Annotated in this window: 115 protein-coding genes and 1 pseudogene (2 of these 116 running past the window's edge); 60 read left to right on the forward strand and 56 right to left on the reverse strand. The window is 64.7% G+C overall.

What is annotated here, in order from left to right:
- On the forward strand, positions 1–68 hold the end of the coding sequence (locus LWC34_RS34850; protein ID WP_233729513.1) for an NPCBM/NEW2 domain-containing protein. Its footprint begins 1,594 nt before the window's first position; 68 of the gene's 1,662 nt are visible here — the last part of the coding sequence; its start codon lies beyond the left edge, outside the window; it ends in the stop codon at positions 66–68.
- A gap of 42 nt (positions 69–110) precedes the next feature.
- On the opposite strand, the gene LWC34_RS34855 is transcribed toward LWC34_RS34850, so the two are convergent.
- Complete coding sequence (locus tag LWC34_RS34855; protein ID WP_233729514.1) at positions 111–719, reverse strand: ABC transporter ATP-binding protein; 609 nt, start codon at positions 717–719, stop codon at positions 111–113.
- Between the two features lie 39 nt (positions 720–758).
- A complete protein-coding gene (locus LWC34_RS34860; RefSeq protein WP_233729515.1) occupies positions 759–2,669 on the reverse strand; it encodes a bacteriocin-associated integral membrane family protein in 1,911 nt (636 codons plus the stop codon).
- Between the two features lie 166 nt (positions 2,670–2,835).
- On the opposite strand from LWC34_RS34860, the gene sthA reads away from it, so the two are divergent.
- The 3 genes from sthA to LWC34_RS34875 all read left to right on the forward strand — a co-directional run bounded on the left by sthA (position 2,836) and on the right by LWC34_RS34875 (position 7,218).
- A complete protein-coding gene (sthA, locus tag LWC34_RS34865) occupies positions 2,836–4,239 on the forward strand; it encodes a Si-specific NAD(P)(+) transhydrogenase (protein ID WP_233729516.1) in 1,404 nt (467 codons plus the stop codon).
- 79 nt (positions 4,240–4,318) lie between these two features.
- Positions 4,319–5,713, forward strand: a complete 1,395-nt coding sequence (locus LWC34_RS34870; RefSeq protein WP_233729517.1) for a neutral zinc metallopeptidase — start codon at positions 4,319–4,321, stop codon at positions 5,711–5,713.
- Between the two features lie 56 nt (positions 5,714–5,769).
- Positions 5,770–7,218: a neutral zinc metallopeptidase gene (locus LWC34_RS34875; RefSeq protein WP_233729518.1), complete on the forward strand. Its 1,449-nt coding sequence runs from the start codon at positions 5,770–5,772 to the stop codon at positions 7,216–7,218.
- Positions 7,219–7,986: 768 nt separating this feature from the next.
- Here the strand turns inward: LWC34_RS34875 and LWC34_RS34880 are convergent.
- Both LWC34_RS34880 and LWC34_RS34885 read right to left on the reverse strand, forming a co-directional pair.
- Complete coding sequence (locus tag LWC34_RS34880) at positions 7,987–8,499, reverse strand: DinB family protein (protein ID WP_233729519.1); 513 nt, start codon at positions 8,497–8,499, stop codon at positions 7,987–7,989.
- Positions 8,500–8,516: 17 nt separating this feature from the next.
- The gene (locus LWC34_RS34885; RefSeq protein ID WP_233729520.1) at positions 8,517–9,020 is read right to left on the reverse strand and encodes a MarR family winged helix-turn-helix transcriptional regulator; all 504 of its coding nucleotides are present in this window, start codon (positions 9,018–9,020) and stop codon (positions 8,517–8,519) included.
- Between the two features lie 58 nt (positions 9,021–9,078).
- Here LWC34_RS34885 and LWC34_RS34890 point away from each other — a divergent pair, with 58 nt between their 5' ends.
- From LWC34_RS34890 to LWC34_RS34900, 3 genes are all read left to right on the forward strand, one after another.
- Positions 9,079–9,378, forward strand: a complete 300-nt coding sequence (locus tag LWC34_RS34890) for an MTH1187 family thiamine-binding protein (RefSeq protein ID WP_233729521.1) — start codon at positions 9,079–9,081, stop codon at positions 9,376–9,378.
- Positions 9,365–10,222: an SCO6745 family protein gene (locus tag LWC34_RS34895; RefSeq protein WP_233729522.1), complete on the forward strand. Its 858-nt coding sequence runs from the start codon at positions 9,365–9,367 to the stop codon at positions 10,220–10,222. Before LWC34_RS34890 ends, LWC34_RS34895 begins: the two co-directional genes overlap by 14 nt.
- Positions 10,223–10,301: 79 nt before the next feature.
- The gene (locus tag LWC34_RS34900) at positions 10,302–11,258 is read left to right on the forward strand and encodes a tetratricopeptide repeat protein (protein ID WP_233729523.1); all 957 of its coding nucleotides are present in this window, start codon (positions 10,302–10,304) and stop codon (positions 11,256–11,258) included.
- Between the two features lie 43 nt (positions 11,259–11,301).
- On the opposite strand, the gene LWC34_RS34905 is transcribed toward LWC34_RS34900, so the two are convergent.
- Positions 11,302–12,009 (reverse strand): sensor histidine kinase, encoded by a 708-nt coding sequence (locus LWC34_RS34905; protein ID WP_233729524.1) that lies wholly within the window; start codon positions 12,007–12,009, stop codon positions 11,302–11,304.
- Between the two features lie 143 nt (positions 12,010–12,152).
- Between LWC34_RS34905 and LWC34_RS34910 the strand changes: the two genes are divergently transcribed.
- The gene (locus LWC34_RS34910; protein WP_233729525.1) at positions 12,153–12,542 is read left to right on the forward strand and encodes a phage holin family protein; all 390 of its coding nucleotides are present in this window, start codon (positions 12,153–12,155) and stop codon (positions 12,540–12,542) included.
- Between the two features lie 180 nt (positions 12,543–12,722).
- Positions 12,723–15,272 (forward strand): AfsR/SARP family transcriptional regulator, encoded by a 2,550-nt coding sequence (locus LWC34_RS34915; protein WP_233729526.1) that lies wholly within the window; start codon positions 12,723–12,725, stop codon positions 15,270–15,272.
- Here LWC34_RS34915 and LWC34_RS34920 read toward each other — a convergent pair.
- From LWC34_RS34920 to LWC34_RS34930, 3 genes are all read right to left on the reverse strand, one after another.
- Positions 15,269–16,312, reverse strand: a complete 1,044-nt coding sequence (locus LWC34_RS34920) for an ABC transporter permease (RefSeq protein ID WP_233729527.1) — start codon at positions 16,310–16,312, stop codon at positions 15,269–15,271. The two genes, LWC34_RS34915 and LWC34_RS34920, sit on opposite strands and share 4 nt — an antisense overlap.
- The gene (locus tag LWC34_RS34925) at positions 16,309–17,223 is read right to left on the reverse strand and encodes an ABC transporter ATP-binding protein (protein ID WP_233729528.1); all 915 of its coding nucleotides are present in this window, start codon (positions 17,221–17,223) and stop codon (positions 16,309–16,311) included. Before LWC34_RS34925 ends, LWC34_RS34920 begins: the two co-directional genes overlap by 4 nt.
- Positions 17,224–17,310: 87 nt before the next feature.
- Entirely contained in the window at positions 17,311–20,619 is a 3,309-nt protein-coding gene (locus LWC34_RS34930; RefSeq protein WP_504925754.1) for a GH92 family glycosyl hydrolase, read from the reverse strand.
- A gap of 621 nt (positions 20,620–21,240) precedes the next feature.
- On the opposite strand from LWC34_RS34930, the gene LWC34_RS34935 reads away from it, so the two are divergent.
- The 13 genes from LWC34_RS34935 (at position 21,241) to LWC34_RS34995 (ending at position 32,169) form a co-directional block, all read left to right on the forward strand.
- Positions 21,241–22,224 carry a LacI family DNA-binding transcriptional regulator gene (locus LWC34_RS34935; RefSeq protein ID WP_233729529.1) on the forward strand — a complete coding sequence of 328 codons (984 nt, stop codon included), beginning with the start codon at positions 21,241–21,243 and terminating at the stop codon, positions 22,222–22,224.
- A complete protein-coding gene (locus LWC34_RS34940; RefSeq protein WP_233729530.1) occupies positions 22,221–23,255 on the forward strand; it encodes a class I mannose-6-phosphate isomerase in 1,035 nt (344 codons plus the stop codon). The genes LWC34_RS34935 and LWC34_RS34940 overlap by 4 nt, the downstream gene beginning before the upstream one ends.
- Positions 23,252–24,013: an ATP-binding cassette domain-containing protein gene (locus tag LWC34_RS34945; RefSeq protein WP_233729531.1), complete on the forward strand. Its 762-nt coding sequence runs from the start codon at positions 23,252–23,254 to the stop codon at positions 24,011–24,013. Before LWC34_RS34940 ends, LWC34_RS34945 begins: the two co-directional genes overlap by 4 nt.
- A complete protein-coding gene (locus LWC34_RS34950; RefSeq protein ID WP_233729532.1) occupies positions 24,010–25,038 on the forward strand; it encodes an ABC transporter permease in 1,029 nt (342 codons plus the stop codon). Before LWC34_RS34945 ends, LWC34_RS34950 begins: the two co-directional genes overlap by 4 nt.
- A 13-nt stretch (positions 25,039–25,051) precedes the next feature.
- Positions 25,052–26,044, forward strand: a complete 993-nt coding sequence (locus LWC34_RS34955) for an ABC transporter substrate-binding protein (RefSeq protein ID WP_233729533.1) — start codon at positions 25,052–25,054, stop codon at positions 26,042–26,044.
- Positions 26,045–26,388: 344 nt separating this feature from the next.
- Positions 26,389–26,721, forward strand: coding sequence for a DUF6317 family protein (locus LWC34_RS34960; RefSeq protein WP_233729534.1), 333 nt, complete (start codon positions 26,389–26,391; stop codon positions 26,719–26,721).
- Positions 26,718–27,959: a putative T7SS-secreted protein gene (locus LWC34_RS34965; RefSeq protein WP_233729535.1), complete on the forward strand. Its 1,242-nt coding sequence runs from the start codon at positions 26,718–26,720 to the stop codon at positions 27,957–27,959. Before LWC34_RS34960 ends, LWC34_RS34965 begins: the two co-directional genes overlap by 4 nt.
- Entirely contained in the window at positions 27,953–28,582 is a 630-nt protein-coding gene (locus LWC34_RS34970) for a hypothetical protein (protein ID WP_233729536.1), read from the forward strand. Before LWC34_RS34965 ends, LWC34_RS34970 begins: the two co-directional genes overlap by 7 nt.
- Positions 28,575–29,147 carry a hypothetical protein gene (locus tag LWC34_RS34975; protein ID WP_233729537.1) on the forward strand — a complete coding sequence of 191 codons (573 nt, stop codon included), beginning with the start codon at positions 28,575–28,577 and terminating at the stop codon, positions 29,145–29,147. The genes LWC34_RS34970 and LWC34_RS34975 overlap by 8 nt, the downstream gene beginning before the upstream one ends.
- A 91-nt stretch (positions 29,148–29,238) precedes the next feature.
- Positions 29,239–29,631 (forward strand): SseB family protein, encoded by a 393-nt coding sequence (locus LWC34_RS34980; protein WP_233729538.1) that lies wholly within the window; start codon positions 29,239–29,241, stop codon positions 29,629–29,631.
- Positions 29,628–29,999, forward strand: a complete 372-nt coding sequence (locus LWC34_RS34985; RefSeq protein WP_233729539.1) for a hypothetical protein — start codon at positions 29,628–29,630, stop codon at positions 29,997–29,999. The genes LWC34_RS34980 and LWC34_RS34985 overlap by 4 nt, the downstream gene beginning before the upstream one ends.
- Positions 29,996–31,939: a putative T7SS-secreted protein gene (locus LWC34_RS34990; RefSeq protein ID WP_233729540.1), complete on the forward strand. Its 1,944-nt coding sequence runs from the start codon at positions 29,996–29,998 to the stop codon at positions 31,937–31,939. The genes LWC34_RS34985 and LWC34_RS34990 overlap by 4 nt, the downstream gene beginning before the upstream one ends.
- A gap of 2 nt (positions 31,940–31,941) precedes the next feature.
- Positions 31,942–32,169, forward strand: coding sequence for a hypothetical protein (locus tag LWC34_RS34995; protein ID WP_233729541.1), 228 nt, complete (start codon positions 31,942–31,944; stop codon positions 32,167–32,169).
- Between the two features lie 53 nt (positions 32,170–32,222).
- On the opposite strand, the gene LWC34_RS35000 is transcribed toward LWC34_RS34995, so the two are convergent.
- The 6 genes from LWC34_RS35000 to LWC34_RS35025 all read right to left on the reverse strand — a co-directional run bounded on the left by LWC34_RS35000 (position 32,223) and on the right by LWC34_RS35025 (position 38,038).
- Positions 32,223–32,870 (reverse strand): response regulator, encoded by a 648-nt coding sequence (locus LWC34_RS35000; RefSeq protein ID WP_233729542.1) that lies wholly within the window; start codon positions 32,868–32,870, stop codon positions 32,223–32,225.
- A complete protein-coding gene (locus LWC34_RS35005) occupies positions 32,858–34,072 on the reverse strand; it encodes a sensor histidine kinase (RefSeq protein WP_233729543.1) in 1,215 nt (404 codons plus the stop codon). Before LWC34_RS35005 ends, LWC34_RS35000 begins: the two co-directional genes overlap by 13 nt.
- Positions 34,073–34,197: 125 nt before the next feature.
- Positions 34,198–34,956, reverse strand: coding sequence for an ABC transporter ATP-binding protein (locus LWC34_RS35010; protein ID WP_372496688.1), 759 nt, complete (start codon positions 34,954–34,956; stop codon positions 34,198–34,200).
- Positions 34,957–35,027: 71 nt separating this feature from the next.
- Positions 35,028–35,858 carry an LLM class F420-dependent oxidoreductase gene (locus LWC34_RS35015; protein WP_233729544.1) on the reverse strand — a complete coding sequence of 277 codons (831 nt, stop codon included), beginning with the start codon at positions 35,856–35,858 and terminating at the stop codon, positions 35,028–35,030.
- A gap of 31 nt (positions 35,859–35,889) precedes the next feature.
- The gene (gene meaB / locus LWC34_RS35020) at positions 35,890–36,867 is read right to left on the reverse strand and encodes a methylmalonyl Co-A mutase-associated GTPase MeaB (RefSeq protein ID WP_233729545.1); all 978 of its coding nucleotides are present in this window, start codon (positions 36,865–36,867) and stop codon (positions 35,890–35,892) included.
- Positions 36,851–38,038 (reverse strand): acetyl-CoA C-acetyltransferase, encoded by a 1,188-nt coding sequence (locus LWC34_RS35025; protein ID WP_233729546.1) that lies wholly within the window; start codon positions 38,036–38,038, stop codon positions 36,851–36,853. Before LWC34_RS35025 ends, meaB begins: the two co-directional genes overlap by 17 nt.
- A gap of 144 nt (positions 38,039–38,182) precedes the next feature.
- On the opposite strand from LWC34_RS35025, the gene mce reads away from it, so the two are divergent.
- Positions 38,183–38,626, forward strand: a complete 444-nt coding sequence (mce, locus tag LWC34_RS35030) for a methylmalonyl-CoA epimerase (protein WP_233729547.1) — start codon at positions 38,183–38,185, stop codon at positions 38,624–38,626.
- A gap of 90 nt (positions 38,627–38,716) precedes the next feature.
- Positions 38,717–40,048: a crotonyl-CoA carboxylase/reductase gene (ccrA, locus tag LWC34_RS35035; protein WP_233729548.1), complete on the forward strand. Its 1,332-nt coding sequence runs from the start codon at positions 38,717–38,719 to the stop codon at positions 40,046–40,048.
- Here the strand turns inward: ccrA and LWC34_RS35040 are convergent.
- From LWC34_RS35040 to LWC34_RS35050, 3 genes are all read right to left on the reverse strand, one after another.
- Positions 40,045–41,463, reverse strand: a complete 1,419-nt coding sequence (locus LWC34_RS35040) for a carboxylesterase/lipase family protein (protein WP_233729549.1) — start codon at positions 41,461–41,463, stop codon at positions 40,045–40,047. The genes ccrA and LWC34_RS35040 overlap by 4 nt on opposite strands.
- A gap of 160 nt (positions 41,464–41,623) precedes the next feature.
- The gene (locus LWC34_RS35045; RefSeq protein WP_233729550.1) at positions 41,624–42,583 is read right to left on the reverse strand and encodes an ankyrin repeat domain-containing protein; all 960 of its coding nucleotides are present in this window, start codon (positions 42,581–42,583) and stop codon (positions 41,624–41,626) included.
- 135 nt (positions 42,584–42,718) lie between these two features.
- The gene (locus LWC34_RS35050; RefSeq protein WP_233729551.1) at positions 42,719–43,813 is read right to left on the reverse strand and encodes a chromosome segregation protein; all 1,095 of its coding nucleotides are present in this window, start codon (positions 43,811–43,813) and stop codon (positions 42,719–42,721) included.
- Between the two features lie 127 nt (positions 43,814–43,940).
- Here LWC34_RS35050 and LWC34_RS35055 point away from each other — a divergent pair, with 127 nt between their 5' ends.
- Both LWC34_RS35055 and LWC34_RS35060 read left to right on the forward strand, forming a co-directional pair.
- Complete coding sequence (locus tag LWC34_RS35055) at positions 43,941–44,318, forward strand: SPW repeat protein (RefSeq protein WP_233729552.1); 378 nt, start codon at positions 43,941–43,943, stop codon at positions 44,316–44,318.
- Between the two features lie 82 nt (positions 44,319–44,400).
- Positions 44,401–44,988, forward strand: coding sequence for a TetR/AcrR family transcriptional regulator (locus tag LWC34_RS35060; protein WP_233729553.1), 588 nt, complete (start codon positions 44,401–44,403; stop codon positions 44,986–44,988).
- A 54-nt stretch (positions 44,989–45,042) separates the two neighbouring features.
- On the opposite strand, the gene LWC34_RS35065 is transcribed toward LWC34_RS35060, so the two are convergent.
- On the reverse strand, positions 45,043–45,264 hold the full coding sequence (locus LWC34_RS35065; RefSeq protein ID WP_233729554.1) for an FmdB family zinc ribbon protein: 222 nt from the start codon (positions 45,262–45,264) through the stop codon (positions 45,043–45,045).
- Positions 45,265–45,287: 23 nt separating this feature from the next.
- On the opposite strand from LWC34_RS35065, the gene LWC34_RS35070 reads away from it, so the two are divergent.
- On the forward strand, positions 45,288–45,575 hold the full coding sequence (locus tag LWC34_RS35070; protein WP_233729555.1) for an Rv1322 family protein: 288 nt from the start codon (positions 45,288–45,290) through the stop codon (positions 45,573–45,575).
- On the opposite strand, the gene LWC34_RS35075 is transcribed toward LWC34_RS35070, so the two are convergent.
- The 3 genes from LWC34_RS35075 to LWC34_RS35085 form a co-directional block, all read right to left on the reverse strand.
- Positions 45,562–46,524, reverse strand: coding sequence for an adenylate/guanylate cyclase domain-containing protein (locus tag LWC34_RS35075; RefSeq protein ID WP_233729556.1), 963 nt, complete (start codon positions 46,522–46,524; stop codon positions 45,562–45,564). The two genes, LWC34_RS35070 and LWC34_RS35075, sit on opposite strands and share 14 nt — an antisense overlap.
- 61 nt (positions 46,525–46,585) lie before the next feature.
- The gene (locus tag LWC34_RS35080; protein ID WP_233729557.1) at positions 46,586–47,038 is read right to left on the reverse strand and encodes a universal stress protein; all 453 of its coding nucleotides are present in this window, start codon (positions 47,036–47,038) and stop codon (positions 46,586–46,588) included.
- Positions 47,039–47,103: 65 nt separating this feature from the next.
- On the reverse strand, positions 47,104–47,982 hold the full coding sequence (locus tag LWC34_RS35085) for a LysR family transcriptional regulator (protein WP_233729558.1): 879 nt from the start codon (positions 47,980–47,982) through the stop codon (positions 47,104–47,106).
- A 281-nt stretch (positions 47,983–48,263) separates the two neighbouring features.
- Between LWC34_RS35085 and LWC34_RS35090 the strand changes: the two genes are divergently transcribed.
- Positions 48,264–50,042, forward strand: a complete 1,779-nt coding sequence (locus tag LWC34_RS35090; RefSeq protein ID WP_233729559.1) for a 3-hydroxyacyl-CoA dehydrogenase family protein — start codon at positions 48,264–48,266, stop codon at positions 50,040–50,042.
- 45 nt (positions 50,043–50,087) lie between these two features.
- On the opposite strand, the gene LWC34_RS35095 is transcribed toward LWC34_RS35090, so the two are convergent.
- A complete protein-coding gene (locus tag LWC34_RS35095; RefSeq protein WP_233729560.1) occupies positions 50,088–50,651 on the reverse strand; it encodes a cadmium resistance transporter in 564 nt (187 codons plus the stop codon).
- A gap of 12 nt (positions 50,652–50,663) precedes the next feature.
- Positions 50,664–51,830, reverse strand: a complete 1,167-nt coding sequence (locus LWC34_RS35100) for a cytochrome P450 (protein ID WP_233729561.1) — start codon at positions 51,828–51,830, stop codon at positions 50,664–50,666.
- Between the two features lie 126 nt (positions 51,831–51,956).
- Between LWC34_RS35100 and LWC34_RS35105 the strand changes: the two genes are divergently transcribed.
- The 9 genes from LWC34_RS35105 (at position 51,957) to LWC34_RS35145 (ending at position 59,669) form a co-directional block, all read left to right on the forward strand.
- Positions 51,957–52,619, forward strand: coding sequence for a GbsR/MarR family transcriptional regulator (locus LWC34_RS35105; protein WP_233729562.1), 663 nt, complete (start codon positions 51,957–51,959; stop codon positions 52,617–52,619).
- A gap of 103 nt (positions 52,620–52,722) precedes the next feature.
- Entirely contained in the window at positions 52,723–54,420 is a 1,698-nt protein-coding gene (locus LWC34_RS35110) for a sodium:solute symporter family protein (RefSeq protein WP_233729563.1), read from the forward strand.
- Between the two features lie 12 nt (positions 54,421–54,432).
- Positions 54,433–54,657 (forward strand): hypothetical protein, encoded by a 225-nt coding sequence (locus LWC34_RS35115; RefSeq protein ID WP_233729564.1) that lies wholly within the window; start codon positions 54,433–54,435, stop codon positions 54,655–54,657.
- 1 nt (position 54,658) lies between these two features.
- Positions 54,659–55,657: a DUF3558 domain-containing protein gene (locus tag LWC34_RS35120; RefSeq protein WP_233729565.1), complete on the forward strand. Its 999-nt coding sequence runs from the start codon at positions 54,659–54,661 to the stop codon at positions 55,655–55,657.
- A 77-nt stretch (positions 55,658–55,734) separates the two neighbouring features.
- Positions 55,735–56,736 (forward strand): dihydroxyacetone kinase subunit DhaK, encoded by a 1,002-nt coding sequence (gene dhaK, locus LWC34_RS35125; protein WP_233729566.1) that lies wholly within the window; start codon positions 55,735–55,737, stop codon positions 56,734–56,736.
- On the forward strand, positions 56,737–57,354 hold the full coding sequence (gene dhaL, locus LWC34_RS35130) for a dihydroxyacetone kinase subunit DhaL (RefSeq protein WP_233729567.1): 618 nt from the start codon (positions 56,737–56,739) through the stop codon (positions 57,352–57,354).
- Positions 57,351–58,004, forward strand: a complete 654-nt coding sequence (dhaM, locus tag LWC34_RS35135; RefSeq protein ID WP_308200185.1) for a dihydroxyacetone kinase phosphoryl donor subunit DhaM — start codon at positions 57,351–57,353, stop codon at positions 58,002–58,004. Before dhaL ends, dhaM begins: the two co-directional genes overlap by 4 nt.
- A gap of 10 nt (positions 58,005–58,014) precedes the next feature.
- Entirely contained in the window at positions 58,015–58,953 is a 939-nt protein-coding gene (locus tag LWC34_RS35140; protein WP_233729568.1) for a DUF3558 family protein, read from the forward strand.
- A 53-nt stretch (positions 58,954–59,006) separates the two neighbouring features.
- Positions 59,007–59,669, forward strand: a complete 663-nt coding sequence (locus LWC34_RS35145; protein WP_233729569.1) for a hypothetical protein — start codon at positions 59,007–59,009, stop codon at positions 59,667–59,669.
- On the opposite strand, the gene LWC34_RS35150 is transcribed toward LWC34_RS35145, so the two are convergent.
- Positions 59,656–60,474: an alpha/beta fold hydrolase gene (locus tag LWC34_RS35150; RefSeq protein WP_233729570.1), complete on the reverse strand. Its 819-nt coding sequence runs from the start codon at positions 60,472–60,474 to the stop codon at positions 59,656–59,658. The two genes, LWC34_RS35145 and LWC34_RS35150, sit on opposite strands and share 14 nt — an antisense overlap.
- 28 nt (positions 60,475–60,502) lie before the next feature.
- On the opposite strand from LWC34_RS35150, the gene LWC34_RS35155 reads away from it, so the two are divergent.
- Positions 60,503–60,964: an Rv1352/Rv1906c domain-containing protein gene (locus LWC34_RS35155; RefSeq protein ID WP_233729571.1), complete on the forward strand. Its 462-nt coding sequence runs from the start codon at positions 60,503–60,505 to the stop codon at positions 60,962–60,964.
- A 46-nt stretch (positions 60,965–61,010) separates the two neighbouring features.
- Here LWC34_RS35155 and LWC34_RS35160 read toward each other — a convergent pair whose 3' ends face one another.
- The gene (locus LWC34_RS35160; RefSeq protein WP_233729572.1) at positions 61,011–61,853 is read right to left on the reverse strand and encodes an N-acetylmuramoyl-L-alanine amidase; all 843 of its coding nucleotides are present in this window, start codon (positions 61,851–61,853) and stop codon (positions 61,011–61,013) included.
- Between the two features lie 413 nt (positions 61,854–62,266).
- Positions 62,267–62,926 carry an endonuclease NucS gene (nucS, locus tag LWC34_RS35165; protein WP_233729573.1) on the reverse strand — a complete coding sequence of 220 codons (660 nt, stop codon included), beginning with the start codon at positions 62,924–62,926 and terminating at the stop codon, positions 62,267–62,269.
- Positions 62,927–62,975: 49 nt separating this feature from the next.
- On the opposite strand from nucS, the gene LWC34_RS35170 reads away from it, so the two are divergent.
- Positions 62,976–63,515 (forward strand): NUDIX domain-containing protein, encoded by a 540-nt coding sequence (locus LWC34_RS35170; protein WP_233729574.1) that lies wholly within the window; start codon positions 62,976–62,978, stop codon positions 63,513–63,515.
- A 10-nt stretch (positions 63,516–63,525) separates the two neighbouring features.
- The gene (locus LWC34_RS35175) at positions 63,526–64,089 is read left to right on the forward strand and encodes a class I SAM-dependent methyltransferase (RefSeq protein ID WP_233729575.1); all 564 of its coding nucleotides are present in this window, start codon (positions 63,526–63,528) and stop codon (positions 64,087–64,089) included.
- Here the strand turns inward: LWC34_RS35175 and LWC34_RS35180 are convergent.
- From LWC34_RS35180 to LWC34_RS35225, 10 genes are all read right to left on the reverse strand, one after another.
- The gene (locus LWC34_RS35180) at positions 64,086–64,850 is read right to left on the reverse strand and encodes an enoyl-CoA hydratase-related protein (protein ID WP_233729576.1); all 765 of its coding nucleotides are present in this window, start codon (positions 64,848–64,850) and stop codon (positions 64,086–64,088) included. The two genes, LWC34_RS35175 and LWC34_RS35180, sit on opposite strands and share 4 nt — an antisense overlap.
- Entirely contained in the window at positions 64,847–65,713 is an 867-nt protein-coding gene (locus tag LWC34_RS35185) for a 2-oxoglutarate and iron-dependent oxygenase domain-containing protein (protein WP_233729577.1), read from the reverse strand. The genes LWC34_RS35180 and LWC34_RS35185 overlap by 4 nt, the downstream gene beginning before the upstream one ends.
- Before the next feature lie 85 nt (positions 65,714–65,798).
- Complete coding sequence (gene ehuA / locus LWC34_RS35190; RefSeq protein WP_233729578.1) at positions 65,799–66,569, reverse strand: ectoine/hydroxyectoine ABC transporter ATP-binding protein EhuA; 771 nt, start codon at positions 66,567–66,569, stop codon at positions 65,799–65,801.
- Complete coding sequence (gene ehuD, locus LWC34_RS35195; protein WP_233729579.1) at positions 66,566–67,225, reverse strand: ectoine/hydroxyectoine ABC transporter permease subunit EhuD; 660 nt, start codon at positions 67,223–67,225, stop codon at positions 66,566–66,568. Before ehuD ends, ehuA begins: the two co-directional genes overlap by 4 nt.
- Positions 67,222–67,857, reverse strand: coding sequence for an ectoine/hydroxyectoine ABC transporter permease subunit EhuC (gene ehuC / locus LWC34_RS35200; RefSeq protein ID WP_233729580.1), 636 nt, complete (start codon positions 67,855–67,857; stop codon positions 67,222–67,224). The genes ehuD and ehuC overlap by 4 nt, the downstream gene beginning before the upstream one ends.
- Complete coding sequence (ehuB, locus tag LWC34_RS35205) at positions 67,857–68,744, reverse strand: ectoine/hydroxyectoine ABC transporter substrate-binding protein EhuB (RefSeq protein WP_233729581.1); 888 nt, start codon at positions 68,742–68,744, stop codon at positions 67,857–67,859. Before ehuB ends, ehuC begins: the two co-directional genes overlap by 1 nt.
- Positions 68,745–68,806: 62 nt before the next feature.
- Positions 68,807–70,801 (reverse strand): ethylmalonyl-CoA mutase, encoded by a 1,995-nt coding sequence (locus tag LWC34_RS35210; RefSeq protein ID WP_233729582.1) that lies wholly within the window; start codon positions 70,799–70,801, stop codon positions 68,807–68,809.
- Between the two features lie 86 nt (positions 70,802–70,887).
- The gene (locus LWC34_RS35215) at positions 70,888–71,769 is read right to left on the reverse strand and encodes a dioxygenase family protein (RefSeq protein WP_233729583.1); all 882 of its coding nucleotides are present in this window, start codon (positions 71,767–71,769) and stop codon (positions 70,888–70,890) included.
- A gap of 166 nt (positions 71,770–71,935) precedes the next feature.
- A complete protein-coding gene (murA, locus tag LWC34_RS35220; RefSeq protein WP_233729584.1) occupies positions 71,936–73,207 on the reverse strand; it encodes a UDP-N-acetylglucosamine 1-carboxyvinyltransferase in 1,272 nt (423 codons plus the stop codon).
- Positions 73,208–73,264: 57 nt separating this feature from the next.
- Positions 73,265–73,984, reverse strand: coding sequence for a FadR/GntR family transcriptional regulator (locus LWC34_RS35225; protein WP_233729585.1), 720 nt, complete (start codon positions 73,982–73,984; stop codon positions 73,265–73,267).
- Between the two features lie 205 nt (positions 73,985–74,189).
- Here LWC34_RS35225 and LWC34_RS35230 point away from each other — a divergent pair, with 205 nt between their 5' ends.
- The 6 genes from LWC34_RS35230 (at position 74,190) to LWC34_RS35255 (ending at position 78,274) form a co-directional block, all read left to right on the forward strand.
- Positions 74,190–74,768, forward strand: a complete 579-nt coding sequence (locus tag LWC34_RS35230) for a cob(I)yrinic acid a,c-diamide adenosyltransferase (RefSeq protein WP_233729586.1) — start codon at positions 74,190–74,192, stop codon at positions 74,766–74,768.
- Between the two features lie 76 nt (positions 74,769–74,844).
- On the forward strand, positions 74,845–75,711 hold the full coding sequence (locus tag LWC34_RS35235; protein WP_233729587.1) for a Sco1979 family transcriptional regulator: 867 nt from the start codon (positions 74,845–74,847) through the stop codon (positions 75,709–75,711).
- 422 nt (positions 75,712–76,133) lie between these two features.
- Positions 76,134–76,370 carry a DUF397 domain-containing protein gene (locus LWC34_RS35240; RefSeq protein ID WP_037268232.1) on the forward strand — a complete coding sequence of 79 codons (237 nt, stop codon included), beginning with the start codon at positions 76,134–76,136 and terminating at the stop codon, positions 76,368–76,370.
- Between the two features lie 13 nt (positions 76,371–76,383).
- A complete protein-coding gene (locus LWC34_RS35245; protein ID WP_233729588.1) occupies positions 76,384–76,740 on the forward strand; it encodes a hypothetical protein in 357 nt (118 codons plus the stop codon).
- Positions 76,741–76,940: 200 nt separating this feature from the next.
- On the forward strand, positions 76,941–77,531 hold the full coding sequence (sigK, locus tag LWC34_RS35250) for an ECF RNA polymerase sigma factor SigK (protein WP_233729589.1): 591 nt from the start codon (positions 76,941–76,943) through the stop codon (positions 77,529–77,531).
- Positions 77,528–78,274 (forward strand): anti-sigma factor, encoded by a 747-nt coding sequence (locus LWC34_RS35255; protein WP_233729590.1) that lies wholly within the window; start codon positions 77,528–77,530, stop codon positions 78,272–78,274. Before sigK ends, LWC34_RS35255 begins: the two co-directional genes overlap by 4 nt.
- Before the next feature lie 40 nt (positions 78,275–78,314).
- On the opposite strand, the gene LWC34_RS35260 is transcribed toward LWC34_RS35255, so the two are convergent.
- Both LWC34_RS35260 and LWC34_RS35265 read right to left on the reverse strand, forming a co-directional pair.
- Positions 78,315–78,782, reverse strand: a complete 468-nt coding sequence (locus LWC34_RS35260; protein ID WP_233729591.1) for a DUF2550 domain-containing protein — start codon at positions 78,780–78,782, stop codon at positions 78,315–78,317.
- A gap of 25 nt (positions 78,783–78,807) precedes the next feature.
- Positions 78,808–79,176, reverse strand: coding sequence for a F0F1 ATP synthase subunit epsilon (locus LWC34_RS35265; protein ID WP_233729592.1), 369 nt, complete (start codon positions 79,174–79,176; stop codon positions 78,808–78,810).
- 111 nt (positions 79,177–79,287) lie between these two features.
- Between LWC34_RS35265 and LWC34_RS35270 the strand changes: the two genes are divergently transcribed.
- Positions 79,288–79,782 (forward strand): SigE family RNA polymerase sigma factor, encoded by a 495-nt coding sequence (locus tag LWC34_RS35270; RefSeq protein WP_233729593.1) that lies wholly within the window; start codon positions 79,288–79,290, stop codon positions 79,780–79,782.
- A gap of 2 nt (positions 79,783–79,784) precedes the next feature.
- Positions 79,785–81,086 carry a hypothetical protein gene (locus LWC34_RS35275; RefSeq protein WP_233729594.1) on the forward strand — a complete coding sequence of 434 codons (1,302 nt, stop codon included), beginning with the start codon at positions 79,785–79,787 and terminating at the stop codon, positions 81,084–81,086.
- A 282-nt stretch (positions 81,087–81,368) separates the two neighbouring features.
- Here the strand turns inward: LWC34_RS35275 and LWC34_RS35280 are convergent, their stop codons facing one another.
- A complete protein-coding gene (locus LWC34_RS35280; protein ID WP_233729595.1) occupies positions 81,369–82,352 on the reverse strand; it encodes a PQQ-dependent sugar dehydrogenase in 984 nt (327 codons plus the stop codon).
- A 304-nt stretch (positions 82,353–82,656) separates the two neighbouring features.
- On the opposite strand from LWC34_RS35280, the gene pqqA reads away from it, so the two are divergent.
- From pqqA to pqqB, 5 genes are all read left to right on the forward strand, one after another.
- Complete coding sequence (gene pqqA / locus LWC34_RS35285; protein ID WP_033381771.1) at positions 82,657–82,758, forward strand: pyrroloquinoline quinone precursor peptide PqqA; 102 nt, start codon at positions 82,657–82,659, stop codon at positions 82,756–82,758.
- A gap of 72 nt (positions 82,759–82,830) precedes the next feature.
- A complete protein-coding gene (pqqC, locus tag LWC34_RS35290) occupies positions 82,831–83,532 on the forward strand; it encodes a pyrroloquinoline-quinone synthase PqqC (RefSeq protein ID WP_233729596.1) in 702 nt (233 codons plus the stop codon).
- 3 nt (positions 83,533–83,535) lie between these two features.
- Entirely contained in the window at positions 83,536–83,808 is a 273-nt protein-coding gene (gene pqqD / locus LWC34_RS35295; RefSeq protein ID WP_233729597.1) for a pyrroloquinoline quinone biosynthesis peptide chaperone PqqD, read from the forward strand.
- A complete protein-coding gene (gene pqqE, locus LWC34_RS35300; RefSeq protein ID WP_233730940.1) occupies positions 83,805–84,893 on the forward strand; it encodes a pyrroloquinoline quinone biosynthesis protein PqqE in 1,089 nt (362 codons plus the stop codon). The genes pqqD and pqqE overlap by 4 nt, the downstream gene beginning before the upstream one ends.
- Before the next feature lies 1 nt (position 84,894).
- Positions 84,895–85,779, forward strand: coding sequence for a pyrroloquinoline quinone biosynthesis protein PqqB (gene pqqB / locus LWC34_RS35305; RefSeq protein WP_233729598.1), 885 nt, complete (start codon positions 84,895–84,897; stop codon positions 85,777–85,779).
- Between the two features lie 81 nt (positions 85,780–85,860).
- On the opposite strand, the gene LWC34_RS35310 is transcribed toward pqqB, so the two are convergent.
- Both LWC34_RS35310 and LWC34_RS35315 read right to left on the reverse strand, forming a co-directional pair.
- Positions 85,861–87,030 carry an integrase core domain-containing protein gene (locus LWC34_RS35310; protein ID WP_284051782.1) on the reverse strand — a complete coding sequence of 390 codons (1,170 nt, stop codon included), beginning with the start codon at positions 87,028–87,030 and terminating at the stop codon, positions 85,861–85,863.
- Positions 87,031–87,141: 111 nt separating this feature from the next.
- Complete coding sequence (locus tag LWC34_RS35315; protein ID WP_233729599.1) at positions 87,142–90,000, reverse strand: ATP-binding protein; 2,859 nt, start codon at positions 89,998–90,000, stop codon at positions 87,142–87,144.
- 63 nt (positions 90,001–90,063) lie between these two features.
- On the opposite strand from LWC34_RS35315, the gene LWC34_RS35320 reads away from it, so the two are divergent.
- Both LWC34_RS35320 and LWC34_RS35325 read left to right on the forward strand, forming a co-directional pair.
- Complete coding sequence (locus tag LWC34_RS35320; protein WP_233729600.1) at positions 90,064–90,888, forward strand: alpha/beta fold hydrolase; 825 nt, start codon at positions 90,064–90,066, stop codon at positions 90,886–90,888.
- Between the two features lie 250 nt (positions 90,889–91,138).
- Positions 91,139–92,407 (forward strand): IS110 family RNA-guided transposase, encoded by a 1,269-nt coding sequence (locus LWC34_RS35325; protein ID WP_233723845.1) that lies wholly within the window; start codon positions 91,139–91,141, stop codon positions 92,405–92,407.
- 115 nt (positions 92,408–92,522) lie between these two features.
- Here LWC34_RS35325 and LWC34_RS35330 read toward each other — a convergent pair whose 3' ends face one another.
- The 10 genes from LWC34_RS35330 to LWC34_RS35375 all read right to left on the reverse strand — a co-directional run bounded on the left by LWC34_RS35330 (position 92,523) and on the right by LWC34_RS35375 (position 107,318).
- Positions 92,523–96,020, reverse strand: a complete 3,498-nt coding sequence (locus LWC34_RS35330) for a reprolysin-like metallopeptidase (protein WP_233729601.1) — start codon at positions 96,018–96,020, stop codon at positions 92,523–92,525.
- A gap of 81 nt (positions 96,021–96,101) precedes the next feature.
- On the reverse strand, positions 96,102–99,554 hold the full coding sequence (locus tag LWC34_RS35335) for a reprolysin-like metallopeptidase (protein ID WP_233729602.1): 3,453 nt from the start codon (positions 99,552–99,554) through the stop codon (positions 96,102–96,104).
- A gap of 505 nt (positions 99,555–100,059) precedes the next feature.
- A complete protein-coding gene (atpD, locus tag LWC34_RS35340; RefSeq protein ID WP_233729603.1) occupies positions 100,060–101,487 on the reverse strand; it encodes a F0F1 ATP synthase subunit beta in 1,428 nt (475 codons plus the stop codon).
- A gap of 3 nt (positions 101,488–101,490) precedes the next feature.
- Positions 101,491–102,429 carry a F0F1 ATP synthase subunit gamma gene (locus LWC34_RS35345; RefSeq protein WP_233729604.1) on the reverse strand — a complete coding sequence of 313 codons (939 nt, stop codon included), beginning with the start codon at positions 102,427–102,429 and terminating at the stop codon, positions 101,491–101,493.
- 12 nt (positions 102,430–102,441) lie between these two features.
- A complete protein-coding gene (gene atpA / locus LWC34_RS35350) occupies positions 102,442–104,082 on the reverse strand; it encodes a F0F1 ATP synthase subunit alpha (RefSeq protein WP_233729605.1) in 1,641 nt (546 codons plus the stop codon).
- A gap of 41 nt (positions 104,083–104,123) precedes the next feature.
- Entirely contained in the window at positions 104,124–104,933 is an 810-nt protein-coding gene (locus LWC34_RS35355) for a F0F1 ATP synthase subunit delta (protein WP_233729606.1), read from the reverse strand.
- A 17-nt stretch (positions 104,934–104,950) separates the two neighbouring features.
- The gene (locus tag LWC34_RS35360) at positions 104,951–105,499 is read right to left on the reverse strand and encodes a F0F1 ATP synthase subunit B (RefSeq protein ID WP_233729607.1); all 549 of its coding nucleotides are present in this window, start codon (positions 105,497–105,499) and stop codon (positions 104,951–104,953) included.
- A gap of 32 nt (positions 105,500–105,531) precedes the next feature.
- Entirely contained in the window at positions 105,532–105,726 is a 195-nt protein-coding gene (locus LWC34_RS35365) for an ATP synthase subunit C-like protein (protein ID WP_233730941.1), read from the reverse strand.
- 133 nt (positions 105,727–105,859) lie between these two features.
- The gene (gene atpB / locus LWC34_RS35370; protein WP_233730942.1) at positions 105,860–106,642 is read right to left on the reverse strand and encodes a F0F1 ATP synthase subunit A; all 783 of its coding nucleotides are present in this window, start codon (positions 106,640–106,642) and stop codon (positions 105,860–105,862) included.
- A gap of 217 nt (positions 106,643–106,859) precedes the next feature.
- On the reverse strand, positions 106,860–107,318 hold the full coding sequence (locus tag LWC34_RS35375) for a Cg1360 family ATP-synthase-associated protein (RefSeq protein WP_233729608.1): 459 nt from the start codon (positions 107,316–107,318) through the stop codon (positions 106,860–106,862).
- Positions 107,319–107,440: 122 nt separating this feature from the next.
- Here LWC34_RS35375 and LWC34_RS35380 point away from each other — a divergent pair, with 122 nt between their 5' ends.
- Together LWC34_RS35380 and LWC34_RS59030 are read left to right on the forward strand one after the other, a co-directional pair.
- Positions 107,441–108,358, forward strand: a complete 918-nt coding sequence (locus tag LWC34_RS35380) for an RNA-guided endonuclease InsQ/TnpB family protein (protein ID WP_233729609.1) — start codon at positions 107,441–107,443, stop codon at positions 108,356–108,358.
- 38 nt (positions 108,359–108,396) lie between these two features.
- On the forward strand, positions 108,397–108,627 hold the full coding sequence (locus LWC34_RS59030; RefSeq protein ID WP_372496747.1) for a zinc ribbon domain-containing protein: 231 nt from the start codon (positions 108,397–108,399) through the stop codon (positions 108,625–108,627).
- A gap of 51 nt (positions 108,628–108,678) precedes the next feature.
- Here LWC34_RS59030 and LWC34_RS35385 read toward each other — a convergent pair whose 3' ends face one another.
- Genes LWC34_RS35385 through LWC34_RS35395 form a run of 3 tightly spaced genes read right to left on the reverse strand, consistent with a single transcriptional unit; the run spans position 108,679 to position 110,928 of the window.
- Positions 108,679–109,827, reverse strand: coding sequence for an MraY family glycosyltransferase (locus tag LWC34_RS35385; RefSeq protein WP_233729610.1), 1,149 nt, complete (start codon positions 109,825–109,827; stop codon positions 108,679–108,681).
- Positions 109,828–109,830: 3 nt separating this feature from the next.
- Positions 109,831–110,256: a hypothetical protein gene (locus tag LWC34_RS57275; RefSeq protein WP_308200186.1), complete on the reverse strand. Its 426-nt coding sequence runs from the start codon at positions 110,254–110,256 to the stop codon at positions 109,831–109,833.
- A gap of 21 nt (positions 110,257–110,277) precedes the next feature.
- Positions 110,278–110,928, reverse strand: a complete 651-nt coding sequence (locus LWC34_RS35395; protein ID WP_233729611.1) for an L-threonylcarbamoyladenylate synthase — start codon at positions 110,926–110,928, stop codon at positions 110,278–110,280.
- Between the two features lie 98 nt (positions 110,929–111,026).
- Here LWC34_RS35395 and LWC34_RS35400 point away from each other — a divergent pair.
- Positions 111,027–111,224 (forward strand): annotated as a pseudogene (locus LWC34_RS35400) (DUF7919 family protein); the annotation flags it as partial.
- A gap of 12 nt (positions 111,225–111,236) precedes the next feature.
- On the opposite strand, the gene LWC34_RS35405 reads toward LWC34_RS35400, so the two are convergent.
- Positions 111,237–111,836 carry a methyltransferase family protein gene (locus tag LWC34_RS35405; RefSeq protein ID WP_233729613.1) on the reverse strand — a complete coding sequence of 200 codons (600 nt, stop codon included), beginning with the start codon at positions 111,834–111,836 and terminating at the stop codon, positions 111,237–111,239.
- A gap of 13 nt (positions 111,837–111,849) precedes the next feature.
- Positions 111,850–112,593 (reverse strand): tetratricopeptide repeat protein, encoded by a 744-nt coding sequence (locus tag LWC34_RS35410; protein ID WP_233729614.1) that lies wholly within the window; start codon positions 112,591–112,593, stop codon positions 111,850–111,852.
- A gap of 379 nt (positions 112,594–112,972) precedes the next feature.
- Here LWC34_RS35410 and LWC34_RS35415 point away from each other — a divergent pair, with 379 nt between their 5' ends.
- Together LWC34_RS35415 and LWC34_RS35420 are read left to right on the forward strand one after the other, a co-directional pair.
- On the forward strand, positions 112,973–113,371 hold the full coding sequence (locus tag LWC34_RS35415; protein WP_233729615.1) for a serine/threonine kinase C-terminal domain-containing protein: 399 nt from the start codon (positions 112,973–112,975) through the stop codon (positions 113,369–113,371).
- A 7-nt stretch (positions 113,372–113,378) separates the two neighbouring features.
- Positions 113,379–114,364: the 5' portion of an AbeC-like domain-containing protein gene (locus tag LWC34_RS35420; RefSeq protein ID WP_233729616.1), read on the forward strand. Its footprint extends 679 nt past the window's final position; the window shows 986 of its 1,665 coding nt (coding positions 1–986); the start codon lies at positions 113,379–113,381; its stop codon lies off the right edge, out of view.

Here is a 114,364-nt window from a genome sequence, read left to right on the forward strand (position 1 = left end):
CCAATGGCGGCGACACCATCAACTACGACCACGCCGACTGGGCCAACCCCACCATAACCTGCAGCTAGACCCTCGTGAGTGGTTAGACGCGTTAGAACACGTCTAACCACTCACGACACACCATGCTGCGCGCCACAAGCGTCGATCATTTCAGGGTCGTGGGTCGCCACGATCACCGTGCAGCCACTCGCGGCGAAGTCGGCGAACAGGTCGATGACCTTCTTGCGGTTGAGCGCATCCAGGGACGCCGTCGGTTCGTCCACGAACACGATCCGAGCCTGCTTGTACATCGCGCGTGCCAACGCGAGCCGCTGCTTCTCGCCGCCACTCAAATGACTGGCCGCCTCGTTCTGACGTCCTTCCAGACCAACCTGCGCGAGCACCTCGGACATCCGGGTCAGGTCGCCGGTGACGCGCCTGCCCAGAATGCTCGACTGCATCGTCACATTGAAGGCGACCGTTTCCTCGTCCATGATTCCGTAGTCCTGCAGCACGAAAGCCGCGTGATCACGCCAGAACCGCCGCCGGGCCGCGGGCTTGTAGTTCGTGACATCGGTCCCGTCGACCACAATGCGTCCTTTGGTGACAGGAAACAACAGTCCGAGGCAGTGCAGCAGGGTGGTTTTGCCGGATCCGCTCGGACCGACCAAGGCGGTCATTGTGCTGGGTGAGCAGCGCACGGATTCGTCGGCGAGCACGGGACGACCACCGATCGCCACCGAAACTCCTTGGGCTTCAACCAACATCAGCAACTCCGATCACATCCGGCGACGGCCGACTCCGACGAAACACCAACGCACGGTGATCAAATGGCTCAGCGGGACCACGACAAGACCGAACCCCGCGGCCACGAGAATGGCGCCCAGATCAGGCCTTTGCACCAACAGAACAGCCAAAGCAAGACCCACACCGACAAGGACTTCCCGAGCCACTCGGCTCTGCAAGATGCGTGCCCACGACAAACCAGCCACGCGCAAAGGGAAATCACGTTTCGCATTCAGCAGAGCCGTGATCAAGGCACTGACCCCGGCCGAAACAGCAAAGGCGATCGCCAACGCCACCAGCGCCAAATTCAACAACCACACCACATAAGCAGCGAACTGCGCACGCAGGATCCCATCTTCGGCGACGTACACGACACGCAGCGAAGGGGTATCTAAACCGTTGCGCGCCAACAATTGCTGCGTCGGTGCCAACCCGGTGAACATGACGTTGAGGGTGGAGACCATAGATGTCAGGTTCGAGTCATCAATAGCCGCATGGACACTCGGCATCACCGCGACGAGCACATCGTCCGAGAACTGCAAGTTGCCGCCCCCGCCACCGGCCACTGGCAGCTTGAACCCGTTGGCCGGTCGCAGATACTGAAACCCGCTGAGCAGCTCAGCACCCGTCTTTCCAGCTCGCGCGAACAAATCGAATTGCGGCGCCAGCGCGGGCACAACCGTGTTCTCGACCTCGCTGTACGGCACTGGAGTGAGGGTGGAGCCGCTCGCCATCAGATCGAGCCAACGCTGGTTCACCAAAGAAACCGGTGAGGTCAACGAATGCGAGTCTTTCTCGAACGTGTACGAAACCGCCACCGCGTTCACCGACTCGGCATCCTTGATCATCTGACCGATCCGCGGTTCGACGCTGACCATATCTATCGGGAAAACCAGTCCGACCTGGTCGGCGAGCCGTTTCCACTGCGCTGCCTCGGCAGCCGTTGCCGCCGAGTTCTGGTAAGCCGCCCACGCGGGCCCAGCCGCGCCCACCACCAGCAGAAACGTCAGCGCCTGAATCACGACCGCCGCCGAACGCAGGCTCCGCACCGCGGGCTGCCTGGTGGCGAGCATGGTCGCGCTCGGCCAAGCCGAAGCGGACATCGCGACCGCTGCCAGCAAGGACGCGGCGATAACCGCGACCTCAAGTCCGACCAGCGCCTTGAGGAACACCGGGACGTAAACCCAGTCGCGCACAAGCCCCACGTAACCAGAGGCCAGAATGGTGACAACGGTCGCCGAAATCAGCAGCGCGCCAAGGAATCCGCCAAGGTCCTGAACCTGGATCCGCAAGGAAGGGCTGCCGCCGAGCACTCGCAGCGCACGTCCCCGCGCCTTCATCGACAACCAGAACAACGCCATCGCCGCGATCAATGCGAACACAGCGAGCACGGCAGCGAGAAAACTTCCTTCCTGCACAACGAATTCCAGGCTTTCACCAACGGAAGCCGCACTCTGGCGAACCTTGACGCCGTCGCCGCCCAGTACAGCAAGGAATTCAGCGAGGTGCGTGTCATCGCCGGTGACGAGGTAGCTCCCATTGGGGTACGAGTTCACGAGCCGTGCAGGGCCGACGACCTTGCCGGTGGTGCCGCCACCAAACCACTGGAACTCGGCAGGCAAACCAGAGTCATTGACGCCGACGAAAATCTGCGCGTCACGGTCCTCGACCAGGTCAGGCGCGACTTTGACAAGACCGAGAGCCCAGCGTGCGTCAAGTTCGGCCAGCCGTGCGAATGCCGCCGTGTCGCCGAGCCGGGAGCCGCTGAAATCGAGGCCCACCCTGTTCTGCACGCCGATGGCCTGCGGGAATTCTCGATCGAGCAAATCGGTGACGATCGCCGCGATCACTGCGAGCAGCGCGAACAACGCGCCTGCGACAACTATGACGACACGCTTGTGCAACCGGCCCTCCCCGACCTTCGCTAGCGAAGCTGCGCCACGTTACTGCGATCACGATCAGGAACAGTCAATAACGGAAACAATGTGACATAACCGACTTCCTCACGATCTTGGGCGGCTCGGGGTATGTCGGGTACACCGCGGGCTCGGATAAGGCAGGCTGTAGGGCGTGACTGCGCACGACTATGACTTGATCGTGATCGGCTCGGGGCCTGGTGGCCAGAAGGCCGCGATCGCCGCCGCCAAGCTGGGCAAACGCGTCGCCGTCGTGGACAAGCACGACATGATCGGCGGCGTGTGCGTCAACACGGGGACGATCCCGTCGAAGACACTGCGCGAGGCGGTGCTCTACCTGACGGGTATGAACCAGCGAGAGCTTTACGGCGCGAGCTACCGCGTCAAGCAGGACATCACCATCGCCGACCTGCTGTCTCGCACGCAGCACGTGATCGGCCGTGAGGTCGAGGTCGTGCGTGCGCAGTTGCTGCGCAACCACGTCGAACTGATCGACGGATTCGCCAGATTCGTCGATCCGCACACGGTCGCGGTCGAGGGACGGGCACGGACGACGATCAGCGGCGACAAGATCGTCATCGCCACCGGGACCAAGCCCGCACGGCCGAACGCGGTCGACTTCGACGAGGCCAGGGTGCTCGACTCGGACGAGATCCTGCAGCTGGAGACCATTCCGGCGTCCATGGTCGTGGTCGGCGCCGGCGTGATCGGCATCGAATACGCGTCCATGTTCGCCGCGCTCGGCTCTCGTGTGACCGTCGTTGAGCAGCGGGAACGGATGCTGGAGTTCTGCGATCCGGAGATCGTCGAGTCGCTCAAGTTCCACCTGCGGGACTTGGCGGTGACTTTCCGGTTCGGCGAGAAGGTCGTCGACGTTGCCGTGAACGACACGGCCACGGTCACCACGCTGGCCAGCGGCAAGCGAATCCCGGCGGAAGCGGTGATGTACTCGGCCGGGCGCCAGGGCATGACCGACGAGCTCGATCTGGAGAAAGCCGGTCTCGAGGCGGACAAACGCGGCAGGCTTGAGGTCGGCCCGCACTTCCAGACCTCGGTCGACCACATCTACGCGGTCGGTGACGTGATCGGATTCCCCGCTCTGGCCGCGACTTCGATGGATCAGGGCAGGCTGGCGGCGTATCACGCGTTCGGTGAGCCCGCGCACGAACTTGGGGCGCTGCAACCTATCGGTATCTACACGATTCCGGAGATCTCCTATGTCGGCGCGACCGAGGCCGAGCTGACCACGTCAGCAGTGCCGTACGAGACCGGTACGGCACGGTACCGCGAACTCGCGCGTGGACAGATCGCCGGTGACTCATACGGAATGCTCAAGCTGCTTGTGTCCACATCGGACCATCGACTGCTCGGCGTGCACGTGTTCGGCACTGGCGCAACGGATCTGGTGCACATCGGGCAGGCCGTGATGGGCTGCGGCGGCACGGTCGACTATCTCGTCGACGCGATCTTCAACTACCCGACGCTGTCGGAGGCGTACAAGGTCGCCGCGCTCGACGCCACGAACAAGATCAGGGCACTGGACCGCTTCCGTACCTGATCTGCACTTTCGGGCGCGGATATCGGTCAGGCGCATGGTCGGGCGCCCCTTGGTGAGCGAGAACGGGCACACTTGAGGGGTGACTCGGTCATTCGGCGTAGCCAGTGCTGTGCTGGCGCTTGCACTGGTGTTGTCCGCGTGCACGATCAAGGTCGAGGGTGTCGCGCTCGGTAGCGGCCGTGTGCTCGCCCCCGACCAAACCGACGTCGGCACCGGGTTCATCAACAACTCCGACGGCGGCGCGATCGACAAACTCGCCGGGACCGTGGTCAAGGACGTCGAGAAGTTCTGGCTGCAGGCGTATCCCAAGACCTTCGGAAACAAGGGATGGCAGCCCCTTCGCGGCGGCTACTACTCGGTCGACACGAGCGACAAGACCGCCCCAGCGCCGCCGTGCACGGATCAGGCATCGGACGTCGAAGGAAACGCGTTCTACTGCCCGTCGGCCGACATCATCGCGTGGGACCGGGTCGCACTGTTGCCGGTGCTGAAGAACAGATTCGGCGAAGCGGCCGTGATGTTGGTGCTGGCGCACGAAATGGGCCACGCGGTCCAGCGCCGCGCGGGAATCACGCAGTCCGCCCAGCGCAACGACCCACAGCGCTACCCCACGATCCTGTTGGAATCACAGGCCGACTGCTACGCGGGCGCATTCGTGCGCTGGGTGTCCGACGGTAAAGCCGACCGCCTGCGGCTGGACCGCGACGCGCTGGACCCCGCCCTGGAAGCAATGGTCTTGTTCCGCGACCCCGTCGGCACGGAACAGACCGCCCAGGGCGCGCACGGCGACGCGTTCGACCGTGTTTCGGCATTCCAGGACGGTTTCGAGAAGGGCACCGAGCTCTGCGCGGACATCTCGGTCGAGAACCGCGCGTTCACGCAGCGCGGGTTCCTGAGCGAAGAAGACCAGGCCAGCGGCGGCAACCTGCCGTTCGACGACACGGTCCGGCTGCTGGAAACCGACATCAACCAGTTCATGCAGCGCGAGCTGACCACCTTGGGCAAGCAGTGGTCGAAGCCGACGATCGACCGCGTGAACAGCGCGCCGCGATGCACAAGGGGCGACCAGGGCCCGGTGGCGTACTGCCCGGATGACCGCACGATCGACATGCAGGTCAGAGGCAGACTCACGGAAATGCACACCGAGATCGGCGACTGGGCCACCGGAACCATCGTGAGCAGCCGCTTTGCCATGGTCATGCTCGCTGCCTTGGACAAGCCGCTCACCGGGGTCGAGGCGCAACGATCGGCTCTGTGCGTTTCGGGTGCGTACAGCAAGTCCCTGCTCAACCGGGTCGGCAACAACGTGTTCGCGCTGTCGCCGGGTGACCTGGATGAGGCCGTGCAGGTGCTGCTGGGCGTCGACTATCCGGCGCGCGATGTCGAGGGCAAGTCGCCAGGAACCGGCTTCGAACGTGTCGCCGCGTTCCGCGTGGGCGCTGTCGATGGCTTGAAGTCGTGCAACCTCACGTGACACCGATATGACCGATTGCGGCACGGCCCGTTGAAGCGGCCAGTAGGGTGCCCTCCGTGCGGTCATACCTCCCCATTGCACTCGCCCTAGTCGCTCTTGTGCTGGTCAGTTGCGCCAAAGCAACGCCAGGCGTGCCGAGAGCCGAAGGCGAGATCGATGCGGGCACGGTCGCCGGTCTTGCCGTGACCAACGACGACTCGGTGCCAAGCGGGCCTCGCCAAAACGCGCCGAAGGTGGACATCACCGCCGAGAACGCGGACAACGGCGACATGGACCAGCTGGCCCTTGGCGCCCTGGCTGACCTCTACGAATACTGGGGCACGCGGATGCCCGCCGATTTCGACGGCCAGAAGTTCACGCCATTGGCCCGTCTCGTCTCCTACGACTCCAAAGGCAAGGCGCTCAGGTTGTGCCAGACCTCGACGTCAGGCCTGATCAACGCCTTCTACTGCAGCCTTGACGACAGCATCGCGTGGGACCGCGGCGTGCTGTTGCCCGAGCTGAGCAAGCAGTTCGGGGCGATGTCCGTGGTGACTGTGCTCGCCCACGAGACCGGGCACGCGGTCCAGTTCAAACTCGGCGGCCGCAGCGGGATCACGCAGGCGACGAAGACGATCGTGAAGGAGCAGCAGGCCGACTGCTACGCGGGCAGCTTCTTCCGGTGGATCGCCGACGGCAACTCCAAGCGGTTCCAGATCTCCACCGGCGAAGGCATCAACAAGGTACTCGCGACCATGTTCTTCATCCGCGACCCGGCAGGCACGGACGCCAACAAGCAAGGCGCGCACGGACTGGCATGGGACCGCGTTTTCGCCTTCCAGATGGGCTTTTCCAACGGCCCGAAGCGGTGCGCGCGGATGGACCAGAAAGAGATCGACGAGCGAATCAGCGAGCAGAAGTTCGCCGAGGAAGACTACCGCCGCGGCAACCTGCCGGTGAACGAAGAATACGTCCGCAAGATCAAAATCAGCCTGGACGAAGCCTTCACCACAAGCGGAACCCAACTGCCACAGCTGAAAGGCAACGGTTCGAAGTGCCCAAGCGGAAAAGCAACCGATCCCGTCGCCTACTGCCCTGAGGACAACACGGTCGTATACGACCTCGCCAAGCTGACAAGCCTCGGCACGCCACCGAAACGAGGCCAGGAACCAGGCGCGGACGGATCAGGCATCGGCGACTTCGCGGCCTTCGCGGAAATCGCATCGCGATACACGATGTCGATCCAAAAATCGGTCGGCCTGAGCCTCGATGACGAGAAAGCAGCCCTGCGAACCGCATGCCTGACCGGAGCATGGGCACACGTAGCAGAAAAGCCAGGAGACGGCCAAAACAAGCTCCGATTGTCCCCCGGCGACCTAGACGAAGCAGTGGCAGAGATGTTGATGGGCAAAAGCCTGATCGCAGCCGACATCAACGGAAATCCCGTAAAGGCAGGCTTCGCCCGAGTAGAAGCCTTCCGACTCGGCTACGTAAACGCAAAAGAATGTACCGCCAGGTTCGCATAACATACCGGCGCGGTGGAGAGGTTGGGCGACTTACCCACCTTGGTCGAGGGTTGGGCGGCACACCCACCTTGATCGAGGGTTGGGCGGCACACCCACCTTGATCGAGGGTTGGGCGGCATACCCACCTTGGTCGAGAGGTCGGGCGGCATACCCACCTTGGTCGAGAGGTCGGGCGGCATACCCACCTTGGTCGAGGGTTGGGTGGTTTGCCCACCTTGGTTGAGGGGTTGGGCGGCTTAGCTCACGTTGATCGAGGGGATAAAGGGTTGGGCCTGGAATGTGCGGCGTGCACCCGGTAGCACAATGACGTATCGCCGTGAGCGAAGCGAACAGGCGGGGAGTCAGCGACGGGTGCCCGCGCGTGTCTGCCGCTCCGGCATGGCGTGTTGAACGCGAGCGGCGCACGGCGGCGAGCAACCAGGCTGGTGGCGAGTCGAGCAGTTTGACTCGCCGTGCCGGTGGGGCGGACACGCGGAAGATCACCCCAACCAACCCGGCTGGACCTCGAAGCCAGCCGAAGGGGCCGGGCCTGTCGGTATCGCCGGGCCGTAAAAGTCAGGGCTTCCACTGCACGGTGTCTCGCATGCACCGCCCTGGCGCGTGTCCACCGTTCCGTCACGGTGTGTCAAACTGCTCGACTCGCTTCCAGCGCGGCCGGATCGCCGTTGTGCGCCGCTCGCGTGTTCAACACACCATGACGGAGCCGGTGGACACGCGAGGTCGCGCGTGCACACGCGTACACATGTGAAAACGCGCGTGTCCCGCTGTTCATTCTCCGGTCGTGCCGTCGATTTGCTCACGCAGGATGTCCGCGTGGCCGCAGTGGCGCGCGTATTCCTCTATCATGTGCGTCATCACCCATCGCGTGTTCATCGTCCCGTGCCGCTCGTGCTCGAAGGTGTGGTCGAGGGAAACCCCATCCAACACGTCCCTGGCCTCTTCCATCGATTTGATCAACAGGCCGTAGTCGTACTCAGCCGTGTCCGCGGTGGCCTCGGTGAACTCGATGTCCTCGGTGTGGAAGAAGTGGAATCGGACCGGCTGGCCGCCCACCTGATGCACGAACCAAGCGTGCTCGACGTCGACCATGTGGCGCACCAAACCCAGTAGCGACAACGTCGACGGCGGAACCGCGCGAAGCGCCAACTGCTCCCCGGTCAGGCCGGAGCACTTCCACAGGAAGGTCGCACGGTGGAACTCCAGGAATCCCAGGAGGTTCGCGCGTTCGTCGGCTACCAACGAGGGCCGCGGCCGGGTTACTTCGGGAGCTCTCCAAGACATGCCGGGCAGTCAATCATTCAGTCGGCGAAGTCGCCGACCGATTTCCGCACGCGGGCAAGGAGATCCGACAGTTGCTTGGTCTGCCTTGCGGTCAGGCCACGCAGGCCGAAGTCGATTTCGGTTACCGCTTTCGTGGCAGCTTCGCGTCGTTCCCGGCCAGCTTCCGTGATCTCCGTCAGCGTCGTGCGGCGGTCAGTTGGATGCGGGGTTCGCTTCACCAGGCCGTCGGCTTCGAGGCGGTCCACGATGTTCGTCACGCTCGTTGGGTGCAGTTGCAGCCGCTCGCCCATCACCCGCATCGGCAGGCTGCCGCGCTTGGAGAACGACAGCAGCACCAGGGCTTCGTAGCGGGCGAAAGTCAGGCCGTGCGGACGTAGCGCGCCGTCCACAGCCGACTGGATGATCTGCTGGACCCGCATGACGCTGGTGACTGCCGCCATCGCCTCGGACGGGCCGATGCGCTCCTCCCAGATCTCAGCCGCACGGGCGATCGGGTCGAACGGCAGCGGGCGTGACGTCATGGCGCAAAAAGCTACCAGGCGGTATCCATACGGACAGCAACGTGGAAAGGAGTGCCACATGCTTGTGGCGTTCAGCGTCTCGCCGCTCGGCGGTGAGTCCGACAGCGTGGCCAAGGCGGTCGCTCAGGCCGTCAAGGTCGTCCGTGACTCCGGCCTGCCCAACCGGACGAGCGCGATGTTCACCGAGATCGAGGGCGAGTGGGACGAGGTGATGGCCGTGGTCAAGCAGGCCGTCGAGGTCCTGCAGGCCGACGCCCCGCGCGTCAGCCTCGTCCTGAAAGCCGACATCCGGCCCGGCTACACCGGCCAGATCACGGCCAAGGTCGAACGTCTGGAGCAGCACATTGCCGACGACTAGCCGCCGGATGTGGCCGCTGTTCGAGACGTACCACGATGTCACGTACTTCACGCCCGAATCCCGCGCCGAGACCGACGCGCTTGGCTGCAAAGGCGGCTGGATGGGGTACTTCGGCATGCGGGCGGCGCCGCTCGGCGCGGTCGCGCCCGAGATAGTGATCTCGTCGTTCTACAACTTCCGCCCGTCGATGGTTCGCCGTGCGATCCCGGACGCGTGGCAGGTCGCCTCGCCCGAGCAGTTCCTGGAGATCCGGCTGAAAGGCGCCGAGGGCGCGTTGCGGCGGATGCTCGGCGACGTCGATGTGACAGAGGCTGCCGAACTTGCCCAGGAAGCGGCGGACAACACGCCCACCGCGGGCCGCCCGTTGGCCGCGGCGAACGCGATCCTCCCGGTGCCGGACAAGCCGCTGCTCAAGCTGTGGCAAGCGGCCACCACCCTGCGTGAATCCCGAGGTGACGGGCATGTCGCCGTCCTTGTGGCGGCCGCGCTGGACCCGGTGGAGACGCTGGTGCTGTTCAGCGTGGACCAGGGCCTCGACCCCGCGTACATGAGGGCGGCTCGTGGCTGGTCAGAGCAGGAATGGGAGCAGGCAGGGCAGCGCCTTGCCGACCGCGGCCTCCTTGAAGACGGCGTAATCACGCAGGCCGGGCTCGATCTGCGGACGGACATCGAACGCCGGACGGACGAGGCCGCCGAGGCTCCGTGGCAAGCGCTTGGTCAAGCGAAGACGGACCGGCTGGCCGAGCTGCTGACGCCGATGGCTCGCGCACTTGGCGAGCAAAACGGGGCGATGCGCCAGAACCCCATGTCGCTCGACATCGCCAAGGAACTGGAGCGGTTGTGAGGCGGCCCGCCCTGACCTGGGCAGCGGAACGTGCCAGGATAGATATGTGACAAGGCCAAATCCACGTCAGACGGCCGCCATGTCCGCGGCTCTGTCCGGCGCCGTTGATCTGTCGGCGCTCAAGGCGCGGGCGGATGCCGCACGTCAGGCGCCCAGCAAGCCTGCGGCGGCAGCGCCAGCGGGCGGTAGCGACGCGCCCGCGGCGGGCGGCCCGTTCGTCTTCGACGTCACCGAGGCGACATTCCAGGCGGACGTGGTCGAGCGTTCGCTACAGGTCCCGGTGGTCGTCGACCTGTGGGCCGAATGGTGTGGCCCGTGCAAGCAGCTGTCCCCCGTGCTCGAGCGGCTGGCCAACGCGAGCGGCGGCGCCTGGGTGCTGGCGAAGGTGGACGTCGACGCCAACCCCCGCATCGCGCAGCTGTTCGGTGTGCAGTCGATCCCGACGATCGTGGCGATCGCGGGCGGCCAGCCGGTCGACGCGTTCTCCGGCGCGCAGCCCGAGCCGCAGATCCGCCAGTGGATCGGCGCGCTGCTGGACGCGTTGCGTGACCGCCTGCCGGGCATCGCGGCCGCCGAGGCCGCCGCCACGCAGGGCGATGCCGTCGAAGAGGTGTACGAGGAGCCGACCGACCCTCGGATCATCGCTGCCGAGGACGCGCTCGAAGCGGGCGACTATGCCGCAGCCGAACGGGCGTACCAGCAGATCCTTGACGTCGAACCGGCCAACGAGGAGGTCAAGGCGGCCCTCGCGCAGGTGAAGTTCACCGCTCGCGCGGAGTCGGCTGACCCGTCGGCGATCGGCAAGGCGGACGCCGACCCGTCGGACGTCGAGGCCCAGCTGGCCGCGGCCGATGTGCAGGTGGCGTTGCAGCAGGTCGAAGAGGCGTTCGCGCGCCTGATCAACACCGTGCGCGGCACGTCGGGCGACGAGCGTGACAAGGTGCGCTCGCACCTGGTCGAGCTGTTCGGGCTGTTTCCCAGCGACGACCCCAGGGTGGCCAAGGCGCGCCGCGACCTGGCCAGCGCGCTGTTCTAGATGGACGGACTGCCGCTGCGGGTTTCGCCCGCGGCGGCAGCTTTTACAGCACCGCGCGGACCACGAAGTGCTTGCCCTCCGGGCCCGCGCTGAGTTTTCCGTCCACAAGGGCCACTCGTTCCCGCATGCCGATCAGGCCGTAGCCGGTGCCGCGCATGTTCGTGCCGGAACGTTCGTTGCGGACCTCGATGACGAGTTGGTCCGGTTGGTACTCCATGCTCAGCTGGACCCATCCGGTCCCGTACTTCCGAGCGTTGGCAAGCGATTCCTCGACGACGCGGTAGACCGTCACGTCGACCGTCGCGGGTAACGGTCTTCGCTCGCCGATCACCGTGACCTCGACCCGGTCGTCGAGCAGCCTGTCCAGATCGCTGACCGGATCACGCAGCTGGGACACGAGTTCGTGCACTTCCTGCGCCATTCGCAGCCGCTCGTCCTGGCGGATGCGTTCCGCGCGGGCCGATGCGAGTTCACGCCTGCCGCGCACGAATGCGCCGACGGCCGTGCCGACAAGCAGAGCCGCTGGGATCATCGGACCAATCCCGGTCCACCGCGAATCCACCACAAATGGCGCGGCGACGGCAAATCCGGCGATCGCAACCACAACAGCGACAACGGCAGTCCGCCGACCGACAGAAATGCCAAGCAGAAATGCCGCGCACAGCACACCAAGCCAAGCCCACGTAGCCAGGCCGAACTTCAGTGCCACTACCGCACAAGCGGTCACGGCGAAGAGAACCGCAACGGTCACTCCACAAAAGTACGGCCAATAACCCCCGATGGCATACGACAATCGCGGTTTCGCACTTCTATCGTGTCGTCGGAAAATGCCACATTCGGGGGCAAACCAAGACAAGGTCGGCGAACTCGGCGCGAAGATGAGAGGGTGGCGGCGTGGAATTCGTCTATCGAGTACTCGCCTCGGCCGTCGCCGTATGGGCCGCGACCATCCTGCCGGGGATCAACCTGCTCACCGCGTCGACGGCTGCCAAGATCGGCACGCTGATCGGCATCGCGGTGCTCTTCGGCCTTGTGAACCTGATTCTCAAGCCGATAGCCAAGATCGCCGGCTGCGTTGTCTACATTCTGACATTCGGACTGATCGGGCTGGTTGTCAACGGCCTGCTGTTCTGGTTCACCGGCTGGCTGGCCGGCGAGCTCGACCTGCCGTTCGAGGTCACCGGGTTCTGGGCCGGTTTCCTCGGCGCGATCATCGTGGCACTGGTCAGCTTCGTGCTGACGCTTCCGCTGCACCTCAAGAAGCTGACCGGCCGGGGCCGGTGACTCGGCACGCCTGCTCGCGCTTGGCGCGCGAGCAGGCGTCATACCGTTGTCGCGCTTGGAAAAGCCCTGACCAACGCTTCACTCGATCGAGTATCCGCGTCACTTGTTCGGCCCTAGCCGTCCTGTCATGGCAATGGTTGTCTCACATACCTTCGCCAGTTCGGCAGGAGGAAGTGCCACATGCGCGACGACGTCGCGATTCTGCTCCTCGGTCCCATCCGGCTGACCACACAGGCAGGTCCGGTCACCGTGAACGGCGGCGACCAGCGGACATTGCTAGCGCGTCTGGCCACCACACCGGGCGAGCAAGTGCCAGTACACGAACTGATCGAGGCGTTGTGGGGCGAGGCCTTTCCCATCACCGCGGTGAAGACGCTGCACAGCCACATCGCGCGGCTCCGGCGTGAACTGCGGACGGCCGGGCTCGACGGCCTGATCAACACCGACGGCGCAGGCTACTGCCTCACGGTCGCGCCCGCGTCCGTCGATTCCGTACGTTTCGAAACACTGGCACGAATGGGCCGCCGACACCTCAACGCAGGCGATTTTCCGCAGGTAGCAAGGACTCTGGCCGAGGCAGTCAAGTTATGGCGCGGTAAACCGCTGATCGGCTGCGTGCAAACTCCATGGGCCCAAGCCGAATCCGCGCGCCTGACCGAAGTTCTGCTTGCCATCAGGGAAAACGTGCTGGCGGTACGAGCGCAAGTCGAGGTGACCGCACTGCTCAGCGAGCTCGACGCCGCCATTCACGACAGCGACCCGGCGATCGACCTTGCGGGCGAACCGCCCGTTACCGCACCCGAGACGATCAGCCTGATCAGCCGCGACACGGACGTCCAAGAGGTCACATGGCTGCTGGCCAACGGCAGGATGACCACGTTGACCGGGGTCGGCGGAGTCGGAAAATCCACGCTCGCGGCACAAGTGGCGCATTGCAACCAATCCTCGTACCCGGACGGCGTGTGGTTCGCGGAATTGGCCGCATTGCACGACTTCGGCCTCGTGGCGCATACAGTCGCGGCCGCGTTGGAGCTGCACGACCAATCGGGCCGGAGCATGACGACCGTGCTCACGTCGCATTTCCAAGCCAAAGTCGCATTGCTGGTGCTTGACAACTGCGAACAGGTCGCGCCGGCGTGTGCGTTCTTCGTGGACACATTGCTGCACGCCGCACCAGACTTGCGGATCCTGGTCACGAGCCGAGTGCCGTTGCAGATCGAGACCGAACAGATTTACGACGTGAAACCCTTACCCGTGCCGGAACCCGACGAAAACGACTCTCCGGCCGTAACCCTGTTCCTGCAACGAGCACCGCACGACTTCTCGCTGACCTCCGACAACCGCAAAGCAGTCATTTCGTTATGTTGCAGGCTTGAGGGCGTCCCGCTTGCGCTCGAACTGGCTGCCGCGCAATTGCGTGAGCTCCCGTTGCCGGATCTGGTCGCGCGGCTGGACGGCATGATCCGGGCCAAACCGGCCGTACGGGCCATTGTGGACTTCAGCTACGAACTCTGCTCACCGGCCGAGCGGCTGTTGTGGCGCCGGATGTCGGTGTTCGAGGACACGTTCGACCTGGTGGCTGTGGAGAACGTGTGTGCAGGATACAACGACATCCCACTGGATACGGTGTTGGACGTGCTCGACGGCCTGGTGGACAAGGCCATTCTGGTCCGGGCGGAAGCCTACGGCCCGATCCGTTTCCGATTACCCGAGACGTTGCGTCAATACGGCAGGGAACAGCTGTGGCAAGCCGGTGAGCAGCCCTTGGTTCGAAGACGTCATCGCAACTGGTATCTGACCGTTGCCGAGCAACGGGAGCAGCAGTGGTTCAGCCCAGCACAAACCGAAGTGGCGGCACGAACCCGGCTTGATCACGCGAACCTCCGTGCGGCGCTGCAATTCTGCCTGACCGAACCCGGCGAATCACCCGCTGGTCTGCGTTTGGCGGCGGCGTTGTGGTTCCACTGGGTCGGCAACGGAATGCTGGCCGAAGCCCAGCATTGGCTGGACTGGGGACTGTCCGCAACCCGGCAAGCCACCACCGACCGATGGAAAGCATTATGGGTCAACGGATACATCACGGCACTGCAAGGTAAAACGGAAGCCGCCCGGCAACTGCTGGCTCAAGTTGACGCCGAGGCAGACGAAACATCACTGGCCCACGCGACTTATGCCCTTGGGGTGACCGCACTGTTCGAGGGCAAGCATGAAGAAGCCGCGGTATTGTTGGACGAGGCCATCGGGCCCGCCCTAGGGTCCAATTTGGTCATGGCCATGATCGCCCGCACACTCGTGTTCGACTCGCGCGCGGAGACGCGGTGCCGGGAAGCACGGGATATCTGCGAGAGCAATGGCGAAAAGTGGTCACTGGCGTATGTGTTGCTCGCCCAGGGCGTAGTCGCGGCCCGCAAGGGCTCACCAGCGGCAGCGGCAGCACTTGCCCGGGAGTCCTTGCGGGTCAAGGAATCCCGTCACGACCTGCTGGGCATCGCTGCCGCTGTCGGCCTACTGGCGTTGACCACCGGGGACAATACCCGCGTGGCAACGCTGTTCGGGATCGTCAGCCGGATACAACCGCATGTTGGGCTCAGACTCCCGAGCATCGACGAGGCCCACCACCGACGTGCCGAACAGGTCAGGCAGGCCTTGGGCGACACCGAATTCGACGCCGCCTACGAAAGAGGGGCGAGCATGAGTTTGGCGGCGGCAGTGGAGTTCGCGGTGAGTTAGGAATCCCAGCGGAACACCCTTGTCGCGATGAACCCGATCACCAACGTGAACCCGATCAGGATGGCGCTGGGCACCAGCAACGCCTCGAACCCCTTGCCACGCACCAGGAAGTCCTGCATCCCGGTATTCATGTGCCGCAGCGGGAGGATGTTCGACACGGTCTGCAGCCACCCGGGTGCTCGCTCGATCGGGAAGAACGTGCCGGACAGGAACGCCATCGGCAGCACCACGATCTGCGACGCGCCGTTCGCGGCTTCCTCCGACTTGGCGAACGCGCCGATCAGCATGCCCATCGCGAAGAACGCGAGTGTCCCGAACAGGAAAATCGGGATCGACAACCACCACGTGCCCGCGAGTTTGAGGCCGAAGACCGGCAGGCTGGCGATGCCGACGAACACGACGGCCTGCGTGATCGCGATACCGAACGTCACGCCGATCCGGGACATCAGCACAACCGTCGGCGACACCGGCGCGAGCCACAGGCGCCGCAGCACCTGCTTCTTGCGCCACTGCACGAACGTCATCGCCGCACCGATGACACCGGCCGACGCCACCGCCCAACTCAGGATTCCCGGGGTCAGGTACTGGATCGGGCTGAGCGACGCGTCCTCGACCTGACTCGGCTGGAAGGTGAACCGGGGTGGCTGACCGGTGGCCGCGATGTTTGCCTTGTCGACCACACTGGACACAAGTCCGTTGACGATCCCGGACTGGTTCTGGTCACTCGCGGCGAACCGCAACTGGACGTCTGTACCGTTCTCGATCACCACGCCAGGCAGCTCACCGGCCCGCACCTGCTCGACGGCCGCGGCCTCGGTGTCGAACCGTTGCAGCTCGACGACCTGAACCTGCTGCAAGGACTGGACGACCGGGCCGTCACCGACCACCCCGAGCTTGACCTTGTCGGTACCCGAGTCCCGGAACAACAGCCCGAAGATGACCAGGAACATCAGGGGGAACAACAGGATGAAGAACACCGCAGCCTTGTCCCTGATGAAACTCTTGGCACCGGCGATGGACAGGCTCTTGAAAGCGTTCATGCCCGATACTCCCGTCCGGTCAGGTCCAGGAACACGTCTTCGAGGGTCGCAGTACGAACCTGAAGCCCATCAAGGGTTCCGCGCTCGGCCAACGCGCTGAGCACCGGCGCGGGCGTGCGAGTGGCAATCGTCAACGTGTCGCCGTCGTCGTGCACCTCGTCGACACCGGTGAACCCGCGAACCTCGTCCACAGGCAGCACACCGTGTTCCAGCCGGATATGTGTGGGCGCGTCCAGCCCGCGGACCAGCGCGGCAGGCGTGTCCATCGCGAGGATCTTGCCGTGATCCATGATCGCCACCCGGTCGCACAGCACTTCGGCCTCATCGAGGTAGTGCGTTGTGTAGACGATTGTCTTGCCCCGCGATCGAATTTCACGCAGCACGTCCCAGAGATTGCGTCGCGCCTGCGGATCAAGCGCGGCCGTCGGCTCGTCGAGGAAAACGATGTCCGGATCGTGCACCAGCGCGCACGCGATCGACAACCGCTGCCGCTGCCCGCCGGAAAGCTTGTCCTCCCGTGTGTTCGCCTTCTCGGTAAGGCCAACGACTTCGAGCATGTCGTCGATGTTCTTGGTGCCGCAACCGTAGAGCGACGCGAAGGTCTCGAGCTGCTCCCGTGCGGTCAGCTTCTCGAAGAACGCCGACGCCTGCAGTTGCACGCCGATCCGTGGCAACAACCGCACTTTGCGTGGCCACGGGTTCTCACCGAGTAGCGTCACGCTGCCATCGTCTGGTTCGCGCAACCCTTCGACGATCTCCAGCGTCGTCGTCTTGCCAGCGCCGTTCGGGCCAAGGATGCCGAAGAATTCGCCTTCGGCCACGGTGAACGACACGCCGTCGACGGCCGCGAGGTCACCGTAACGCTTGCGTATGCCAGAGACGACGATCGCGTCTCCCCCGTTCCCGGTCATGCCTGCAAGGTAGCCCGCCTCGCGCGCGATATCTCGCGAGGCGGCACTGTCAGGACAAATATCAGTCTTTTGGTTACACCATTCGGACTATCCAGCGGCAACCGTGAACACGTGCAACGTCCCACCGGACACCGAAGACGGCAGCGTCACGCCCTTGACCTGTTTGGACGGATCAAGCGCGACGGGCTCAGTGGCGAACACATAGGTGTTCAGCCCCTGCGAAGATCCATTGACAGAGTTGCGATACGAAGACGTGACGGCCTTCCGGTTGCCGAACGACGGCTGCTGCCCGCCACCACCGAGGGTCCAGTCGGAGAACCCGACCTGGGCCTGTTGCGTGGATCCGTCGGTGTAGGTGATCGTCAACGTGCCGGAGGCAGTCCCATTGGCCGCACTGCCGAGGAACGCGAGCTTGGTCGCGCCAGCCGCCGCTGGGACGTTCACTGTTTGTCCACCCGCGATCACGTTATCCGGCTCACCGACCGCGGTAACCGGCCAGGTATGCGTCAGACCGTCCACTGTGACCGTTCCGCCCGGTTTCAAACCAGCGTTGAACAACGCATTGGCCGAGTAACTGAACCCGACGTTGTCGAAGTTCGCGCTCGCCATCGCGTTGTCCGGCGATATCCCAACATTGTTGTAGACCGATCGCAGGCTGCCCGGCTGGGCGACCAGGATCTGCAGGGGCGCGCTCTGCAGGACGCCCTGCGGCCCAGTGAACTGAACAACCACTTGGTAAGTGGCCTCCGGCGTGCCGGGTTCGACCCGGACCGCGACCGATCGGCCCGCCCTGACGCCTGGCGGCACGATCACCTCGCTGCCACCAGGAATGACCGAGATCCCAGACGGCCCAGGAGCAGTCCACGTCACCCGGGCGCCATCGCCGGAGAAATCCTGCGCACCGATCTCAACGAATCCGGTTGTCCCGGCCGGAATCAAGATCTTCGCCGGTGAGACATACCCTCGTTGCCCAACCTCGCCGTCCCGGAACGACGGCGGCGCGTCACCAGGTCCTGTTCCCCAAGCAGTCGGCGTCTCGGACATGGTGAAGTCAACCGTGCCACCACGCTCCACAAAGGACTCAGGAAGCCACGTCCTCGTGGAGGGCCGACCATTGAAAAGGACTTCCGAGATATATGGTTCCTTCGACCCCTTGCCACGAATAGTAAGCTTGACTCCGGTAGCCCTGGTAACCACGATCTCGTCGAACAAAAGTCCATTGAGGACGAGCTCGGCCCGGCCAGGAATCATCGGATACATCCCCATCGCCGCCCAGACATACCAGGACGACAACTGCCCAAGGTCATCGTTGCCGACAAGCCCGTTCTCCTTGGGACTGTACAAGTCTGCGAGTACCTTGCGGGTGATCTGCTGTGTCTTCCGCGGCGCGCCAGCGTAGTTGTACAGCCAGGGGACGTGCGAGTTGGGTTCGTTGCCCATGAAGGCAAACGGCCTGTTCGGCCCGGCGTTGAGCTCCTTGAAGAACGTATCAAGCCGATCGACAACGGTCGCGTTCCCGCCGAACGCGTTGAACAGACCACGCGGGTTGTACGGAACCATCCACGCGTATTGGGCGCCATTACCTTCAACCCAACCATCCCCACTGGCCGGATTGAACGGCTGCACGAACGAGCCATCCTTGGTGCGCGGGTTGAGATATCCGTTGCCAGGGTTGTAGAGGTTCTGCCAGTTCTGGGCGCGTTTCATGAACGTGCTCCAAGTGGCGCCGTCGCCGAGCCTGCGTGCGAGTTCAGCGATGGCAAAGTCGGCACTGGTGTATTCCAAAGTGGTCGCGGCCGGACCCCACACATCGGGCGCACCCATCGGGATGTAACCCAGCTTCTGGTAATCCTCAAGCCCTGGGCGTTCGACGTATCCCTGAGTCGGCTGCGTCGCGCCTCTCAGCATGAGCAGAAGCGCCTTGGCGGCATCGAAGTCCCTGGCCCCGAAGGCATACGCGGTGGAAACGATGATGTGGTACGGATCCCCGTTCATCACACCGGTATATCCATTCGCGACAGTCCAACGATCCCAAGCCCCACCTTGTTCGGCGTACAACATCATCGACCGCGCGATATCCGAGGCCTCCTGAGGCGCCAACAAGGCAAGCAACTGTGACTGGGAACGATAGACATCCCAACCAGAGAAGTTCGTGTACACAGGTCTGTCCGTGGTGTGGACGCGCCCGTCGAACCCGGCGTACTTGCCATCAGTGTCAGAGAAGACGTTCGGCTGGATAAGGGAATGGTAGAGCGCGGTGTAGAAAGTGGTCCGCTCGTCGATCGAGCCACCCTTGACCTGAATCTGGTTGAGCCTGGCGTTCCAAGCGGCCCGTGCGCCATCCCTGACCTGCTCAAAGCTGCCGTTCTCGGTCGCCAGATTCCCCTTGGCCCCATCAGTGGACACAAAGGACAGTCCAACCCGGACATTGACGGTGTCGTTCTCGAACGTATCGAACGTGACAAATCCGCCAGAACCCGGACCAGAGACAGTGGTGTCCAGGGTTACGGGCTTGCGAGTTTTTGGTTCCGCGGTCTTCTGAGTCGCTTCCAGGTCCACCTTGGGCGATGCGCCACCGCGCTCAACCCGTTGCCCGTGCGTCACTTTGCCGTTCTTCCAAGTGCCAACCGCCTCGAACGGCCGGTCGAACTCAGCGTGGAAGTAAACGCGGTAGCGATGGTCCGCTCCGCAGAACCTACCGCTCGTCGCCCAACCACTGATGGAGTCAGTCCCGATAATCGTCTCGGCGTCATCCGTGCCCGCGACTGAGCCTGAAGTGTTGACCAGCACTGTCGCCGTCGCCCCGACCGGAAACTGCATCCGCCCGGCGCCCGTCCGTTGCGTGGCCGTGAGTTCGACCTTCGCCCCAGAATCCAAGCCAACTTTGTAATGCCCAGCGGCTGCGGTTTCGTTGGCCCGGTTGAACTTGGAGATGTACCGGTTGGGGTCTGTCGCCGGGGACGTGGTCACCTGGCCGACGAACGGCATGAACGGAATGTCCTGGTAGGTGCTGCATCCAGCGCCCGACAGGTGGGTCAGGCTGAACCCTTTGATGCGATTGTCGTCGTAGAAATAGCCGCCGTGCTGATGTGTGACGGTATCCGGACTCCACTGAACCATCCCAAAGGGCACAACCGCACCCGGAAAGGTATTGCCCGCTCCGCCGCCAGTGCCGTGATCAGGTCCCCCAGGTTTGGTCCCGATGTACGGATTGACGAGTTGAGCCAGGTCCTCGACAGCAGCCTGCGACTGGCCTATGGCTGTTGAAGCCTGGCCAATGGCCACGGGAGCTGAAACCGCACTCCATGCGACCGCCATAGTCACCGCCGCCGCCAACCACCTACTGCCTGGCATTTGCCACCAGGGTGACATTCGCCCGATCGCTGTCCGCGGCATGTGCCTGACCGCTCTGCGTGCCATGTGCCCGATCGCCTCTCGGATTGACTGACAACCTTGTCGCTATCAACCGTTCGTGTCGGCCACACTGCGCAGAGTTGCCGTCCGCGTCAACCCTTCACCAGATGTCCATCCACCCAGTTACCCCATCCGCACTAGCCATCACCCACCGCCGCCGTGTCCACCGTTCCAGCACACCGTGTCCACCGTTCCAGCACACCGTGTCCACCGTTCCAGCACACCGTGTCCACCGTTCCAGCACACCGTGTCCACCGTTCCAGCACACCGTGTCCACCGTTCCAGCACACCGTGTCCACCGTTCCTTGCGGACTTTTGTTTTAGGGCATCTTGCATTGCACCGCCCTGGCGCGTGTCCACCGTTCCGTCACGGTGAGTCAAACTGCTCGACTCGCTTCCAGCGCGGCTGGTACCCGCCGTGCGCCGCTCGCGGGTTCAACTCACCATGACGGAGCCGGTGGACACGCGAGAACGTGCGTACACACGCGAGAACGCGCGCTGATCCGTTCGGTGCCGTTGACATCGATCTAGCTCGGCGTGATACTCGGCGCCACCATGACAACGTTGTCGGAACCAGGGACACGCAAGGTCCGCCGGGCGACTATGAGTGATGTCGCTCGGCTTGCCGGTGTGAGCATCAAGACCGTCTCCAGGGTGGTCAATGACGAGCCCGGTGTCCATCCGGACACCGCTGAGCGCGTGCTGGCCGCGATCGAACAGCTGGGGTTTCGGCGCAACCTCGGCGCCCGCAACCTTCGCCGGGGCATGTCCACCGGCACCATCGGCCTCGTTCTCGAGGACGTCGGCAACCCCTTCTATTCCGTGCTGACCAGGGCGGTCGAGGAGGTTGCGCGCGCGTTTGGCCGTCAGGTGCTCACGGGTTCTTCCGCCGAGGATCCTGCCAGGGAACGTGAGCTGGCGTTGGAGTTCTGCTCGCGCCGGGTCGACGGTCTGATCGTGGTGCCCGCGGGCATGCAGCATGGATACCTTGTGCCCGAGATGCGGGCTGGCACGCCGGTTGTTTTCGTTGACCGGCCCGCGGGCGATGTCGTGGCCGACACCGTATTGGTCGACAACCTTGGCGGCACCGCGTCGATGGTGGCGCATCTCGCTCAGTACGGGCACACGCGCATCGCTTTCCTTGGTGACGCGCCCGATATTTTCACCGCCAGTGAGCGGTTACGGGGTTTTCGCGAAGGGTGCGCGAAAGCAGGCATCCGTTACGACGAATCCCTCGTCGTCATGGGTCCGCATACCGATGCCGGGGTGGCTAGCTCTGTCCGCCGCTTGCTGTCTGGCACCGCACCGGCTACCGCGCTGATCACCGGGAACAACCGGATCACCATCACGGTGTTACGTGCTCTCAACGCGTTGGACGCGCGGCCTGCCGTGGCCGGTTTCGACGATTTCGAGCTGGCCGATCTGCTCGACCCGCCGGTGACCGTGCTCGCGCACGACATCGCCGCGATGGGCCGTGCTGCCGCCGAATTGTTGTTCGCCCGGATGGAGGGCGACACGTCACCGCCGCGCAGGATCGTGCTGCCGGCCAACATCATCCCTCGGGGATCGGGAGAGGTACGCCCTTGAACAGCCCAGACGTCACGACCGGGAAATCCCCGGTGTGGCTGCCCGCCAACCAGCCTGCTCAGTTCTACGCCGGTGGCGGCTCGATCGAGGCACTCAGAGGTGCGGGCAACGCGCGGACGGACCACGGGCCGGAAGACTGGGTCGGCTCCACGACCACGCGCTACGGCATGGCGACGGACGGTCTGACCAAACTGGCGAACGGTCAATGGCTGCGGGACGCGGTCCGTGAACACCCGGAGAACTGGCTCGGCAAGGCACATGCGCAACGGTTCGGCGGCGATCCCGCTGTGCTGGTGAAGCTGCTCGATGCCGGACAGCGGCTTCCCGTGCACTGCCATCCGTCGGATGCCTTCGCGCAGAAGCACATGGGGTCACACTTCGGCAAAACCGAGGCGTGGATCATCGTCGGCGCACCGGACGACGGCGGTGCGGTCCACATCGGATTCAAGGAAGACCTTTCCAGCTCCACAGTGGCCGATTGGGTGTCCGAACAGGACACCGCAGCGATGCTCGATGCTTTGAACCCGGTGACTGTCCGCCCTGGCGACACGGTCTTCGTCCCAGCCGGACTGCCGCACGCGATCGGCGCTGGCGTGTTCATTGTCGAGCTTCAGCAGCCGACAGACCTCTCGGTTACGTTGGAGTGGAAGGATTTTCTCGACTCCGAGGCAGGTGGGCACCTCGGTTTCGGATACGACGTCGTGCTCGACTGCCTCGACCGGTCCGCATGGGGCACCGACCGTCTCAAGCAGATCGTTCGACACGCTGAGAGCGCGTCACCCGTCACAGACCTCCTCGGTCCGGACGCGGCAAGTTTCTTTCGGGCACAACGGATCCGTGGTGGCGCCACATTGGACGCTTCGTTCTCAATCCTTGTGGCACTTGAGGGTTCGGGTACGATCCGGACCGAAAACGGTGACGTGCCGGTACACAAGGGGGATACATATGTGTTCCCGCACGCGGTCGGACCAGCTAATGTGGACGGTGAGCTCGTGGCGATTCGCTGCCTGCCACCGGAGGTAACGTTGTGACATCTGTTTTGCAGGCGCAGAACATAGTCAAGCACTATGGTTCCGTCGAAGCCCTTCGCGGCGCGTCGTTCGAAGTCGGTCAAGGCGAAGTCGTCGCATTGATCGGCGACAACGGCGCCGGAAAGTCTACTTTGGTCAAATGCCTTTCCGGTGCGGAGATCCCGGATTCCGGAACGATCCTGCTCGAAGGCGAGCCGGTGACGCTGGATTCGCCGGTCACCGCGCGCCGCCTCGGCATCGAGACCGTGTATCAGGATCTTGCCGTCGCACCGGATCTCGATCCGGCCGCGAACCTGTTCCTCGGCAGGGAACTGCGCCGGAAGGGCTTGCTGGGCAAGCTCGGCGTGCTCGACAAGGCAACGATGCGCAAGCGCGCTGCCGAGGAGTTCACGCGACTTGGCGTGACGCTGCAGAGCATCGACGTGCCCATCGGAGCATTGTCCGGTGGGCAGCGGCAGAGCGTCGCCGTGGCGCGTTCTGTTGTGTGGGCCAGCAAAGTCGTGTTCATGGACGAGCCTACTGCCGCACTCGGAGTGGTGCAGCGGGAAAAGGTGCTCGACGTGATCAAGCGCGTCCGTGACGAAGGCATGGCGGTTGTGCTGATCAGCCACAACATGCCCGAGGTGCTGTCGGTGTCCGACCGGGTCGAGGTGCTTCGGCTCGGCCGTCGTGTCGCCCGGTTCAACGCCGCCGACGCCACACTGGAAGACCTGGTCGGCGCGATGACCGGTGCGTTGACTCAGGAGGACGCGGCATGACCACAGTGGACACATCGGCGCCGGTCGAGCGGCGGCCGCTGAGCGCGAGACTGTTGTCGGCCAACACGTTCTGGATCGCGCTGGTCCTGCTCGCGTTGATCGTGGTGTTCAGCGCGATGGCGCCGGACTCGTTCCTGACGTTCTTCAACTTCCAGCAGCTGTTCATCGAGACCTCGGTACTGCTGGTGATCGCGGTCGGGATGACGTTCGTGATCATCACCGGCGGGATCGACCTCTCGGTCGGCTCGGTCCTGATCTTCGCTGGCATGATCTCGGCGAAGACCATGGAGTGGATGAGCCCCAACCAGGACGCCAGCAACGCGGGCTGGGGCGTGATCCTGGTCGGCCTTGTCGTGGCGATCGCCGGCGGCTCAGTCTGGGGCCTGATCAACGGTTTGCTCGTGGCACGGGCCAACATCCCGCCGTTGATCGTGACGCTCGGAACCCTCGGCGCGGCGCTCGGTGTGGCGTCACTGCTGAACGACGGCACGAACGTGCGCACGGTTCCGTTGGAACTGCGGGACAGTCTGGGTTTCGGCACGTTGGAAGGCAACATCCCGAACCTGGTCGTGGTCGCCGTGGTGATCACGGTGATCTTCGGTTTGGTGTTGCACACCACCAGGTTCGGCCGCTACACGTTCGCGATCGGGTCGAACGCGGAGGCCGCACGGCGTTCGGGTATCGGCGTGACCCGGCACCTGACGAACGTCTACCTGCTGACGGGTTTCCTTGCCGGGATCGCGGGTTTCATGTCGCTGGCGTACTTCCAGTCGACGACGATCTCCGGGCACACCACGGACAATCTGAACGCCATCGCCGGTGTGGTGATGGGCGGGACGAGCCTGTTCGGCGGGATCGGCACGATCCTCGGCACGGTGATCGGCGTGTTCATTCCGGCCGTGCTGCAAAAGGGTTTCAACATCATCGGTGTACAGCCGTACTGGCAGCAGATCGCGGTCGGCGCGGTACTGGTCGCGGCCGTCTGGTTCGACCAGCAACGGCGCCGTTCTCAGAACAAGCGATAGTTTGGAGGTTCGAGTGTCAACGAAGACACTGGTTGTGGTGCTCGCCGCCGGAGCATTGGTGGCGGCCTGCGGTGGCCAGATCGGCCAGAACAACAGCTCGGGCGGTGGCCAGAGCAGCGGTGCCGCGCCTGCCAACAAGAACCTCGAACTTGTTGTCGGCGTGAAGAACGAGCCGTTCTACATCTCGATGCAGTGCGGCGCGGAGACAGCGGCGACCCAAGCCGGATACACGATCACAACGCAGGCGCCGGACAAGTTCGACCCGACGCTGCAGGCCCCGATCGTGACGGCACTCGGCGCGAAGAAGCCAGCGGCGCTGCTGATCGCGCCGACCGACGACAAAACGATGGCGCCCCAGATGAAGCAGATCAAGGACATGGGCGTCAAAGTGATCGAAGTGGACACCGCGCTGCAGGACACGAGCGTGGCCGCCTCCTCGATCTCGTCGGACAACACCCAAGGTGGCCAACTGGCCGCGCAGACGATGGCCAAGCTGACGAACGGCAAGTCCGGTTCGGTGCTTGTCCTCGACACCAAAGCGGGCACGTCGACAACGGCCGCGCGCGCGAAGGGCTTCGAGGAAGAGCTGAAGAAGACACCGAACCTGAAGTCGATCGGCGTCCAGTTCACCGAGAACGAGCCATCGGTCGCGGCACAGAAGGTGACCGCGGCGATCTCCAGCACCCCGGACCTGATCGGCGTGTTCGCGACGAACCTGAACACCGGTGAAGGCGCGGCGACCGGTCTGCGCAGCGCGGGCAAGGTCGGCCAGGTGCAACTGGTCGGCTTCGACGCGAGCCCGTCCGAAGTGGAGGGACTGCGCACCGGCGCGTTCCAGGCCCTGATCGCACAGGACCCAGGAATGATCGGAAAGACCGGCGTGGCACAGGCGATCGCCGCGATCGAAGGCAAGTCCGTGCAGCGCAACATCTCGGCGCCATTGGTCGCGTTGACCAAGGACGACATGGACTCGAAGGCGGAGTTCTTCTACAAGACGAAGTGCTGAGATAGGACCCCACCGGGGCACGCTTTCGGGCGTGCCCCGGTTTCAGTCCTCGGGCCTGCGCACATCGGATCGTCCGATTTTGTACTTCTCGCCGAGTTCCGCGGTGATCCCCTTCTTCGTCAACGGCGTGATGACGTTCTCTCGGACGCACCCGCCATGTCATCGGTTCCCAGGTAGACCCTCGTGAGTGGTTTGGCCGGGGTATCGGGCCAGCATCTAGCCACCTGTCCGAAACCCGCGAAACTGGCGACCAACCCGGAACCTCTCGAAAACGTGGAACAGGATGGATCCGAACGGCCGGCTGCCGCGTCATAGTCCACACGCGACGAACAGACGGGGACCCCATGCCTGACGGATACCGCCTTGAGCTCGGCGGCATGGGCAAGTTGATCGACCAGCTTGCCCATGCCGAGGAGCGGATGACCAAGGCCAACGACAACCTGCGTCATTCCTCCGCGAAGGACATGGGCAGCTTCCTGATCGACCAGGCGGGCAACGCCTTCCAGGACCGCTGGGAGTACGGCATCGGCAAGCTGGCTGAGTGCACGGGCAAGATGGTCGACGGGCTCGACGCCACCCGTAAGCAGTATCAGCAGGCTGACCAGGCCACTGCCGAATATTTCCCTGGCGCACAGGGCGACACGCAGATCTCCCGCAGGATGGGCGGTGCCACGTGAGCTACCCCGCACTCGGTTTCGACCCCGCACCTGGCACAGTCGGCTCTGTCACTTCGATCGCCGACACCATGACCACTGTTGCCACCGAGCTCAACGAGGCATACACCGCACTGACGAGTATCGGCCGGTCGAACAGTGTCTGGGAAGGCCAGGCGGCAGACAGCTTCCAGGGCAAGGTCGGCGAACTTCCCAGCTATCTGGACAAAGCACGCCGTTCGCTCGGCGACGCGTCGAAAGTGTTGCAGGACTGGGCCGACGACCTTGAGTCGATGCAGCGGACCGCGCGGGACTACGAGGTGCAGGCCAAAAAAGCCCTGCAGTCCGTGCAAAGCGCCGAGAACAATCCCGATCTCGGGCTCGCCGGTCAGATGTTCGACAGCGACGAGGCATTGCGCAGCGCGCAGCAACGGTTCGACCAGGCCAAGGCTCAGCTCACGGGTGCGCAGAACGACTTGACCGCCATCCGTGAGCAGGCCAAGCGCTTGCTCGAACAGCATCAGGATCTGGCCGAGCGGGTCGCCGACGCGTTGACCAAGGCCAAGGACGAGGCGCCGGAGGAGCCTGGATTCTTCGACCGGATCGGCGAGGCGCTCGGCGACATCGTCGACGGCGTCAAGGAACTCGCCTCGGACGTCTGGAACTTCGTCAAGGAGCACGCCGACGTCATCGCCAAGATCGGCACCGTGCTCAGCGCGGTCGGCAATGTCCTTGGTGTCGTGGCGATCGCGACCTGTTGGATTCCTGGCGTGAACGCGGTCACGGCCACGGCCGCCGCCGTGGTGAGCGGTGCCGCCGCCGGGACCAAGCTCCTGGCCAAGGCGGCGGGCGCGGACGTGTCGTGGACCAGCATCGGGATGGACGCGATCGGCGCGATCCCGGGTGGCCGAGCGGTCGCGGGCATGAAGAACGCCGCCGTCCAGGCGGCGCGTACCGGCCGCGGGGTCGCCAGGATCCCGGTGGCCGGGGCGAAGGTGGTCAGGATCGGCGAAGACACGTTCACACCGATCACGAAAGCCGCGTTGCGCGCGGATCCAGCTGGTGCGATGTACGACGCGGCGCGCTACACGCACGCGAACGGCGTGAAGATGGCGAACTGGATTCCCGGCGTGAACATCACCGACGCGTTCTCCACCGGCGGCCTGATCGCGGGCGCGACGGTGAACAGCGGCATCAAGACCGGCATCGGGCTGGGCATGGCGTACGGCAAGGAACAGGTCAAGGAGCACTCACCGTGGTGACGTCCGTGCGGCAACTGCGCGAGTTCAATCTTGTCCTGCCCGAACAGTTCGTCGAGACTCCGCGCGGTGAGCTGACCGAGGAGGGCCTGCGTGCCCTGGCAAGCCAGATCGCCGGAGTCTTCAAGACCGTCGAGCTGGACACGGGCTCGGTCGCGGCGGCCATCACGCTGGCCTCCGTCGGCGCTGGAGTCGCGGCAGGCGGGGCGTCACACGTGTCAGCGGGCATTTTCAAGTCGACCGACGGTCAACGGCCACTCCTTGTGCTGCTCAGCGCGTACGTCATGCCGTCCGATCACGCGTCCGTCCAAGCAGCCGTCAGCGGCTTGCTGGAGATCCACGAAAGCCAGCAGTCCGGCCTGGTGCGGACCGTCCAACTGGACTCCGGCCCGGCGGTGACCGTGGAATCGCGGGCGGACAGCGAGATCAAGATCGGTGTGCCCGAGGAGACCTTCGAGATCTCCCAGCACGCGCTCACCGCGTGGCTGCCCGACGAGGATGGCACTACGTTGGTGGCGTTGTCCGTGATGAGCACGAACACCGAGGACTGGGCTGACGTCAAGGACCTGGCCGAAGGCATTTTCGACGGGTTCTTCTGGCAGCCGCGAGGAAGCGCCGATGACTGAGTGGTCGAAGATCACCAAGACCGCCGAACGCCACGCGAGACTGCGCGAGCAGGTCGCGCACATGTGGGGCGACGGACCGGCGTTGTCCATCCTCGTCGAGGAGTTCCGGCCCGCGTACGCGGTTGACGGCCGCAGGCGCAACGGATCTTTCACCGGCCAAGGCCGGATCCGGTGGTTCTTTGGGCGAATTCTCCTGCCGATCCGCAACACCCTGCTCACGCTGCTGGCCATGGTGTCGGGCGGCACGCCCCAGCACGGCTTTCGCAACAGCAAGGTCAGCGGCCCAGCCACCAGTATGGCGGTCAATTTCGCGGACGCGACACGGAACGAGCATCAGCGATACCAGGTGGACTGGTGCTGGTTTGTCTGGACTCGCAACCGATCCGCGCTGATCCGAGTCCCGCACGAGGAGTTCCGGGTCGAAACTCTGTGGCAGGGCGACGGCCCCATGCGCCCATATGTCGACCCGGCGAGCCGCACACTGCGATGGCGTGACGGGTCGACTGTCGTGCTGCACCTTGACGCATGGGAAGCCCGGCAGGCCGCACAGCTTCCACCTGGATAAACAGAAAGTAGCCAACCCCTTACCCCGTCGGGTCACCGATGCTCTACGATCGGTAATCGTTACCACGAACGGACAACAGGGGAGATTGCCCGTGGGTGAGAACGTAGCGTTGATCAACGCGTGCCGCGCATTGCGGGCAGGCACAGGCGAAACCAGCTACATGCTGTCGACGTTCCGCCGGACGACCGTGTACGCGGAGCGGCTCGACAACGCGATCCCAGTCCGGGATCACCCGCCGGGTGAAGGCTATTGGCTGCCGGTGTACTCGTCACTGCAAGAGATGGCACGCTCTGTGCAAACCGAGTGCCTGTACTTCTCGTTGACAGGCGCGGATCTGCTCGACGACATGGTTCCGTCGATGATCAGGGCACACGGTCGCGCTGTCGCCGTGATGCTTGATCCGCTTGCCGAGCACGCCATGGCTTTGCCGCCGGTGAGCGGAATCGTGCCTGACGACGTCGCAGTACCGGGAGGTACCCGATGAGCGGTTACACCATTGACCTCGTCGCGATGAACAACGCGTACAACGGAATCACGGATGTCCTGAAGCAGCTGCGCGAGTTGGGCATCTACGGCGCTGAGGAATCCGGCGCGCCCATTGAGAGTCTCGATCTGGGTGAGAGCGTCACCGGGCACGAAGCCATCAGCGACCGGATCGACGAAGTGCTCATGCGCGCCCGATACGTGCTGCGGGATCTGCTTGACGACGGCGACGACATCGCGGACAAGCTCAAGGAAACGCTGAAGGTGTACCAGAAGATGGAGGACGACACGAAGTCCGGCTTCAGCCAGCTCTGGGACAACTGGTCGGGCCAGTTCACCATGGAGTCGCCGAGAGCCGGTATGCAATGACGGTTCCGCACCTGGGTTTCACCTCCGATCCCAAAGACCTCATCCCCGGTGAGCCTGATGAGTTCGGCCCGACCATCGACGGGCTCAACAAAATGGGCCGCGCGATGCGGCAGGCGGGCGATGGACTGGCCAAATTGGACACTGCGGAGCACTGGTCCGGCCCGGCCGCTGACTCGTTCCGCAACCGGTTCGACGCACGTCCGGAGATGTGGTCCCGTTACGGCCAAGTGCTCAACGATGTCGCGGGCGCGTTGACGCCGTACCGCGACGCTTTGGCTGAGGCGCAACAGGAAGCAGCCAGGGCCATCGAAGCGTACAAGCGTGCGCAGCAGAAGACCGAGCAGGCACAAGAAGCGTTCGAGGCCGCCGTTGAGGAGCGCAGTCGTAACCTCTGGCAAGCCGGGCGCCCGATGGAGTTTCCCGAGTTCGTCGATCCCGCCGCTGGCGAAAAGGCGCAGGCGCAGAAGATTCTGGACGACGCGAAGGCGAAACTGTCTGCTGCGTCGGACAAGTGGCACTATCGCATCGCGGAGCTGCGCGACCAGTTGCCCGAGGAGCCAGGCTGGCTGGAGCGGCGGCGGATCGATCTGGTCGACCATGCCTCCCTGATGGCGACGCAGACCTGGGAAGTCGTCGACGGCGCCGCATCGGCGGTCGCGGGCATGGTGCAGATGGTCCGCATGGTCAACCCGTATGACCCGTACAACCTGAAGAACCCCAAGGAGTACGTCGAAAACCTCGGCACTGTCGCCGCCGGGCTGTGGCACGCGGCGACGAATCCCATTGAGACCGGCAAACAGATGCTCCAGTGGGATACGTGGAAGGACTCGCCAGGCCGGGCGCTCGGCAACCTGTTGCCAGACATCGTGATGACGGCGGCGACTGGTGGCGCGGGTGCTGCGGGTGCCGCGACCCGTGGCGCTCTTGGCGTGGCGAAGAACGCGATGGAAGAGATGATCGAGGCCGGGACGAGGACCGCGACCCGGCACGCGGACGACATTCCGACCCCGCCGAAGTGGGACGACATCTCAGACTCCGGGTATCACGAAGGCCCGCTGCACGACTGGGGGCCTGGGAGCAAGCAACCCGACACACCGTCCATCTCGGACCGGCTGGACGGCGACGCACCGTCTCGGCCGACGCGCGAGCAGTGGGAGGACCACGGTCCCGAGGACCCGCTGCGCCCGACGCAGGAGGAAGTCGAGCATTACTACGGGGACCGAGGCGATCCACCGCCGAGCCGGGAGCCGGACCCGCCGAGCCAATCCGAGCCGGGCCAACCCGAACCTCACCACCAGCCGGACCCGCCAAGCCAGCCTGAGCCACCGCAACGTCCGGAGCCAATTTCCCGCGATGAGCTGATCGACCGCGACTACCGCGCGGATGAGAGCGACCACGCCGCATACCGGGACCGTTACGGCGATCCCGATCCCCGCTTGTACGACGACATCCGGCAGCACCATCCCGAAGCCGCGAAGATCCCGAACGAGGAGCTCGACGCGATCAACCGGTACATGGGCCGCGATCACGCTGATATGAACAAAGCGTTGTGGGATCAGGACCCTGGCGCGCTGGCGAACCAGGACGCGGCGATCCGCAACGCCACGTCCGGCATGAACCGGCTCGACGACTACGTCGGCATGGTCGAGCGCGGTATCGACGTGCCGAAGGAAAAGATCCCCGAGCTGCTCGAGCGCTACCAGCCAGGCGGCGAGGTGCGTGAACGCGGCTTCACCAGCACCGATGTGGTGCAAGGGAGTCCTGGCAACGTCAAGTTCCTGATCGAGTCGGTGACCGGCAAGGACGTCTCGTTCCTGCGCGAGTCAACCGGCCTGCACGAAGTCGCTTTCCCGCCGTTTCACCGCTTCGCGGTAAAAGACGTGCACGTGGATGACGTCACCGGACATGTCACCATTCGCCTCACCGACAAAGGAAGGTAACCATGTTCGATCCCGAACTCATCAGGAAGGTCGAGGAACGCAACGCGGCCTACTTCGCCTCGCTGTCCGACGAGGAAAAGGCCCGCCACCTAGCGAGACTAGAGGCAGATAAACGCCGTGAGGAAGAACTGGCGAAAAACCCTCCGCCCCCGCGGGAATGGCCGTCCTGGTACAACAACAAGCCGATCGGGCTGGACGAGGACTACAAACCCTTCCCCCTCGACGACTAAATCCCTCGTGAGTGGTTAGTAGGGTTAGAACACGGCTAACCACTCACGAGGGTTCACCTGTTCAAATAGGCCAGTACTGCCAGGACTCGGCGGTGTCCGCCGTCGCTGGGCGGAAGGTCCAGTTTCGCGAAGATGTTGCCGATGTGCTTGTGCACGGCCCGCTCTGTGACTACGAGCTTCGCGGCGATGTCGCCGTTGGCGTGCCCTTCGGCCATCAGTCCGAGCACTTCCGTCTCACGTGGACTCAACGTGCTGATCGGGTCTTGCCCTTGGCGCCGCCGAACCAGAAGCTGCGCAACAACTTCGGGATCCATCATGGTTCCGCCCGAGGCAACCCGGCGCAGCGCGTCCACGAACTCGTCAACCCGGCTGACCCGGTCCTTCAACAGATAGCCGATTCCGCCACGCCCGTCGGACAACAACTCCGTCGCATACGTTTCCTCGACATACTGCGAAAGCACGAGCACCGGCAGTGACGGGAACTCCGCACGAACCGCCAACGCCGCACGCAGTCCCTCGTCACGGAACGAAGGTGGCAGTCGAACGTCCACAATGGTCACGTCCGGCCGATGTTCTCTGACCGCTGAGATGAACGTCTCTCCATCACCGGCCGTGGCCACAACCTCGATGCCGCTGGTTCGCAGCAGCAGGTTGAGGCCTTCGGCCAGCAGGACATTGTCCTCAGCGATCACAACGCGCAAGGGAACTCCACCGATATCACCGTCGGCCCGCCCGTCGGGCTGTCGACGGCAACCGTACCGTCCAGCGCGGCCACACGTCGCCGCATCCCGACGATCCCTGTCCCCTTTGTCTCGTCGACACCGCCGAATCCGTTGTCGGACACCGTGATGCGCAAGCATTCGTCCCGAGTAACGCGCACTGACGCGCTCGTCGCATTGCTGTGCTTGGCAATGTTCGTCAACGCCTCGGTCACCACGAAGTACGCCGCCGCTTCGACCGGAGTCGGGACCCTCCCCAGGTCCTCGGTCTCCACCACCGTCGGCACCGGGCAACGAGCCCCGACGGCTGCCAGCGCCCCGTCGAGGCCGCGGTCGGTGAGGATCGGCGGGTACATCGTCCTGATCACGTCGCGAAGCTCTCCCATCGCCTGTTCGGCGCCTTCGCGTGCTTCTCGGATCAATGTCGACGCGGGATCCTTCGCGTCCAACGTTTTCTCGGCCACCCCAAGCCGCATCGCGATGGACACCAGCCGCGCCTGCGTGCCGTCGTGCAGGTCACGCTCGATCCGGCGCAGTTCCGCGTCGTGCGCCGTGACCGCTCCCGCCCTGGTCTCGGTCAGCTGCTCGACCCGCTCGGCCAGTTTGGACGGAGACAGCAGCAGCTTCGAGATGTTCGCGTGCACCCTGGCAAGCACCGGTACCCCGAACCACGCCAGCGCCAGCCCGACCACCGCGGTTGGCGCACCGACCAGGATCGCCCGGCCGAGGTCGGTGATCTCCACGTTCATCACCTGCAACGGCTGGCTCTCCGGCATCGCCCACCAGAAGAACAGCATCAACGTGCTGAACACCGCGAAGACCGAAACGAGTATCCCGGCCATGCCGAACGCGAACCCGAGGAACGTGTTGGCGATCAGCCACACCAGGTCACGCCACGTGGTCTGGTCGGTGATCACCTGCCGCACCCTGGCGAGCACCCCGCCGGTCAGCGGCCGGAACTGCTGCTGGATCGGTTTGCCGAGCACCCAGCCGACCAGCTGGCGGTGAACGTCCGTCCACAGTCTGATGATCATCACAACGATCGGGAACAGCACGAACCCGAGCCCGGCCACGATCAGCGAGATCCCGCTCAGCGGCAGCAGCATCAGCAACGGCATCGAAAACGGAGCGCTGAACCCGACCGCGGCCAGGTATCCGACGCTCTTCCCCCACTGCTTCACCATGTCCATGAGTCTGCCCTGGTCGTCTGCCCGGCACAGTGGTACCGACTACACCATTTCAGCCCCGGTACGCGCCAAGGGAGGCCCTCGCGCGTTCAACGCCGTGAAGGTGACCTTCACGGCATAAATCAGGCCGCGTCACGGTCACCGAGGTGGGTCATCCGCTCGGCGATCAGCTCCGGCGTCGGCCTGCGCATCTCGCCAGCGAACTGGCCGTCGGCCAGGAAGATCACGGAGTCAGCGTACGAAGCCGCAACCGGGTCGTGCGTGACCATCAGGACTGTCTGGCCCATGCCCGAGACCACGTTGCGCAGCAGCTCAAGGACCTGACGTGCGGTCCTGGTGTCCAGCGCGCCGGTCGGCTCGTCAGCGAAGACCACGTCCGGTTTGGTCACCAGGGCCCGCGCGATCGCCACGCGCTGCTGCTGACCACCGGAAAGCTCGCTCGGCAGCCGGTTGACCCGCTCGTCCAGTCCGACCGCGCGGATCACCTGGGCCAGCAGCGCGCGATCCACCCGCTTGCCTGCCAGACGCAGCGGAAGGGTGACGTTCTGCGCCACAGTCAGCGTGCTGAGCAGGTTGTACGCCTGGAAAACGAACCCGATCCGCTCGCGGCGCAGCACGGTCAGCTGGGTCTCGCTCATCCCGGACAATTCGGCGTCGCCGAGCCAGACCTGCCCGCTTGTCGGCACGTCCAGACCGGCCGCACAGTTCAGGAACGTGCTCTTGCCCGACCCCGACGGCCCCATCACCGCGGTGAACGTGCCGCGTCGCAGCTCGATGTTGACGTCACGCAACGCGTGCACGGTCCCCGCGCCGGTGCCGTACGTCTTGGTGACGCCGCTCATCCTCAACGCCGGCGCCATCGTCATCACCTGTGTGTTCATGGCGGTAACGCTATTGAGGACGAGCGGGCCCCAGAATGGCTTCTGCACCCGACTACGAGGTGGGGTTAGCCCTACCCCCGTTCGAAGTCGGCGACCCGCGCGGCGTACTCGTCGAGTATCCGGAGGGCCTCGTCACGCGGCCGCGACGGCAGGAAAAGCCCGAGGCGTTCGATGCCCAAGCCCCGGTAGGAGGCCCAGAGATCGAGGTCCTTGGACGGCGCGCCGAACATGCTGACCGGCACGCTACGGCCAGCGCCATCGTTCAGCTGGGCGATCCGCTTGGTGAGCTGCCCGACCGTCAGTGGGTTGGTCAGCCAGCCCGCGTCGTACTTGATCACACGGCGGACCATGGCGTTCGAGTCGCCACCGATGTAAATCGGTGGCTGACGGACCGGCTTCGGGCGGCTGTGCACGGGGTCGAAGTCGACGAATTTGCCGTGGTACTCGGCCGGTTCGTTGGTCCACAGCGCCTTGATCGCCTCGATCCGCTCGTCCAGCAGGGCGCCGCGGGTCGCCGGCTCGGTGCCGTGGTTGCGCATCTCCTCGAGGTTCCAGCCCGCCCCGACGCCGAAGATCAACCGGCCGTTCGAGATCAGGTCGATCGACGCGGCTTCCTTGGCCGTGATGATCGGGTCGCGCTGGATCAGCAGGGCGATCCCGGTGAACAGCTGGATTCTCTCGGTCACGGTCGCCGCCGCGGCAAGCGTGACGAAGGGGTCGAGGGTCTTGTAGTAGACCGGCGGCATTTCCCCGCCGCCGGGGTAAGGAGTCTCGCGTTTCGCGGGGATGTGCGTGTGCTCGGCGATGATCAGGGAATCGAAACCGCGTTCTTCGATGGCACGGCCGAGATCGGCCGGGCCGATGGCGTCATCGGTGACGAACGTGGAAATGCCGAACTGCATCAAGCAACTCCGTCCTGTTGGTCCTGCTGAGTCAGGACACCGGACCGGTACGCGGTATTCCCGCGATCAGCTGATCGGCCGCGACATAGGGGTCCAAATCCCCCGCGGCCACCCGCTTTGCCAAACCGGCAAGGACATCGTGCCCGCGGCCTTCGAATCCGGCTCGCACGGCTTCCAACGCGATCGCCTCGATCTCGGCCTGCGCGCGCCTGTGCCGCCGTTGCTCCAGTTCGCCGTGGTCCACCAGCCATTGGTGGTGCGCGTCCAACGCCGCGACGACCTCATCCAAACCCTCCATTTTGGACGCGACAGTCCGGACGATCGGCTGGCGCCATGCGGCTCCGCCGACCCCCCTGCGCGCCATCGCGACCATGTTCTTCAGATCGCGCACGGTGGCGTCGGCGCCATCCCTGTCCGCTTTGTTCACAACGAAGACGTCCGCGATTTCCAGGATCCCAGCCTTGGCCGCCTGGATTCCGTCACCCATTCCCGGCGCCAGCAAGACGACTGTGGTGTCGGCGAGCGAAACAACGTCTACTTCGGACTGTCCAACTCCGACAGTCTCGATCAGGACAACGTCGAACCCGGCCGCGTCAAGGACTCTGAGTGCCTGCGGGGTCGCCCACGAAAGACCACCGAGGTGCCCACGAGTGGCCATCGACCGGATGAACACACCGGGATCGGTGGCGTGCGCATGCATCCGGATCCGGTCGCCGAGCAGCGCGCCGCCGGAGAACGGCGACGACGGATCGACCGCGAGCACGCCGACACGTTTTCCTTGCGCCCGCAGGGAAGTAACCAGCGCGGACGTCGATGTCGACTTGCCGACACCGGGTGGCCCGGTCAACCCGATGACCCTGGCATGACCGGAGAAGGGCGCCAGTGCGGCGGCGACTTCACGCAGCTGCGGACTGGCGTCCTCGACGAGCGAGATCAACCTGGCGATCGCGCGCGGTTGTCCGCCCCGCGCGCGATCGACCAGATCGCTTACATCAGTTGTTCGGGACACGGATGATCAGCGCGTCACCCTGGCCGCCACCACCGCACAAGGCGGCGGCACCGACACCGCCGCCCCGGCGCTTGAGCTCAAGCGCCATGGTCAGCGCGAGCCGTGCACCGGACATGCCGATCGGGTGGCCGAGCGCGATCGCGCCGCCGTTGACGTTCACCTTGTCCGCGCTGATCCCGAGCTGCTCGGTGGAAACCAGGCCGACGGCCGCGAAGGCTTCGTTGATCTCAACGAGGTCCAGGTCGTCCGCGGTGAGGTTTTCCTTGGCCAGCGCGGCTTTGATCGCGTTGGACGGTTGCTCGTGCAGGCTCGCGTCCGGACCGGCGACGACACCGTGCGCGCCGATCTCGGCCAGCCAGGTCAGGCCGAGCTCCTCGGCCTTCGCCTTGCTCATCACGACAACAGCCGCGGCGCCGTCGGAGATCGGCGAGGCCGAGCCCGCGGTGATCGTGCCGTCGCTGGCGAACGCGGGACGCAGCTTGGCCAGCGTTTCCACCGAGGTGTCGCCGCGGACGCCTTCGTCGGTGTCGACGACCAGCGGGTCGCCCTTCCGCTGCGGCACGGACACCGGGACGATCTCCTCGGCGAACAGGCCGTTCTTCTGCGCGTCGGCTGCGCGTTGGTGCGAACGGACCGCGAACTCGTCCTGCTGCAGGCGGGTCACGCTGTAGCGCGAGTTGTACTTCTCGGTGGACGCACCCATCGCGACCTGGTCGAACGCGCAGAACAGACCGTCGTGGGCCATGTGGTCGATCATGGTCACGTCGCCGTACTTGAACCCGCTGCGCGACTTGGGCAGCAGGTGCGGCGCCTGCGTCATCGACTCCTGGCCGCCAGCCACGACGATGTCGAACTCACCGGCCCTGATCAGCTGGTCCGCCAAGGCGATCGCGTCAAGACCGGACAGGCACACCTTGTTGATCGTCAGCGCGGGCACACTCATCGGGATGCCCGCGGCGGCCGCGGCCTGCCGGGCCGGGATCTGGCCGGTGCCCGCGGTCAGCACCTGGCCCATGATCACGTACTGCACCTGCTCCGGCGCGACACCCGCGCGCTCCAACGCGCCCTTGATCGCGAAGCCGCCCAGCTGCGCGCCGGAGAAATCCTTGAGCTGGCCGAGCAGCCGCCCCATCGGGGTACGGGCTCCAGCGACGATGACGGAACCGGACACAACTGCCTCCAACGAAAGATGCGAGCGCTCGTTAACTGACGATACCCATGGGTATCTCACTGCACCGATTCCGTGTGAAGGCTGGTGTCGCACAGGCCACACATCCGGCGGCGAGCCGGGTGTGCCGCACTTACCCTCATGGACATGGCTACAGACGGCGCTGCCAAGGTCACCGCGATCGACCACGTCGGGATCGCGGTACCCGATCTCGACGAGGCGATCGCGTTCTACCAGGAAACATTCGGGCTCGTACTGGCCGCGACCGAGGTCAACGAGGAGCAGGGCGTACGCGAGGCGATGCTGCGCGCGCCCGGCGACGACGGCAGCGGCACGGCGATCCAGCTGCTCGCGCCACTGACGCCGGACTCGACGATCGCCAAGTTCCTCGGCAAGCGCGGCCCCGGCCTGCAGCAGCTGGCCTACCGCGTCGAGAACGTCGACGAAGCGTCCGACGCGATTCGCGGCAAGGGCATCGAGCTGTTGTACGCCGAGCCGAAACACGGCACGGAAAACAGCCGGGTCCAGTTCATTCACCCCAAATCAACAGGCGGCGTGCTGGTGGAATTGGTGCAGCCAGCCGAGCACTGAATCGGTCCCGGTGGCGCAGGTCTCACAATTGTGGTGATCTCCGATTACCCGTGGGTAACCTCCGGGAATTCGCGACGTTGGAGGTCAGGCGTGGAAAAGATCCGAGACGCCATTCTTTCGGGTGACTTGGCTGCTGTCGGCGGTCTGGACGTGCCGGATCACTACCGGGCGGTCACCGTGCACGCCGACGAGGTCGAAATGTTCGCGGGCCTGGATACCCCGGACAAAGATCCACGGAAGTCGCTGCACATCGAGGACGTCGCGACGCCAGAACTCGGTCCCGGCGAGGCATTGATCGCCGTTATGGCGTCGGCGATCAACTACAACACGGTGTGGACATCGATCTTCGAACCGGTGGACACGTTCGGATTCCTGCGGCGCTACGGGAAAACGTCGGAACTGGCGAAACGGCACGATTTGCCGTACCACATCGTGGGTTCCGATCTGGCAGGCGTTGTCCTGCGCACGGGCCCGGGCGTCGGAGCGTGGAAGCCGGGCGACGAGGTCGTGGCGCACTGTCTGTCGGTCGAACTGGAGCACCCGGACGGCCACAACGACACGATGATGGACCCGGAGCAGCGAATCTGGGGCTTCGAGACGAACTTCGGCGGCCTCGCCGAGATCGCGCTGGTGAAGTCGAACCAGCTGATGCCCAAACCCGCACACCTGACGTGGGAAGAAGCCGCATCCCCAGGCCTGGTGAACTCGACGGCCTACCGCCAGCTCGTGTCCCGCAACGGCGCCGCGATGAAACAAGGCGACACGGTGCTGATCTGGGGAGCATCCGGCGGCCTCGGCTCGTACGCGACACAGTTCGCGTTGAACGGCGGTGCGACGCCGGTGTGCGTCGTGTCGAGCCCGGCGAAGGCGGAGATCTGCCGCAAGATGGGCGCGGAGCTGATCATCGACCGCTCGGCGGAGGGCTACAAGTTCTGGTCGGACGAGAACACGCAGGACCCGAGGGAATGGAAGCGTTTCGGCGCCAAGATCCGCGAGCTGACCGGCGGCGACGACCCGGACATCGTGTTCGAGCACCCCGGCAGGGAGACCTTCGGCGCAAGCGTTTTCGTGGCCAAGCGCGGCGGCACGATCGTGACGTGCGCGTCGACTTCGGGCTTCATGCACCAGTACGACAACCGGTACCTGTGGATGCACCTCAAGCGCATCGTCGGGTCGCACTTCGCGAACTACCGTGAGGCCTCGGAAGCCAACCGGCTGATCGCCAAGGGCAAGATCCACCCGACCTTGTCGAAGGTCTACGCGCTCGAAGACACCGGCCAGGCCGCGTACGACGTGCACCGCAACGCCCACCAGGGCAAGGTGGGCGTGCTGTGCTTGGCGCCAACCGAAGGCCTCGGCGTGCATGACGAGGAAATGCGCGCCAAGCACATCAACGCGATCAACAACTTCCGCGGGATCTAACGGGTTTCCTTCTGCAGAGGCAGGGCCGCGAACTCGTGGTCCTGCCAAATCCGTCGTGACGTCTCCTCTGGGTACGGGGTGACGGTCGGCTGCGTGTCGAAGACCTGGGTCAGGCGCTGTTCGGTGTCATAGGCAGGCCAGCCCGGGTCTCCCGTCTTCGCGAATCCCGTCCACGCCTTGCGCATCGTGTCCGAGAGCGCTTCGGCTTCAGGCGCGCCGCCAATCAGCATCGCGGGCTGGCCTTTGTCCAGGTTTCCGAAGACAAGCGGGATGTCCAGGCCATGCGTGGCTCCCATGGTCGGGGCCTGCCAGGTCAGCTCGTACAGGTAGGCCCGGCCGCCGCCCGTGACCTGCGCTTCGGCGAGGTGCAGTGAGGGCATGCGGAACAGCCAGTCGCTGTGGACTGTCTCGTAGAGCGCTTCGGGTTCCGCCTGGGGGTACGGGTTAGGCGCGAAGAGCTTTACGGCTTCGTCCGCCAGTTCCTCGGTGACCTCTATGGCCTCGATCGCGTTGAACAACCGCTGTTCGTCGCGGGTGTGGCCGACGATCAGCTCGATGTCCTTGGCGGCGCCGTTTTTCAAGGCCTCCCACGGCGTTTGGCGCAGGACGTCGCCGTCGACCACCGGCGAGAACAGGATTGTCCTGCGTGCGGGCAAACCCCAGCGGTCCGCGTACTGCATGATCTTGGCGATCACCGCGTCACCGATCGCGGAGAGTTCGAATGGGTCCACAGTAGACAGATCTTGTCCGGCTTCCGCGATGCAGGCCTTGGTGATGTCCTCGGCGAGCTCTGGCGTGAACACCGTGCCAGCGACGCTTTGCGCGATTGCCCTTGTGAAAAGACCTTTCGCCCGTGGCATCGCCAGGAGTGCCGCGACCGATCCCGCGCCAGCGGACTGGCCGAAGATCGTGACCTGGTCGGGGTCGCCACCGAAGGCGCCGATGTTGTCACGTACCCATTCCAGCGCGGCTACCTGGTCGAGCAGGCCGCGATTGGCCGGTTTGCCTTCGATCTGCGCGAAACCTTCGATGCCAAGGCGGTAGTTGAACGTCACCAGTACGACGTCTGCTTTGGCCAGGTTCACCCCGTCGTACTCGGGCAGGCTGGACATACCGAGGATGTAGGCGCCGCCCGGAATCCAGACCATCACCGGGAGTTTCTTGTCCGTGGCCGGGGTCCAGATGTTCAGCGTCAGCCAGTTGTGGTCGTCCTTCACCAGGGTTTCCATGCCGAAGTAGCCAGCTTGAGGGGCTGGCGGCCCGTACTTCGTGGCGTCGCCGTCCCAGCTTTTCACCGGATGTGGCGCGGCGAACCGCAATTCGCCGACCGGCGGCGCGGCGTACGGGATGCCGCGGAATACCGCCACCCCGTCCTCTTCGGTGCCACGCACTTTCGCCGCATGGACTTCGGTCATCGCAACTTCCTCTCTTCGCTTGCGGCTCGGGATCCTCCTCGCGCGTGTCAGACGGGCGCCAACCATTTACCGCGTTTGCCCTTTGGACTGCCCAATCGGCAACCATCACCGCACGTCAACCCTCGTGAGTGGTTACGCGAGTTCTAACGCTGATAACCACTCACGAGAAGAAATCTGCGCGCCACTCTTTTGCGGTCCGGTGGGTTGCCGGGTCACGCAGGTTCGGATCGGCGCCGTGCGCCAGCAACCGCCGAACGCTGCCAGCCCGACCACTGCCCGCAGCGGTATGCAACGGCATCCGCTGCCATTTCTCGTCGGCCTCGTTGACGGGAGTGCCTGCGGCCACCAGTGCGTCGATGACGTCAAGGCGTTCGTGGTCGGCAGCGAACACCAACGCCCGCAACCGGTTCTGCAACGGAAACGCCGCCGGTTCCCATCCGCTCAGATCACCTGCCGTGGCCGCCATTTCCAGGCTGTCGATCCGTGCTCCCGAAGCCACGAGCAAATCAACAACCTCGGTCATGGTGAACACGGCCGCGTGATGCAGCGCAGTCCCGCCAGGAACCCCGCCGGAATCCAAAGTGGACTTCGCTTCGATGTCAGCGCCCGCGTCGATCAGCACACGAGCGACCTCCGCGTCGCCGTAGCTGGCGGCCGTGATCAGCGGGGTCTCGCGGTCGCCGGGTTGCCCGTCCACCGGCGCACCGGCGTCGATCAGCGCCTTGGCCATGGCCGCCGTGCCCGGCAAGTCGGCGGGTAGCCCCAATCGTTCGTGATCGAACCGCAGCATCGCCATGTAACCGAGGACATCCGCGCCCCTCTTGTGGTCACACCAATGTTCCATCCTCGTCGTGGCCAGCGACGGGTGTTCGCGCAGCAGTTGAGCCAGCCGCGACAGGTCCCGGCTGTTGAAGACCTCACGCCGCGTGACCTCCAGCTTGAGCGCGGGCCAGCTGGAAAAGCCGTGTTCACGAGCGATCGCCAACTGTGCCGAGGCGAGGATCACCCGGTCGCCGATGCGGGCAAGCGCGTCAGGTTCGCCGCGTTGGGCAGCCCGCAGCAGATCCTTGGCCTGATTGCGCAACTGGCCCAGATTCGGGCGCGCGGGAAGAAACGGCATGACGTCTCCTTCGTTGCCCCGTGGTCCGCGTCGGGGTCGAAAGAGGCGTCAGCATCTGGCGTGACACTTCAGAGGTGGACTCAGTCCTGCCCGCGGACCCGGCGGCGCCCTCCAGCGCTCACCGGCAGCGTAGCCCTATGGCCGCGGCTTGTGTACGGGCTTGGCGACCGGCTTGGTCGTGTCGGTCTGCGAGTCGTCCGGCTCCGCTGGCTCCCAATGCTCCTTGGGCGGGCCACCCGCGGCCTCGGTCTGCGAGACCGGCTTGATCGCCTTGGTCGGCGACTCATCCGGGCGCCGCTCCTCGGGCAGCGGGTCGAGCACGGGCGTCGCGTTCTCCAACACGACGTCGGCATCCTGGATCAGGCTGCGGGCCTGGCGGAGCTGGTTGGCCACGCGGGTACGCAGCTGACGCAGCGCGGCGACGCGCTGAGCCGCATGGCTGATCCGACGGTTGGCTTCCTCGGTCGCTTCGCGGACGCGGCGGTGGGCTTCCTCACTTGCTTCCTGCAAGCGGGCTTTCGACTCGGTGATCGCGTCGTGCCTGCGGCGGTTCGACTCTTCCGTCGCCTCGCGGACCCGGCGTTCGGCTTCCGATTTGCTCGTCGCTTCCTGCTCGGCCAGCGCGCGCATCGACTCCGTGCGACGAGAGGCCATCGCGATCTCGAAGTCCTCTTCGACCTGCGTACGGCGCTGCTCGGACTCCTGGTCCAGCTTGGCCCGCTCGTCCTGGGCCGCCTTGGTGATCTCGTCGGCTTCCTGGCGGGCCTTCGCCAGCACTTCGCGGTGCTCGGACTCCATCTCGGCCCGGCGCGTGTCCAGGCCACGCAGCATTTCTTCGTAACGGGCGCGCAGCGCGTTGGCGTCTGTCTCCGCCTTCGCCCTGATGTGGCCGGCTTCGGCCTCGGCCCGCGCCTTGGTCTCGGTCGCTTCGTCCTGCGCGAGGCGCAGCATTCGCTGCAGACGTTCGCTCAGGCCTTCCAGCGTGGTCGGCGGCAGCGAGAGCCGCTCGATCTGGCCGCGCATGTCGTCGAGCTCCGAGCGGGCGATCTCCAGCTGGCGCGCCAGATCCGCCGCCTGTGACACCGCCGCGTCGCGGTCGGCGGCGAGCAGGCGCATGTCCCGGTCCACCCGTTCCAGGTGTTCGTCAACCTGGGCACGGTTGTAGCCGCGCTTCGCGTAGTCGAAACCTGCGCCAAGGGGTACGAGCTCGCGCTCCTCGCCTAGAGCCATGCACCCAACCTACCGCGAGTCGAGTGTCGCCAAACCCACTCCCTTGACCCGATCGAAGACTTGACCGGCCGGCCAACCAAGCGCACTATCAAGACGTAGGACCTTTCTCCTCACGGAGGTGATCGCCATGAGCGACACATCTAGCTCAGTGCGGGCCTGGACCCGTTGGCAGGACTGGGCGGAGGTGGTGCTCGGAGTGGTCGCGGTGCTTTCGCCGCTCTGGCTGGACACGACGAACACCGTGATGTGGACAATGATCGTCCTCGGTGCCCTGATCGCACTGGACGGCTTGTTCTCGCTCGCTATGCCGGGCGTTGTCTACGGCGAGTACGTGCAGGTCGTACTCGGAGTGTTGCTCTTCATCTCGCCATGGGTCATGGGCTTCACCGACATGACCGGCGCCATGTGGAGTTCGTTCATTATCGGAGCGCTGACCCTCATCGTCGGTCTGGCCGCACTGCCGGCCGCCAACACGGCACACCGCGGAATGGCGGGCCAGCACTGAGTTTTACGCCAACCTTGTTGCGGAGTGCGTACCGGACTTGGTGTGATGCCGGTGCGCATTCCGCTTGAGGGGGTTGTTGCCAGTGGCCCGGTCGAAGTCCGGTGACGATCCCTCCGCGAAGGAACGGATCCTCGCCGCAGCAGAGAAACTGTTCGCCGAGTCGGGATTCGACGCGACGCCGACCTCACGTATCGCCGAAGCCGCCCGAGTGCCCAAAGGCCTCGTGCACTACTACTTCCGCCGCAAGTCAGACCTGCTGACCGCGTTGGTCAAGCGACTGCCTGACCAGTTCATCGAACCAGCGAACGTCGTGGTGCCAGGAGACGTGGCAGCGAGCCTGCGCGGGCTCGTCGCCGAATTGGACGCCCGACTCTCGGATTCCAGACTGCTCTCCCACCTGTTATGGCGGGAAGCAGACACCCACAAAGATGTCCGCGAAGCCCTCCAGGCGCGGTTCCAGACGATCGTGCACCAGGTGAAGGCGGTGATCATCGCCGCTGGCGCGGGGTCGATCGCCTTGGCCGACGTCGACAGCGCGGCCGGGTTGTTCGCCCTTGCCGTGAGCTACCGGCATTCGGTGGCACGGCACCCGGAGGACCCCCCGATGATGGACCGCGAGGTCGAGTTCATCGCCGACGCGCTGACCCTGGGCGCGGGCGCGAAAACCTGACAGTCGTGCCCCCGATGTTTTGTCGGGGGCACTGTTTCATGGGGCACCGGGCTGTCAACCGCAGCAGCCGCCACCGCAGCAACCGCCGCCACCACCTGAAGGCGCCATGGCCGGAGCAGCGCCACCGGCACGGCCACCGAGACCGGCCATGGTGAGCAGCTTCACGGTGTCGGTGTGGCCGGACGGACAGGAGGCAGGGGCGCTCGACTCGCTCATCGGCCGGTTGACCTCGAACGTGTCGGCACAGTCACGGCACTTGAACTCATAGGTCGGCACGCCTCGAAATATAGTTCTTGCCTGTGCCCCGACGGAACCGGACCAAGCGCGATGAGCCACGCATCAGCGGCGCGGCTTCGCTGCAACGCAGCGAGCAGGGGCCGGATGGCGATTGGTACGTCCGGGCTGTTTCGGGCACGGCGACGACCAAGACGTATCGCTGTCCCGGCTGTGATCACGAGATCCGGCCGGGCACTCCACACGTGGTGACGTGGCCAGCGGATGACTACGGCAGCGTGGAAGAACGCAGGCATTGGCATCGTGCCTGTTGGGAGGCCAGGCTGCGGCGCAAGCCGACTAGGCGCGCCTGAGCACCGACGGTTTCAGGCGGTGGAAGCCGCGCACGGACACCGGTCGCCGCTGCCGGATCGAGAACGCCGAGTTGTCCGCCAAAGCGGCGGCCATCTCGGAGTCGATCAGCACCGCGCCCGGGCGGCAGATAGACGTCAGACGGCTCGCGATGTTCACGGTCGATCCGTAAACATCCCCGAACCGGCTCAGCACGCGCCCATACGCCAGACCCGCGCGCAGTGAAGGCAGTTCAGAGTCCTCCTCGGCCAAGGAGACCAGGGTCAAAGCGATGTCCGCGCCTGCCTGTGGCGTGTCGGCGACGAACAGGACCTCGTCGCCGAGCATCTTCACCACGCGGCCGTGATGTTCCGCGATCGCTTCAGTCACAGTGGTTTCGAACCGTTCCAGGACTGACGCCAGCTCGGTTTCGCTCGACCGGCGCGTCAGCGAGGTGTAGCCGACCATGTCCGCGAATCCGACGGCCTGGCTGCCTTCTTCCAGGGGTTCTTCGGGCGCCGCGAGGGCGCGACCGGCGTAGGCCGCGAGCTGGCGGCGCCAGGTGAAGTTGTGCAGCCGTTCCAAGTCCGGGATCAGCTGGTCGATGAAACGGGCGAAACCGCGCTCGTCCTCAAGCAAAGCTGGCTGTGTGGCCACGAGTTCACGCAGGACGTGGATCTCCATCTCGGCGATCCTGGACACGTGCTGGCCAAGCACCCGCGCGATCGAGTTCTGCACGGACTCGGAGTAAAGCCCCAGGTCAGCCAGTTCCTGGACCATCCGAAGGGCTTCGACGTCGTTCTCGGTGAAGACCACCTCGTCGTCGCCGACGCTCGCGAAACCCAATGACCGCCACAGTTCCGTGGCGCGCTCCAGCGGCACGCCCGCTTTGGCGGCCACCTCGTGCCGGGTGTACTTCCGGCGGCCGCCGAGCAGGACGCGCTCGATCCTGGCCTGGAGGGACTCGCTCATGCCTGGTCACCAACATCGCGTGAGCGGCGCACTGCGCTGAATGATTCGCTCGCAGGCTCGCTCATGTGGTGTGCACGATGAGCACGTCAACGCCGGATTTCCGGGCGGCCTCGGACGGCACCGAACCCAGGATGCGCCCGGCCAGCGTGTTCAGGCCACGGTTGCCGACTACCAGGAGGTCCGCCGAGCGTTCCTTGACCACCTTGGTCAACGTTGCCACCGGCTCGCCGACCACGGCAACGGTGTCGATCTTGTCGGCGCCTGCCCTGGCAGCACGCTCGGACGCGGTCCGGACCGTGTCCTCGGCCGGTGCTGAGCCGACGACCTGGTAGGAGACGTCGTTCCCGAGCTCGTCTTGTGCATGGTCGACGTCACGCTGGCTCGCGGGTTGGTAAGCGCACGCGATGACCAGCGTCGCGCCGGTGGACGCGGCCACGGCGGCGGCCTTGTCGACCGCGCGATACGACGAGTCCGACCCGTCTGTGCCGACGACAATGGTCTGGTAGGCAGCCATGGGAGCCCTCCTCGGCGATCTACTGCGGGTAACCTACCGTTCCAACGGATCAGCCGCGGGTTGAGTCACGCTGGAGAAGCGAAGTGCTCGATCGTGTGATCGCGGAACCGCCGGGCAGCAGCTGACAGATACGTGTCGTCACGCCAGACCACGCTCAGGACACGACGGCAGTCCGGGTCGTCGACCTCCAGCCACGCCATGGGCGTGCGGCTGCGGGCCCCTCGGCACATCCCCGGCATGAACCCAACGCCGAGACCGGCGCCGATCAGGTCGCCCATCACGCCTGGTTCGTCGCTTTCGCAGACGATGTGCAGGTCAACGCCAGCTTTCCCGAACAGCCGCTCGGCCAGCTCGCGGGGCCAGCAGCCGCGGCGGGTCGTGACGAATGGCTCGCCAGCCAGGTCGGAAATGCTGACGCTTTGCCGTGAGGCCAGGTGGTGTCCGGCAGGCACGCACAGCATGACGGGCTCGTCCAGCACGACCTTGCTGCTGACGTCCACGCCGGACAACGGCTGCGAGGCGACACACAGCTGGACGTCGCCGTTTCGCAACTGCTCGGCCATCGTGCTCGCTGACGACTGAAACAGCCGCACGTCCGCCGGATGTTCGGCGACGAAGGACTGAAGCAGCTCGGTGACGGTCAGCAGGGTCTCGGCGGCGACGCCGACCGTGCCGCGGTCCAGGCCTGCGGTGTCGGCGAGTTCCTGCCGCGCGTTGTCGACCTCGGCAAGGATCCGGTCCACGCGGGACAGAAACGCGGTGCCGAACTGGTTGAGCCGGATCCGGCGCCCCTGCCGGTCGAACAACGGCACGCCGAGGTCGGTCTCCAGGCGCGCGAGCGTCCGGCTGAGCGACGGTTGGGCGACGTGTAGCTGCTCGGCGGCCCGGCCGACGTGCTCGAGCCGGGCGACGGCCTGGAAATAGCGAAGCGCCAGAAGATCCACAGTGACTACCTCCCAAGTCGCCCGGGCGTGTCCACCGTTCCGACACACCGAAATACACGTTCCGGCACACCGAGTGCGCCGCGGAAGTGCCGGAACGGTCAAGTCACTGTGCCGGAACGGTGGACACGGTGTGCCGGAACGGTGGACACGGCGTTCTTTGTGACACGGTCTTTGTGACGCGGCCTTCTTTCTCGATACTGAGGCGTAGTTCACGAAATTCCATGCGATTGCCGGGGCATCGTGGTTACCCAACGGTAGGACCCGGCCCTTGGAGGTTTCCGGTGAGTCGCGAATTCAGGCGTGTTGGCGTGGTCGGTCTCGGCATTCAGGGTGCCGGGGTCGCGGAAGTGTTCGCGCGTGCCGGGTTCGCGGTAGTCGGCGTGGAGATCGACGAGAAAAGCCTTGCGCGTGGCCGCAGCTCGATCGAGCACTCGACCGAACGGGCCGTCGCGGGCGGCAAGCTGACCGAGGACGAGCGGACCGCCTTGCTCGACAGGGTCAGCTACACGACCAGGCTCGCCGATGTGTCCGAATGCGACATCGTGGTCGAGGCCGTGACCGAGCAACTCTCGCTGAAAGCCGATGTGTTCGCCGAGCTCGACCGGATCACCCGGCCGGAGACCATCCTCGCGACCAACACATCGTCCCTTTCGGTCACCGAGATCAGCGTCCACACTGGACGCCCGGAACGAGTCATCGGTACGCACTTCTTCAACCCGGCGCCAGTGCTCAAACTGGTCGAGGTGGTCCGTACGGTCGTCACCGAGCCGGACGTGATCGCGGACGTGACCGCCCTGATCGAGCGGGTCGGCAAGACCGCGCTGGTGATCGGCGACCGGGCGGGTTTTCTGTCCAACTCGCTGCTGTTCAGCTACCTCAACCACGCGGTGCGGATGTACGAGCAGAAGTACGCCTCGCGTGAGGACCTCGACGCCGCGATGCGTTACGGCTGCGGCTACCCGATGGGCCCGTTGGCGCTGCTCGACCTGATCGGCCTGGACATCGCGTCGGAAGTCCTTGACACGATGTACAAGCAGTCCCGCGACCGGCTGCACGCCCCGGCGCCGCTGCTCAAGCAAATGATCACGGCGGGTTTGCTCGGCCGGAAGAGCGGCCGGGGTTTCTACACTTACGAGGAGCCAGGTTCGCCGGTCGTCGTGCCGGACGCCAAGACGCCACGTAAGTCCACTGAGGACGCGGTCATGCCCAGGAATGTCGTCCGGGTTGGCGTGGTCGGCACCGGCACGATGGCGACCGGGATCGCCGAGGTGTTCGCCAAGAAGGGCTTCGACGTCGTGCTGCGCGCTCGCAGCGAGGACAAGGCCCAAGCGGCCGTTGCGAAGGTCCGCAAGTCGCTGGATCGCGCGGTCGCAAAGGGCCGGATGTCCGAAGTGGACCGTGACAGGGTGCTCGCGAAGATCGTGCCGGCGGTCGAGTTCGAGGAGCTGGCCGACTGCGATCTGGTGATCGAGGCAGTGGCCGAGGACCTTTCGGTGAAGCGCGCGGTCTTCGGCGCACTGGACGAGGTCTGCAAGCCGGGCACGGTCCTGGCGACGACCACGTCCTGCCTGCCGGTGATCGAATGCGCGGCCGCGACATCGCGCCCCGCGGACGTGATCGGCCTGCACTTCTTCAACCCGGCGCAGGTGATGAAGCTGGTTGAGATCGTGGACACGATCGCGACCAGCGCCGACGTGGTCGCCACGGCACACGCGATCTGCGAGAAGGTCGGCAAGCACCCGGTGCACTGCGGCGACCGCGCGGGGTTCATCGTGAACGCGCTGCTGTTCCCGTACCTCAACGATGCGGTGAAGATGGTCGAGGCGCACTACGCCTCGGCCGAAGAGGTCGACAACGCGATGAAGACCGCGTGCAGCCTGCCGATGGGCCCGTTCGAGCTGCTGGATGTCGTCGGTCTCGATGTGTCGCTGGCCATCGAACGCACGCTGTACAACGAGTTCCGCGAGCCCGGCTTCGCCCCCGCACCCCTGCTGGAACACCTGGTCACGGCAGGCCGCCTAGGCCGCAAAACCGGCAAAGGCTTCCGCGATTACACCTGATCAGACCTCGTGAGTGGTTAGCCGCGTTAGAACACGCATAACCACTCACGAGCCCACGCTGGGAATCAGGATCAGCAGGCCGATCGCGATGAACACGACGGGCACGATCCAGTGCCCGTACCGTTCGACGACCGCGATCACCTTCTTGTGCGAGCCCAGCCATGAGCCCGCCAGGCACCACACCGCGATCAGAACCGCGAACACAGCGGCCGTGGTCAGGCTCGCCACGAGCCCGATCGTGCGGAACAGAGGCGTGTAGACGGAGATGTTGTCGGCGCCGTTGGCGATGGTCACGCCAGCGACCGACAACATCCCCGTCGCCACAGCGGGCTTGTCGTCATCGCGTGCTTTGAACAGTCCCCAGACGCCCAACGCGATCGGCACGAGCCCGAGCAGTCCGACCCACCGGTCCGGAATCACAGTCAACCCCAGTGCCGCCAAGGCCGAAACAGCAACCAAAACGGCGATTCCGGTGTACTGCCCTGCCCAGATCTGCCATGGCTTCGGCTTGCTGTTGGCCCGCGCGGCCAGGAACAACACCGTCAGCACGAGTAGGTCGTCTACGTTCGTGCCGATGAAAACTCCGGCAGCGGTCAGCAGGGTGTCCACCCGGACATTCAACTACCACGCGACGGGCAGCGAGGTCGGGTTGAACGTGAGCCCGTCGGTGAGCCCTGGCACATCCTCGAACGGCACGGCCAGCCGCAGACTCGGGAACCGGTCAGCCAAAGCCCGCAAAGCGACACGCAACTCGACCCGGGCCAACTGCTGTCCAAGGCACTGGTGAATGCCGTGTCCAAAAGCGACATGACCGGCGGTACGCCTGCCTGGCGCGAGCACATCCGGGTCGTCGAAGTGCCCGTCGTCGCGGTTCGCGGCCTGCAACGAGACCGTGACCACGTCGCCCTTCTTCACCAATTGGCCGCACACGGTCACGTCTTCCAGAGCCGCGCGTACCGCGAACGGGACGGTCGAGAGATACCGCAGCAGCTCTTCGACGGTCTCGTCAATCCTAAGTGGATCGCGCGCGGTCCCGAAAAGCATTGGTGTACGCAGCATCGCGAGCGTACCGAGGGTGAGCATATGCGCAGTGGTCCCGATACCGGCGCCCAGTAGGAACAGCCCAATGGTCGTCAGTTCGGCGTCGTCGAGGTCGGTTTCGGTCAGTCCACTGAGGATGTCGTCGGACGGGTCGGCGCGCTTGGCGGCCACCAGCTCACCCAGGTACTCCTTCAGATCGCCCATCGCAGCGGCGAACTCTTCCGGCGCCGCGTCGACGCCCGTGACCAGGATCGCCTGGTCCTGGAACTTCGCCCGATCCTGGTACGGCACACCCAGCATCTCGCAGATCGTCACCGCCGGAATCGGCTGCGCGAAGGCCCGTACCAGGTCGACCGGCGGCCCCTCGCGCTGCATCGCGTCAAGGTGCTCAGCCGTGGTCCGCTCGATGCGTTCGGTGAGCTGACGCATCCTGTGCACCGTGAACTGGCCGGTGAGCAGCCGCCGGTAGCGGGTGTGGTCGGGCGCGTCCAGGCCCGAGAAGTCGCCTGGTTCCGCCGCAGGCAGCGGTCCGTCGCCGGCCATCCCGGGCGTCGGCATCGCCAGCAGTTCGTATCGCGCGCTGAACCTTGGATCGGCGAGCACAGCACGTGCGGCGGCGCGGCTCGTCGCCAGCCAGCCCTCATGCCCGTTCGGATAAACCATACGGGCCAACGCTTCCTGGCCCCGCAGCTCCGCAGGCGGGTCGAACGGCCGGTCGGCCGACCGTGTCAACGGCAATCCCTGCATCTGTCCTCCCTCAGTTGCGTTCACTCGACGGTAAACTCGTTCAAACGCTCTGAGGGGCCCGTAAAGCCGATCCTTGCAGTGGTTCTGACGATGAATGCAACGATCGTTGCGTTGAAGGAGGAGCGCATGCCTCGGCTGACGCTCGAAGACCGCCGGTTCATCGCCGACGGGATGGCCGACGGCCTCGGGTACGCCGAGATCGCGCGGCGGCTCAACCGTCCGACGTCCACGATCAGCCGCGAGGTCGCCCGCAACATCGGCAGCCATGGCTACCAACCGGACCAGGCCGAGGATCGAACGCGGCAGCGCGGCCGCAGGCCAAAGCAGCACAAGCAGGTCGCGCGAGAAAGAACTGAGCACCAATTCGAAGGCAAGCTCGTGGCGGTCCTGATCGAGAAGGGCTTCCCACGGATGCCTGCCCGCGCGCTGGCGTGCCTGTACGTCGCCGAGAGCGACAGCCTGACCGCGGCGGAACTCGTGCGGCGCCTCAAAGTCAGCCCGGCATCCGTCTCGGCCGCGGTCCAGTATCTCTCGGGTATCGGCATGATCAGGCGTGAACACGATGGGCGCCGTGACCGCTACGTTGCGGACAACGACGCCTGGTTCCGTTCGATGATGGCGAGCGCGCAGACCATGGTGAGCTGGGGGCAGGTCGCCAGCGAGGGCGCGATCCTGTTCGGCGATACATCCGCGGGCGCCCGGATGGCGACGATGGCGAAGTTCATCGATCACGTCACCGAGGACATGCTCGCCGCCTTCGACCGCTGGCGCCACCTCCTCTACTCGTGAGTGGTTATCAGGGTTAGAACACGCCTAACCACTCACGAGGGGTTTGTCCGCTATGCCCCTCGCTCGTCATGCGGACTGCGCCAGTCGTGGTTATGTTGACGCAATGCTGTTGGCTGACGCGAACTTCCGCCTGGACGCGCAGGCCGTCGACTACGTCATTCTCGCCTTCTACTTCGTGATCGTGTTGGGCATCGGCCTGATCGCCCGCCGCTCGATCTCGAGCAGCCTGGACTTCTTCCTGTCCGGGCGCTCACTGCCCGCTTGGGTGACCGGACTCGCGTTCGTGTCGGCCAACCTCGGCGCGGTCGAAGTGTTCGGGATGACCGCGAATGGCGCGCAGTTCGGCATCCCGACCGTCCACTATTACTGGATCGGCGCGATCCCGGCGATGGTGTTCCTCGGCATCGTGATGATGCCGTTCTACTATGGATCGAAGGTCCGCAGTGTGCCGGAGTACCTCAACCGGCGCTTCGGCCCGGCGTCGCACCTGGTCAACGGGATCAGCTTCGCCACGGCGCAGGTGCTGATCTCCGGGATCAACCTGTTCGCGCTCGGCTCAGTGGTGAACGTGTTGCTCGGCTGGCCGTTGTGGGTCTCGATCGTGATCTCCGCGGCGATCGTGCTGACGTACACCGCGATCGGTGGTCTTTCCGCGGCCATCTACAACGAGGTGCTGCAGTTCTTCGTGATCATCGCGATGCTGATCCCGTTGACCGTGGTCGGTTTGCACCGCGTCGGCGGCTGGGACGGGCTCGTCGGGAGGATCACCGACAAGAGCAACGAGCTCAGTTCGTGGCCTGGCACCAACATCACCGGCATCGGCGACGCGACCCTGTCGGTGATCGGCATCGTGTTCGGTCTCGGTTTCGTCCTGTCCTTTGGATACTGGACGACGAACTTCGCCGAGGTCCAACGTGGACTGTCCGCGAAGAGCATGTCCGCGGCCAAACGCACGCCACTGATCGGCGCGTACCCGAAAGCGTTGCTGCCGTTGGTGATCGTGATCCCCGGCATGCTCGCCGCGGTTCTGTCCCCCGAACTCATGGCGGCGAAGGCTGCGCTGGCCGCGAATCCAAACGCGACAACGGACGTGCAGTTCAACGACGCGATCAAGCTGTTGATCCGGGACGTGCTGCCGAACGGAATGCTTGGTGTGGCGATCACGGGACTCGCAGCGTCCTTTATGGCCGGTATGGCCGCGAACATCAGCGCGTTCAACACCGTGTTCACGTACGACATCTGGCAGACCTACATCAAGAAGGACCGGCCGGACGGGTACTACCTGAAGGTCGGCCGGGTGATCACGGTCGTCGGTGTGCTCGCCGCGATCGGCACCGCGTTCATCGCGGCTGGTTACGAGAACATCATGACGTACCTGCAGACGTTGTTCTCGTTCTTCAACGCGCCACTGTTCGCCACGTTCATCCTTGGCTTGTTCTGGAAACGGATGACCCCGGCGGCTGGCTGGTCCGGTCTGGTCGCCGGAACCCTGTCCGCGATCGCCGTGTTCATCATGGCCAACGCGGGCGTGACGTGGTTCGGCGAACCGTCGAGCCAGGGGCCGAGCTTCGTCGGCGCCGGTGTCGCGTTCGTGGTCGACATTCTGGTCAGTGTGCTCGTTTCGCTGCGGACGCGGCCGAAACCCGACTCCGAGCTGACCGGTTTGGTGTGGTCGCTGACGCCGCGGGAGAGCCGCAAACATTCCGAGGACGGCGAAGACGGCGGCTGGTACCGCAAACCGGCCGTGCTCGCGGGCGGTGTGCTCGTGTTGACCTTGGTACTGAACATCATCTTCTGGTGAGGAGGCTGCGCCATGGCACGGCTGTTCGACCTGCGCTGGATCATCGCCCTGCTGTTCGGGGTGTACGGCGTGGTCCTGCTGGTCCTCGGGATCGGCTTCGAGACCGACGAGGACCGGATCAAGACCGGCGGGTTCAACGTCAACCTGTGGGTGGGCATCGGAATGCTGGTGTTCACCGCCTTGATGGCCACGTGGGCGCTTGTCCGCCCGGTGCAGGTACCTGAGGAGTCGAAATGAGGTGTTCCGTGCACGGGACGCGATGCAGGTCGCTACCGTGCACGGTGTGTTCCGAAGTGCTCGTGTCCTGCCGGCCGCTGCCGTTGTGCTGACCTTCGCCGCCTGCGCGACCCCGGTTGACCTGGGCAAAACCGTCACCAACAAGACGACGGTGAAAGCGGCGGGCTCGTTCAACGACGACGGGCTGCGCATGATCGACCCGTGCGGGCTGTTGGCCGACGACCTGGTCAGCGGCATCGGCAAGAAGAAGACGTCCGGCGTGCCGGACCGGCGCGGTTACTCGGAGTGCACGTACACCGTCAGCGACCCGGAGTCCGGTAAGGACATTCGGATGATCGTGAAGGTCGGTTCGAACCTGATCTCCGCGCCGAAGCAGGTGGCCAAGACCGTCGGCGGGCTTGGCGTGTTCGAGAGCCGGTCGAGCACGAGCTGCTCGATGACCGCCATCACCAGCCGCGACCCGGACCACGGCCTGGTCGCGACGGCCTACTGGGATGGCGGCGACCCGTGTGCCGCGGCGAACAAGCTGATCGAGACCTCGGTCAAAGCGGTGATCGACGGCAAGGCGAAGTACGAGGACACGCCGGGCAGTCTAGTGAAACTGGACCCCTGCGCGGCGATCGACGACAAGACAGCGGGCGATGTCCTCGGCGCGACGGTGAAGAAGGATCCCGACGACATCCGCAGCTGCGAGTTCTCGGCGCGCGGCGCGTCCATCCGTGTCAAGTACACGATCGACTACGACCCAGCGACCACGGCCAAGCAGTACAACCCGACCGTCGTCGAGCTCAGCGACAAGGCGAAGGCCGCGCAGAAGTACAAGACGAGCATTTCGCCGAACCGGTGCCAGATCGACTGGCTGCACCGGAGCCTTACCGGCAACCGCAGCGAGAACGTCAACGTGTCCTTCGAACGCACGCCGCCGGATTCTTCGCAGGATCCGTGCGTCAAGGGCGAGACCGCGGCCAAGGCGGTAGCCGCCAAACTGGCGAAGTCTTGATCTTTCGCCTTTCGCGCTGGCGTGGCATCGGGTAGGAAGGCGGAAGCCCAGCCCACCAGCGTCGGGAGGCCGCGGATATGAAGAAGATCATCAACGATCCGTCGACGGTCGTCGAGGAATCACTGCGCGGTGTGGCCCTTGCCCACGGCGACATCCTGAAAGTCCGGACCGATCCGGCCGTGGTGTACCGGGCGGACGCGCCGGTCACGGGCAAGGTCGCGATCATCTCCGGCGGCGGCTCCGGGCACGAGCCGATGCACGGCGGGTTCGTCGGTCTGGGCATGCTCGACGCCGCCTGCCCCGGCGCGGTGTTCACCTCACCGACACCCGATCAGGTACAGGCCGCGGTCGAGCACGTGAACGGCGGCGCGGGTGTGCTGCTGATCGTCAAGAACTACACCGGTGACGTGCTGAACTTCGAGACCGCGGCTGAGTTCGCCGCGGCCGAGGGCCTTGAGGTGCGGACCGTCGTGATCGACGACGACGTGGCGGTCAAGGACTCGCTGTACACCGCCGGGCGGCGTGGTGTTGGCGGGACGACGCTGCTGGAGAAGATCGTCGGCAGTGCCGCCGAGGGCGGATACAGCCTTGACGAAGTCGAAGCGTTGGCTCGCCGGGTGATCGGCTCGGTGCGCTCGATGGGTGTCGCGCTGACCGCGTGCACGGTGCCGCACGTCGGCGAGCCCAGTTTCGTGCTTGCCGACGACGAGATCGAGATCGGCATCGGGATCCACGGCGAGCCAGGCAGGCGCCGAGTCCCGCATCAGCCCGCGGACCAGCTCGTGCGGACCTTGCTGGAGCCGATCCTCGACGACCTGCCGTTCTCGTCTGGCGACCGGGTGTTGCTGTTCACCAACAGTATGGGCGGGACACCACTGGTCGAGTTGTATCTCGCGCATGGCATTGCCGAGCGCTTGCTTGCCGAGCGCGGGATCACGGTCGAGCGCAGACTGGTCGGGCCGTACGTGACCAGCTTGGAAATGCAGGGAATGAGCCTTTCGGTGTTGAAAGTGGACGATGAGATGCTGCGCTGGTGGGACGCGCCGGTGCGGACCGCCGCGTTGCGGTGGGGTGCCTGAATGACGTGCGACGCAGCAGGTGTGATCGCGGCCATGCGTTCGGTCGCCCAGGTGGTCGACGCGCATCGGGACGAACTGGTCACTTTGGACCGTGAGATCGGTGACGGCGATCACGGCGAGAACCTCAAGCGCGGCTTCACTGCCGTGTTGTCCAGACTGGACACTGCGGGCGACACGCCCGGTGCGGTGCTCAAAACAGTCGCGAGCACACTGATTTCGACCGTCGGCGGTGCCGCGGGCCCGTTGTATGGAACGGCGTTCATCCGGGCGGCGGCGAAACTCGGTGCTGCGGAGACGTTGACGCCAGAGTCCGTTGTGGATGCCCTGCAAGCGGCCCTTGAAGGCGTTGTGGCGCGCGGGAAAGCCGAACTCGGTGACAAGACCATGGTGGACGCTCTGACACCGGCGGTCGCCGCCGCAAGGGAAACTTCTGGGTCCATCGCGGACGTGCTCGCGGCCGCAGCGGATGCGGCCGACAAGGGCGCGCAGGACACCGTGCCTTTGGTCGCCCGTAAGGGACGTGCTTCGTACCTTGGCGAACGCAGCGCCGGGCATATGGATCCTGGCGCGCGGTCAACAGCGTTGCTGCTGCGGGCTTTCGCGGACGCGGCGTCGTGATCGGGCTCGTCCTGGTCTCGCACAGCGCGAAAATGGCCGAGGGATTGGCCGAACTCGCGGCCCAAATGGCGCCGGACGTCCGAATTCTGCCCGCTGGCGGACTGCCGGACGGCACTTTGGGCACGGATTTCGACGCCGTGTCCGCGGCTTTGGACCGTGCCGAGTCCGGCGACGGCGTCGTGCTGCTCTACGACCTAGGCAGCGCCAAGATGACCGCTGACCTGGCCGTTGAGATGCTCGGAGATCCTTCTCGCGCAGCCGTTGTCGACGCGCCCTTTGTGGAAGGTGCTGTGGCGGCAGCGGTTGCGGCGCAAGGCGGCGGCGATCTCGATGATGTGATGACCGCCGCAGTCTCCGCCGGTGCGCCGGACGAGGTTGTTGATGCCGGAACCGGTACCGAATTCCTATTGACCAACAAGGTCGGCCTGCACGCGCGACCGGCGGGACTTCTTGCCCGAACTGTTGCCGAACTTGACGCGCAAGTCACCGTACGATTCGGCGAGAAGCAAGCGAACGCGGCGAGTGTGCTCGCACTGATGAGTCTGGGCGCGCAGGGCGGCGACACGGTGGTGGTGTCGGCGACCGGTCCAGATGCCGCGGAAGCCTTGCGCCGGGTCGGCGAACTGGTGGCCCGCGGTTTCGACGAGTGAAGGACGGCGGATGCGGTGGTCACGGTGGGCTGTGCTCATCGCGGGGTTTGTGGTGGCAGGGTGTACAAGTCCGGTCGGTGGTGCGGCGTTGCCCGACCCTGGGTACACGCCACCGAGACGCAGCGAATCGACCGCGCAGGACCTGATCGGCAACGCGAACGCCCTTGATCCATGCAGCCTTCTGGACCCGTCGGCGCTGGAACAGTTCGGCGCCGCGCAGAAACCCGAGCAGGAGGCGTACGACTACTGCTGGCTGAAGCTGCCGGTCGGTAGCACCACAGTGGCCGTCCGTTTTGGACTGATGGAGCGGATGCGCGGAGAGTTACAGGCAACGGAAGTCGAACCGGTCGCCACTTTGCGAGTGTTCGAAGAGAACCCTGTCAAGGACCGTTGCGCGCGATACATCATGTTCAGCGACGGCGTGACCATGGCTGTGTCGGCCGACACTTTCGACACCCCAGCGGCCACAGTGCCCGAGCTGTGCTCGATCGCGGAGAAAGCAACGACCACGATCGCCGAGAACGTGGCGGCGAAGCGGATGAAACACCTGGACTACCCGGCGGATTCATTGGCACGGGTCGACGCGTGCCGCGCGGTGGCGGTGTCGCTGGCTCAGGTTCCTGGCCTGCCTGCCGGTGAGGTGATTAGTTATCCAGGGCGTCACCAATGCCGGTGGGGAATGGCGATGGCGCCGTCGTTGACGGTGCGGTTCGTGCTCGACGAACCATCAACCGCGCCGGAAGTGAAAACGGAGTCCATCGCAGGCAAGCAGACAGGTATATACAGCTCCGAAATCAACGGCCGGACAATCTGTGTCGCCGAGGTGAAGCACGGAAGCAGCCGTGAATTGGCCCAAGTGATCGTCCGCCTGCCACCGAACAACGCTGAACCAGCGTGTGCGGCGGCCCGCGTGGTGGCGACCGAGGCGTGGAGCAAGCTGCCTGCTTGATAACGGCCTCGCGGTGGGGCCCGATGTAGCGGGCGACGCCTCTGGAGGCCGCCATGACCATCGCCTGGCCGACCGTGGATCCCGACTTACCGCCGCCACCCCGCCGGCGCCGGTGGATATGGCCTGCCGCGGCCGGTGGCGTGGTGCTCATCGCGGTCGCTGTTGTCGCGTTGGTCCTGCCGTCTCGCTCGCCTCAGGTGAGCGCTCCTGTTGCTGTTACCGCTCCCAGCACGACTACCTCTGTGGTCACGTCAACACCGCCTGCACCGGACGCCTTTGCAGGCAACGGAAACACGGTCCTGGAACTCAAACGCTCGGGCGTGCTCACGTTCGAATGTCCACAGTGCACGGGCAATGTCGTGGTCGAATCAGGCGGAGTTGTTTTGTTGAAGGTCATCGGGGCGTACACCGGCAAGCGGTGGTTAGGTACGGCAGGTCGGGTCAACGTGAAAGCCAAGGGGACGTGGAAACTGTCCGTGACCGATCCGGAAACAGTGTCTGGTGAGGTGAGCGGCAGTGGCGACGCGGTGCTGATGCTGACCGAGACCTTCAAGTCCGCCAAGGTCACCAACAAAGGCAAAGGCGCGTTCGTGCTTATGGGTGACAAGTCGACAGTGATCCGCCGGACCGGCAACTACCAGGGCACTGTGCGGCTGACCGGACCCGTGCTTGTCCAGATCCAGTCGGCCGGAACGTGGACTATCACTCCTCAGTGACGATGCCCGCGACGATCTCGTAGAAGCCTGCCGGGTTGTCCACCATCGCGAAATGCCCGGAGTCGGGGACTGAATACGTTTTCGTGTGCTTGAGCAGAGGAAGCAGGTAGTCGACGCGTTCCTCGGCGCCGCCGTAGACATACGCCCTGTTCTTGATGTTCAGGAAGTATTCAAGCAACTGACCACCATCCGACCAGTCCACGAGAGACCGTGAAATCTGGTGGATAGCGACCGGATCACACTGTGGATACCATCGTGCCCAAGCCTGAACGTCCTTACGCTCCGACTGCCTGAGCCGCTCAGAGAAGCGGTAAAAACCCTTGGTGGTAAACATATCGAAGGACATGCGTGCCGTTTTCGCGCTGACCAGCGCGCAATCCTCGGCTACCAGATTGCCTTCGACGCTTACGAAGCAGGCCACGTCCATCCGTTGCGCGACAAGCAGTCCGACCGCGCCACCCATACTGTGCGCCACCAGGGAAACCCGCTTCGCCCCGACGGCCTCGATCCGATCCAGCGCGACCTCGGCGTACGCCTCCACGGTGTTCTCCCGCAGACTCGGCGCTTGCCCATGCCCCGGAAAATCCAGCGCACACAGGGAGAAGTCGGCCAACTCGGCGGCTTGGAACGCATCGGCGTAACACTCTTTCGCGCAGCCTATGCCGTGCATGAACACGATCAGGTGCTCGCCCGACTTCCGCGACATCGTGGCCAGTTGAAGCTCCTGTTTCTCGACGAAAGTGTTACCCAGGCATTCGCCGAACATGCTAACGGCGGCTTGCTCGGCTGCGAATGAGCTGAGCACACGAGGAAGCATTCCGGGAGGAGTGCCCATGAAAACGCCAGCCGCGCACAAGGCCATCAAGGTCATCGTGGCCACTATCGCCGCCGTCGTCCTGCTCGGAATCGGCGGCGCGATCGGCCGCTTTCAGACCGATGCCGACATCGAGCCAGTCGCCGCTACAGCACCCGCCACTGTCACCGTGACCAAGACGGCCACACCGCCACCGGCGACGACGATCACGGCGCCAGCGCCGCCTCCTGTCACCGTCACCTACACCCCGCCGACGCCGACTGGTTTCGGCGACGGGATCTATGCGGTAGGCAGCGACATACAACCTGGTCGATACAAGACAGAGGGTGCGGATCGCTGCTACTTCGCCCGGTTGAAGGACGACTCAGGTTCGTTCGAGTCGATCATCGCCAACAACAACCTCAGCGGCCCAGGTTCGGTGACCGTGAAGAAAGGCGAATTCTTTGAGGTCAAGGGCGATTGCACGTGGGTGAAGGCGTAAACCCGGCGGGTACGGCTTGTTCAGAACCGTACCCGCTCTGGGAGCGTCAGGACTGATTTCCTTCCGCGATGGCCTCGCGGACCGCTTTTCTCAGTTCCTCCGAAGTGACCTCACGGTCGTTGGCGACCGCTTCGGTCAGGTGGTCGACGGCGGCAAGAAGCCCGGCCTGCTGCGATTCCACCTTGGATTCCAGTGCGTCCAAACGGGCCTTGATCGCGCCGGTGTGGCCGTCGGTCGCGGCGAAGAGCCAGCGAAGCAGGAATTCCCCGCTGACGGGCGGCTCGCCAGGGTCGTTCGTGCGCCTGATGGACGTGTTCAGCAGCTTGTCGACGACCAGTTGGGCGTCAGCGTCGGTGAGTGGCAAGTCGTCCTCCTCGGTGATCGGCGGCCCGGCGGCCAGTGCGTTGATCTGTCCAATAGCGGCGTATGCGTGATTTCCTGGGCAGCCAGTGGCTTTGACGTCGCGGTGCCCGCCGTTGAGCTGGGCGTTGCGAATCCAGCCGTTGCGGCGTGCTTCTTGCAGCAGCCACGCCGCTGCCCGGAGTTGCCTGTTCGTCGGACGGATGTTGTCGTAGTTGCCGATGAAGCAGATCGCGCGGGCCCTCGAGTTCCGGCCGCCGGTGTGTGTTCCGAGCCGGTTGGCGCTGTGGCCCTCGAACACCCTGCCGGACTCTGTGATCAGCCACGTGTACGAAATTCCTGTACCGAACCGGCTTTCGCCGACGGCTTCGACGTCACGGATCTTCGCGGCGTCTTGCTGAAGCGTCGCATTCGGCCCGGCCGAACCCGTGACGCTGTGGTGTAACCACATCTCGCTCGCCGGCAACGGCGCAGAACCTGAGCCGTTGTCATGGCGGGCACCCCACTCGCCACGGAGGATGATCCTCATTCGTGCCTCCGTTACCTGTTGCTTCCGGTTCTCCCCAACTCCAGATCAGCAAGTTCGAAACCCTTGTGGCACAGGCGTAGATGCTTGCTGTCGCGCCAGCACTCGCAAGGTTGATCAGAAAACCCGCCCACTGCCTGCTGCAAACGGGCGCGGACCAATCGGTCGTATGGCCGATTTTAGCCGAAATAACGGCGTCGTTGGGAACTTCGAGCCGGTTCAGGTGTCCAGCGACCATGGGCCGAAAACGCGCCCATTCGGGTGTATCAGCGGACCGCGCCGACCACCAAAAGCACCATCCACACCCCTTTCGACCTGAGAGAACTCACGATTGGCGCAGTGTGCCGGTGCGGACGTCGCATCGACGTCACCGCGAAGTCTCTACCAGCGTGAGTATCAAAGGAGTGTGGACTCGATCAGAACAGTCGGAACTCGTCGGATTCCATGCCACGCAACGCGTCGTAGTCCAGCACGACACAGCGGATTCCGCGGTCCTCAGCCAATGTCCTTGCTTGCGGCTTGATCTGCTGCGCGGCGAAGACGCCCTTGACGGGCGCGAGCAGCGGGTCGCGGTTGAGCAGCTCCAAGTACCTGGTCAGCTGCTCGACGCCGTCGATCTCGCCGCGACGCTTGATCTCCACGGCCACCGACACGCTCTCGGCGTCGCGGCACATCAGGTCGACTGGACCGATCGCGGTCGGGAACTCGCGGCGGACAAGCGTCCACCCTTCACCGAGCGTGGTCACGTGCTCGGCCAGCAGCTCCTGCAGGTGGGCCTCAACGCCGTCCTTGATCAGGCCTGGGTCGATGCCGAGTTCGTGCTTGGAGTCGTGCTGGACTTCCTCGATCGTGATGATCAGCTTCTCGCCGCCCTTGTTCTGGACGGTCCACAGGCCTTCCTCTTCGGTCAGCCAGCACGGCGGGCTCATCCAGTTCAGCGGCTTGTACGAGCCGCCGTCCGAGTGCACGAGGACCGAACCGTCCGCCTTGACCATCAGCAACCGCATGGCCATCGGGAGATGCGCGGTCAGCCGTCCGACGTAGTCAACCTGGCAGCGAGCTATCACTAGACGCACCGGGGCAGGGTAACGGATGCGTGATCGCAGCCAGTGACACGATGAGTCCATGCAGACGATCAACACCCGTCAGGTGTACGAAAACCCCTGGATGCGGCTCCGCGAGGACGAGATCCGACGCGCCGACGGGTCGGCTGGCATCTACGCGGTGGTCGACAAGCCGACGTACGCCCTGATCATCCCGCTCGACGGCGACCGCCTGCACATGGTCGAGCAGTTCCGTTACCCGATCGGCCTACGCCGCTGGGAGTTTCCGCAGGGTACGGCGCCTGGGATGGCCGATACGGATCCGCTTGAGCTCGCCGCGCGGGAGCTGCGTGAGGAGACCGGGTTGCGGGCAGGCCAGATGACTGAACTCGGGCTGCTGGACGTCGCGCCCGGATTGTCCAGCCAGCGTGGGCGGGTCTTTCTGGCGACCTCGTTGACCGAGGGGGCGCATGAGCGTGAGCACGAGGAACAGGACATGCGTACGGCTTGGGTTGAGCGGAAGGAGTTCGAGGCGATGATCCAGCGCCAGGAAGTCACCGACGCCCAGTCCATCGCCGCGTACGCGATGCTGCTGATGCACGAACGGTCGCAGCACGGCTAACGTGCAGGTCATGCCGATGAACCTGATCCACCGCAGGCTCTGCCGGTCGGACGGCTGGGTCAGAGGCGTCCGCGAAACCCTGATGCCGTGGACCCTCGACGGCGTCGACCTCGGCGACGACGTACTGGAGATCGGGCCGGGATTCGGCGCGACGACCAGGGTGCTGGTCGACAAGGTGCCGAGGCTGACCGCGGTCGAAGTGGATCCGGCGTCGGTGAAGCTGCTGACCGGGCAGTTCCCGAGCGTGACTGTCATCGAAGCTGACGGTGCCGAACTTCCGTTGCTGGACAACAGCTTCAGCGCGGTCACGTGTTTCACGATGCTGCATCACGTGCCTTCGCCAGCCGAACAGGACCGACTGTTCGCGGAGACGTTCCGTGTCCTCAGGCCACAGGGGCTCTTCGTCGGTCTGGACAGCAGACCGAATCTGAGGTTCCGGTTCATTCACCTGTTCGACACGATGATCGTCGTCGACCCGGACACGCTGCCAAGACGCCTGGAAGCCGTGGGATTCCGGGACGTCGAGATCGCCATGACCGAGACCCGGTTCCGTTTCCGCGCCCGCAAGCCCTAATCCGGCCAGGATGGCTTGCGCTTCTCGAGGAACGCGGCCATTCCTTCACGGGCGCCGGGCAGCTGTGAAGCGGATGCCATGACCTCCAAGGCAATGGCGTACGCGTCCGCCTCGGGACGGTCCAGCTGCGCGTAGATTGTCTGCTTTCCCAAGGCTTTACTGGCCATGCTGCCTCGAGTAGCCCGTGCCAGCAAGGCATCCACGGCATCGTCCAACTCGGAATCCGGCACGACCTGGTTGACCAGTCCCCACTCCAAGGCGACCGACGCGGGAATGGTGTCGCCCGTGAGCACCAGTTCCATCAAGCGTTTACGACCGATCGAGCGCGCCACAGGAACAGCTGGAGTGTGGCAGAACCAGCCGCCTTTCCCACCCGGCAAAGCAAATCCCGCTGAAGAAGCAGCCACAGCAAGGTCGCACGAGGCTACGAGCTGACATCCCGCGGCCGTCGCCAAGCCGTGCACGCGGGCGATCACGACCTGCGGCACCGACTGGATGGTCTGCATCAACTCCGTGCACAGTTGAAGCAGGGACCGGACGCCCATGAGGTCACGGGAGGCGACGTCGCCGAAGTCGTGCCCCGCGGAGAACACCGGGCCGTCACCTGCGAGCACGATCCCGGAGGCGTCCGAGGATGCGGCGGTTTGAAAGGCTGACAGCAGCTCGGACAGGTGCTCGAACGACAGCGAGTTACGCCGGGACGCTCGGTTCATCGTGATCCGGACGGTGTCGCCGTCGGTCTTGACCAGGATGTGCTTCATGCACCGACGCTAGCCCGCCTTGACAGACTCGCCAACACCGACAGCCGGTCTTCCACCTTGATCCGCTGCGTGGTCGACCGTTCCGGGTGCCGCCGCATGAACAGATCCGTGAAGTACGTCCCGTAGTGCATATAGCCGTTCATCGGGCCGAGCACCGGCCGCAGGCCCATGTCGAACACCGGCTCGTGGAAGTACGTCATCACCACTTCGTCATGACTGTGCACGACGGCTTCGAGTGGGGTCGTCCGGATGTGACCGTTGGTCAAGAACTCCATCAGCTCGCCCGGCGTCGCGGTCAGCGCGCCGTCTTCGACCGTGATCATCAACAGGCCGTGCGAGCTGAGCTCGTGGATGCCGGTCGGGAAGCGCTGCACGAGCATGTGGTGCCAGCCGTCTTCGGTCAGCGCGTTCAGTGACTCGAAATCGGACAGGTTCAGTCCGATCGCGATCAGGTGCATCAGTTTCTCGCCGATCCGGCCGAGCTCGTCGGTGAACGTCCGCATCGCGCGCCGGTACTCCATGCTCGGCCACGGTGCCGGTCCGTGGGCTGGCCAGTTCGCGCCAACCCTGACGTCCTCACGCGGCACGTCCTGGCAGATCATGTACGTCTCGACGGCTCCGGCCGCCGAGTAGCCAGCGTAGGTCAGGTCGCTGACACAGCGGGACTTCAGGTGCACCGGCTGCCTGAAGTACTGCCTGCTCGCCTGGACCGCGTCGTCGACCTTGCGGGTCTGCCAGCGGTCACAGGAGATCTGGAACATGCCGTCGGCAAGCCACGCCTTGATCAGCTCGGCGGCCAGCTGGACGTCGAGTTCGGTCCCCTCGACGCAATCCGGTAGTCCGAACGTACGAACGTCGGCCATTGTCCCTGCCTTCCATTCCCTTGGAGCGCAACGGACATACGGACCGGTCATAGTCACTGGTTCGGACTACCGGGCAGTAACGTTTTCACACCTCCTCGAGCACCGACCGCAGGAACGTCTTCGTCCGCTCCTGCTGCGGCTCGTTGAACATCTGCTCGGGCGCGGCGTCCTCGATGATCTTTCCTTCGTTGAACATGAGCACACGGTTGGAGACGTCCCTTGCGAACCGCATCGCGTGCGTCACCAGCAGCATCGTCACGTCGCTTGTCTTGGCCACGTCCCGCAGCACGTCGAGCACCTCGGCGGCGATCTCCGGGTCGAGCGCGGACGTCACCTCGTCGAGCAGCAGGATCTCAGGCTCCACGGCCAAAGCGCGCGCGATCGCCACGCGTTGCTGCTGACCGCCGGACAGCTGAGAGGGGTAGAAGTCCGCTTTGTCCAGCAGTCCGACGGTTTCCAGCAGTTCGCGCGCCTTCTCCTCGGCTTCGTCCTTCTGCTTGCCGAGGACGTGGATCGGCGCCTCGGTGATATTGCGAAGAACCTTCATGTTTGGGAACAGGTTGAACTGCTGGAAGACCATCGTCACCTTGCTGCGCACGCTGCGCGTGTGCGCCTCGCTGGCCTCGACGAGCTCCTCGCCCCGTTTCTCGTGCCACAGGTACTCGTCGTCGATCGAGATCGTCCCCGAGTCAGGTTTGGTCAGTGTCATCAGCATCCGCAGGATCGTGGTCTTGCCCGACCCGCTCGGGCCGATCAGCGTCACGCGCTCGCCGTCGGCGATGCTGAACGACATGTCGTCGAGCACGACGTTGTCGCCGAACCGTTTGCTGACGTTGCGGAAATCGACGAAACTCATGCTGCCACCCCGTTGAACCGGCGCTCCACGATCCTGCCCACATAGGACAGAACGAGCGCGACTGCCAGATAGAGCAAGCCGGCCATGGTGATCGGCTCGAATGGACGGAACGTGTCCGCGATGATCTCGCGCCCGACCGTGAACGGTTCCGCGACGGTGATCGCCACCAGTTGCGGAACGTCCTTGAACAGCGCGATGGAATAGTTTGTCAGCGCGGGAATCGAGCGCGGAACCGCCTGCGGCAGGATCACGCTTGTCCACACGCGACGGCGCGGCAGGTGCAGCGCGACGGCCGCGTCCCACTGTCCAGGTGGGACACCTTCGATCCCGGCGCGATACACCTCAGAGGTGTATGTGGCGTAGTGCAAACCGAGTCCGATGATGCCCGCGGCGAGCGGTGACAAAGCCAAACCCAGCTGTGGCAACACAAAGAAGAGGAAGAACAGCTGGATCAGCAGTGGCGTGCCACGGATGAATTCGACGATGAATCCAATCGGAACGCTGATCCACCGCTGATGACTCCGCCGCGCCAGGGCGAAGACCAAGCCGAGCACCAAAGCGACGATGTAGCCGACAACGGTCGCGATCAGTGCCGTCAGCAGGCCGTCAAGCAGCTGCGGCAGGATGTCGAACGCGTAGTTCCAGTCGAAGTTCATGCCCATGCGACCTTTCGCTCAAGCAGCCGCACACCGGTCATGAAGATCAACGCCATCAGGCCGTATCCGATCAGCAGGCCGCCGAAAACCGCTGCGGCACGGCCGTTTCCGCTCCAGATCAGCTGGCCGTTGAAGGTCAGTTCCGGAATGGACACCACGGCGACCACGGCCGTGGCCTTGAGTTGTTCGATGACGTTGTTGCCAAAGGACGGGATCATCGCCCGGACCGCCTGTGGCAGCACGACCCTGCGCATCCCTTGCGTCGGCGTGAAGTTCAGCGCGGTCGCGGCCTCAACTTGGCTTGACGGAACGGCTTGGATCGCGCCGCGAACGACTTCACCCGAATAGGCGCCCATGTTGAGCCCCAGCGCGAGAATGCCCGCGAAGGTGGGATCCAGTTGCCAGCCAAGGGAAGGAAGTGCGTACACGAACCAGAAAGCGAGCACGAGCACAGCAGCGCCGCGGAACAGTTCGACGTACAGGAAACCTATGGAACGCAAGAACTTGTTGTGACTGACCCTGGCCAGTCCAACCGGGAAAGCGATGATCAGCGCGAGGGCCATCCCGCCGAGCGTGAGCAGAATGGTCTTCCACGCGCCGTAGAGCAACAGTCCTATTTGGGCGCTGGACATCAGGCCTCCGGTGCCGCGCAGAGCTGGCGCGAGGTCATGTCCGTCATCTCGGCCTCAGTGAAGCCGAACGGGCGCAGGATGCGCAGCAGCTCACCGGACTGCTTCAGATCGGCGAGCTCCTTGTTGAACGCGGCCACGATAGTGGTCTGGTCCGGCAGGAACGCAAACCCGCCTGAGGTGAACTGCGGCTTACCGTCCACTTCGGGCACGAACGGCGTCGTCACTTCCAGTGGCGCGCCAGGGTTTTTGCCGAGGACGTCCCGCAACGAGATCGCCGTCAGCGAAAACGCGTCCACCCGGTCGGTTGCCACCGCTTCGAGGCCACTCGGCTGGTTCTGGTACGCCGTGATCAAGTTCTCTGGTACGCCGTTGGCAACGGCGTAGTCCTTTTCGGTCGCGCCGATCAGCACGCCCATCCGCAGCTTCTGCTGCTCCACTTCGGCGAATGTCTTGATCCCTTTTGGATTCCCTTTAGGCACAAGGAAAGCAGCTGGCGCGATGAAGTCCGGATTGGTGAACAGGACTTGCTTGCAGCGCTTGGGCAAAATGGACATACCCGCGCCGATCACGTCGAAAAGGCCAACCTTGAGACCGGCGATCAGCGAGCCGAACTCGGACGGAATCGGCACGAGAGTGGGCACCCCAAGCCGTTGGAACACGACCTTGGCGACTTCGGCGGCCTCGCCGGTCAACTCCGCTTCGGAGTTGATGAAGCTGTACGGCGCTTCGTTGGCGAAGCCGATCCGTACCTCACCTTCTTGTCTGAGCCGATCGAGTAACGAACCCCCATTCGGCTCTGCGGACAGATCCACCCTGGTGCAGCCAGGCAGGGCGAGCGAAAGCGCCCCTGCCGCGGCGGCCTGCAGCAGCAGTCGTCGAGAAGCCACTCGACGACCGTAGGTGGTTCATCCGCGCAGGTCAACACGATCCGAAGTGGACGGACGAGGTTTCAGCTGGTCAGGCCGTGCGTTTCCCTTACCAGATCGACGATTCCGGCCATGATCTCAGTGAGCTCGTAGTCCTTCGGCGTGAAGACGCGAGCGATTCCTTTGTCCAGCAAGGCTTTGGCGTCATCGGGCGGCACGATACCGCCGACGACAACCGGGATGTCGTCGGCTCCAGCCGCCCGCAGGCCCTCCACCACCGCGGGTACCACTTCCAGATGCGATCCGGACAGCACAGACAACCCGACCACGTGGACGCCTTCTTGCACGGCGGCGGCCACGATCTGGTCCGGCGTCAACCGGATACCCTGATAAACAACTTCGAAACCAACATCTCGCGCGCGAACCGCAACTTGTTCCGCGCCGTTGGAATGACCGTCAAGACCAGGCTTTCCAACCAGCATGCGCAGCCGTTCGCCCAGCTCAGCACTAGTTTGGAGAACCCGCGTGCGCACTCGTGCGAGTTCAACGCCCGCCTCGCCGGTAGACACACCAGAAACCCCAGTCGGCGCACGGTATTCGCCGAACACCTCGCGCAGCGCGCCGGACCACTCACCCGTGGTCACCCCGGCTTTCGCGCAGACAAGTGTTGCTTCCACGAGGTTCACATCGGTCTTCGCGGCCGCCCGCAGCCCGTCCAGCGCTTCGTCCACAGCGGCCTGATCGCGGCTTGACCGCCACGCCTGAATCGCCTCGATCGCCTGCTTTTCCACGGCCGGATCGAGCTGTTCGATCGCCTTGGCGCCCTCAGCCTGCAACGGCGAGGGCTCGGTGGTGTCGAACTTGTTGACGCCGACGATGACCTCCTCGCCGGACTCGATGCGCATCCTCCGTGCCGCAAGGGATCCGACCAGCTGGGTCTTCATGTATCCACTTTCGACAGCGGCAACCGCCCCGCCCATCGCCTGCACACGATCGATTTCCTCGCGCGCGCCACGGAGGATTTCGTCCACTTTGGCCTCGATGACCGGTGAACCGTCGAAAATATCCTCGTACTCAAGCAAATCCGTCTCGTATGCCAGAACCTGCTGCATTCGAAGAGCCCACTGCTGGTCCCACGGCCGCGGCAGCCCAAGCGCCTCATTCCACGCGGGCAGCTGAATCGCGCGAGCACGTGCGTTGCGGGACAAGGAAACCGCGAGCATCTCCAGCACGATCCGCTGAACGTTGTTCTCCGGCTGGGCTTCGGTCAGTCCCAGCGAGTTCACCTGCACGCCGTAGCGGAACCTGCGGTGCTTGGGGTTCTGAACCCCGTACCGCTCAAGGGTAATCTCATCCCAGAGCGCGGCAAACGCCCGCATCTTGCACATTTCCTCGACGAACCGCACGCCCGCGTTGACAAAGAAGGACATCCGGGCAACAACCGACCCGAACTCCTCCTCAGGAACCTGGCCAGAGTCCCGGACCGCATCAAGCACCGCGATCGCCGTGCACATCGAATACGCCAGCTCCTGCACCGGATTGGCCCCGACTTCCTGCAGGTGATAGCTGCAGATGTTGATCGGGTTCCACTTCGGCACGTTGGTGACGGTCCACGCGACCATGTCCGTGATCAGCCGCAACGACGGCCCTGGCGGGAAGACGTACGTCCCGCGCGACAGGTACTCCTTGATGATGTCGTTCTGCGTGGTCCCGGTGAGCTTGGAAATGTCCGCGCCCTGCTCTTCGGCGACCGTCGTGTACAACGCGAGCAGCCACATGGCCGTCGCGTTGATGGTCATCGAGGTGTTGGCCTCAGCCAGCGGAATGCCGTCGAACAGCTGGCGCATGTCGCCGACGTGACTGATCGGCACGCCCACCTTGCCGACCTCACCACGTGACAACTCCTGGTCAGGGTCGTATCCGGTCTGCGTTGGCAGGTCGAATGCGACCGACAGTCCTGTTTGCCCCTTGGCGAGGTTGCGGCGGTAGAGCGCGTTGGACGCCGTCGCCGACGAGTGGCCGGCGTAGGTCCGCATGACCCACGGCCGGTCACGCTCACGATCGGTCGGGTACGGCATGGGAACCTCCGTTCACGCGCGGATTCCCTGACGGTACTGGCAGGTAACCGCCCAATAACGTGCACTGACTCACAAAATCGAGAAAGTCACGTCCTGGTGTCGACGCCCACGTTCAGCAGCACGTTGTACCCGCTGGTGACGTCGCCGGTGACAGTCCCGAGCTGCAACCCGTTCGTGTCATCCCTGAAGACGTCGTCACTGGTCAGGCTCACCCGCTGAAGCGCGGCCACGGATTGCCCGTAACCCGGCTGTGCGTAGACAGCGTCACACGCGTTCTTCGGCAGCGCGACCTGGGAGGTGGCGATCGCGTTGTCGGCATCGGTGATCGACGCCTGGTCCGGGTACATCTCGAAGTGCACACGCGGCCAACGCCCGGGATAACAGGCGGGGAAGATGCTGGTGAACCGCACCCGGCCAGTCGCGTCGGCGATCTGGACGCCGCGGAGGTAGTTCTGGTTTTCGGCGCCCCGGGTGTACATCGAGTAGCGGCCTTCGCGGTCGCATTGCCAGACGTAGACAGCTACGCCCGCGAAGGGCGATCCGCCCCTGGCCAGGTCAGCGACGACGAGTTCCAGGGTCATCGGCACGCCTTGGGCCGTGCCGTTGGACGCGCCGAAGCTCGACCGGATGTCACTGCGGACGACCCCGCTTTGTTCCAGGACGTCGGGACCGTTTGAGCCGTCACCCGGGTAGGGGCCGCCGGTTTCCTCCGGGATCTCGGTCAGGGTGTTCGAGGGTGCCGAACCGGGCCCCGGGCTCGAGCTTTGGCTGGAACCTGGGCTTTGGCTGGGCCCTGGGCTCGGGCTGCAAGCGGCCACAGCCGCCCCCGCCGCGCCGAGCCCAAGCAGCCGCAGTGCTCGGCGACGGTCGAACAGCGTGCCAAGGTCGAAGCTGAGCCCCTGGTCCACCACTTCGTCGTGGGGCCTCGGCAGGCGTCGGCCCTCGTAGGTCAGTTCGGGTTCGGTCATGAGAACAATGCTCACGCCACGAGTTATGTGCCGACTGTGGAAGTCCTGTCCGTTCGCTGTTGGAACCCGGCCCTATGGCTGGCACTGAATGCCACCTGTGGTCGAGCTGGAACCGATTGCCCGCCTCGTTCGTTGCCGATTTCGGAAGGCGCGCGGGCAGGGGCGTCTAGCGCTCAGGCGCCTCGGTGACACGCTCGACATTCGCACCCAGCCGCACGAGGTTCTCCACGAACCCAGGGTAGCCGCGGTCGATGTGGAACACGTCCCAAACCTCGGTCACGCCATCCGCGCACAACCCGGCCATCACGAGACCCGCGCCCGCGCGGATGTCGGAAGCCCACACCGGTGCGCTGGAAAGCTTCTCCACGCCACGGATGACGGCGTGGTGCCCGTCGGTCCGGGCGTCCGCGCCCAGCCGCATCATCTCCTCGACGAAGCGGAACCGGGCCTCGAACAGGTTCTCGGTGATCATCGCGGTGCCCTCGGACACGGCACACAGGGCGATCGCGAAAGGCTGCAAATCCGTGGCGAACCCGGGGTAAGGCAGCGTGACGAAGTCCACGGACTTCGGCCGCGAAGCCATCACGACCCGGAATGCCTTGTCGTCGTAGACCGTGACCTCGGCGCCGGCGGTGCGGAGCTTGTCGAGCACGAGGTCGAGGTGGTGCGGGTCGACGCCGCGAACGGTCAGGTCGCCACGAGTGACCGCGGCAAAGAAAGCCCAGGTCGCGCCAACAATCCGGTCACCGATAACGCGGTGCTCCGTCGGCTGCAGGGACTCGACACCGTGCACGGTCAGCGTGGAAGTGCCCGCGCCCTCGATCTTGGCGCCCATCTGCTGCAGCATCGTGCACAGGTCGACGATTTCCGGCTCGCGCGCGGCGTTGTCGATCACCGTTGTGCCGTCGGCTAGAACCGCGGCCATCAGGATGTTCTCGGTCGCGCCCATGCTCGGGAAGTCCAGCCAGATCTGCGCGCCGTGCAGCCCCTGCGCCTCTGCCACCACAGATCCGTGTTCGATCTCGCTCGTGGCGCCGAGCTGACGCAGACCGTTCTGGTGCATGTCCAGTGGTCGTGACCCGATCGCATCTCCGCCCGGCAAGGCGACCACAGCACGGCGGCACCGGCCGACAAGCGGGCCGAGCACGCACACCGACGCACGAAGTTTGCCCATGGAAGCCGCATCTGGCTTGTGGTCGAGCTTTGCCGGCGTCGTGATCACCACCGCGTCGCCGTTGACGCTCACCTCGCAGCCGATGCTGCGCAGGACGTCCGCCATGTACGGCACGTCAAGGATCTGTGGGCAGTTGGTCAGCGTTGTCGTGCCCTCCGCGAGCAACGCCGCTGCCATCAGCTTGAGCACACTGTTCTTGGCACCGACGACATCTACGTCGCCGACGAGTCTCGCGCCGCCGTGAACCCGGAAGTGCTCAGACACGCACCCTCCCGCATGAATGACCCTTGGATGAGCGCCAATCGTACGGCTGTCCGTTTGTCACTCGGATTCGGATGCGCCCGCGGCTTCCACTCGTTGCCTCAGCCGCATCAACGGCTTCTCCGCCAGCTCCACGAAGTGGTGCATGGTCAAGTCGGCTGCCCGCGCGCTGTCACCAGTCTCGATCGCTTCGGCGATCGCGCGGTGATCGTCCAGCGCGCGTTGCCGGATCATCGTGTCGTAGGGCAGGGAATCCGTGCCGAAGGTCAGCTGGATCCGCAGCTGTGAGTCGATGCTCACGTAATAGGGGTTGCCGGTTGCCTCGGCGACCGCGGAATGCAGCGTGTGGTCCGCGGTACGCATGACATCGCGGTCTTCGGCTTTTTCGTATGCCTCAACCGCTGCCCAGATCTTGCGGATGTGTTCGTCGGTACGCCGTTCGGCCGCGAGCCCGGCGATCATCGGCAGCAGCGAGCGGGTCAGGTCGAACAACCAGGTGAGGTGCTGCCAACGCGGCAACAGCATGCTGCGGATGTGCGAGCCGGATTCCGGTCCCCACGTGCTGTGCACACGCACTCCGCCACTGCGTCCTCGGGTGATCCCCACGTAGCCAAGGGATTCCAGCTGATGCAGCGCGTCACGCAGAGTTGTCCGGCTGACGTTGAGCCGTGCGGCGAACTCACGCTCCGGCGGGAGCTTTTGGCCCGGCAGCAACGCACCGAGCGCGATCGCGGTGATCAGCCGGTCGACCAGCTGTTCCGCGGCCGACTTGACCTTCATCGGCCCAGCCGGCGCCAAGTCGAGGCTCAGTCTGAGCGACGGCCCCTCACTAGCACTTGCTCTCAAAGTCCAACGCTCCCTGCGCAGCCGAGCATCGAACATAGCTGACTCTGATCACTTTAAGGCGTCGGAAAGTTAAGGACCAGTATTTAGCCCGAATCGTATACGAACTCGTGGCTACGCCCTTGTCACATAAGGTTCAGGCATGGCCGTGCACCTCACCCGCATCTACACCCGTGTCGGCGACGACGGCACGACTGGACTCGGCGATTTCTCCCGCGTGCCGAAGACCGACCCGCGGCTGGCGGCCTACGCCGATGTCGACGAAGCCAACGCGGCCATCGGAGTCGTCGTCGCGACCGGCAACCAGCCCGACGAGATCGTCGAGGTGCTGCGGGTCGTCCAGAACGACCTGTTCGACGTCGGTGCGGACCTGTGCAATCCGATCGTCGAAGACCCCAAGTACCCGCCGCTGCGGATCACCGACGGCTACATCACGCGGCTGGAAACCTGGTGCGACCAGTTCAACGAGCGTCTGCCCAAGCTGGAGTCGTTCATCCTGCCCGGCGGCACGCCCGGCGCGGCCTATATGCATGTGGCGCGAACCGTAACGCGCCGGGCCGAACGCACGACGTGGGCATTGATCGAAGCAGACGCCGAACGAACCAACCTCCTCGCCGCCAAGTACCTCAACAGACTCTCCGACCTGCTGTTCATTCTGTGTCGCCTGGCCAACCCGGACGGTGACGTCCTGTGGCAACCGGGTGGTGCGGGAATCAATTAGCGGGGACATCCGCGCTTTGTGTTCCTTTTGGTCTTAGAGTGTGTGGCTGCGAACTGAGGGCTACTAGGAGGTGACCATGCCCACGGGTGAGCCCGCTGGTAGTGGTCCCACCGCGCGCAGGATGGTGCTTGGCAGCCAGTTGCGACGACTGCGCGAGGCGAAAGGCATCACCCGCGAGGACGCGGGCTACGCGATCCGCGGCTCCGGTTCCAAGATCAGCCGGGTCGAGCTCGGTCGCGTCAGCTTCAAGGAACGCGACGTCGCCGACCTGTTGACGCTGTACGGCGTGACCGACGAGAGCGACCGGGACATCTTCCTCGGCCTGGTCCGCGAGTCGAACCAGCCGGGCTGGTGGCAGCGCTACAACGACCTGATGCCGCACTGGTTCCAGGACTTCGTCGGTCTCGAGGAGTCGGCTTCCCGGATCCAGACCTACGAGGTCCAGTTCATCCCTGGCCTGCTGCAGACCGAGGATTACGCCCGCGCGGTGATGCTGCGCGGCCGTCCGGACGCCCCGCCCGAGGAGATCGAGCGGCGCGTCAACCTGCGGATGCAGCGGCAGCGGCTGTTGGCGTCGCCGCAGGCCCCAAGGCTGTGGGCGGTCATCGAAGAGGCATGCATCCACCGCCAGATGGGCGGCGTGAAGGTTCTGCGTGACCAGCTGGAGCACCTGCTCGATCTGACCAGGATGTCCAATATCTCCCTGCAGATCCTGCCGTACGAGCTTGGCGGATCGGCCGCGGAGACGCCGTTCACCCTGCTGCGGTTCGCCGAGCCGGAGCTGCCGGACATCGTCTACCTCGAGCACCTGTGCGGCGCGCTCTACCTGGACAAGACCGACGAGGTCGAGGTCTACAACAAAGCCGCACATCGGCTGGTTGTCGAGGCGGAGACGCCGGAGCAGACCCGCAGGACCATCTCCAAGGTGCTCAAGTCGCTGTAGCGATACGCCCCAATCCGGAGGGTTTGCGGCCTTTGGTCGCCGAAAACGCGACATTTGCACGCAAACGTTCCGCACACCGGTGTAATTACGCAGCGCTTGAACGGGCAGACACCCGATGATCACGGTCGACTGTCTACAGCCGACACGCCCGACAGTCATCACAATTTGACCCTCACGCGGGTTATGTGTGGCATGAATCGACCGCTACGCGAGCGTAGGAGTGCAATCGATCTCACCCTGAGCGAGCAGGGACTACGCACTGTCGACAAAACTCGCCAAGATCACCCCGGGACAGACCAACTGTGAAATTCGTGCAGATGCACGTGCATGCGCACGGGCAACGGGGCGTGCTACCTTGCTAGTGCACGAAGATCCAGACGTGCCGCCGCCAAGGCAAGTCGGGGAAAAGGTGGGAGCACTCCATGACGGCAGTACACAACGGGGTTTCCGCGGACCGCCTCGGTGGCGTCGATTGGCGCCGAAGCCGGATGAGCGGCGCGGTCGGTAACTGTGTCGAGGTCGCGACGCTCGAGTCTGGCGAGATCGCGGTCCGCAACTCCAGGTTTCCCAACGGTCCAGCACTGATCTACACCCGGGCTGAGATGGCTGCCTTCCTCGCAGGCGCGAAGGATGGCGAATTCGACGACGTCCTGTTGTGACGAAGGTGGCGACATGGACGACTTCGAGGCACAACTCAAGGAGCTGATCTCCCTAGGGTTCAGCTTCGCGCACCCGCGCGACGCGATGGGGGAGGTCGCCGCCGTCGTCGGCGTGCGCGTCCACCACGGCGTGGTCGACGTGGTGCAGATCTATGGCGAGCACGATGCCGACGCCACCCGTATCCCGGGTGACGAGTTGGACATCTTCTTTCCCTACAAGGTTTTCTGGCGCTCAAGCGGCCCGTCGGCCGCTGTCGTCGCAGAATTGCTGGCCCTGCCGGATCCCGAACCCGGTGACATACCGAAGGTCAACGGGTGCTGGGTTCCGGCCCGTCCTGGCAGGTCGAAATGGCTGTCCGCGTCCGCGTGAGTCCGGCCGTGCTGCCGCGCGAAGGCAGCTCGGCTCCCCGAGCCTTCATCCGTGAACTGGGAGTACGACTTGCCGCAGGGGTGACTCGACTGAGTCGCTCCCGCGGCGCCAAACAAAACCATTAGCCTCCTCTACCAATCCGCCCGTACGCCGAGTACGAATCGATGGGCGTGCAGGGTGCGGTACGAGGAGGGGTGAGCATGCGAGAACGGGCGCAGCGGTCACGGGAGCCCGGTGGTCAAAGGCCGGCCACCCTTGACGAACTGCTGCCCAGGGTGGCCCGTGGTGACGAAGCCGCCTTCGAACAGCTCTACCGCCACCTCTCAGCCCCGATCTTCGGGCTGGTGCAGCGGATCCTGCGGGATCCAGCGCAGTCGGAAGAGGTCGCTCAGGAAGTCTTTCTCGAGCTCTGGCGCTCGGCCACTCGCTACAGCCCGGACCGCGGTTCGGTGCTGTCATGGGCGATGACGATCGCGCACCGCAAAGCCGTCGACCGCGTGCGCTCCGCGCAAGCGAGCACTGATCGCGATTCCCGTGTCGCACGAGCCGAAACCGCGCGTCCGTTCGATGAAGTCACCGAAGTCGTGGCAGGCCGGATGGAACGCGAGCAAGTGCGCCGGTGTCTCGGCACACTCACCGAATTGCAGCGCGAGTCGGTCGTACTCGCCTACTACCAGGGCTACACCTATCGGGAAGTCGCGCATTTGCTTGACTCACCCCTTGGCACAGTCAAAACACGATTGCGGGACGGGCTGATCAGGCTGCGTGACTGCATGGGGGTGACGGCGTGAACAACGATGTGCACACACTGACAGGTGCGTACGTGCTGGACGCGCTGTCCGAAATGGAGCGCAGGGCGTTCGAGGACCACATGTCCGGCTGCCCAGCGTGCCACCAGGAAGTCGCCGAGCTCCAGGAAACAACCGCGCGCCTTGGCACAGCGACCGCACTTCCGCCTCCGCCGCAGCTGTGGCACAAGGTGCATATGGCGATCGGCAACGCCAGGCAGCTTCCACCGTTGTCGCTCAACGAGCCGCCGGTGCTTCGGCCGCGGCGCGGGAACTCACGTTTCGCGATCTTCGCTGCGGCCGCGAGCATCGTTGTGGCGGCAGGACTTGGCACCGGCTGGGTCGTGACCAACAACGACGTGAAGAACGAGCTCGCGCAGACGCAGACAGAGTTGTCGAGGCTGCAGACGCTGCTGAGCGCGCCGGACGCCAAGGTGGTCACAGGGCCCGTGGAAGGCGGCGGTACGGCTACAGCGGTCGTTTCAGCCAGCCAGAACGGCATGGTGATGACGGTCAAAGACGCGCCAGCGCTGCGCGGAACGACGGTCTACCACCTCTGGTATGTCCGCGGTACAGGTCCGGGAGAGCAGACATCAGCGGGCACGCTGGCGAGTTCAAACGGCAGCATCGGCTCGAATGACCTAACACCAGCACAGGGAGCCAAGGCACTCGCGATCACTGTCGAACCGCCTGGTGCGACATCCCCGAACCTGGACGCGGTGGTAGCGAGGATCTCGCTGGTCTGAGGTCGTGAGTGGTTACGCGTGTTCTAACCTTGCTAACCACTCACGAGGCGAACGGGAGCCTTCGGCCTGGAGGCGCTGATTCGAGCCAGGAGAGAAAACCGGTGAGCGCGTCCGAGGTCATCGCGATCTCGACGACCGTGTCCGGGCCGCCGAATGCCCGCTTGGACCGCGGCGGGTCCAGCTCGGCCCGGCAACGCAGGATGATGGCGCCGTTCGGCACGCCGTAGAGCTCTTGGGCTTCTGGCTCGCGACGGTCGTCGATCTCGAACCCGTCGCGCTGGATGATCCGGTTCGGGCCGTTGCGCAGACTCAACGCGCGGTACCAGGTGAACTCGTCACCGTGATACCGCGCGACGCCGAGGTGCCAGCCTCGTGGATTGTCCAGGTGTGTCCGCAGGGCTACGTTGATGCCGCCCATCCGGATCAATCTGACCCGGCGAATGCCGAGCAAGATCACTATGGCGGCCACGACCGCCAGGAGCGTCCCGATGAACCAGAGGATCTCCATGGCCGCCCCCGCCCCAGTCCGCGGATCAGACCGTCTGTCCGGCGGCGCGAACCCGGGCTTCTGCTCTTGCCCGCTCGTCCGCGTCCTCTGCCGCGGCTACGTCAGCCCGCGCTTGATCAAGGTCGATCTCGTCGGCGAGCTCGGCGTTCTCCGCGAGGATGCTCACGCCGTCACCGGTGATGGACAGGAAGCCGCCGTACACAGCAGCGACGACCGTGTCGCCGTCCGTGGTACGGATCTTGACGACACCGCCCTCGACGAGCTGGCCAAGAAGCGGTTCGTGGCCGGGCATCACACCGAGTTCGCCCTCGGTGGTCTGTGCGATGACCATCGTCGCTTTGCCCGACCAGAGCCGACGCTCGACGGCGACAAGTTCAACGGAAATCTCGGCCACGCGTTTCTCCTTCGTGTCCCCTTGTCGGCAAGTCTAAACGGCGCGTGTTCGCAACTTCGACGCCCCTCCCGGTGTGATGCGGGTCGTAGACAGCCTTAAGGGGGTTGGCGGGTGCCTGACAAGGGTGACTTCGAGCAGTTCGTGGCAAGCCGATCGGGCGTGCTGCTGCGAACGGCGTACCTGCTTTGCGCAGGTGACCGGGGCGCCGCGGAGGACTTGCTGCAAGAAGTCCTTGAGCGGATGTACCCGAAATGGCGGCGCATCAACGGCACACCGGAAGCATATGCACGAGCCGCGCTGGCGAACGCCTCAGCGAACAGATGGCGAAGGCGAGCAAGACGCGTAACTGAGACGCCTCTCACAGACCTTTTGGGTCCGGCCGTGAGCGGCCCGGAGAACGAAGTGATCAACAGAGACGAAGTGGTACGCGCTCTTGGCGCGTTGCCAGAACGCATGCGGGCAGTGCTCGTACTGCGGTTCTACGACGACCTGAGCGAGGCGGACACGGCGGCCGCGATGGGCTGCAGCGTCGGCACGGTGAAAAGCCAGACCTCCCGAGGCCTCGCGCGGCTGCGGGAAGTCCTGGGTGAGAAGGTGGGGAGCTAGCGATGAATGCGGAAGAACTGCAGGCGGCCCTGCACAGCGCGACGCCTGACCTTGAACCACGCCCAACCCTGACAGCGGACGTGATGCGCGGCGGAGTCCGGCGCCAGCGAAACCGCCGGATGGGCATCGCCGCCGCGACATTGGCCGCAGCGGCGCTCGTCACCACGACGGCGTCTTTCGGATGGCAGATCCTGTCGGAACCGAACCAGGTCGCGACGGATCCACTGATGCTGAAGCCAACCCGTGGCGACCTCGCGAACGACAAAGCGTTCATCGACGACGTGCTGGACGCTTGGGAGGACAAAGAAGGTTCCTCTGCCTCAGTGATCACGCGACCGCACGTGTACTGGGCAGGCAACACACCTGCCGGGCGCGCGGCCGTGGTCATGCAGGAGACCGAAGGACACGCGCTGTTCAAGGGCCTTGTGGGGATAGACCCGAAAACGCAGCAACTGCGGACGCTGATCACCGACGCCCGTGAGGCGGGGTACCAATTCGGGCCAGAGAACAGGTTCGTCCTGGTGGTGCCTCGATCGTCCGAGCAGTTGATGGTGTCCGACAAGGTCACGTACGACAACGCCGCGGGCATCGCCACGCGGTCGTGGCGCCCGTTGCACGACGTGGATGGCGTGATGATGGCGGAACTTCCGCCCGGCAACGGTCCGACGGACGCGCAGGTGATCGTGGGCAACCCGGACGACGGCATCACCCAGGACGAACTGGTTCAGATGTACTACGCGGACGACGCCCCGGTGATGGCCGCGAAACACGCTCCGGCCGGATTGGGATGGGGTGAAGAAGGCAAGGTCCACATGATGTGGGCCCGGCCAGGCCAGCCCCCGCTGCATTGGAACGACCCCGAGTGGCTTCAGCCACGCTGGTACAACGGCTTGTCCGACACCGACTTGCTCGATCCCACAACACCTTTCGTCCCCAACGTGAACCCGTGGTTCGTTTCCGTCGCAGGCCCCGACACGACGACGTTCGTGATCAGCGAGTACACGCCACTGCACAGCGGACCAAGTCGCCTGTACGCGCTGACCATGCTTCGCACGGGTGAGCTCGGGAAGACTTATTCGCTGGGAGCGACGCGCCCGGACAGTCCCCTGCCGGTGCTGGTCGACCTGCCGGACGACAGTGCGAAGGTTGCCGTGGCCAAGGGCGCGAAGCTCAGCTATCGGACCACAAAGGACGGTTCGTGGACGGAGGACGCCGACGAGGCCCTGCGGATTCCGCATGAGGCGGTCGAAATCAGGGTCACAGTGCCAGGCAAGGAACCCGCGATCGTCCCAGCCAACCGCTAGCCCCCACGACAAATCCCGCCACCAGGGGAGCCCTTGATTTAACGCTACCGCAAGGGTCCGACAATTCAGGTTCCGTGCACAAGCGGCTGTACCTGGCACCACCAAGGTGTGTCCACCACTCCAGCACACCGTGTCCACCACTCCGGCACACCGAAATCTCCTCCCCAGCCTCCCGCCGGCGAACTCGGTGTGCAGGAACGTGTATTTCGGTGTGCAGGAAAGGTGGACACGCCAGGGAAGGGGTGGCTTCGCCGCAGCAGGGTAGGCGAAGCCACCTCGTCCTCACGCGCCGTCGGCGTTGTAGATACCGCTTGGCGTGATCACCCACAGCACGTTGTTCGGACCAGTGACCTCATCACGCGTGCGACCCAGGTTCGTGTAGATCTTGCCACCCGCGCCGCTCGTGTTCAGCTTGAACGTGCCACCCTTGAGCGAAGCCATGAACAAGCTGCCCTTGTAGTAAGTCAGCCCGCTCGGAGTCGCCTGCGAGGTCGGCCAAGTCTTCACCGGGTTGGTGTACGCGGGATTGCTGCACGGCCCTTCACAGCTCGGCCAACCATAGTTTCCGCCAGCAGTGATCTTGTTCAGCTCGTCCACTTCGCTGGCACCAATGTCCGAGATGTACAACTGGGTCCCAACCCAAGCCAGGCCTTGCACGTTGCGATGTCCCAGCGAGTAAACCCTGCTGTTGAACGGATTCCCAGGCGCCGCAGCGCCATTCTTGTCAACACGCAGCACCTTGCCGCCAAGCGAGTCGCGGTTCTGAGCGTTGGCGCCGTTCTGACCGTCACCGGTTCCGGCATAAAGGAAGCCATCCGGACCGAACTTGATCCGGCCCCCGTGGTGGTACTGCGAGCCACGGGGAATCCCGGTCACGATCGGATTCGGTGCCTGCCCCAGCTTGAGTTTCGCGATCCGGTTGTCCGAACTCGTTGTGTAGTAGATGAAAACCAGCTGGTCGGCCGCGTACGTCGGCGATACAGCGATGCCGAGCAGGCCCGCTTCCTTCGTCACGCTCACGCCCGAGATCGTCTGCACGTCCGAGACTTGTCCGTTCGGTGCGATCTTCTTGATCTTTCGGGAGTCCTTCTCGGTGAACAATGCCGTGCCGTCAGGCAGGAAATCGACGGCCCAGGCCTGATTGAGTCCACTTGCGACCTGCCGGATCGCGAGCGGTTGCACGGGTGCCGCGATCGCGGTACTCGCGGCAAGCAACACTGTCGTCGCCGACGCGGCAGCGATGGCGAGTTTGCGACGAACTGTCATGGGTTTGCCTCCTGGAGCGTCCCTTGGGCTACACGGGCGGCGAGTGCATACAAGCACAGACGGTGTCGATCGTCCTACCTCCGTCCGGCTAACGGAGCCGAAAACCTCCGATCTCTGTCGTCACAATGGGTAACAAGGCAGACAGAAGATGTTCCATTGACAGGGATCGGAGTGTCCGCATGCAACAGAAAACACTTAGAGGACTAGCGTTGTAGACCGATCAGCTCCTACAGTCGTGATGCTCGACACAAGCCCTTTGGAGGACGATCCAGCCCGGATCGTCACTGATCCGAGGAGTGCACAGATGATCGAAAACACGGAGCGCGAGGTCTGGACCACTCCGGACTTCGTCGAGTACGAAACGCCGATGGAGGTCACCGCCTACGCGGCGCGGATGGACGACTAGGACATCCACGCGAGGGCCGACAGCCCTACCCGGCCCTCGCAACTCCTCTCCCCTGCATGGAGGAAACCCGCAGTGTCCACTTCGAACAATCCCGCACCCGCAGCCGAGTTCGTCGCGGAACTGCGCGGACTTTCCCACCGCTACTGGGGAACCCACCCGTTCCACCACAGACTCCACGAAGGCAGCCTGTCGGAGTTCGAGCTGCGCACGTGGGCAGCGAACCGCTGGTACTACCAATGCATGCTGCCGCAGAAAGACGCGGCGATCATCAGCAACTGCCCGATACCGCAAATCCGCCGCGACTGGCTGGCCAGAATCGTCTACCACGACGGCGCCGCCGAAGGCGAAGGCGGCCGCGAGCGCTGGCTGCGACTGTGCGAGGCAGTGGGCCTGACCAGGGAAGAAGTTCTCGACGAGCGCCATGTCGCACCCGGTGTCCGGTTCGCAGTGGACGCGTACGTGACGTTCGCGCGCACCAAGCCGTGGGTCGAGGCGATCGCGTCCGGTTTGACCGAGATGTTCTCCGGGCACCTGATGCGCCAGCGCGTCACCGACATGCTGTCGAACTACCCGTGGATCCGAAGGGAGGACCTCGCCTACTTCACCAACCGGATCGACGCGGTGTCCGGCGAAGGGCAGGACACTGTGGACATTGTGGTCGAGCACTGCAAAACCCGTGCGGAGCAAGAGAAAGCCATTGCGGCACTGTCGTTCAAATGCGACGTTCTATGGTCCATGTTGGACGCCATCGAGCGGGCCGCGAAGAAGGAGTAGCCGATGACCACGATCGGGCTGGACTCCGCGGCGCGGCTACGCCGTGGCGTTCGACTCACCTACGACAAGACCCGCGAAACGTACGTCCTGCTCTTCCCCGAGGGCGTCCTGGTGCCGAATCAGACCGCGGCCTCAGTGCTGCTGCTCTGTGACGGGGTCGCCACGGTCGCGCAGATCACCGCTGAGCTGGGCATCAAGTACGAAGGCGTCCGCGCCGAGGACGTACAGAACGTGCTGACCAGGCTGGAAGAACGGCGGGTCGTCGAGTGGAAGTGATCGCACAGCCGCCGTTGGGCATGCTCGCCGAGCTGACGCACCGCTGTCCGTTGCACTGTCCGTACTGCTCGAACCCGATCGAACTGGTGACAAGGGAAAACGAGATGTCCACGGACGAGTGGCTCTCGGTGATCGACCAGGCCCGTGAGCTCGGTGTGCTGCAGGTGCATATGTCCGGCGGGGAACCGTTGGCGCGCCAGGATTTGCCAGTTCTCGTTGAACGAGCGTCAGACCTCGGATGTTACGTGAACCTGGTGACCAGCGGCCTTGGCCTGACCGAGGAACGCCTTGCCGACCTGGTCGAGCGCGGTCTGGCCCACGTGCAGCTGTCCGTGCAAGGCGCCGACGCCGAGATGGCCAACCGAATCGCAGGCGTCAAAGCCCACAACCACAAGCTCGCGGCGGCACGCGCGGTGAAGAAGCTCGAGATGCCGCTGACCGTGAACGTGGTCCTGCATCGCGCGAATCATCACCAGGTCGGTGACCTCATCGCACTGGCGGAGGAGATGGGCGCTGACCGTCTGGAACTGGCGAACACGCAGTACTACGGCTGGGGCCTGCGCAACCGAGCGGCCCTGATGCCGACCACCGAACAGCTCACGGAAGCCGAACCGATCGTGCGCGCGGCAACCGAGCGCTTGCGCGGGACAATGCAAATCGTCTACGTGGTCGCGGACTACTACGAGCGCTACCCGAAACCCTGCATGTACGGCTGGGGTTCGCGGCAGCTGACCGTGGCTCCGAACGGCGACGTGCTCCCCTGCCCGGCGGCGTCGTCGATCACCACGTTGAAGCTGGACAACGTTCGTTCCCAGTCGCTTGAAGAGATCTGGTACCGCTCGGACGCGTTCAACGCCTACCGCGGCGATCACTGGATGCCCGACCCGTGCAAGAGCTGCTCACGCAAGGCGATTGACTTCGGCGGCTGCCGCTGCCAGGCATTCCTGCTGACCGGCGACGCGGCCGCGACCGACCCCGTCTGCTCGATGTCCCCCGACCGCGGCATCATCGATACGATCCTGGCCGGAACGCCATCCGAGCCCCCTGAGTTCGTGATGCGCAAAAACACGATCAAGGTGGTCTGACTTGAAGGTTCTGCTGCTGGGAACGGCCGCAGGCGGCGGATTCCCGCAGTGGAACTGCGCCTGCCGGATGTGCAAGGCGGAACTGCCCTCGCGAACCCAGGACTGCATCGCGATCAGCGCGGACGGCACGAGCTGGTACTTGATCAACGCGTCGCCGGACATCCGTAACCAGATCCTGTCAACCCCCGCCCTTGCCGCAGGTCCGGGGCCACGTGACACGCCTTTGCGCGGCGCTTTGCTGACGGACGCGGAACTCGACCACACCCTCGGCCTGACAATGCTTCGGGAAGGCGCCGGTCTTTCCGTCTGGGCTCCTGCCGCCGTTTTGCACGCCTTGCGCACGGATTTTCCGTTGCAGGAGATCGTTTCTCGCTATGGGGCGTGGAACTGGCAACCCGTCGCGGAGAACTTCGTGGTCGACGGACTGTCCATTTCCGTATTCCCGATCTCCGACAAGAAGCCCAAATACATCCAGTCCACAGTGGATGGACCGTGGGTGGTGGCGTACAAGATCTCGGACCCTGCTGGCGGGACTGTGGTCTACGCGCCGTGCCTGAAGACTTGGCCTGAGGGCTTCGATTCGCTGATCGCGGACGCGGACTGCGTAATCCTGGACGGAACTTTCTACTCGCCCGACGAGATGTCCGCAGCCACCAACAAAGGCGTCGGCTCAGGCGCCCAACGAGCCATGGGCCACATCCCGATTGCGGGTGCCGATGGCAGTCTCGCGCAGATCGCCCGGCACCCTGGCAAGCGCTGGATTTACACACATCTGAACAACACAAACCCGATCCTCGACCCGGATTCGAAGGAATACAAGGAAGTCCTGGCCGCCGGAGCCGAAGCTCCAGTCGACGGCACCCTGATAGAGGTCGTGAGTGGTTAGCCGTGTTCTAACCCTTGTCATGTCCCGGGAGATGTGTCAAGGATGTGTCTCGGTAGTTGTGTCACGGTTTAGGTGTGCTGGTTAGGCGGCGTGGACGACTTTTCCTTGGTATTTCTTGGTTTTGTCCAGGGTGAGGTGTCCGATCGGGTCACCGTTGGTGGTGTAGGCGGTGACCCGATCGCCGTAGCGCAGCAGGGTGACGGTGCTGCCGGCGTGGTCGCGGCCGACGCTGATGCGGTAGTCGGCCAGGGCGACGGTGCCGTTGGGCATGACCTTGATCTTGTGGATGGTGGCGTCGTCCTGGCGGGGCAGGTCGCCCGGGCCGCCGTGACTGGGCGCGAGCGCCCAGGCCTGGGCCGGGGTGGTATCGATGGCCGAGTGTCGGCGGCGGGTGTTGTAGTGCTCGCGGACGGTGTCCAGCCGGGCTTGTAGCTCGGCGATGCTGCCGGCTGGTTGGGGCCAGCGGTGGGAAAGTAGCCGGTCGGCGGTGGCGTGCAGGCGTTCCACCTTGCCGCAGGTCTGTGGGTGATACGGGCTGGAGTGGATCACCCTGCTGCCGTACTCGGCGGACACGGTTCGGGAGAACTCGCTGGTCAAGCTCTTGTCGCGGGAGCGGTGCGGGTGTGTCCAGGCGGTACCGTTGTCGGCCAGGATCAGCCCGGGTGCGCCCCGGTCGCGCACCGCGGCCGCGATGGCCTCCAGCGCGGCGGTGGTGGTCTCCATGGGCGCGACATGGCTGGCCAGCCAGACCCGTGTGCAGTCGTCGAGCACATCGATGGCCACCACGGTGGTGCCGTCCGCGAGGGTGTGCTCGGTGCCGTCGATCTGATAGCAATCCCGCGGTCGGGCATAGGAAAACCGCCGCCAGGACGCTCGTGGGCGCTTCTTCGGGTTCTTGTCCAGCAGGCCATGCCGGTCCAGGATCCGGTTGATCGTGGCCCGGGCCGGCACCCGCGCACCGGCCGGCCAGCCGGGGCTGTTCGCGCGTGTTTCCAGCTCGGCCCGGATGTTGTCCGCGCCGTTGTCCGGCGCCAACCGCTCACGCAACCCCAGGATCAACGCGACCACCGGTTCGGGTGTGGCGGCCGGGCTCGAGTGTGGTCGACGCGAGCGAGGCCGCCACTCGCCCTCGGCCCGGATCCGGGCGCGGTGCCGGTAAAACGTGCGTGGATTCACGCCGTTGAGCCGGCACCACTCGGCCACGTTGTCGATCTCCGGGTCCACGATCAAGGTCGCGTCCATGAGTCTCATCTTCGCCTGCTTTCCCGCCATGACGCGAGGTCATAGCGTGATCAAGCGACACATCAGATGAGACACGCTTAGCGACAACTCTCATGAGACTGAAGACGTGTTCTAACCCTGCTAACCACTCACGAGGGATTTTGCTTCGGCGTCGTGGCGGGCAGCCGCGCGGTGGCGGCCTAGGCCGCGAGCGAGTTTGGCGAGGTAGTGGGCCACCGGCTGCAGCGTGAGGAGCCCGCTACTGGCCCCGGCGAGCTCTCCTGACGCGGGCAGAAGCACCTCGTACAGCTCCTCCATGGCAGCCCAGTCGCCTGCTTTGATGGCCGCGATGGCGTGCAGGCAAGTTCGAGCTTCGAACAGCAAGTCGTGCGGTGATGGCGGAATCACCTCGCCGGGTCGGCACCAGGGCGCGTAAACCCCGAAGTCCATGTCCGGGGACACAGCAAGCCCGTTGCGAACCTGATGACACAGCAAGGCGAACGACAGAATGCCGTCGCCGAGCCCGGGCATCTCGGTTCCACCAAGGAAAGCTGCCCGGTACAACGGCATGGCATCCCCGCCTGCGACCGAAGTGCGAAGCGCCCGGTACCACTGCACAAAGACCTCGGCGAGCGGTAACTGGTAGTCACGACCCAGCCGGGTCACGGCGTCGGCATGGACATCCGCGTCGGCGAACGAGGCGAGCGCCGAGTGGCCCTGCATCAAGATCATGTGCCCGAGGACCTCGAACGTCACCAATGAGTGCCGCGTCGCCACGTCGACCAGCTCCGCCCCGATCCGCACCCGCTCAGGCGCGCGCCCAGCCCGCTGGAAAGACTGCATGAACTGGGCATTCAGGGCGAACGCCAACACCGACGGATCGTCCAGCGACCGTGCGATCTCCACCGCCTCCGCTGCGGCACGGACCGCGCGCGGCCCGCCTGAACTGCGAAGTTCCATCGCGATCATGGCCAACAGGCGACTCCGGGACGCAGAAGTCACCGAAGGCAGGACACGCTCAGTCACTTCGACGACCCGCGCGGCCAGGGCGGGGTCGTCTGGCGTTGTCCAGATCGCCGGTACGTCGAAGGACGCGATCACTCGCGCGGCCTGCTCCGGGTCATCGCCCGGATCAAGCAGGTCGAGGGCCGAAGATCGAAGTTCGCGCGCCTGACCAAGTGCACCGGTGAACGACAACGCACGGATGAGGCCCATGATCGACTCAAGCCGGTCATCAGCGGCCATGGCAATGCGCCACAGGCGGACCGCTTCTCCGAAGTCGAAACGCTTTTCGGCCGCTATCGCCGCGTCGCGGGCGTAACCAGCAGCGCGCGGATCCGACGCCAGCGAGAAGTGGTGGGCCAAAGCGGCAGGGTCGGGCCGAACCTGCTCCAAGGTCGCGCCGACCTCAAGGTGCAGTTGGGATCGGCGGGAACGGGAAAGGTCCTGGTAGAGCGTGTCCCGTACTAAGGAATGGGAAAACCGGAACTCACCGGCTTCGAGTTCGACCAGAAACCCTTGCTGTACGGCGACTTCCACAGCGTCCAGGTTGCCGACGATGTCAAGGGTGAACTCCTCGCCGACCACCGAAGCCTTACGAAGAACCGACTGGACATCGGTTGGCAAGCGGGACAACCGATACCTCACCACATCCAGCACTCCGACAGGAACACCCGAGAGATCACTGCCAGCAGCGACCAATCGCGCGAGTTCTCGTATGTAGAAGGGATTCCCGCCGCTACGCCGGTGAATCACCTCGGCCGTCTCGAAGTCCACATCGACATCCAAGGCTTGAACTACCGCTGGAATATCCGAAGCAGACAGTCCACCAAGATATATGCGAGTCGGCTCGGATCGCGCTACCCTGCCAAGAAAAGCCGTTGGCGCATCCGTTGTCCTATACGTCCCGACAATGAGGACTGGTGCATCGACCGGATCCGCGATCACCGAAGCCAACAAGGACAGCGTTTCTGCGTCCGCCCAATGCAAGTCGTCCAGTACGATCAACTGTCGGCCGAACGCCGCCAACTGTGTCCGAACAGCTCGGTAACGCTGAAAACGAGCCGTGGCAGGGTCGGAAACCTCGACAGGCTCCAAGAAACCGGATGGCGCGTCCTCAATGTACGCACTCCATCTGCTTGGCCAGTCAAGCCGGACACGGAAAGCTTTTGCCAATGCGGTTTTCCCGGCGCCAGCCTCACCACTGACCAACGCAAGCCCAAGCCGCCCGGTCGTTGCCACGTTTGCGGCGGCTTCGGCCAATTGGTCCAGTTCGCGCGATCGTCCAATTAAGACCGGAGTGTCTGGCCGTGCCTGTGCCAGCACATCGGCTTCCAGTTGCGCCAACGCAGGACCAGGATCAAGCCCCAACTCATTCTTGAGCAATTGGCGCGCCCTGCGCAGCGAGTCCAACGCATCACCCTGGCGGCCTGCCTGATACTGCGCCAAAGCCAGCAGCCGCCAAGCGTTCTCCCGCCAAGGATGATCGTCCACATGCGCCCGAAGTGAAGGGACGGTTTCCGCGGCGCGCCCAAGCTCCAGCAATCCCTCAGCACGCCGTTCGATCGCCAGCAACCGCAGCTCGTCAAGGCGCGCGACCTCAGCACGTGCCCACGGCTGATCGGCGAACTCGACGTAAGCAGGCCCGCGCCACAAGTCCACATCGAGAGTGGCCTCGAACTCCCAGGCGTCAACGTGCTCAGCACGCAAGGCATACCCAGGACCGGACGTCACGAGCAATCGGGCGGGCGTCCGGGGCGGTCGATCCGGCTCGAGCGCCTTACGCAACGCGGCTATGAAGGTCTGGATCGCGCCGACAGCACCTTCTGGCGGATCGTCCCACAGGTCGTTGACCAGCATGTCAACCGGAACAACCCGGCCTCTCGCGATGATGAGGCGCGCAAGCACGGCCCGGTGCCGAGGTCCTTTGAGGTCGATCGGGCCAGCGGAGTCCGACGCCACGAGCGGACCCAGCACGCCGAACCTCACCTCGGAACCCATCAATCAGCACTGTACTCAGCCGATGCTGATCGAACGCTGATTGACAGCCCGCACCCTGCGGATATGAAGATTCCCGTCGCCGATGGTGTCCAGTTGAACGTCGAAGTCCAAGGCTCCGGCACCCCGATCGTCCTGCTACATGGCTTCCCCCAAACCCACCTGATGTGGCGGCACGTCGCAGCCGACCTGGCCGCTGACCACACCGTGGTCTGCCCTGACCTGCGCGGATATGGCGACAGCGACAAACCATCAACCGGCTACGACAAACGCACGATGGCGCAGGACGTCGTGGCGGTCGCACGTCACCTCGGGTTTTCGCGGTTCGCGCTGGCCGGGCATGACCGCGGGGCGCACGTCGCGTTTCGGGCCGGGCTCGACCACCCGGACAAGGTCACTCACCTGGCGATGCTGGACATCCTGCCGACGCTGGACATGTGGGACGTCTTGCACGGTGCCAGCGCGGCTGTGGGTTTCCACCTGTACCTGATGGCGCAGCCGCAGGGCCTGCCCGAGCAGATGATCAACGCGGCCCCCGACGCTTTCTTCGGGTACTTCCTCGACGCTTGGGCCCGCACCCCGTTCGACCCCGAGATCCGGGCGAGGTACCTGGAGGCTTCGCGGAACGCGGTGGCATCGATCGTCGCGGACTACCGCGCAACGGCCACAGTGGACATCGAGCACGACACAAAGGACCTTGCCAAGGTGCTGCGGATGCCGGTCACGGTCATGCAGCAGGACTGGGGCGCCGAACTGAGCTACGACGCCAAGGCCCGCTGGCAGAAATGGGCGCCAGGCCTCACGCACATAACGGTGAACTCCGGCCATTTCATGGCCGAGGAATCCCCTACCGACGTGATCAAAGCGATCCGCGCCCTGGTCAGCTCGTGAGTGGTTAGCGGCGTTAGAACACGAGGCGTTAGTCAGTCTGTCCTCTGGTGAAGACGCCCGTTGAGGGGTGAAAATCGGTGTTGGCTGCCCGCTGACGTCGTTGTCTCTATGGTCTGTGAAGGCCGTGCGTTAGTCGGACGCTGGGAGCCCTTGGTGGGCCCTTGATTGTTGCTTCGAGCACGCGGATCAGATTCGTTGTTGCCTGGGCTCCCGCGGGTAGCCGCCCCGCCGGACGCTCGGGGAGAGGCCGATGTTGGAGCAGACACAGGACAACGAGGAGATCATCGCGCGGGTGGCCGCGTTGGATATCGGTAAGGCCGAGGTGATGTGTTGTGTCCGGGTGCCCGATGAGGCGCGTCCGGGTAAGCGGCTGCAGGAGGTCCGGCCGTACTCGACGATGACCCGGTCGTTGCTGGTGCTGGCTGATCGGCTGGCCGGGCTGGGCGTGACCCGGGTGGTCATGGAGTCCACATCGGACTATTGGAAGCCGGTGTTCTACCTGTTGGAGGCGCACGGGTTCGAGACCTGGCTGGTCAACGCCCGCGATGTCAAGCATCTGCCCGGCCGGCCGAAGACGGATCGATTGGACGCGGTGTGGTTGTGCAAGGTCGCCGAACGGCAGATGATCCGGCCCAGTTTTGTCCCGCCGTCACCGATCCGCCGGCTACGGGATCTGACCCGGTATCGGCGTGACCTGGTCGAGGTCTGCACCGCGGAGAAGCAGCGGGTGGAAAAGCTCCTGGAAGATGCCCAGATCAAGCTCTCGGTGGTGGTCTCGGACATCTTCGGGGTGTCCGGCCGGGCCATGCTGGCCGCGCTGGTCGCCGGGCAGCGGGACCCGAAGGTACTCGCGCAGCTGGCCCGCACCTCGATGCGGCGCAAGATCGGCAGGCTGGAAGAGGCGTTCACCGGGTTTTTCACCGATCATCACGCGTTCCTGTTGTCGACCATGCTGGCCCGGGTGGATGCCGGGATCGCTGACGTCGCCCGAGTGGATGCCGCGATCGAGGAGTTGATCGCCCCTTTCGCCACAGCGGTCGACCAGCTTGATGAGATCACCGGCGTCGGGCGCACCGCCGCCCAGGTAGCCATCGCCGAGATCGGGCTGGACATGGCACGCTTCCCAACTCCGGGCCACCTGTGTTCCTGGGCCAAGTTCGCTCCCGGGGTGTCGGAGTCGGCCGGCAAGAAGAAAGGCAAAGCTGCCACCGGGCACGGCAACCCTTACCTGGCCCGAATCCTGGGCGAGGCCGCAGTGTCCGCCAGCAGGACCAACACTTTTCTCGGCGAACGCTACCGGCGCATCGCTCGCCGCAGTGGCGCCAAGAAGGCCATCGTCGCGGTCGGCCGTTCCATTCTCGTGATCATGTGGCACCTGTTATCCGACCCCAACGCCCGGTTCCGTGACCTCGGCGCCGACTACTTCGTCCAGCACACCAACACTCAACGCAAGGTCCGCAACCACATCAGCCAACTGGCCGCTCTGGGCTATCGCGTCACCCTCGAACCCGCGGCCTGACAACCCAACTACCAACCCGGCTCCGCTGCGCTACGCCGGGTGCCTTCGGCCTGCCCACTCACCATCGATTTTCGGATCAGAACACGGCTAACCACTCACGAGGCGTACGCTGGGATTACAGTACGACCAGGCTGCCTCTGGACAGCTTCGTCACGTCGGTCGAAGCTCCGCTCCACGCGGTGGAGAACAGCAGCTTCGAGCCGTCGGTCAGGGTGATTGCCAGGCCCTCCTTGACTTTGCCTGTCATTCGGAGGGTCAAGCCGCTGGCTACCGTCTTCGGGCGCCAGGGGTCGGTCACGTCGACGAGGTCGGCGCGGCCACGCAGGTCAACAGCACCTGCGTGGGTCGAGCCGAAGGAGTCGACCTTGTGGCTGCGGATCTGGTACTTCTTGCCGCTTGAGCTGAACGTGATCAGGGTCGCCCCGGAGGACTGGCCTTTCACGTGCGCCAACGCCAGCGTGAAGTCCGCTTTGGACCCATTGTCGGCGCCGTAGGCCTTGCTCAGGGGTACCGAGCCGTCGCCGATTACGAGGCGGTTCTGCGAGTTGGTGACTTCAACCCGCCCAGATGCTTTTCCCGTGTAGTTACCACCGACCGAAGCCGTCACCTCGTGCACTCCGGCAGGCAGCGTCGCCGTGCAGTTTCCAGAGGCGTCAGAGGCGCCAGTTCCGAGCAGGGCCAGTGGCGCCGTGCACAGTGTCTGGTCTCCTGCGGTGAACGTCAATGTTCCACTCAGGACATCACCTGGAGTCGAGTCACTGTTGTCTTGAACGGTCGCACGCAACTGCACGGTTCCGCCGTCCACCAAGGAGTCTCCGGTGTACGTGACAGCAGCATCCTCGGGCACCACTTTCACAACAAAAGCAGACTTCCCAACGACACCAGTCGGATCCGTTACCGAGACCGAGACCTGGTAATCGCCGGGCGCGGCCGTGGCCGTCCCAGTGACGCCCCAAGCACCCGGGCCCGTCTGGGCAAAAGACAAACCGGCAGGCAGGCCCACCGCCGTTGCCGTCAGGCCCTCGCCCGGGCTGTCCGCATCAGTAGCGGTCACCGGGAACGAGGCCGCATCGCTGTACTGCACCGAAGCGTCAGATGGTGCTGCGACCTTCGGTGCGCCCAGGATGGTGAAGTCGGCGTTGTTCAGGTCGAAGAAGACGTTTCCAACCGCTTCGATCTTGATTCGGGCCTTCTCTGTTGCCACGTCTGGCAGCGTCACGGACTCGCTGCCGTCGTTCGCCGTGCGCTCCGCCAACACGTGCGGGAATGTCACGCCGCCGTCAGTCGACAGCGAGATCTTCACGTCGGTCGCGTTGATCGGCGCCGCGTTCGTGCCTGCGACGTCCCACGTGATGTCCTGTGCCGAGTTGGCAGGGTAGGAAACGTTCGAACCCTGCGAGGTCACCAGGAATGGGCCGGTGTTCGGCGCCAGCACCAAAGCGGTGTCAGCACTGCCGACGCCACCGCCACCCGCGCGGTAGTCACGGGCGGACAAACGGAAGTGCAGCGTGCGGTCGTTGGCGAAACCGACCCAGTCATTCGTCGGCAGGAACTCCGAGAAGCAGTCGACGATGCCAGCCGGAACCACCGCAGGCGGGGCCGGTGCTGCTGGGCAGGCGCCCGTTGCGGCGTTGGTGTTGTTCAACGACACCTGCTGCATGTCTGGGAAGACGCGCATTGGGTTGTCGTTCACCGCGTTCTCGCCTGGCGAGTAGTACTTCAGTGTGTCCTCTGCGGACACGATCGCTGCCGTACCGAACTGGCGGAACAGAGGGCCGTTGGTCTTGGTGTTGTTCGTCAGTGCCGTACCGGCTGCGGCGCCACGGTCGTTCTGCTCCCACATGTAGGTGAGCTTGTCGCCGTCGGCGTCCGTCGCGCTGCCGGTCAAGGAGAACGGCGTGCGCAGCGGGATCGTGTACTGCGGCGCAGTTGTCACGACCGGAGCGTGGTTGGTGGTGTCCTCGACCTTGAAGCCGGTGTTCTCCTGTGGGCCACCGTCCACAGTCTCACCGACGACGGCACTGGTTCCGGTTCCGGCGAAGCCGAGCGCGGGGACGTCAACCGCGGCAACCGATCCACTTTGGAACGTGACCTGGAAGCCGGTGTCGTTGAACGTGCCTGCGCCGAAACCGGTCACCGAAACCGTTGCGCCCGCTGGCCATCCGGTGATGCCTTCGATCGCTGCCTTGATCCCGGCGGCCGTGTAGTTGGTGCCACGCACGATCGGCGCGGACGTCTGGCCGTTGAAGGACAAGGTGAACGAGTCGGTGCCGTCGAACTCACGCAGGCCGATGTTCTGCACCTCGTTGATCGCCGGACGCGGCGTCGAGGTGAACGTGGTGATCTCGGTGTAGCTGCGCTGCGACCAGTACGGGTCGGAGTGCGGCTGCAGGTTGTCCTGCTCGCAGATTCCCGCGTACGCCATGATCGACGAGCCACTGCCCGGCTCGTAGGAGTTCGCCGGGCTGCGGTTGGCGCCGGAACAGTTGACCCGAGTGCCGTTGAACGTGTGGTTGCCAGCGAACTGGTGGCCGAGCTCGTGTGCCACGTAGTCCACCGCGAAGAAGTCACCGACTGGCGTCGGCAAACCGGTGCAGCCACGCGCCTTTCCGGGGCCACCGACGACGCCGAGCCCCGCGACACCGCCACCGTTGACGCCGAGTCCAATGTGGCCCACGTCGTAGTTGCCCGCGCCGACCAGCTGGCCGAGCACGATCTGGTTGCGGTTCAACAGGGTCCCGGTGCAACCAGCAAGCTGGGACGGCGTGAAGCACGGCGCCGCGCCACACGGGCCGTTCGCGCCGGTCGCCTCCGCGGCGGTGTTCAGGTTGGTCTTGTCGGTGTCGTTGACCAGGACCAGCCGGATCGCGGTCTCGTCCTCGTAGATCTGGGCGACCCGGTTGACCAGCGTCACCTTCGCCGCGGTCACGTTGTCGATGCCGAAGTAGTTGGCGTACGAGGGATCCGTGACGAGCGCGAGGCGGTAGGTCCGGAGCTTGACGATCGGCCCTGCTTCGGCGACCGCGTCCTGGACGAGCTCTTCGATTTCCTCGTTCTCCACCAACGGACCGGCGTCGTTACGCAGGTTGTGGCCGTAGTAGGAGGCGTAGAGGCTCTGGTCTTTGTGGGAGTAGGGATCCACGTACCACTGGCCGCGCTTGGAACGCACTGAGGCGTGGAACCCCAATGGCGTCAAGTCGGCCCGCACGGTCGCGGTCGGGTCGTCGATGCCCTTGCCGGAGTACGTCTTGATCTCTGGGTGGGCCGCGGCCAGCTTCTCTTCCATGACCGGCGCGTCGACCAGCGCGAACCGTTCGAAGGTACCTTCCGGCGTCGGCAGCAGGACTTCCTTGCCCGCTAACGCCGCGCGGGGCGCGAGCGAAAGGTCGGACTGCATCGCGTCACGGTCCAAAGTGAACCCGGCGAACTTGTCCGTCCGGACATCGGCCTGAATGGCCGATCGTGCGGCGATCGGGTTTCCTTCGACCTTGGTCCAAGGGTTCTCCGCCTCAGCCGGTGCGACCGTACCGATCACCGGCAGCAGCGCGAGCGACAAACCCGCGATCGCGAGCGCGGCCACACTGCGGCCACGAGTAGGTAACGAGGATCTCACAGTACTCCTTAAAAACCTCGTGAGTGGTTATCGGTGTTAGAACACGGATAACCACTCACGAGGGATATTGAGCGTTTACTCCTACACGATCAGGAATCCGCCGGTGGTCAGCGGGGTTTCCCGTGTCTTGGCGCCCGTCCAGTCGGACGAGAGCAGCAATGTGTCGCCTTGCAGCAGGGTTACCGAAACATCGCGCCCGGTCTGCGTCACTCGCATCGTGACGTCCGCGGCGACGAACATCGCCTGGCCGGTGGTCACGTCGCTGAGCAGAACCTTGGACCGCACGTCGAGCGAACCGGACGTCTTCGCCCCGAAGGACTCGACTCCGTTGCCGAACGCCACGTAATCCCGGCCACCTGACCGGAACTTGAGCGTGCTCAGGCCCTTCGTTTTGGCGTCGTTGTGCATCAACAAAGCCGTGACGTTGACCGGAGTTCCTTTGTCGGCTTTGTACTTACCGGCCGAATTGGCGGCGGTGACCACTCCGGCGGCGAGCACGGTCCGCTTCTGCGAAGCCTGTGTCTCCACCGAAGCATTACCAGTCGCCGCGTAGTTTCCGCCCGCCGAAACGGTTACGGATGTCACGCCCGCAGGCAGCTTGCTGATGCAGCCACCGGAACCATCGGACGCGCCAGTCCCGAGTAGACCGACGGGCGCGGTGCACAAAGCCTTGCCACCAGCGGAGAACGTCACGTTCGCGGTCTTGAGGTCACCAGGGGTGGCGTCGGTGTTGTCCCGGACAGTTGCCCGGAACAGCACAGAATCGCCGTACACCAACGAATCCCCGGTGTACGTGACTTCGACGTCCTCCGGCTTCACCTTGACCGGCACGGTCGTCGTGCTGGTCGCGCCCGCGTCATCAGTGACCGTGAACGCGACCGGGTAGTCACCAGATTTCGCTTTGGTGGTACCGGAAATCGTCCACGTCCGCTTGTTGTCCGCAGCCGTTCCCTCGGCCACCGAGAGGCCCTCGGGCAGGCCGGAGACCGACGACGTCAGTCCGGCGCCCTTGCTGTCCGGGTCCTCAGCGGTGATCGTGACTGACGCGAGAGCGTCGCTGTACTGGACTGCAATGTTCTGCGGGCTGCTCACTCGCGGCGAGGCGTTGATCGTGAAGTCGGCGTCGCTGACGTCGAAGAAGACGTTCCCGACAGCCTCGATCTTGATCCGCGCCTTGGTCGTCGGCTCGTCGGTCAGCCGCACCTGCTCGCTGCCGTCGTTCGGCGTGCTGCGCGCGATGACGTGCGGGAACGTCTTGCCGCCGTCGGTCGACAGCGAGATCTTCACGTTCTTGGCGTTGACCGGCGCGGCATTCGTGCCCGCCACGTCCCACGTGATCGTCTGCTTCGAACCACCGGCCAGCGCACCGGCGGCGCCTTGCGACGTCACCAGGAACGGACCTGCGGCAGGCGCGACGTTCACCTTGGTGTCGTCGAACCCGATGCCGCCGCCGCCCTGTTTGGCATCGCGTGCTGTCAGGCGGAAATTCATGGTCCGGTCGTTGTTGATACCGACCCAGTCCGCCGTCGGCAGGAACTCCGAGTAGCAGTCGACCAACGCCTGCGGCAGCGGGGTGGTCGGCGGCGTTGGCGGAGGCGCGCACGTCCCAGTCTTGGCGTTGGTGTTGTTCGCCAGGATCTGTGCCATGTCCGGGAAGACGCGCGTGGGGTTGCGGTTCACGGCGTTCTCGCCCGGCGAGTAGTACTTCAGGCTGTCCTCTTGGCTGACGATCGCCGACGTGCCGAACTGCCGGAACAGCGGGCCGTCCTTCTTGACGTTGTCCGCCAGTGCGGTGCCATGGGTCGAGCCGCGGTCGTTCTGCTCCCACATGTAGGTCACGACGTCGCCGCGATCCGGGTCCTTCGCGCTTCCGGTCAGCGAGAACGGGGTGCGCGCCGGGATCGTGTAGGCCTCAGGGGCTTTCACGACAGGCGGGTGGTTGCGGGTGTCGCGGATCTTCCAGCCCTTGTTGTCCTGCGGGCCACCCTTGACGTGCTCACCGGCGAACCCGTTGGCGCCGTTCACCTTCAAGGCGTCGACGTTCTTGCCCTCGAACGCGCCGCCGAACGTGACCTGGAAACCAGTCTCGTCAAACGGAATCGGCCGGTAGGTCGGCTCATTGCCCAGCCCTGCGACCGTCACGGTGGCGCCAGTGATGCTCTCGATCGCCGCCTTGACACCCTCCGGCGTGTAGTTCACGCCGTGCACGACCGGTACCGTCGTCTTGTCCTGATAGGACAAAGTGAACGAACCGCCCGCGCCGAACCCGCGCAACGAGACTTCCTGGACTTCGTTGGCGTTGGGCAGATCCGCCGTGGTGTACGACGTGATCTCGGTGTAGCTCTGGTGCGACCAATACGGATCGCTGTGCGGCTGCAGGTTGTCCTGACGGCAGATACCGGCGTACGCCATGATCGACGAACCGCTGCCCGGCTCCACCGACGTGGTCGCTTCGCGGTTACCGCCCGAGCAGTTGTGCTGCGTGCCGTTGAACGTGTGGTTGCCCGCGAACTGGTGGCCGAGTTCGTGCGCCACATAGTCCACGGCGAAGTAGTCACCGACAGGCGTCGGCACACCCGTGCACCCCACGGCCTTGTACGGACCACCGACACCACCGAGCCACGCGATGCCACCGCCTGCGAGACCGAAGCCGATGTGCCCGACGTCGTACTTGTCGGCGCCCACGAGCTGGCTCAACGCGGGACCGATCGCGAACAGCGTCGGGATGTCGCAGCCCTGCAGCTCTTCCGGCTTGAAGCAGGGGGCCGCGCCACACGGACCGTTGGGCCCGGAGGCCTCGGCGGGCGTGTTCAGGTTCGTCTTGTCGGTGTCGTTGATGAGCACCAGGCGGATCGCGGTCTCATCTTCGTAGATGTGCGTGATCCGGTTGACCAGCGTCACCTTCGCCGCAGTCACGTTCTGCGCGCCGAAGTAGGTGGCGTACGACGGATCCGTGATCATCGCGAGCCGGTAGGTCCGCAGCTTCACCGTGCCCTTGCCGCCGAGTTCTTTTATCTCAGCGGCCTTTCCCAGCAGCGCGTTGTCCTGCAACGGTCCTGCCGGGTTCTGCAAGTCGTGGCCGTAGTAACTGGCGTACAGGCTTTCGTCGCTCGAATAGTCGCCCTTGTAATAGGGATCGACGAACCACGAACCGTTCTCAGAACGGACAGAAGCGTGAAAACCCAGCGGTGTCAGATCGGCCCGGACAGACGCGGTCGGGTCGTCGATGCCCTTGCCGGAGTACGTCTTGATCTCCGGATGCGCCGCCGCGAGGCCCTCTTCCATCACCGGGGTGTCGGTCAGCGAGAACCGCTGGAAACTGCCCCCGGGTGTCGGCAGCAGCACCTCGTGCGCCGCCCCTGTTGCCAGCGAAGCCTTCCCCAGCTCGCCCCGCATGAGTGACCGGTCGAGGGTGAATCCCGCGAACCGGGTGGTCCTGATGTCGGTCTGCTTGGCCGCCAGCGCCGCCCCTGGACTGGCCTTGGTCCACGGGTTGGCGGGTGCGGCGGGTGCTGTGGTACTCAGCACCGGCATGAATGCGACCACAAGCCCTGCGATCGCGACAGCGGTCAGACTTCTTGTGGGTCTGGACCGTATCCGGGAACGTTCCAATTCACCCCTCCTGACAGAACGCGTTCACAGGCATTCTTGTCGCGGGGTGGTCGAGCCATAACAGCCAAAAGTAGTAAGCCGAATGCGCATTGCGCACGTCATCAGCAGGTCAACGGACGTGGATCGGCGAACAACTGTGGGGGTGGGTTGGGGTTGATCGCGGGTTCCAGTGTGCTTGCTGGGGCTACGTTGCTTTCCAGTGTGCTTGCTGGGGCTACCTTGCTTTCCAGCGTGCTGCTGTGACTACGTTGCTTTTCAGCGTGGCTCTGTCGTGAGTGGTTTGTCCCGGTAAACGAACAACCACTCACGACACTCTCTCCAGCTGGGCTGGGTCACTCTGTCGTGAGTGGTTGTTCGGGTGTTCTGTTATACCTCGGAGTGGGACAAACCACTCACGTGATCGGGCTACCACTCACGTGGTCGGTCCTTACTTGCCGGTCAGTTCCTTGGTGCGCTTCTCGAGGTCTTCGAGGCCACCGATTCCGAGGAAGGCCTGCTCGGGGACGTGGTCGAAGTCTCCCTTGGCGATCTTGTCGAAGGCTTCCACCGTCTCCTTGATCGGCACGGTCGAACCGGGCTGACCGGTGAAGACCTCGGCCACCAGCATGTTCTGCGACAGGAAGCGCTCGATGCGGCGGGCCCGGTTCACCGTCAGCTTGTCCTCTTCGGACAGCTCGTCCATACCGAGGATGGCGATGATGTCCTGCAGCTCGCGGTACTTCTGCAGGATTCGCTTGACCTCCTGGGCGACGCGGTAGTGCTCGTCACCCACGATGTTCGGGTCGAGGATCGTCGAGCTCGAGGCCAACGGGTCCACGGCCGGGAAGATGCCCTTCTGGAACACCGACCGGGAAAGCTCGGTGGTGGCGTCCAGGTGGGCGAAGGTCGTGGCGGGCGCCGGGTCGGTGTAGTCGTCGGCGGGCACGTAGATCGCCTGCATCGAGGTGATCGACCGACCACGGGTCGAGGTGATGCGCTCCTGCAGCTCACCCATCTCGTCGGCCAGCGTCGGCTGGTAACCCACGGCCGAAGGCATACGACCCAGCAGGGTCGAAACCTCGGAACCGGCCTGGGTGAACCGGAAGATGTTGTCGATGAACAGCAGCACGTCCTGGTTCTGCACATCGCGGAAGTACTCCGCCATGGTCAGCGCCGAGAGCGCCACGCGCATACGCGTGCCGGGCGGCTCGTCCATCTGACCGAACACCAGCGCGGTGTCGTTGATGGTGCCGTCCTCGCTCAGCTCGAGGATGAGGTCGTTGCCCTCACGGGTGCGCTCGCCGACACCGGCGAACACCGAGGTACCACCGAAGTTCTTGGCAACACGGGTGATCATTTCCTTGATCAGAACCGTCTTACCAACACCGGCACCACCGAACAGACCGATCTTGCCACCCTGTACGTACGGGGTGAGCAGGTCGATCACCTTCAGGCCGGTCTCCAGCACGTCCGTGCGACCTTCGAGCTGGTCGAAGGCCGGCGGCTTGCGGTGGATGGTCCAGCGCTCGGCGTCCTTGGCGTAGCCCGGGTCGTCCAGGCAGTCGCCGAGGGCATTGAACACGTGGCCCTTGACGATGTCACCGACCGGCACGGCGATGGCCTGGCCGGTGTCGCGCACCGGAGTACCACGCACCAGGCCATCCTGCGGCTGCATGGAGATGCAACGGACCAGGTTGTCACCCAGGTGCTGGGCGACCTCCAGGGTCACCGACTTCTTCAGCTGCTCGAACTCGATGTCGACCTTGAGCGCGTTGAACAGCTCGGGCACCGCGTCGCGAGGGAACTCGACGTCGACGACCGGGCCGGTCACGCGGACGATACGACCGGTGGCAGTTGGTTCTTGAGTGGCAGTCATCGCTTAGTCATCACTTCCTGCGGCGGCGGCGAGCGCGTTGGCGCCACCGACGATCTCGCTGATCTCCTGGGTGATCTGGGCCTGGCGCGCCTGGTTCGCCTCACGCGAGAGAGTGAGAACGAGGTCCTTCGCGTTGTCCGTCGCGGACTTCATCGCGGTACGACGAGCCGCGGACTCCGACGCGGCCGAGTCGAGCAGTGCGGAGAAAATCCTGGTGTTGATGTACTTCGGCAGCAGCGCGGCCAGAAGCTGGTCCGCACCGGGCTCGAACTCGTAGCTCGGCGGGATGGCGTCCGGCTTCTCCTCGGAGAACTCGACCTCGAGCGGAGCCATCCGCTTCACGGTCGGCACCTGGGAGAGCATCGAGCGGAACTCCGTGTAGACGATGTGCAGCTCGTCCACACCGAGCACGCCGTCAGCGCCCGGGTTGTCACCCTCGTCGTCGGCCCCGGACATGAAGGCCTTGACCAGAAGTTCGCCCGCGGTCTGCGCGTTCTCGTACCGCGGCGTCTCGGAGAACCCGGTCCACGACTCGACGAACTCGCGGTTGCGGAACGTGTAGAACGAGACGGCCTTGCGGCCGATCAGGTACAGCACCGGCTGCTTGCCCTGTGAGCGGAGCAACGAGACGAGCTCCTCCGCGGCGCGCAGCACGTTGGCGTTGTAGCCGCCGCACAGGCCACGGTCACTCGTCACGATGAGCACGCCGGCCCGCTTGGGCTCCTCGCGCTCGGTCAGCAACGGGTGATCCAAGTTGGACGCCGCCCCGGCCAGCGCGGAGAGCACGTTCGTGATCTCCTGCGCGTACGGCCGGGAGGCCTCCACTCGTGCCTGCGCCCGGCTGATCCGCGTGGTCGCGATGACCTCCTGGGCCTTGAAGATCTTGGCAAGGCCCTGGGTTGAGCGGATCCGTTGGCGTAGTTCGCGAAGCTGTGCGGCCATGTGGCTACCCGATCACTTCTTCGGGGCGGGACGGTGCACCTTCACCGACTCCTGCCCGACCTTGTCGGCCTCCAGCGCGTCCGCCGGGGTGTCGACGACTGAGCTTCCGTCAGCCGCGGTGAACTGCTCCTTGAACTTGTTGATCGCCTCGGACAGGCGCTCGATCAGCTCGTCGGAGAGGTCCTTCGTGTCGCGGATCTCCTGGAGAATACCCGCGTTGTTACGCCGGATGCTGTCCAAGAGCTCGCGCTCGAACCGGCGGATGTCGTCCGTCGGCACCGAGTCGAGGAAGCCTCGGGTACCGGCGAAGATCGACACGACCTGCTCGTCGATCGCGACCGGCGAGTACGCGCCCTGGCGCAGCACCTGGTACAGCCGGTCACCACGCTCCAGCTGGGCCTTCGACGTGGCGTCGAGGTCGGAGGCGAACGCGGCGAACGCGGCGAGCTCGGTGTGCTGTGAGAGATCGATACGCAGCGAACCGGACACCTTGCGCATCGCCTTGATCTGCGCGGCACCACCGACTCGGGACACCGACACACCCACCGCGATGGCGGGGCGCTGGCCCTGGTTGAACAGGTCAGCCTGGAGGAAGCACTGGCCGTCGGTGATCGAGATGACGTTGGTCGGGATGTACGCGGAGATGTCACCGGCCTTGGTCTCGATGATCGGCAGACCGGTCATCGAACCCGCGCCCAGCTCGTCGGACAGCTTCGCGCAGCGCTCAAGCAGACGGGAGTGCAAGTAGAAGACGTCACCCGGGTAGGCCTCGCGGCCCGGCGGGCGGCGCAGCAGCAGCGACAGCGCGCGGTAGGCCTCGGCCTGCTTGGTCAGGTCGTCGAACACGATCAGGACGTGCTTGCCGCCGTACATCCAGTGCTGGCCGAGGGCCGAGCCGGTGTAGGGGGCGATCCACTTGAAGCCCGCGGAGTCCGAGGCCGGGGCGGCGACGATGGTGGTGTACTCCATCGCGCCGTGGTCCTCGAGGGTCTTCTTGACCGCCGCGATCGTCGAGCCCTTCTGACCGACGGCGACGTAGATGCAGCGCACCTGCTGCTTCGGGTCGCCGGTCTCCCAGGCCTTCTTCTGGTTGATGATCGTGTCGACGCAGACCGTGGTCTTGCCGGTCTTGCGGTCACCGATGATCAGCTGGCGCTGGCCGCGGCCGATCGGCGTCATGGCGTCGATCGCCTTGATGCCGGTCTCCAGCGGCTCCTTCACCGGCTGACGCTGGACCACCGTCGCGGCCTGCAGCTCCAGCACGCGCTGGTCGTCGGCGACGATGTCACCGAGGCCGTCGAGCGGCGCGCCGAGCGGGTCGATGACGCGGCCGAGGAAGCCGTCGCCGACCGGCACCGAAAGGATTCGGCCGGTCCGCTTGACCTCCTGGCCTTCCTCGATGGTCTCGTAGTTACCGAGGATCGTGACACCGATTTCGCGCACGTCCAGGTTCTGCGCGACGCCGAGGACACCACCGGGGAACTCGACCAGCTCGTTGGCCATCGCCGAGGGAAGGCCCTCGACGTAGGCCACGCCGTCACCGGTCGAGGTGACGGTGCCGACCTCTTCCTTCGTCACGTCCGGCGTGTAACCGGAGACGTAGTTCTCGATCGCACTGCGGATCTCGTCCGACGAGATCGTCAGCTCCGCCATGTCTTCCCGCTCTCGCTTTCGTTACTTCAATGCTTGGGGGTTCAGCTCGCCAGCCGGCGACGTAGGTCGTCCAACCGACCCGCTGCGCTGCCGTCGATCACTTCGTCACCGACGCGGATGACCAGCCCACCGAGCAGGTCCTTGTCCACCTCGATGTGCAGCGCGATCGGCCGTGCGTAGATGCGCTGCAGTGTCGCCGCGAGCCGTTCCTGCTGCGCTTCGGTCAGCGGCGCCACCGAGGTGACGTGCGCGACCGAGCGCTCCCGGCGCTTGGCGGCAAGGTCGGCCAGCTCTTCAAGGCCTTCGACGGCCCGGCGGCCACGCGGATAGGCCACCAGCGCTTCGCTGAGCTTCTCCGTGGTCGCATCGACCTTGGCGGCTGCCAACGACCTGAGCAGTTCGAGCTTGCCGTCGACCGGCGCGGCCGGGTCGGACAGCAGGCGCTCCAGCTCACCGTTGGCCGCGACGATCCGGCCGAGCCGGAACAACTCGTCCTCGACCGTGTCGAGCTTGCCCGCGCGCTCGGCGCCGACCAGCAGCGCGGTGCGGGCGAGCGACTCGATTCCGTCGACCAGCTCGCGCGGGTTGGACCAGCGCGCGGTGACGACGGCGTCGAGCAGTTCGACCGTTGCCGCGGAGAGCTTGCTCGCGAACAACTGGCGGACCAGTCCGGTCCGCCGGCCTGCCTCGGCCGACGAGTCCGCCAGTGCCCTGCGCAGCCCGGACTCCCGGGTGAGCAGGCCGACAACGGCGAACAGCTCGTCGCCGACCGTGGCGAAATCGTCAACGTCGAGCAGCTTCAGCTCAGTGGCCGCGAGCGCTTCCCGGCTCGCGGCGTGCAACAAAGTCATCTTGGCTGTCCCCCCTGTTATTTCTTGGCGGGCGCCGACACGGAGTCCAGCTCCTCGAGGAACCGGTCGACGGTGCCACGGCGACGGGCCTCGTCCTCAAGGGACTCACCAACGATCCGGCTGGCCAGCTCGACGGCGGTGCGGCCGAGGTCGGCACGCAGTTCGGCGACGATCTGGGCCCGCTGGGCCTCAAGCTGGTTGCGGCCCTGCGCCACGATCCGTGCCGCTTCTTCCTGGGCCTGGACCCGCAACTCCTCACGGATCTGCTCGGCCTCGATCCGGGCGTCGTCGCGAATCCGCGCGGCAGCGGCGTTGGCGTCGGCGAGCAGGTCCTTGTACTTCTGCAGGTTCTCCTCGGCCTGAGCCTGCATCTGCTCGGCCTTGTTGATGCCGCCCTCGATCTTCTCGGTCCGCTCGGTGTAGAGCTTCTCGAACCGGGGGACGACCATCTTCCAGAGGATGCCAAGCAGCAACAGGAACGCCACCAGCCCGAGAATGATCTCGGACGTGTGCGGCAGAACCGGGCTCGGTTCCTCGGCCGCGAGCACCGTCAACTCTGTCAGCACGACAACTCCCTAGATCTGACGTCGAAGCCGGATCAGGCGTTGGACGCGATGAAGAACAGAACCAGACCGATCAGGGCGAGCACCTCGGTCAGGATGAACGTCTGGAAGCCGATACCCATCAGCTTGCTCTGGGCCTCCGGCTGGCGGGCGGTGCCGTTGATGACGGCGGCGAAGATGACACCCACACCGATACCCGGGCCGATCGCGCCAAGGCCGTAACCGATCATGGCGAGGCCAGAGTTGATGTTGGCCGTGGCTTCCTGAGCGACGATAACAGCTGCACTCACTTCGATTTTCCCTTTCGAGTTGGGTCCGCGAGGCGCGGATCCGACAAACTGGTCACTGGACCGGAATGGCCGGTCAGTGTTCTGCGGCCAATGCGGCTCCGATGTAGCCAGCGGAGAGCAACGCGAAGATGTACGCCTGGATGACCTGGATGAACGCCTCAAGGAAGGTCATCGCGATGGACATCGCGAAGGCGACGATGGAAGCGGGCTTCAACCACGCGCTCGCCTCGAGCAACAGGTACTCGCCACCGATGGTGAACACCAAGAGGATCAGGTGACCGGCGAACATCGCGGCGAACACTCGGATCGCCAGCGTGATCGGGTTCATGATGAACTTGGTGAAGACCTCGATCGGGCTGTACAGGATGTAGATCGGCTTGGGGATCCCCGGTGGGAAGATCTCCTTCTTCAGGTACCCGCCGAGACCGTGCCTGCGGATGCCCGAGATGTGGTAAACCGGATAGACCACCAGGACCGACAGCGCCAACGGGAAGCCGATGTGCGAGAACGTCGGGAACTGAATGATCGGGATGATGCCGAAGATGTTGTTCACCAGCGTGAACGTGAACAGCGTCAGGATCAGCGGCACATATGGCCGGAAGTCCTTCGCGCCGATCTGCTCACGGGTGATGTTGTTGCGGCTGAAGTCGTAGAGGCTCTCGGCCGCGAACTGGAACTTGCCTGGCACGATCTTCAGGTTGCGCGACGCGAGCAGGAAGAACGTGGCGATGATGATGACCGACAGCACCACGAGCACCATCGGCTTGGTGACGCTGCCGAAGATCGGCGGCAGGAAGAAATCTCCGACGCCAGGCGGCTCGAACTTCGCCTCCTGCGCCAGCAACGGCATGCCCAACAACGGGGGCTCCTTCCGGTTCTCCCGGCCGGCCGTGTGTCACACCACCGGGGGAATCGTCACGATCAGGACTTAACGTACCTGACGTACTGCAAGCACTCGAAAGCGGGGCTCCCCGGTAGGCCACCGGGCGTCACTGCCCCTTCGGGCGAACACTATCAACCGGCTGAGACCCAACCGGACGGGCGTACTACTTAGCGACTCCAGCGGGAGCCACTCAGCCCTCCTTGCTCGCTGGGATGATTGTAGGGACCTTGGTTCGCCGGAAGGCGAACACCTCGGCCGTTGCACTCACCAAGATGGTCGCGAGCAGGGTGAATGCCAGCGAGTTGCGGTGCAGCGCGGCGATCGTGCCAAGCACCATCATGGCGATCAGCAGGATGATCATCTTGCCGGCGAAGCCGCCGAGCACGACGAACAACACCTTCTGCGGAGCCATCCCCGCGGTCTGGCGCATCAGCAGCGAGGTGGTGACGGCGGACAGCAGGCCGACGGCGCCACCGGCCAGCGCGCCGTAGACCCCGTTCGAGCCGACCAGCACACCGGCGAGCACCGCGGCGATCACGACCGTGATCACGGTCGAGGAGACCGCTGCCCAGAACACGGTCTTGGCCAGCGCCCGGATCACCTCTTCGTGGGTCTCCGGCTGCTTCGGGATCTCAAAGTTCTCGCTCATCTCACTCATCGTGACTCCCATCGGCGGTGGCCCGCATCTCCCGGCGCGGCACCCAAGCCGACCTCGCTGGTCAGGACGTATTGGACCCGGTTTTGTCGGTACCCGCTGTTAACGTCCGGTTCGTGTCCCGCTACCGATTGTCGCCGACGCCCGAGCAGGAACTGAGACTGCTTGAGCATTGTGCGCACGCGCGGTTCGTGTGGAACCTCGCAGTCGAGCAACATAGTCACTGGCGATGGGGACGTGCGGCTGCGCCTGGGTACAACGAACAGGCTCGGCAGCTGACCGAGGCGCGGGCGCAGTTCGGCTGGTTGCGTGCCGGATCGGTGACTGTCCAGCAGCAGGCGCTTCGTGACTTTGCCAAGGCCACACGACACTTCTACGCGGGGACGCACCGCAAGCCGTCGTGGCGCAAGGTCAGCAGGAACGACGGTTTCCGCCAGGTCGCGGTGAAACCAGAGCACGTACGACGGCTGAACCGACGGTCTGGCCACGTTTGGGTCCCGAAGGTCGGATGGGTCAGGTTCCGCTGGTCGCGCGCCGTGCCACGGAACGTCACGTCCTACCGGGTCAGCAGAGACCGCGCAGGTAGATGGCATATCGCGTTCGCCGTAGTGCCGGGTGTGATCCCTGCGCCTGGCAACAACGAGACAGTGGGAGTGGACCGAGGCGTGACAGTGTCGGCGGCACTGTCCACCGGCGAGTTGTTGTCGGTACCGAGGCTCACGCCCACCCAGCAGCGTCGATTGGACCGGCTGTACCGGCGACTCGCCCGCTGTAAGCGTGGATCGAATCGCCGCAGCCTGATCAAACGCGTGATCGCGCGCCTGATCAGGCGAAGAACCGACCGGCGCAAGGACTGGGTCGAGAAGACCTCGACCCTGCTGGCCAGCAGGTTTGACGTAGTCCGGGTGGAGGCGCTTTCCATTCGGGGGATGACCCGCTCGGCAAAGGGCACGGTCGTGAACCCTGGTCGCAACGTGCGGCAAAGGCGGGACTCAACCGGGGCATTCTGTCCAACGGATGGGGGCAGTTGGTAGCCCGGCTGGAACACAAGGCTTCCGGCAGGGTGGAGAAGGTGAAAGCCGCGTACACGTCGCAGCAGTGTTCGGCTTGCGGCCACATCGCTGCGGAGAATCGCAAGAGCCAAGCGGTTTTCCGGTGCGTGGCCTGCGAGTTCGACTGCCATGCCGACGTGAACGCGGCTCGCAACATCGCCGCCGGGCGGGCGGTGACAGCACGGGGAGCCCTCCAGCCGTTGGGCGGGGCTGTGAACCGTGAACCTCAACTCGCTGCCATCGCTCCCTGAGTGGTGATCGTGAGTTGGAATCCCCCGGGTGGCTTCAGCCGTGGGAGGACGTCAACGTGACCGCAGTCTAGGTATTGCCGAAACGAGCAATGCGACCAGTAGGCCTATCGCCATTCCCCAGACCACGACAAGCCCGTCGAAAAGACTCAGTGAAACGGCGCCGAACGCCAGCACAGCGGCCCACAAGTAGATCAGCAAAACGGCCCTGCGCTGGGAGTGGCCGATCTCCAGCAGCCGGTGGTGCAGGTGCATCTTGTCCGCGTGGAACGGGCTCAGGCCGCGCCTTGTCCGCCGGACAACCGCCATGAGCAGGTCCAACAGCGGCACGAACAGCACCGCGGCGACCACGATGAGCGGGGACAACACCGCGAGCGTGTTCACCGGGCCCTGCTCGGCTGGCAGTCGCTTGCCCGCGGCGGACGTGCTCGCCGCGGCGAGGGTGAGGCCGATCAGCATCGAGCCGGAATCGCCCATGAACAGCCGCGCGGGCTGGAAATTGTGCGGAAGGAATCCGAGGCACGCGCCCGCCAGCGTGATCGACAGCAAAGCTGGCGCGTAGTTGACGACGTCATTACTGGTCTGTGACAACAAGTGGAACGAAAACGTACAAGTTGCCAACGATGCGATCACGCCGATGCCCGCGGCGAGACCGTCGAGACCGTCGATGAAGTTCATCGCGTTGATCAGCACGAGCGCGAGCAGGACCGTCAGCAGCCCGCCCTGGTTCATGTCCAGCACGACCAGCGAGCCGCTCGGGCCCACGTCGTTGCCGCCCCACGGCACCCAGACCAGCACCCACTGGATACCGAACAGCACGATGATGCCCGCGGACATGGTCTGCCCGGCGAACTTCGTCAGCGCGTCCAACTCGAACCGGTCGTCGAGCGCGCCGATCAGCATGATCACGCCGCCGCCGACGAGCACCCCGACGGGATCGAGGGAATAGTCGAATGCCCTGCGCAGCAAGGGAAGCTGGTGTGCGAGCAGCATGCCGCCGCAGATGCCGAGGTACATCGCCAGTCCGCCGAGCCTGGGGATCGGCTGGGTGTGCACGTCGCGGCTGCGTGGCACGGCGACCGCGCCGATCTTGAACGCCAGCAGCCGCACCGGGCCGGTCAGCAGGAACGTCAAGGTCAGGCTGAGCAGGCCGACCAGCAGGTATTCGCGGATCGGCAGGCCTTGGACGATGGCGGGAGGCACGACTCAGCTCCGCCGGGCTGTCGGCCGGAGCGGCACGCCTGTCAGGAAGCCGATGGTCGGGCCGTCGGCGCCGTCGCGCTCGACACCCGTGGCTATGGACTGCCCGCCCTCTGCCACAGGGCATTTCTTGGCCGCGAAGGCTCGGCATTTCTCGAACGCGACCGTCTTGGCCGCGACCACGTGCATCAGCGGGCCGCCCTGAATCGCTGGGAACACAGCCCCGTGAATCGCTTCGGCGTGTTCCCGGCTATTCGGGATCATGCCGCCGCGCGGGCCGCGAAGGACTTTTCGGGTGCGGACATTCGTTACGAACGCCGCGAATTCGATGCGCCTAGGGTACGCGGTGGCACACGTGATGATCATTTCGGGGCCAGGAAATTCCGCTGCGTCGGCGAGGCCCGGATCGGCCGTGGCGAAGTCCGGAGTCACCGAATGTTTCCTTTCCAAGGCTCAGGCCGGGCTGGCGACCTCGACGCCAAGCGCCTCTTCGACGGCCTGACGGCTGACCGCGCCCTCCCGCAGCAGGATGGGAGTGTCACCGGTGAGGTCAACGATGGAGGACGGCACCGGATCGCCGGACGGTCCCCCGTCCAGGTATACCGCGACAGACTCGCCAAGCTGGTCACGAGCTTCCTCGGCGGTGGCGGCAGGCGGATGCCCAGACCTGTTCGCGCTGGACACAGCCATCGGCCCGACCTCACGCAGCAGCTCGATGGCCACCGGGTGAAGCGGCATCCGAAGCATGACCGTGCCGCGCGTGTTGCCCAGATCCCACGCCAGGCTCGGCGCGTGCGGAAGGACGATGGAAAGGTCACCGGGCCAGAACGCCTCGACAAGCTTGCGCGCCTGGTCAGGGACGGACAACACGAGACCGTCGATGGCCGTCCAGCTGCCGACGAGCACGCCGACCGGCATATCCGGCCCACGGTTCTTGGCTTCGAGCAGCGCGCGAACCGCGCTGCCGTCGAAGGCGTCGCAGCCGATGCCGTAGACGGTGTCGGTCGGAACGACCACAAGCCGCCCGGACCGCACAGCGCCAGCGGCGGCCGCGAGCCCGTCCTGCCGGTCCTCTGGCAATGAACAGTCGTACAGCGTGCTCACGACCGTGACTCTAGACCTCATGCCGAGGGCGGCTACTCACCGGTCATGATGCGTCGTGGCTGTACTAGTGCCCTTTCTGCGGCGAGGCATGGGGGCACGCGGAGATCCACCTGCCTGGCCTTGGCCCCGACCGGGTGATCTATGCCGCGCCGAGCCTTCTCCCGTATTACGTCGAGGCGCATGAATACCGTCCACCGCAGGCTTTCGTCGACGCGGTGCTGATTCGGGTAACGGCGTTCTGGGACACGATCGAGCGATCTGACACGTCTGCTGTGCTGGACGGTTCCCGAAGCTGACCGGGCTACGAGCTAATTCAACCGACCGAGGCCAGGGATGAACCGCCCGACTCGGCGGGCGTAGTCCAAGTAGGCCGCGCCATGTGTGGCGATCAGGTACGGCTCCTCGACCCGCCGCACCAGTACCGACACGTTGGCGTACAACATCACGAGCCCGCCGAAGGACAAGAAGTTCGGCACGGCCAAGGCCAGTCCAAGGCCGGTGAGCAGCATCGAGGCGAAGATCGGGTTACGAACCACACCGAACGGGCCCGAGGTCACCAAGTCCGTTCGTTCGGTCGTGTCCACGCCGATGCGCCACGAAGGACCCATGAACAACTGCGCGTACAACGTGCCCGCGACGCCAGCCGCAGCGATGACCGCGCCGACAATGCGTAGCGGCAACTGATCCAGCACCGCTATCCGTGCCAGCACGTCAAACAGATCCAGTATCGGGTTGGCCAGACCGACCAAGCCGATGAGGCCGAAAGCCGCCTCACAACTCCATTGCAGCGGGCCGGAGATCCGCATGCCGGTGTCCTGCCCGCCGGTCCGGCGGCGCATGGCGGTGATCGGGACGCCGAAGGCGAGGATCAGCCACAGCAGGTATATCCCGAGGGCCAAGAACGTCACTCGGCGAACCTACTCAACGCAGGCCGTGCCGCCAGACCAGAGGCGCCGCTCGCACCGCACGGATCTGCCACGCCTGACGGCGGAAGCTCATGACCGCCAGATAGATCACGATCGCGCCGAGGATCGCGCCGAGCACGACTAGAACGATGTTGCCCATCGAGCCGCCGATTCCGACAAGGCCGAGGCCGACCAAGCCGCCAAGCAGCGAATATCCCAGGACTGCCGGTTGGCTCGACCACGTCCATCGCGAGCCAGTGGTGAGCTCGGCTGTCAGTGCTTCCACGCCAGCGCGGTGGTTGTCGTCCACCGCGGTTTCCGCTGCCCGGCGGGCCACTCCCGCACAGACTTCGAACTGGGTCTGGCTCGTGATCACGTGTTCTTCGTCGCGGGTCAGGTTTCTGGCCTGGTCAGCGGTTTCCAGCAAGGCGCCGGTCAGATGATGCAGCACCACAGCGTTTCCCGGGTACGCGACGAGCAACTTCTCCAACCGCAGTACCGCTGCCGATGCTTCGCCTTGCAGCACAAGCGCCTGTGACAGTCCACATTCGACCTTCAGGTCGCCTTCGGGAGTTGCCTGCTCGAACCGTTCCACAGCTTCGTCTTGTCGGCCGAGTGCCACCAACGCGTCGCCTTGGCCGACGAGGTCGCCTGCCTCCGTGAACAGCGACAATGCCGTCTCTGGTTGTCCGGCAAGCAGTTCGACGAACCCTGGCGATGGATCTGCCGTGCGCCACTTGACCAACGGATCGATCCACATCCGCTTGCTCCGTCCGGGTGATGCGTAACGTCCTTTCGCCCTAGGGCGACGTGCCTCGCATATCCTGCCCGGCACATTCCGTCTCGGCCAGAGCACGTTTCAGCCAGGGGAAAGAGGTCTCGTGCAACCGCCGCGAAATCACTCGTCCGGACGAACATCCTTGGCGCTGACGCTTTCCGCCGGTTATCTGGTTGTCGCGGGCGCGTTCGGTGCCGTCCTGCTGACCACTTCAGCGACGGAGACCCCGCTGGCCGAACCACCGCCTGTGGTTGAAACGTCATCTGCCGAACCTGCGAGAGGGACAACTAGAACATCAACAACCACGACGACCACAACCAGCCGGTCGCCTGCGGGATACCGGAAAGTCGCCGTTTCGGGGATGACGACCATGATCCCGGACGACTGGTCGCTCGGGCCCTGTGAACGAAGCACCGGCTGTCAGCAAGCCAACGATCCCGCTGACAGCGGGCGGTTCCTGCGGATCGGCGGCAGCACGTCACCGAGCGCGTCGCTGGAGAAGGTGCAGAGCGAGCAGGAAGTGGCGTTCGCCAAACGGACCGGGTATCAGAAGATTCGCTTCGAAACCGGGAACTACCACGGCTATCCATCCGTCGAATGGGAGTTCGTGTGGCTCAACACCGGCGTGCTGCGGCATGTCAGGGCCACGTACTGGCGGGCATCGGGCGACGACTACATCGTGTACGCGTCGTCCACAGCGGATAAGTGGGAGCAGACGCTTCCGTTGTACGAGACCATGATCGCCCACTCGACCCCATGACGGGACCATGACGAGAAACCGCCCTTCGAAGGACGACACGACGCGATACCTGTGCGCGGCAGCACAGTTGGACGCCGACTTCGCCGATGACGCGATCCGGGAATTCCTGGTAGAACGCACGCGCCCAGTGCCACCGTCCCCCGGCACCGACGCGACAGCCGTGCTCGGCGAGGCGATCGCTGCCCGCGCGCGGCGCAAGATCCGTGACGGCATCCTCGCCGCTCTCGCCGTGGCCATCCTGTTCACGGCACCGTTCGCGCTGCTGGTCGGCTGGGTCGTCGTCGGCCTGATCGCCTCGATCTCACAGATGAACAAGCAGCTCAAAACGTTGGTACGCAAGTCGAACCCGGTACCGGTGATCATCGCGGCGGCCGCGATCGTGGTGCTGATCGTGTACGGGCCGGACCTGTATGAGGACGTGATCGAAGACTTCTTCGACTCGTCGTCGTACTCGAGCTCGCGCTTTGACGTGAATTACTCGTCGTCGTCGGAAAACGGCGGTTTGATCGTCGCGTTGGTGATGATGGGCGGGATGCTGGCCACGCTGATCACCGACCGGTTGATCGTCTGGCGGCATTTGACCAGGCGATTCAACTGGAACGCCGGGCCGATCGCGGATCCGCTCACCGACAACCGCCCGGTTCTGTCGATGAGCGGCACCTTCATGCGTGAACTGCGCCGGATCGGGGAAGTTGAGCGCGAAAGCCACACGCAGGACGGTGCGGCGATCGTGGTGTATCGCGGTTTCAGCCCGTTCGTCGGCGCTGGCATGGAGTATGGGCCGTGGTCAGTCGCTGTGCCGTTGCGTCCGCTCGAAGGCAAGGAACAGAAGCCGCTGACCACGGATGTGCTGTATGCCGAGATCCGCAAGGCACTCAGCGGGCTTGGCCGGGCCACTCCGCTTACCCCGAGCGAACGGCTGTCTTCGCTGCGGATCGCCGATCAGGTGATGGTTCCTGCCGACGAGCTCATCGACCACCTTGCCGACCCGGC

This window comes from Kibdelosporangium philippinense (assembly GCF_021390435.2).
GTDB lineage: Bacteria > Actinomycetota > Actinomycetes > Mycobacteriales > Pseudonocardiaceae > Kibdelosporangium > Kibdelosporangium philippinense.

Coding starts and splice junctions, on each gene's coding strand:
- LWC34_RS34880 (WP_233729519.1), bottom strand. CDS start 8,499: ATGTCTTGGAGAGCTCCCGAAGTAACCCGGCCGCGGCCCTCGTTGGTA.
- LWC34_RS34885 (WP_233729520.1), bottom strand. CDS start 9,020: ATGACGTCACGCCCGCTGCCGTTCGACCCGATCGCCCGTGCGGCTGAG.
- LWC34_RS34890 (WP_233729521.1), top strand. CDS start 9,079: ATGCTTGTGGCGTTCAGCGTCTCGCCGCTCGGCGGTGAGTCCGACAGC.
- LWC34_RS34900 (WP_233729523.1), top strand. CDS start 10,302: ATGTCCGCGGCTCTGTCCGGCGCCGTTGATCTGTCGGCGCTCAAGGCG.
- LWC34_RS34915 (WP_233729526.1), top strand. CDS start 12,723: ATGCGCGACGACGTCGCGATTCTGCTCCTCGGTCCCATCCGGCTGACC.
- LWC34_RS34920 (WP_233729527.1), bottom strand. CDS start 16,312: ATGAACGCTTTCAAGAGCCTGTCCATCGCCGGTGCCAAGAGTTTCATC.
- LWC34_RS34925 (WP_233729528.1), bottom strand. CDS start 17,223: ATGACCGGGAACGGGGGAGACGCGATCGTCGTCTCTGGCATACGCAAG.
- LWC34_RS34930 (WP_504925754.1), bottom strand. CDS start 20,619: ATGCCGCGGACAGCGATCGGGCGAATGTCACCCTGGTGGCAAATGCCA.
- LWC34_RS34935 (WP_233729529.1), top strand. CDS start 21,241: ATGAGTGATGTCGCTCGGCTTGCCGGTGTGAGCATCAAGACCGTCTCC.
- LWC34_RS34950 (WP_233729532.1), top strand. CDS start 24,010: ATGACCACAGTGGACACATCGGCGCCGGTCGAGCGGCGGCCGCTGAGC.
- LWC34_RS34960 (WP_233729534.1), top strand. CDS start 26,389: ATGCCTGACGGATACCGCCTTGAGCTCGGCGGCATGGGCAAGTTGATC.
- LWC34_RS34975 (WP_233729537.1), top strand. CDS start 28,575: ATGACTGAGTGGTCGAAGATCACCAAGACCGCCGAACGCCACGCGAGA.
- LWC34_RS34985 (WP_233729539.1), top strand. CDS start 29,628: ATGAGCGGTTACACCATTGACCTCGTCGCGATGAACAACGCGTACAAC.
- LWC34_RS34990 (WP_233729540.1), top strand. CDS start 29,996: ATGACGGTTCCGCACCTGGGTTTCACCTCCGATCCCAAAGACCTCATC.
- LWC34_RS34995 (WP_233729541.1), top strand. CDS start 31,942: ATGTTCGATCCCGAACTCATCAGGAAGGTCGAGGAACGCAACGCGGCC.
- LWC34_RS35005 (WP_233729543.1), bottom strand. CDS start 34,072: ATGGTGAAGCAGTGGGGGAAGAGCGTCGGATACCTGGCCGCGGTCGGG.
- LWC34_RS35010 (WP_372496688.1), bottom strand. CDS start 34,956: ATGAACACACAGGTGATGACGATGGCGCCGGCGTTGAGGATGAGCGGC.
- LWC34_RS35015 (WP_233729544.1), bottom strand. CDS start 35,858: ATGCAGTTCGGCATTTCCACGTTCGTCACCGATGACGCCATCGGCCCG.
- mce (WP_233729547.1), top strand. CDS start 38,183: ATGGCTACAGACGGCGCTGCCAAGGTCACCGCGATCGACCACGTCGGG.
- LWC34_RS35040 (WP_233729549.1), bottom strand. CDS start 41,463: ATGACCGAAGTCCATGCGGCGAAAGTGCGTGGCACCGAAGAGGACGGG.
- LWC34_RS35045 (WP_233729550.1), bottom strand. CDS start 42,583: ATGCCGTTTCTTCCCGCGCGCCCGAATCTGGGCCAGTTGCGCAATCAG.
- LWC34_RS35050 (WP_233729551.1), bottom strand. CDS start 43,813: ATGGCTCTAGGCGAGGAGCGCGAGCTCGTACCCCTTGGCGCAGGTTTC.
- LWC34_RS35055 (WP_233729552.1), top strand. CDS start 43,941: ATGAGCGACACATCTAGCTCAGTGCGGGCCTGGACCCGTTGGCAGGAC.
- LWC34_RS35075 (WP_233729556.1), bottom strand. CDS start 46,524: ATGAGCGAGTCCCTCCAGGCCAGGATCGAGCGCGTCCTGCTCGGCGGC.
- LWC34_RS35080 (WP_233729557.1), bottom strand. CDS start 47,038: ATGGCTGCCTACCAGACCATTGTCGTCGGCACAGACGGGTCGGACTCG.
- LWC34_RS35100 (WP_233729561.1), bottom strand. CDS start 51,830: ATGCAGGGATTGCCGTTGACACGGTCGGCCGACCGGCCGTTCGACCCG.
- LWC34_RS35105 (WP_233729562.1), top strand. CDS start 51,957: ATGCCTCGGCTGACGCTCGAAGACCGCCGGTTCATCGCCGACGGGATG.
- LWC34_RS35110 (WP_233729563.1), top strand. CDS start 52,723: ATGCTGTTGGCTGACGCGAACTTCCGCCTGGACGCGCAGGCCGTCGAC.
- LWC34_RS35115 (WP_233729564.1), top strand. CDS start 54,433: ATGGCACGGCTGTTCGACCTGCGCTGGATCATCGCCCTGCTGTTCGGG.
- dhaK (WP_233729566.1), top strand. CDS start 55,735: ATGAAGAAGATCATCAACGATCCGTCGACGGTCGTCGAGGAATCACTG.
- dhaL (WP_233729567.1), top strand. CDS start 56,737: ATGACGTGCGACGCAGCAGGTGTGATCGCGGCCATGCGTTCGGTCGCC.
- LWC34_RS35140 (WP_233729568.1), top strand. CDS start 58,015: ATGCGGTGGTCACGGTGGGCTGTGCTCATCGCGGGGTTTGTGGTGGCA.
- LWC34_RS35145 (WP_233729569.1), top strand. CDS start 59,007: ATGACCATCGCCTGGCCGACCGTGGATCCCGACTTACCGCCGCCACCC.
- LWC34_RS35155 (WP_233729571.1), top strand. CDS start 60,503: ATGAAAACGCCAGCCGCGCACAAGGCCATCAAGGTCATCGTGGCCACT.
- LWC34_RS35160 (WP_233729572.1), bottom strand. CDS start 61,853: ATGAGGATCATCCTCCGTGGCGAGTGGGGTGCCCGCCATGACAACGGC.
- LWC34_RS35170 (WP_233729574.1), top strand. CDS start 62,976: ATGCAGACGATCAACACCCGTCAGGTGTACGAAAACCCCTGGATGCGG.
- LWC34_RS35175 (WP_233729575.1), top strand. CDS start 63,526: ATGCCGATGAACCTGATCCACCGCAGGCTCTGCCGGTCGGACGGCTGG.
- LWC34_RS35180 (WP_233729576.1), bottom strand. CDS start 64,850: ATGAAGCACATCCTGGTCAAGACCGACGGCGACACCGTCCGGATCACG.
- LWC34_RS35185 (WP_233729577.1), bottom strand. CDS start 65,713: ATGGCCGACGTTCGTACGTTCGGACTACCGGATTGCGTCGAGGGGACC.
- ehuA (WP_233729578.1), bottom strand. CDS start 66,569: ATGAGTTTCGTCGATTTCCGCAACGTCAGCAAACGGTTCGGCGACAAC.
- ehuD (WP_233729579.1), bottom strand. CDS start 67,225: ATGAACTTCGACTGGAACTACGCGTTCGACATCCTGCCGCAGCTGCTT.
- ehuC (WP_233729580.1), bottom strand. CDS start 67,857: ATGTCCAGCGCCCAAATAGGACTGTTGCTCTACGGCGCGTGGAAGACC.
- LWC34_RS35210 (WP_233729582.1), bottom strand. CDS start 70,801: ATGCCGTACCCGACCGATCGTGAGCGTGACCGGCCGTGGGTCATGCGG.
- LWC34_RS35215 (WP_233729583.1), bottom strand. CDS start 71,769: ATGACCGAACCCGAACTGACCTACGAGGGCCGACGCCTGCCGAGGCCC.
- LWC34_RS35225 (WP_233729585.1), bottom strand. CDS start 73,984: ATGAAGGTCAAGTCGGCCGCGGAACAGCTGGTCGACCGGCTGATCACC.
- LWC34_RS35230 (WP_233729586.1), top strand. CDS start 74,190: ATGGCCGTGCACCTCACCCGCATCTACACCCGTGTCGGCGACGACGGC.
- LWC34_RS35235 (WP_233729587.1), top strand. CDS start 74,845: ATGCCCACGGGTGAGCCCGCTGGTAGTGGTCCCACCGCGCGCAGGATG.
- LWC34_RS35240 (WP_037268232.1), top strand. CDS start 76,134: ATGACGGCAGTACACAACGGGGTTTCCGCGGACCGCCTCGGTGGCGTC.
- LWC34_RS35245 (WP_233729588.1), top strand. CDS start 76,384: ATGGACGACTTCGAGGCACAACTCAAGGAGCTGATCTCCCTAGGGTTC.
- sigK (WP_233729589.1), top strand. CDS start 76,941: ATGCGAGAACGGGCGCAGCGGTCACGGGAGCCCGGTGGTCAAAGGCCG.
- LWC34_RS35260 (WP_233729591.1), bottom strand. CDS start 78,782: ATGGAGATCCTCTGGTTCATCGGGACGCTCCTGGCGGTCGTGGCCGCC.
- LWC34_RS35275 (WP_233729594.1), top strand. CDS start 79,785: ATGAATGCGGAAGAACTGCAGGCGGCCCTGCACAGCGCGACGCCTGAC.
- LWC34_RS35280 (WP_233729595.1), bottom strand. CDS start 82,352: ATGACAGTTCGTCGCAAACTCGCCATCGCTGCCGCGTCGGCGACGACA.
- pqqA (WP_033381771.1), top strand. CDS start 82,657: ATGATCGAAAACACGGAGCGCGAGGTCTGGACCACTCCGGACTTCGTC.
- pqqD (WP_233729597.1), top strand. CDS start 83,536: ATGACCACGATCGGGCTGGACTCCGCGGCGCGGCTACGCCGTGGCGTT.
- LWC34_RS35310 (WP_284051782.1), bottom strand. CDS start 87,030: ATGAGACTCATGGACGCGACCTTGATCGTGGACCCGGAGATCGACAAC.
- LWC34_RS35315 (WP_233729599.1), bottom strand. CDS start 90,000: ATGGGTTCCGAGGTGAGGTTCGGCGTGCTGGGTCCGCTCGTGGCGTCG.
- LWC34_RS35320 (WP_233729600.1), top strand. CDS start 90,064: ATGAAGATTCCCGTCGCCGATGGTGTCCAGTTGAACGTCGAAGTCCAA.
- LWC34_RS35325 (WP_233723845.1), top strand. CDS start 91,139: ATGTTGGAGCAGACACAGGACAACGAGGAGATCATCGCGCGGGTGGCC.
- LWC34_RS35335 (WP_233729602.1), bottom strand. CDS start 99,554: ATGCCGGTGCTGAGTACCACAGCACCCGCCGCACCCGCCAACCCGTGG.
- atpD (WP_233729603.1), bottom strand. CDS start 101,487: ATGACTGCCACTCAAGAACCAACTGCCACCGGTCGTATCGTCCGCGTG.
- LWC34_RS35345 (WP_233729604.1), bottom strand. CDS start 102,429: ATGGCCGCACAGCTTCGCGAACTACGCCAACGGATCCGCTCAACCCAG.
- atpA (WP_233729605.1), bottom strand. CDS start 104,082: ATGGCGGAGCTGACGATCTCGTCGGACGAGATCCGCAGTGCGATCGAG.
- LWC34_RS35355 (WP_233729606.1), bottom strand. CDS start 104,933: ATGACTTTGTTGCACGCCGCGAGCCGGGAAGCGCTCGCGGCCACTGAG.
- LWC34_RS35365 (WP_233730941.1), bottom strand. CDS start 105,726: ATGATCGGTTACGGCCTTGGCGCGATCGGCCCGGGTATCGGTGTGGGT.
- LWC34_RS35375 (WP_233729608.1), bottom strand. CDS start 107,318: ATGAGCGAGAACTTTGAGATCCCGAAGCAGCCGGAGACCCACGAAGAG.
- LWC34_RS35410 (WP_233729614.1), bottom strand. CDS start 112,593: ATGTGGATCGATCCGTTGGTCAAGTGGCGCACGGCAGATCCATCGCCA.
- LWC34_RS35415 (WP_233729615.1), top strand. CDS start 112,973: ATGACGACCATGATCCCGGACGACTGGTCGCTCGGGCCCTGTGAACGA.